At 71.5% G+C, this 112,213-nt stretch carries 98 protein-coding genes and 12 pseudogenes (2 of these 110 running past the window's edge); 71 read left to right on the top strand and 39 right to left on the bottom strand.

Annotation, left to right across the window (positions count from 1 at the left end; genetic code table 11):
* From QFZ76_RS06480 to QFZ76_RS06425, 12 genes and pseudogenes are all read left to right on the top strand, one after another.
* Positions 1–1,702: the 3' portion of a beta-galactosidase gene (locus QFZ76_RS06480; RefSeq protein ID WP_307672793.1), read on the top strand. It extends 320 nt beyond the left edge of the window; the window shows 1,702 of its 2,022 coding nt (coding positions 321–2,022); its start codon lies beyond the left edge, outside the window; the stop codon is at positions 1,700–1,702.
* A 202-nt stretch (positions 1,703–1,904) separates the two neighbouring features.
* Positions 1,905–2,178 (top strand): annotated as a pseudogene (locus tag QFZ76_RS06475) (ArsR family transcriptional regulator).
* 67 nt (positions 2,179–2,245) lie between these two features.
* On the top strand, positions 2,246–3,208 hold the full coding sequence (locus QFZ76_RS06470) for an SMP-30/gluconolactonase/LRE family protein (protein WP_307672792.1): 963 nt from the start codon (positions 2,246–2,248) through the stop codon (positions 3,206–3,208).
* Positions 3,209–3,373: 165 nt separating this feature from the next.
* Positions 3,374–3,829: a fluoride efflux transporter CrcB gene (crcB, locus tag QFZ76_RS06465; protein WP_307672791.1), complete on the top strand. Its 456-nt coding sequence runs from the start codon at positions 3,374–3,376 to the stop codon at positions 3,827–3,829.
* Positions 3,826–4,206, top strand: coding sequence for a DUF190 domain-containing protein (locus QFZ76_RS06460; RefSeq protein WP_307672790.1), 381 nt, complete (start codon positions 3,826–3,828; stop codon positions 4,204–4,206). Before crcB (QFZ76_RS06465) ends, QFZ76_RS06460 begins: the two co-directional genes overlap by 4 nt.
* Entirely contained in the window at positions 4,203–4,577 is a 375-nt protein-coding gene (crcB, locus tag QFZ76_RS06455) for a fluoride efflux transporter CrcB (protein WP_307672789.1), read from the top strand. The genes QFZ76_RS06460 and crcB (QFZ76_RS06455) overlap by 4 nt, the downstream gene beginning before the upstream one ends.
* A gap of 108 nt (positions 4,578–4,685) precedes the next feature.
* A complete protein-coding gene (locus QFZ76_RS06450) occupies positions 4,686–5,522 on the top strand; it encodes an undecaprenyl-diphosphate phosphatase (protein ID WP_307672788.1) in 837 nt (278 codons plus the stop codon).
* A 176-nt stretch (positions 5,523–5,698) separates the two neighbouring features.
* Positions 5,699–6,376 carry a FadR/GntR family transcriptional regulator gene (locus QFZ76_RS06445; protein WP_307679946.1) on the top strand — a complete coding sequence of 226 codons (678 nt, stop codon included), beginning with the start codon at positions 5,699–5,701 and terminating at the stop codon, positions 6,374–6,376.
* A complete protein-coding gene (locus QFZ76_RS06440; RefSeq protein ID WP_307672787.1) occupies positions 6,373–7,815 on the top strand; it encodes an amino acid permease in 1,443 nt (480 codons plus the stop codon). Before QFZ76_RS06445 ends, QFZ76_RS06440 begins: the two co-directional genes overlap by 4 nt.
* Before the next feature lie 32 nt (positions 7,816–7,847).
* Complete coding sequence (locus QFZ76_RS06435) at positions 7,848–8,864, top strand: asparaginase (protein WP_307679945.1); 1,017 nt, start codon at positions 7,848–7,850, stop codon at positions 8,862–8,864.
* Between the two features lie 116 nt (positions 8,865–8,980).
* Positions 8,981–10,393 (top strand): aspartate ammonia-lyase, encoded by a 1,413-nt coding sequence (aspA, locus tag QFZ76_RS06430; RefSeq protein WP_307672786.1) that lies wholly within the window; start codon positions 8,981–8,983, stop codon positions 10,391–10,393.
* Between the two features lie 45 nt (positions 10,394–10,438).
* Entirely contained in the window at positions 10,439–11,362 is a 924-nt protein-coding gene (locus QFZ76_RS06425) for a glutaminase (RefSeq protein ID WP_307672785.1), read from the top strand.
* A gap of 63 nt (positions 11,363–11,425) precedes the next feature.
* On the opposite strand, the gene QFZ76_RS06420 is transcribed toward QFZ76_RS06425, so the two are convergent.
* The gene (locus QFZ76_RS06420; protein ID WP_307672784.1) at positions 11,426–12,196 is read right to left on the bottom strand and encodes an alpha/beta fold hydrolase; all 771 of its coding nucleotides are present in this window, start codon (positions 12,194–12,196) and stop codon (positions 11,426–11,428) included.
* A 161-nt stretch (positions 12,197–12,357) separates the two neighbouring features.
* Between QFZ76_RS06420 and mptB the strand changes: the two genes are divergently transcribed.
* Entirely contained in the window at positions 12,358–13,752 is a 1,395-nt protein-coding gene (mptB, locus tag QFZ76_RS06415; RefSeq protein ID WP_307679944.1) for a polyprenol phosphomannose-dependent alpha 1,6 mannosyltransferase MptB, read from the top strand.
* Positions 13,749–15,146 (top strand): glycosyltransferase 87 family protein, encoded by a 1,398-nt coding sequence (locus QFZ76_RS06410; protein WP_307672783.1) that lies wholly within the window; start codon positions 13,749–13,751, stop codon positions 15,144–15,146. The genes mptB and QFZ76_RS06410 overlap by 4 nt, the downstream gene beginning before the upstream one ends.
* A gap of 59 nt (positions 15,147–15,205) precedes the next feature.
* Here the strand turns inward: QFZ76_RS06410 and QFZ76_RS06405 are convergent.
* The 3 genes and pseudogenes from QFZ76_RS06405 to QFZ76_RS06395 all read right to left on the bottom strand — a co-directional run.
* Positions 15,206–16,060 (bottom strand): annotated as a pseudogene (locus QFZ76_RS06405) (D-alanyl-D-alanine carboxypeptidase family protein); the annotation flags it as partial.
* Between the two features lie 156 nt (positions 16,061–16,216).
* Positions 16,217–17,360: pseudogene (gene rho, locus QFZ76_RS06400) on the bottom strand (transcription termination factor Rho).
* 302 nt (positions 17,361–17,662) lie between these two features.
* Positions 17,663–18,490 carry a class I SAM-dependent methyltransferase gene (locus tag QFZ76_RS06395; RefSeq protein WP_307672782.1) on the bottom strand — a complete coding sequence of 276 codons (828 nt, stop codon included), beginning with the start codon at positions 18,488–18,490 and terminating at the stop codon, positions 17,663–17,665.
* A gap of 109 nt (positions 18,491–18,599) precedes the next feature.
* Here QFZ76_RS06395 and QFZ76_RS06390 point away from each other — a divergent pair, with 109 nt between their 5' ends.
* The 6 genes from QFZ76_RS06390 (at position 18,600) to QFZ76_RS06365 (ending at position 24,978) form a co-directional block, all read left to right on the top strand.
* Complete coding sequence (locus tag QFZ76_RS06390; protein ID WP_307672781.1) at positions 18,600–19,319, top strand: nuclear transport factor 2 family protein; 720 nt, start codon at positions 18,600–18,602, stop codon at positions 19,317–19,319.
* Entirely contained in the window at positions 19,316–19,597 is a 282-nt protein-coding gene (locus QFZ76_RS06385; RefSeq protein ID WP_307672780.1) for a YciI family protein, read from the top strand. The genes QFZ76_RS06390 and QFZ76_RS06385 overlap by 4 nt, the downstream gene beginning before the upstream one ends.
* Positions 19,594–20,856: an RNA polymerase sigma factor gene (locus tag QFZ76_RS06380; protein WP_307672779.1), complete on the top strand. Its 1,263-nt coding sequence runs from the start codon at positions 19,594–19,596 to the stop codon at positions 20,854–20,856. The genes QFZ76_RS06385 and QFZ76_RS06380 overlap by 4 nt, the downstream gene beginning before the upstream one ends.
* Positions 20,857–20,907: 51 nt before the next feature.
* Positions 20,908–21,075 (top strand): hypothetical protein, encoded by a 168-nt coding sequence (locus QFZ76_RS06375; RefSeq protein ID WP_307672778.1) that lies wholly within the window; start codon positions 20,908–20,910, stop codon positions 21,073–21,075.
* A 109-nt stretch (positions 21,076–21,184) separates the two neighbouring features.
* On the top strand, positions 21,185–24,184 hold the full coding sequence (locus QFZ76_RS06370; protein WP_373464268.1) for a SpoIIE family protein phosphatase: 3,000 nt from the start codon (positions 21,185–21,187) through the stop codon (positions 24,182–24,184).
* 68 nt (positions 24,185–24,252) lie between these two features.
* A complete protein-coding gene (locus QFZ76_RS06365; RefSeq protein ID WP_307672776.1) occupies positions 24,253–24,978 on the top strand; it encodes a class I SAM-dependent methyltransferase in 726 nt (241 codons plus the stop codon).
* A 337-nt stretch (positions 24,979–25,315) separates the two neighbouring features.
* Here QFZ76_RS06365 and QFZ76_RS06360 read toward each other — a convergent pair whose 3' ends face one another.
* From QFZ76_RS06360 to QFZ76_RS06350, 3 genes are all read right to left on the bottom strand, one after another.
* A complete protein-coding gene (locus QFZ76_RS06360) occupies positions 25,316–26,482 on the bottom strand; it encodes a serine hydrolase domain-containing protein (RefSeq protein ID WP_307672775.1) in 1,167 nt (388 codons plus the stop codon).
* Between the two features lie 105 nt (positions 26,483–26,587).
* On the bottom strand, positions 26,588–26,992 hold the full coding sequence (locus QFZ76_RS06355; protein ID WP_307672774.1) for a nuclear transport factor 2 family protein: 405 nt from the start codon (positions 26,990–26,992) through the stop codon (positions 26,588–26,590).
* Between the two features lie 10 nt (positions 26,993–27,002).
* Positions 27,003–27,971, bottom strand: coding sequence for an acetylxylan esterase (locus tag QFZ76_RS06350; RefSeq protein ID WP_307672773.1), 969 nt, complete (start codon positions 27,969–27,971; stop codon positions 27,003–27,005).
* Between the two features lie 103 nt (positions 27,972–28,074).
* Here QFZ76_RS06350 and QFZ76_RS06345 point away from each other — a divergent pair, with 103 nt between their 5' ends.
* Positions 28,075–29,451 (top strand): 8-oxoguanine deaminase, encoded by a 1,377-nt coding sequence (locus QFZ76_RS06345; protein WP_307672772.1) that lies wholly within the window; start codon positions 28,075–28,077, stop codon positions 29,449–29,451.
* A 39-nt stretch (positions 29,452–29,490) separates the two neighbouring features.
* On the opposite strand, the gene QFZ76_RS06340 is transcribed toward QFZ76_RS06345, so the two are convergent.
* The 3 genes from QFZ76_RS06340 to QFZ76_RS06330 all read right to left on the bottom strand — a co-directional run bounded on the left by QFZ76_RS06340 (position 29,491) and on the right by QFZ76_RS06330 (position 31,675).
* Positions 29,491–30,075: a hypothetical protein gene (locus QFZ76_RS06340; protein ID WP_307672771.1), complete on the bottom strand. Its 585-nt coding sequence runs from the start codon at positions 30,073–30,075 to the stop codon at positions 29,491–29,493.
* A 186-nt stretch (positions 30,076–30,261) separates the two neighbouring features.
* Entirely contained in the window at positions 30,262–30,981 is a 720-nt protein-coding gene (locus tag QFZ76_RS06335) for a ferredoxin reductase (protein WP_307679943.1), read from the bottom strand.
* An 88-nt stretch (positions 30,982–31,069) separates the two neighbouring features.
* Entirely contained in the window at positions 31,070–31,675 is a 606-nt protein-coding gene (locus QFZ76_RS06330) for a sulfite oxidase-like oxidoreductase (protein WP_307672770.1), read from the bottom strand.
* A gap of 218 nt (positions 31,676–31,893) precedes the next feature.
* Between QFZ76_RS06330 and QFZ76_RS06325 the strand changes: the two genes are divergently transcribed.
* Together QFZ76_RS06325 and QFZ76_RS06320 are read left to right on the top strand one after the other, a co-directional pair.
* Positions 31,894–32,820 (top strand): NADP-dependent oxidoreductase, encoded by a 927-nt coding sequence (locus QFZ76_RS06325; RefSeq protein WP_307672769.1) that lies wholly within the window; start codon positions 31,894–31,896, stop codon positions 32,818–32,820.
* Between the two features lie 365 nt (positions 32,821–33,185).
* Positions 33,186–33,887, top strand: a complete 702-nt coding sequence (locus QFZ76_RS06320) for a GNAT family N-acetyltransferase (protein ID WP_307679942.1) — start codon at positions 33,186–33,188, stop codon at positions 33,885–33,887.
* Positions 33,888–33,891: 4 nt separating this feature from the next.
* Here QFZ76_RS06320 and QFZ76_RS06315 read toward each other — a convergent pair whose 3' ends face one another.
* Positions 33,892–34,350 carry a MarR family winged helix-turn-helix transcriptional regulator gene (locus tag QFZ76_RS06315; RefSeq protein WP_307672768.1) on the bottom strand — a complete coding sequence of 153 codons (459 nt, stop codon included), beginning with the start codon at positions 34,348–34,350 and terminating at the stop codon, positions 33,892–33,894.
* A 227-nt stretch (positions 34,351–34,577) separates the two neighbouring features.
* Between QFZ76_RS06315 and QFZ76_RS06310 the strand changes: the two are divergent.
* Positions 34,578–35,412 (top strand): annotated as a pseudogene (locus QFZ76_RS06310) (putative protein N(5)-glutamine methyltransferase).
* Positions 35,413–35,484: 72 nt separating this feature from the next.
* On the opposite strand, the gene QFZ76_RS06305 reads toward QFZ76_RS06310, so the two are convergent.
* Positions 35,485–37,575 (bottom strand): SpoIIE family protein phosphatase, encoded by a 2,091-nt coding sequence (locus QFZ76_RS06305; RefSeq protein WP_373464267.1) that lies wholly within the window; start codon positions 37,573–37,575, stop codon positions 35,485–35,487.
* Positions 37,576–37,870: 295 nt separating this feature from the next.
* On the opposite strand from QFZ76_RS06305, the gene QFZ76_RS06300 reads away from it, so the two are divergent.
* The 6 genes and pseudogenes from QFZ76_RS06300 (at position 37,871) to QFZ76_RS06275 (ending at position 44,402) form a co-directional block, all read left to right on the top strand.
* Positions 37,871–38,743, top strand: coding sequence for a hypothetical protein (locus QFZ76_RS06300; RefSeq protein WP_307672767.1), 873 nt, complete (start codon positions 37,871–37,873; stop codon positions 38,741–38,743).
* A 233-nt stretch (positions 38,744–38,976) separates the two neighbouring features.
* Complete coding sequence (locus tag QFZ76_RS06295) at positions 38,977–40,284, top strand: cation:proton antiporter (protein WP_307672766.1); 1,308 nt, start codon at positions 38,977–38,979, stop codon at positions 40,282–40,284.
* Positions 40,285–40,556: 272 nt separating this feature from the next.
* Entirely contained in the window at positions 40,557–40,826 is a 270-nt protein-coding gene (locus QFZ76_RS06290; protein WP_307672765.1) for a DUF3040 domain-containing protein, read from the top strand.
* A gap of 165 nt (positions 40,827–40,991) precedes the next feature.
* Positions 40,992–41,360, top strand: coding sequence for a hypothetical protein (locus QFZ76_RS06285; RefSeq protein WP_307672764.1), 369 nt, complete (start codon positions 40,992–40,994; stop codon positions 41,358–41,360).
* A 444-nt stretch (positions 41,361–41,804) separates the two neighbouring features.
* Positions 41,805–43,820, top strand: a complete 2,016-nt coding sequence (locus QFZ76_RS06280; RefSeq protein ID WP_307672763.1) for an NADPH-dependent 2,4-dienoyl-CoA reductase — start codon at positions 41,805–41,807, stop codon at positions 43,818–43,820.
* A 32-nt stretch (positions 43,821–43,852) separates the two neighbouring features.
* Positions 43,853–44,402: pseudogene (locus QFZ76_RS06275) on the top strand (PadR family transcriptional regulator).
* Here the strand turns inward: QFZ76_RS06275 and QFZ76_RS06270 are convergent.
* Entirely contained in the window at positions 44,399–44,932 is a 534-nt protein-coding gene (locus QFZ76_RS06270) for a hypothetical protein (protein ID WP_307672762.1), read from the bottom strand. The pseudogene QFZ76_RS06275 and the gene QFZ76_RS06270 overlap by 4 nt on opposite strands.
* A 170-nt stretch (positions 44,933–45,102) precedes the next feature.
* Positions 45,103–46,107, bottom strand: coding sequence for a fibronectin type III domain-containing protein (locus QFZ76_RS06265; protein ID WP_307672761.1), 1,005 nt, complete (start codon positions 46,105–46,107; stop codon positions 45,103–45,105).
* A gap of 400 nt (positions 46,108–46,507) precedes the next feature.
* Between QFZ76_RS06265 and QFZ76_RS06260 the strand changes: the two genes are divergently transcribed.
* Positions 46,508–47,230 (top strand): glycoside hydrolase family 75 protein, encoded by a 723-nt coding sequence (locus QFZ76_RS06260; protein ID WP_307672760.1) that lies wholly within the window; start codon positions 46,508–46,510, stop codon positions 47,228–47,230.
* A 188-nt stretch (positions 47,231–47,418) separates the two neighbouring features.
* Here QFZ76_RS06260 and QFZ76_RS06255 read toward each other — a convergent pair whose 3' ends face one another.
* Positions 47,419–48,180 (bottom strand): SDR family NAD(P)-dependent oxidoreductase, encoded by a 762-nt coding sequence (locus tag QFZ76_RS06255; RefSeq protein ID WP_307672759.1) that lies wholly within the window; start codon positions 48,178–48,180, stop codon positions 47,419–47,421.
* 133 nt (positions 48,181–48,313) lie between these two features.
* Here QFZ76_RS06255 and QFZ76_RS06250 point away from each other — a divergent pair, with 133 nt between their 5' ends.
* Positions 48,314–48,952, top strand: a complete 639-nt coding sequence (locus QFZ76_RS06250) for a TetR/AcrR family transcriptional regulator (protein ID WP_307672758.1) — start codon at positions 48,314–48,316, stop codon at positions 48,950–48,952.
* A gap of 15 nt (positions 48,953–48,967) precedes the next feature.
* Here the strand turns inward: QFZ76_RS06250 and QFZ76_RS06245 are convergent, their stop codons facing one another.
* The 7 genes from QFZ76_RS06245 to QFZ76_RS06215 all read right to left on the bottom strand — a co-directional run bounded on the left by QFZ76_RS06245 (position 48,968) and on the right by QFZ76_RS06215 (position 55,107).
* Positions 48,968–49,378 (bottom strand): PTS-dependent dihydroxyacetone kinase phosphotransferase subunit DhaM, encoded by a 411-nt coding sequence (locus QFZ76_RS06245; protein ID WP_307672757.1) that lies wholly within the window; start codon positions 49,376–49,378, stop codon positions 48,968–48,970.
* Entirely contained in the window at positions 49,371–49,970 is a 600-nt protein-coding gene (gene dhaL / locus QFZ76_RS06240; protein ID WP_307672756.1) for a dihydroxyacetone kinase subunit DhaL, read from the bottom strand. The genes QFZ76_RS06245 and dhaL overlap by 8 nt, the downstream gene beginning before the upstream one ends.
* Positions 49,971–50,020: 50 nt before the next feature.
* The gene (gene dhaK, locus QFZ76_RS06235) at positions 50,021–51,013 is read right to left on the bottom strand and encodes a dihydroxyacetone kinase subunit DhaK (protein WP_307672755.1); all 993 of its coding nucleotides are present in this window, start codon (positions 51,011–51,013) and stop codon (positions 50,021–50,023) included.
* A gap of 128 nt (positions 51,014–51,141) precedes the next feature.
* A complete protein-coding gene (locus QFZ76_RS06230) occupies positions 51,142–52,317 on the bottom strand; it encodes a pyridoxal phosphate-dependent aminotransferase (protein WP_307672754.1) in 1,176 nt (391 codons plus the stop codon).
* Positions 52,318–52,448: 131 nt separating this feature from the next.
* A complete protein-coding gene (locus tag QFZ76_RS06225; RefSeq protein WP_307672753.1) occupies positions 52,449–52,637 on the bottom strand; it encodes a YbdD/YjiX family protein in 189 nt (62 codons plus the stop codon).
* The gene (locus tag QFZ76_RS06220) at positions 52,634–54,787 is read right to left on the bottom strand and encodes a carbon starvation CstA family protein (RefSeq protein WP_373464501.1); all 2,154 of its coding nucleotides are present in this window, start codon (positions 54,785–54,787) and stop codon (positions 52,634–52,636) included. The genes QFZ76_RS06225 and QFZ76_RS06220 overlap by 4 nt, the downstream gene beginning before the upstream one ends.
* A 98-nt stretch (positions 54,788–54,885) precedes the next feature.
* Positions 54,886–55,107 (bottom strand): DUF3311 domain-containing protein, encoded by a 222-nt coding sequence (locus QFZ76_RS06215; RefSeq protein WP_307672751.1) that lies wholly within the window; start codon positions 55,105–55,107, stop codon positions 54,886–54,888.
* Positions 55,108–55,273: 166 nt separating this feature from the next.
* Here QFZ76_RS06215 and QFZ76_RS06210 point away from each other — a divergent pair, with 166 nt between their 5' ends.
* The 5 genes from QFZ76_RS06210 to QFZ76_RS06190 all read left to right on the top strand — a co-directional run bounded on the left by QFZ76_RS06210 (position 55,274) and on the right by QFZ76_RS06190 (position 59,299).
* Positions 55,274–56,836 (top strand): sodium:solute symporter, encoded by a 1,563-nt coding sequence (locus QFZ76_RS06210; protein WP_307672750.1) that lies wholly within the window; start codon positions 55,274–55,276, stop codon positions 56,834–56,836.
* Positions 56,833–57,420 carry a sigma-70 family RNA polymerase sigma factor gene (locus QFZ76_RS06205; protein ID WP_373464266.1) on the top strand — a complete coding sequence of 196 codons (588 nt, stop codon included), beginning with the start codon at positions 56,833–56,835 and terminating at the stop codon, positions 57,418–57,420. The genes QFZ76_RS06210 and QFZ76_RS06205 overlap by 4 nt, the downstream gene beginning before the upstream one ends.
* Before the next feature lie 80 nt (positions 57,421–57,500).
* The gene (locus QFZ76_RS06200; RefSeq protein ID WP_307679939.1) at positions 57,501–57,818 is read left to right on the top strand and encodes a hypothetical protein; all 318 of its coding nucleotides are present in this window, start codon (positions 57,501–57,503) and stop codon (positions 57,816–57,818) included.
* Positions 57,819–57,909: 91 nt separating this feature from the next.
* Positions 57,910–58,470: an isochorismatase family protein gene (locus tag QFZ76_RS06195; RefSeq protein ID WP_307672749.1), complete on the top strand. Its 561-nt coding sequence runs from the start codon at positions 57,910–57,912 to the stop codon at positions 58,468–58,470.
* A gap of 133 nt (positions 58,471–58,603) precedes the next feature.
* Positions 58,604–59,299, top strand: coding sequence for a type 1 glutamine amidotransferase domain-containing protein (locus QFZ76_RS06190; protein WP_307672748.1), 696 nt, complete (start codon positions 58,604–58,606; stop codon positions 59,297–59,299).
* Positions 59,300–59,392: 93 nt separating this feature from the next.
* On the opposite strand, the gene QFZ76_RS06185 is transcribed toward QFZ76_RS06190, so the two are convergent.
* A complete protein-coding gene (locus QFZ76_RS06185) occupies positions 59,393–59,743 on the bottom strand; it encodes a hypothetical protein (protein ID WP_307672747.1) in 351 nt (116 codons plus the stop codon).
* Between the two features lie 99 nt (positions 59,744–59,842).
* A complete protein-coding gene (locus tag QFZ76_RS06180; RefSeq protein ID WP_307672746.1) occupies positions 59,843–60,208 on the bottom strand; it encodes a DUF6479 family protein in 366 nt (121 codons plus the stop codon).
* A gap of 129 nt (positions 60,209–60,337) precedes the next feature.
* On the opposite strand from QFZ76_RS06180, the gene QFZ76_RS06175 reads away from it, so the two are divergent.
* Positions 60,338–60,712, top strand: coding sequence for a ferredoxin (locus QFZ76_RS06175; protein WP_307672745.1), 375 nt, complete (start codon positions 60,338–60,340; stop codon positions 60,710–60,712).
* Positions 60,713–60,851: 139 nt separating this feature from the next.
* Complete coding sequence (locus QFZ76_RS06170) at positions 60,852–62,030, top strand: acyl-CoA dehydrogenase family protein (RefSeq protein ID WP_307672744.1); 1,179 nt, start codon at positions 60,852–60,854, stop codon at positions 62,028–62,030.
* 68 nt (positions 62,031–62,098) lie between these two features.
* Here QFZ76_RS06170 and QFZ76_RS06165 read toward each other — a convergent pair whose 3' ends face one another.
* The gene (locus QFZ76_RS06165; protein ID WP_307672743.1) at positions 62,099–62,863 is read right to left on the bottom strand and encodes an RICIN domain-containing protein; all 765 of its coding nucleotides are present in this window, start codon (positions 62,861–62,863) and stop codon (positions 62,099–62,101) included.
* A gap of 260 nt (positions 62,864–63,123) precedes the next feature.
* On the opposite strand from QFZ76_RS06165, the gene QFZ76_RS06160 reads away from it, so the two are divergent.
* Positions 63,124–64,359, top strand: a complete 1,236-nt coding sequence (locus QFZ76_RS06160) for an MFS transporter (protein ID WP_307672742.1) — start codon at positions 63,124–63,126, stop codon at positions 64,357–64,359.
* A gap of 50 nt (positions 64,360–64,409) precedes the next feature.
* Entirely contained in the window at positions 64,410–66,569 is a 2,160-nt protein-coding gene (locus QFZ76_RS06155) for an alpha-galactosidase (RefSeq protein ID WP_307672741.1), read from the top strand.
* Between the two features lie 134 nt (positions 66,570–66,703).
* On the opposite strand, the gene QFZ76_RS06150 is transcribed toward QFZ76_RS06155, so the two are convergent.
* Positions 66,704–66,883: a hypothetical protein gene (locus QFZ76_RS06150; protein WP_307672740.1), complete on the bottom strand. Its 180-nt coding sequence runs from the start codon at positions 66,881–66,883 to the stop codon at positions 66,704–66,706.
* 343 nt (positions 66,884–67,226) lie between these two features.
* Positions 67,227–67,526, bottom strand: a complete 300-nt coding sequence (locus QFZ76_RS06145) for a DUF1330 domain-containing protein (RefSeq protein WP_307672739.1) — start codon at positions 67,524–67,526, stop codon at positions 67,227–67,229.
* Positions 67,527–67,663: 137 nt separating this feature from the next.
* Here QFZ76_RS06145 and QFZ76_RS06140 point away from each other — a divergent pair, with 137 nt between their 5' ends.
* Entirely contained in the window at positions 67,664–68,617 is a 954-nt protein-coding gene (locus QFZ76_RS06140; RefSeq protein WP_307672738.1) for an AraC family transcriptional regulator, read from the top strand.
* 212 nt (positions 68,618–68,829) lie between these two features.
* Here QFZ76_RS06140 and QFZ76_RS06135 read toward each other — a convergent pair.
* From QFZ76_RS06135 to QFZ76_RS06125, 3 genes and pseudogenes are all read right to left on the bottom strand, one after another.
* Positions 68,830–68,997, bottom strand: a pseudogene (locus QFZ76_RS06135) (transposase); the annotation flags it as partial.
* A gap of 521 nt (positions 68,998–69,518) precedes the next feature.
* The gene (locus QFZ76_RS06130) at positions 69,519–70,505 is read right to left on the bottom strand and encodes an aldo/keto reductase (RefSeq protein WP_307672737.1); all 987 of its coding nucleotides are present in this window, start codon (positions 70,503–70,505) and stop codon (positions 69,519–69,521) included.
* Positions 70,506–70,660: 155 nt separating this feature from the next.
* Positions 70,661–71,542: a helix-turn-helix domain-containing protein gene (locus tag QFZ76_RS06125; RefSeq protein ID WP_307672736.1), complete on the bottom strand. Its 882-nt coding sequence runs from the start codon at positions 71,540–71,542 to the stop codon at positions 70,661–70,663.
* Positions 71,543–71,715: 173 nt separating this feature from the next.
* Here QFZ76_RS06125 and QFZ76_RS06120 point away from each other — a divergent pair, with 173 nt between their 5' ends.
* From QFZ76_RS06120 to QFZ76_RS06090, 7 genes and pseudogenes are all read left to right on the top strand, one after another.
* Positions 71,716–72,732, top strand: a complete 1,017-nt coding sequence (locus QFZ76_RS06120; protein ID WP_307672735.1) for a zinc-dependent alcohol dehydrogenase family protein — start codon at positions 71,716–71,718, stop codon at positions 72,730–72,732.
* A gap of 87 nt (positions 72,733–72,819) precedes the next feature.
* A complete protein-coding gene (locus QFZ76_RS06115; RefSeq protein ID WP_307672734.1) occupies positions 72,820–73,485 on the top strand; it encodes an SDR family oxidoreductase in 666 nt (221 codons plus the stop codon).
* Positions 73,486–73,501: 16 nt separating this feature from the next.
* A complete protein-coding gene (locus QFZ76_RS06110; protein ID WP_307672733.1) occupies positions 73,502–74,017 on the top strand; it encodes a cyclophilin-like fold protein in 516 nt (171 codons plus the stop codon).
* Positions 74,018–74,185: 168 nt separating this feature from the next.
* A complete protein-coding gene (locus tag QFZ76_RS06105; RefSeq protein WP_307672732.1) occupies positions 74,186–75,442 on the top strand; it encodes an MFS transporter in 1,257 nt (418 codons plus the stop codon).
* Positions 75,443–75,512: 70 nt separating this feature from the next.
* Positions 75,513–75,638, top strand: coding sequence for a hypothetical protein (locus QFZ76_RS06100; protein WP_307672731.1), 126 nt, complete (start codon positions 75,513–75,515; stop codon positions 75,636–75,638).
* Positions 75,639–75,744: 106 nt separating this feature from the next.
* Positions 75,745–76,511 (top strand): annotated as a pseudogene (locus tag QFZ76_RS06095) (glucose 1-dehydrogenase).
* Between the two features lie 35 nt (positions 76,512–76,546).
* Positions 76,547–76,960 (top strand): cupin domain-containing protein, encoded by a 414-nt coding sequence (locus QFZ76_RS06090; RefSeq protein ID WP_307672730.1) that lies wholly within the window; start codon positions 76,547–76,549, stop codon positions 76,958–76,960.
* A gap of 36 nt (positions 76,961–76,996) precedes the next feature.
* Here the strand turns inward: QFZ76_RS06090 and QFZ76_RS06085 are convergent.
* A pseudogene (locus QFZ76_RS06085) lies at positions 76,997–77,095 on the bottom strand (DUF4440 domain-containing protein); the annotation flags it as partial.
* A 271-nt stretch (positions 77,096–77,366) separates the two neighbouring features.
* On the opposite strand from QFZ76_RS06085, the gene QFZ76_RS06080 reads away from it, so the two are divergent.
* The 5 genes and pseudogenes from QFZ76_RS06080 to QFZ76_RS06060 all read left to right on the top strand — a co-directional run bounded on the left by QFZ76_RS06080 (position 77,367) and on the right by QFZ76_RS06060 (position 83,742).
* Positions 77,367–78,017 carry a (2Fe-2S)-binding protein gene (locus QFZ76_RS06080; protein WP_307672729.1) on the top strand — a complete coding sequence of 217 codons (651 nt, stop codon included), beginning with the start codon at positions 77,367–77,369 and terminating at the stop codon, positions 78,015–78,017.
* A 12-nt stretch (positions 78,018–78,029) separates the two neighbouring features.
* Positions 78,030–79,010 (top strand): xanthine dehydrogenase family protein subunit M, encoded by a 981-nt coding sequence (locus QFZ76_RS06075; RefSeq protein ID WP_307672728.1) that lies wholly within the window; start codon positions 78,030–78,032, stop codon positions 79,008–79,010.
* Positions 79,007–81,202, top strand: coding sequence for a xanthine dehydrogenase family protein molybdopterin-binding subunit (locus QFZ76_RS06070; RefSeq protein WP_307672727.1), 2,196 nt, complete (start codon positions 79,007–79,009; stop codon positions 81,200–81,202). Before QFZ76_RS06075 ends, QFZ76_RS06070 begins: the two co-directional genes overlap by 4 nt.
* Before the next feature lie 155 nt (positions 81,203–81,357).
* Positions 81,358–82,581: an XdhC family protein gene (locus QFZ76_RS06065; protein ID WP_307672726.1), complete on the top strand. Its 1,224-nt coding sequence runs from the start codon at positions 81,358–81,360 to the stop codon at positions 82,579–82,581.
* A gap of 181 nt (positions 82,582–82,762) precedes the next feature.
* Positions 82,763–83,742: pseudogene (locus QFZ76_RS06060) on the top strand (aldo/keto reductase).
* Between the two features lie 168 nt (positions 83,743–83,910).
* Here QFZ76_RS06060 and QFZ76_RS06055 read toward each other — a convergent pair.
* On the bottom strand, positions 83,911–84,132 hold the full coding sequence (locus tag QFZ76_RS06055; protein WP_307672725.1) for a hypothetical protein: 222 nt from the start codon (positions 84,130–84,132) through the stop codon (positions 83,911–83,913).
* Positions 84,133–84,284: 152 nt separating this feature from the next.
* Between QFZ76_RS06055 and QFZ76_RS06050 the strand changes: the two genes are divergently transcribed.
* From QFZ76_RS06050 to QFZ76_RS06040, 3 genes and pseudogenes are all read left to right on the top strand, one after another.
* Positions 84,285–85,808: an MFS transporter gene (locus QFZ76_RS06050; protein WP_307672724.1), complete on the top strand. Its 1,524-nt coding sequence runs from the start codon at positions 84,285–84,287 to the stop codon at positions 85,806–85,808.
* Between the two features lie 14 nt (positions 85,809–85,822).
* Positions 85,823–86,197, top strand: a complete 375-nt coding sequence (locus QFZ76_RS06045; protein WP_307672723.1) for a DUF2255 family protein — start codon at positions 85,823–85,825, stop codon at positions 86,195–86,197.
* A 34-nt stretch (positions 86,198–86,231) separates the two neighbouring features.
* Positions 86,232–86,318, top strand: a pseudogene (locus tag QFZ76_RS06040) (dehydrogenase); the annotation flags it as partial.
* 37 nt (positions 86,319–86,355) lie between these two features.
* Here QFZ76_RS06040 and QFZ76_RS06035 read toward each other — a convergent pair.
* Positions 86,356–86,979, bottom strand: coding sequence for a TetR/AcrR family transcriptional regulator (locus QFZ76_RS06035; protein WP_307672722.1), 624 nt, complete (start codon positions 86,977–86,979; stop codon positions 86,356–86,358).
* 149 nt (positions 86,980–87,128) lie between these two features.
* Between QFZ76_RS06035 and QFZ76_RS06030 the strand changes: the two genes are divergently transcribed.
* The 4 genes from QFZ76_RS06030 to QFZ76_RS06015 all read left to right on the top strand — a co-directional run bounded on the left by QFZ76_RS06030 (position 87,129) and on the right by QFZ76_RS06015 (position 90,847).
* The gene (locus QFZ76_RS06030) at positions 87,129–88,124 is read left to right on the top strand and encodes an NADP-dependent oxidoreductase (protein ID WP_307672721.1); all 996 of its coding nucleotides are present in this window, start codon (positions 87,129–87,131) and stop codon (positions 88,122–88,124) included.
* A gap of 49 nt (positions 88,125–88,173) precedes the next feature.
* Positions 88,174–89,040, top strand: a complete 867-nt coding sequence (locus tag QFZ76_RS06025) for an alpha/beta fold hydrolase (protein WP_307672720.1) — start codon at positions 88,174–88,176, stop codon at positions 89,038–89,040.
* 33 nt (positions 89,041–89,073) lie between these two features.
* The gene (locus QFZ76_RS06020; RefSeq protein WP_307672719.1) at positions 89,074–89,880 is read left to right on the top strand and encodes a strictosidine synthase; all 807 of its coding nucleotides are present in this window, start codon (positions 89,074–89,076) and stop codon (positions 89,878–89,880) included.
* 136 nt (positions 89,881–90,016) lie between these two features.
* Complete coding sequence (locus tag QFZ76_RS06015; protein ID WP_307672718.1) at positions 90,017–90,847, top strand: enoyl-CoA hydratase/isomerase family protein; 831 nt, start codon at positions 90,017–90,019, stop codon at positions 90,845–90,847.
* A 468-nt stretch (positions 90,848–91,315) separates the two neighbouring features.
* Here QFZ76_RS06015 and QFZ76_RS06010 read toward each other — a convergent pair whose 3' ends face one another.
* A complete protein-coding gene (locus QFZ76_RS06010; protein WP_307672717.1) occupies positions 91,316–92,029 on the bottom strand; it encodes an SDR family oxidoreductase in 714 nt (237 codons plus the stop codon).
* Between the two features lie 166 nt (positions 92,030–92,195).
* Between QFZ76_RS06010 and QFZ76_RS06005 the strand changes: the two genes are divergently transcribed.
* Positions 92,196–92,798, top strand: coding sequence for a TetR/AcrR family transcriptional regulator (locus QFZ76_RS06005; RefSeq protein ID WP_307672716.1), 603 nt, complete (start codon positions 92,196–92,198; stop codon positions 92,796–92,798).
* Positions 92,799–92,811: 13 nt separating this feature from the next.
* Here QFZ76_RS06005 and QFZ76_RS06000 read toward each other — a convergent pair whose 3' ends face one another.
* Positions 92,812–93,066 (bottom strand): hypothetical protein, encoded by a 255-nt coding sequence (locus tag QFZ76_RS06000; RefSeq protein ID WP_307672715.1) that lies wholly within the window; start codon positions 93,064–93,066, stop codon positions 92,812–92,814.
* A 305-nt stretch (positions 93,067–93,371) separates the two neighbouring features.
* Here QFZ76_RS06000 and QFZ76_RS51665 point away from each other — a divergent pair.
* From QFZ76_RS51665 to QFZ76_RS05985, 4 genes and pseudogenes are all read left to right on the top strand, one after another.
* A pseudogene (locus tag QFZ76_RS51665) lies at positions 93,372–93,480 on the top strand (IS5/IS1182 family transposase); the annotation flags it as partial.
* Positions 93,481–93,552: 72 nt separating this feature from the next.
* Positions 93,553–94,404, top strand: a complete 852-nt coding sequence (locus QFZ76_RS05995) for an oxygenase MpaB family protein (RefSeq protein ID WP_307672714.1) — start codon at positions 93,553–93,555, stop codon at positions 94,402–94,404.
* Positions 94,405–94,473: 69 nt separating this feature from the next.
* Positions 94,474–96,714, top strand: coding sequence for a serine/threonine-protein kinase (locus tag QFZ76_RS05990; protein ID WP_307672713.1), 2,241 nt, complete (start codon positions 94,474–94,476; stop codon positions 96,712–96,714).
* Between the two features lie 55 nt (positions 96,715–96,769).
* Positions 96,770–98,338 carry an NAD(P)/FAD-dependent oxidoreductase gene (locus QFZ76_RS05985; protein WP_307672712.1) on the top strand — a complete coding sequence of 523 codons (1,569 nt, stop codon included), beginning with the start codon at positions 96,770–96,772 and terminating at the stop codon, positions 98,336–98,338.
* 3 nt (positions 98,339–98,341) lie between these two features.
* Here QFZ76_RS05985 and QFZ76_RS05980 read toward each other — a convergent pair whose 3' ends face one another.
* A complete protein-coding gene (locus QFZ76_RS05980; protein WP_307672711.1) occupies positions 98,342–99,142 on the bottom strand; it encodes an SDR family NAD(P)-dependent oxidoreductase in 801 nt (266 codons plus the stop codon).
* Positions 99,143–99,230: 88 nt separating this feature from the next.
* Here QFZ76_RS05980 and QFZ76_RS05975 point away from each other — a divergent pair, with 88 nt between their 5' ends.
* Positions 99,231–100,082 (top strand): helix-turn-helix transcriptional regulator, encoded by an 852-nt coding sequence (locus QFZ76_RS05975; protein ID WP_307672710.1) that lies wholly within the window; start codon positions 99,231–99,233, stop codon positions 100,080–100,082.
* A gap of 4 nt (positions 100,083–100,086) precedes the next feature.
* On the opposite strand, the pseudogene QFZ76_RS05970 reads toward QFZ76_RS05975, so the two are convergent.
* Positions 100,087–101,891, bottom strand: a pseudogene (locus QFZ76_RS05970) (serine hydrolase).
* 198 nt (positions 101,892–102,089) lie between these two features.
* Between QFZ76_RS05970 and QFZ76_RS05965 the strand changes: the two are divergent.
* From QFZ76_RS05965 to QFZ76_RS05950, 4 genes are all read left to right on the top strand, one after another.
* Entirely contained in the window at positions 102,090–103,199 is a 1,110-nt protein-coding gene (locus QFZ76_RS05965; RefSeq protein WP_307672709.1) for a nitronate monooxygenase family protein, read from the top strand.
* Positions 103,196–104,746, top strand: coding sequence for an acyl-CoA synthetase (locus QFZ76_RS05960; RefSeq protein ID WP_307672708.1), 1,551 nt, complete (start codon positions 103,196–103,198; stop codon positions 104,744–104,746). The genes QFZ76_RS05965 and QFZ76_RS05960 overlap by 4 nt, the downstream gene beginning before the upstream one ends.
* Before the next feature lie 218 nt (positions 104,747–104,964).
* Complete coding sequence (sigJ, locus tag QFZ76_RS05955) at positions 104,965–105,831, top strand: RNA polymerase sigma factor SigJ (RefSeq protein ID WP_307672707.1); 867 nt, start codon at positions 104,965–104,967, stop codon at positions 105,829–105,831.
* A 149-nt stretch (positions 105,832–105,980) separates the two neighbouring features.
* Positions 105,981–107,474, top strand: a complete 1,494-nt coding sequence (locus tag QFZ76_RS05950; protein WP_307672706.1) for an acyl-CoA synthetase — start codon at positions 105,981–105,983, stop codon at positions 107,472–107,474.
* Here the strand turns inward: QFZ76_RS05950 and QFZ76_RS05945 are convergent.
* Positions 107,443–112,017 carry a toll/interleukin-1 receptor domain-containing protein gene (locus QFZ76_RS05945; RefSeq protein ID WP_307672705.1) on the bottom strand — a complete coding sequence of 1,525 codons (4,575 nt, stop codon included), beginning with the start codon at positions 112,015–112,017 and terminating at the stop codon, positions 107,443–107,445. The two genes, QFZ76_RS05950 and QFZ76_RS05945, sit on opposite strands and share 32 nt — an antisense overlap.
* Positions 112,018–112,168: 151 nt before the next feature.
* A protein-coding gene (paaK, locus tag QFZ76_RS05940; protein ID WP_373464265.1) for a phenylacetate--CoA ligase PaaK crosses the window boundary here: on the bottom strand, positions 112,169–112,213 show its final stretch. Its footprint extends 1,290 nt past the window's final position; 45 of the gene's 1,335 nt are visible here — the last part of the coding sequence; the start codon falls outside the window, past its right edge; its stop codon occupies positions 112,169–112,171.

Here is a 112,213-nt window from a genome sequence, read left to right as displayed (position 1 = left end):
CCGCCACGAGTTCGGCTCACGCGGCGCCATCTGCCACAGCAACGCCGACTACCGCTCGGCCGCCGCCGGCATCACCACCCGGCTCGCCGAGCGCTACGCCGGGCATCCCGCCCTGGCCATGTGGCACGTGCACAACGAGTACGGCGTCCCGGTCTCCGCCTGCTACTGCGACTCCTGCGCCGCCCACTTCCGCCGCTGGCTGGCCACCACCTATGGCACCGTGGAGGCCGTCAACGAAGCCTGGGGCACCGCCTTCTGGGGGCAGCGCTACGCCGACCTCGGCCAGATCAACCCGCCGCGCACGGCGCCCACCGTCGGCAACCCGGGCCAGGCGCTGGACTACAAGCGGTTCGCCGACGCCACCATGCGCGAGAACTTCGTGACGGAGCGGGACATCCTGCACCGCCTCTCGCCCGGCATCCCGGTCACCACCAACTTCATGACCGCGCTCAGCCAGTGCGACTCCGTCGACTACTGGGCCTGGGGCCGCGAGGTCGACCTCGTCACCAACGACCACTACCTGATCACCGACGGCCGCCGCACCCACGTCAACCTCGCGATGGCCGCCGACCTCACCCGCTCGGTCGCGGCCGGCGCCCCCTGGCTGCTGCTCGAACACTCCACCTCGGGCGTCAACTGGCAGCCCCGCAACCCCGCCAAGGCCCCCGGCCAGATGGCCCGCAACTCCCTCGCCCACGTGGCACGCGGCTCCGAGGGTGCCATGTTCTTCCAGTGGCGCCAGTCCCGGCGCGGCGCCGAGAAGTTCCACTCGGCGATGGTCCCGCACGGCGGCACGGACACCCGCGTGTGGCGCGAAGTGGTCGAACTGGGTGCCTCGCTCGACTCGCTGAGCACCGTCCGAGGCACGCGCACCGCCGCCGACGTGGCCGTCCTGTGGGACTGGCAGTCCTGGTGGGCGCAGAACCTCCAGTGGCGTCCGAGCGAGGCCCACGACCCGCGCGAGCGCGCCGACGCCTTCTACGAGGCCCTCTACGACCGCCACCTCACCGTCGACTTCGCCCACCCGGAAGCCGACTTGTCGAGGTATCCCCTTGTCGTCGTGCCCGCGCTGTACCTCACGACCAAGGCGGCGGGCCACAACATCACGGAGTACGTCGAGAACGGCGGCACCCTCGTCGTGTCGTACTTCTCCGGCATCGTCGACGAGCACGACGCCGTGCACGAGGGCCCCTACCCCGGCGCGCTGCGGGACGTGCTCGGCCTGACCGTGGAGGAGTTCTCGCCGCTGCTCAAGGACCAGCTCGTGCGCGTCACCGGCCCCGACGGCTCGGAGCTCGCCGCGGACGTGTGGACCGAGTTCGTGGTGCCGCGCGGTGCCGAGACCGTGTGGACGTACGCCGACGGTCCGGCCGCCGGCCACCCGGCCGTCACCCGGCACCGCCTCGGCGAGGGCACCGCCTGGTACGTCTCCACCCGGCTGACCACCGAGGGCCTGGACGCGCTGCTGGGCTGGGCCGTCGAGGACGCGGACATGAGCACCCGCGCCGACCTGCCCCGCGACGTCGAGGTGGTGCGCCGCACCGGCGAGTCCGGCACCTACCTGTTCGCGATCAACCACACCGCCACGGACGTCAAGGTGCCGCTGGACGCGAACGGCACCGAACTGCTGACCGGTGAGCGCGCCGCGGGAGGACTGGCGGTCCCGGCGGGAGCCGTCCGCGTCGTACGGCTCGACGGCTGAACCGACTCCCCTCCGCCCGTGCGAGCGCGCGAGCCGCGGGCGGAGGGGGCTTTTCACCCGCAGGGTGCGCCCGCGTACCGAAAGACCGGGCTTCGCAAGGGAATTCGCTACCGGACAACGTTGCGGAGTCCCGTACGCGGCGGCATCGGCTGCGCCACAGTGGGAAGACGCGGTACGAGGAGCCCGGACGGAGGGGAACGCGATGCTGAGGACTCCCACCGGCGAGCGGCGCCTGGACATCCTGGAATGGCTGAAGGACCCGGCCGCGCACTTCCCGCCGCAGCGGCACGGCGATCCGGTGGCGGACGGGGTGACCGCCGACGCCGTCGCCGAGAAACTCGGAGTGCGCCGCGCCGTCGCCGAGACCCACCTCGGCCTGCTCGCGGACCTCGGTCTGCTGCGCACCAGGCGGATCCGGCGCCGCACCCACTACCGGCGCGACGAGGTACGCACGCATGTTCGAGAAGGGCTGGTAGGCGCCGGGCCGGCGCGGGTACACGCCTGCGAGGAGGATCGTCCTCCGGCAGCGAAGGGCAGGCGTGCATGAACCGTCCCACGGCTCTGGTTCCCCGCCACTACGTCGCGATCGGCGGCCGCGGCCCCGAGGACGTGGTGGTCGACGCCCGCGGCCGGGTGCTGACCGGCGTCGAGGACGGCCGGATCCTGCGCCTGGAGGGCCTGACAGACCCCGGCGCGGCCCGCGTCGAGGTGCTCACCAGGACCGGCGGCAGGCCACTGGGCCTCCACCTCCTCCCCGACGACGCCCTGTTGGTGTGCGACGCGGAACGCGGACTGCTGGGGGTGGACCTCACCGACGGCACGGTACGGGTGATCGCCGACTCGGTGGCGGGGGAGCGGCTGCGGTTCTGCAGCAACGTGGTCGCCCTGTCCGACGGAACCGTGTACTTCACCGTCTCCAGCCGCCGCTACCCCTTGGAGGAGTGGATCGGCGATCTCGTCGAGCACACCGGCACCGGCCGGCTGCTGCGCCTGGCCCCGGGCAGTGACGAGCCCGAAGTCCTGCTGGAGGGGCTGCAGTTCGCCAACGGACTCGCCCCGAGCGCCGACGAGACCTTCCTGGTCGTCGCCGAGACGGGCGCCTGCCGGCTGACCCGCTACTGGCTCACCGGTCCGAAGGCCGGCCGCGGCGAACCCTTCGTCGAGAACCTCCCGGGCATGCCCGACAACCTCTGGCGCGGCGCACCGGACGCCCCGATCTGGGTCTCGCTGGCCGGCCCCCGCGTCCCGCCCCTCGATCTGCTGCACCGCGGCACCCCCGACATCCGCCGCACCGCCGCCCGCATCGCCGTGCGCGCGCCCTTCCGTCCCCCCGGCACGACCGGCGTCCTCGCGGTCGACGACCAGGGCGGGATCGTCCACCACCTCACCCGCCGCCGCTCCGGTTTCCGCATGGTCACCAGCGTCTGCGAGAGCGCCGGCCACCTGATCCTGGGCAGCCTGTGGGAACCCGGCGTGGCCGTCTGCGAGGCGCCGAGCACGAAATGACCCGGGCGCACCCCGGGGTTAACCTGTTTTCCAGCCGCGATCCCCTCGCGGCGCGGCGGTGGGGCCCGCCGTACCCGAACCGCGGCTCAGGTGCCGCCAACGGTCCCTACTTGCGATGGAGCACGCCCGCATGCCAGGGCCCCGGCGAGTAGGAGACGCACGACCATGACAGCCCAGGAGACCGACAGCCTCCGCGTCCCCGCCCCCCGACAGCCCGCCTGGCGCGGCCAGGCACCGGTCGTCGCGGTGGTCGCGCTCGGCGGTGCCCTGGGCGCCACCGCCCGGTACGCGGCAGCCCTGTGGTGGCCCGCCCAGCCGGCCGGGTTCCCCTGGGCGACCTTCTGGACCAATGTCGTCGGCTGCGCCGTCATCGGCGTGTTCATGGTGGTCATCACCGACGTGTGGGCCGCCCACCGGCTCGTCCGCCCCTTCTTCGGCACCGGGGTGCTCGGCGGCTTCACCACCTTCTCGACGTACGCGGTCGACTTCCAGAAGCTGGTCGACTCCGGCCATCCCCGCACCGGGCTGGCGTACCTCTTCGCGACCCTGCTCGCTGCGCTCACCGCGGTGTGGCTCGCGGTCGCGGCCACCCGGCGGGTCCTGAAGTGGAGGCGGCCATGACGAGACTGACCGGCCACGCCCTGCGCGTCACCGTCTTCGTCGGCGAGCACGACACCTGGCACCACAAGCCCCTCTACAGCGAGATCGTGCACCGCGCCCACGCGGCCGGCCTCGCGGGCGCCAGCGTCTTCCGCGGCATCGAGGGCTTCGGCGCCTCCTCCCTGATCCACACCTCCCGGCTGCTGTCGCTGAGCGAGGACCTGCCGGTGGCCGTCGTGATCGTGGACGACGAGGAGCGCGTACGGGCGTTCCTGCCGCAGCTCGACGAACTCGTCACCGAGGGACTGGTGATCCTCGACGACTGCGAGGTCATCAGGTATGTCGGACGGGAGAACGAAAAGGGCAATCCGGGCGCGAAGGGTAAGAACTCGTTGTGAACTGGCTGCTGGTCGTCGCGGGTGCCATGGTCGGCGCCCCGTTGCGCTACCTGACCGACCGGGCGGTGCAGTCCCGGCACGACTCGGTCTTCCCCTGGGGCACCTTCGCGGTGAACGTCACCGGCTGTCTGATCCTCGGCGTGCTGACCGGCGCGGCCGCCTCGGGAGCCGCCGGTTCCCACCTCCAGCTGCTCCTGGGCACCGGGCTGTGCGGGGCGTTGACGACGTACTCGACCTTCTCGTACGAGACCCTCCGGCTGGCCGAGGCCGGGGCGGGGTTCTATGCCGCCGTCAACGCGATCGGCAGCGTGGCCGCCGGTCTGGGGGCCGCCTTCGTGGGCGTGGCGGTGGCGCAGGCGGTGTGGGCGTAGGGCCCTCGGGTCGCGATTGTGTGCGGCTCGGCTCTCGTCTGCGTGTAGTAAGACGGAGCTCGCCGTACCCAGCCCACCCCCTGTGTCCCTTGAGCAGAACTGGATCCCATGAGCGTCATCAGCGTCGGTCAGGCCGTCGTCCTCGGAGCCGTCGAGGGGGTGACCGAGTTCCTGCCCGTCTCCTCCACGGGCCATCTGAAGATCGTCGAGGGGCTCATGGGCATCCCCGTCGACGAGGACTCCGTCGTCGGGTTCTCGGCCGTGATCCAGGTCGGGGCGATCGCCGCCGTGTTCGTGTACTTCTTCAAGGACATCGTGCGGATCGTCTCGGCGTGGGGCCGCGGGCTGGTCGACAAGGAGGAGCGCTACCACCACGACTACAAGTTCGCCTGGTGGGTGATCTGCGCGACCGTCCCGATCGTCGCCGTGGGCCTGGCCGCCAAGCCGCTCATCGAAGGACCGCTCGCCTCGCTGTGGGTGGTGGCGGGCTCGCTGATCGTCGGCAGCGGGGTGATGTGGGCGGCGGACCAGATGGGCCGGCACAAGCGCGGGGAGGACGACACCTCGTTCAAGGACGCCATGCTGGTGGGCAGTTCACAGATCCTCGCCCTGCTCTTCCCGGGCTTCTCCCGCTCCGGTGCCACCATGTCCACGGCGCTGATCCTGGACCTCGACCGTGTGGCCGCCACCCGGCTGTCGTTCTTCCTCGGCATCCCCGCCCTGACCGGGGCCGGCCTGTACGAACTCAAGGACGCCCTGGGGACCGGCGTGGGCGCGGCGCCGCTCGCCGTCGGGACCCTCGTCTCGTTCGGCGTGGCCTACGCGTCCATCGCCTGGCTGCTGAAGTTCATCGCCAAGCACTCCTTCAACGCCTTCGTGATCTACCGGATCGTCGTGGGTGTGGTGCTCTTCGGGCTGCTGGGCACGGGTGCGCTGAGCAGCTGACCTTCCGTGGGCGGGGGTGTCGCCCCGGCGGGGTGTGAGGTCTCTTTCCGGCCTCACGCCCCGTGAATTTCTTGTTTCAGCAGCCTTGACAGAGACCTCACGCTCCGCGGAGTATCACTCCCGTGAACCTGTCAGACAGCCAGACAGCCAGTCAGGGCCCGCGGCGCGTCAGCGCCATGGAAGCGGTGCTCGGGCATCTGCGCGGCGCCATCGAGCGCGGCGACTACGCGATCGGCGACAAGCTCCCCTCCGAGGCGGAGCTGTGCCGCACCCTCGAGGTCTCCCGCCCCGTGCTGCGCGAGGCACTCAGGGCCCTGCAGACCATGGGGCTGACGGTCTCCAAGACCGGCAAAGGCACCTTCGTGGTCGCGAGCTCAGTCGAGGACCCCACCTTCGGCGACTACGCGGCCAGCGACCTGCTGGAGGTGCGCCGCCACGTCGAGATCCCGGTCGCCGGGTACGCGGCCCGGCGCCGCACCCCGGAGAACCTCGACCACCTGGCCCACCTCCTGGACCGGATGGAACGGGAGACCGACACCACCGCCTGGGTCGCGATGGACACCCTGTTCCACCTCGGCGTGGCCGAGGCCGCCCAGAACCCGGTCTTCCGCCGGGTCATCGAGGAGATCCGCGACGCACTGGCCCGCCAGTCGGCGTTCCTCAACGAACTGGGCGGCCGGCGCGAACAGTCCAATCGCGAGCACCGGGCGATCGTCGAGGCGCTGATGGACGGTTCCGAGACCGACGCGGTGGAGGCCATGTCCCACCACCTCGACCGCGTCGAGACGACCCTCACCGACATCGTGCGTTCCCCGCGCACGGACACCCCCACGGAAGGCGGACCCGAGGCGTGAGCGAGCAGCACCTCCAAGAGGCGACCCGCAAACACACCGCACACGTCGACGCCGGAGACGCCGGCTACAGCAAGTCCCTGAAGTCCCGGCACGTCAACATGATCGCCATCGGCGGGGCCATCGGCACCGGCCTCTTCCTCGGCGCCGGCGGCCGCCTCGCCGACGCCGGGCCCTCCCTCTTCATCGCCTACGCGGTCTGCGGCCTCTTCGCCTTCCTCGTCGTCCGTGCCCTCGGCGAACTCGTCCTGTACCGCCCGTCCTCCGGCGCCTTCGTGTCGTACGCCCGGGAGTTCCTCGGCGAGAAGGGCGCGTACACCGCGGGCTGGATGTACTTCCTCAACTGGGCCACCACCGGCATCGCCGACATCACCGCGGTGGCCACCTACACCCACTACTGGGGCATGTTCTCCGACGTCCCGCAGTGGGTGATCGCACTCATCGCGCTCGCCGTGGTCCTCACCGTGAACCTGATCTCGGTGAAGATCTTCGGCGAACTGGAGTTCTGGTTCGCCATCGTCAAGGTCAGCGCGCTGGTCATCTTCATGTGTATCGGCATCTTCCTGCTGGTCACGCAGCACCCGGTGGACGGCACCACCCCCGGCCCGTCCCTGATCACCGACCACGGCGGCGTCTTCCCCAACGGCCTGCTGCCCATGCTCCTGATCATCCAGGGCGTCGTCTTCGCCTACGCCTCCGTCGAACTGGTCGGCGTCACGGCGGGCGAGACCGAGAACCCCGAGAAGATCATGCCGAAGGCGATCAACTCGATCATGTGGCGCGTGGGCATCTTCTACGTCGGCTCGGTCGTCCTGCTGTCGATGCTGCTGCCGTGGAACACGTACACGTCCGGCGAGAGCCCCTTCGTGACCGTGCTGTCCAACATCGGCATCCCGGCGGCGGGCGGCGTGATGAACCTGGTCGTCCTCACCGCGGCCATGTCCTCGCTCAACTCCGGCCTGTACTCCACCGGCCGCATCCTGCGCTCCATGGCGATGTCCGGCTCCGCGCCCAAGTTCACGTCGGTGATGAGCCGCAGCAAGGTCCCGTACGGCGGCATCCTGCTCACCAGCGGCTTCTGCGTCCTCGGCGTCGGCCTCAACTTCGTCGTCCCCGCCGACGCGTTCGAGATCGTGCTCAACTTCGCCGCGATCGGCATCCTCGCCACCTGGGGCATGATCATGATCTGCCACCTGATGTTCTGGCAGAAGTCCCAGAAGGGCGAACTCGCCCGCCCGAGCTACCGGTTGCCGGGCTCCCCCTGGACCGAACTCGTGACGCTGGCCTTCCTTGCCTCCGTCCTGGTCCTCATGTACGCCGACGGCGGCGCCGGCCGCACCACCGTGCTGTGCCTCCCGCTGATCGTCGGGGCGCTGGTCGTCGGATGGTTCGCCATCCGCCGCCGTGCCGTCCGCACGTCCACCACCGGAGCCGACGCGTGAGGCACGCGCCGCTCCCCGAGAAGCAGGCAGTGATGTACAGCAGTTCTGTTGCGGACGCACCCCTGATCCGCGAACCCCTCCACGCTCCCGTCGCCCACCTCATACGCGGCGGGGTCGTCGAGGGCATCCACTACGGCTCCGTCGTCGTCCTCGACACCGACGGCCACGTCCGTTTCCAGCTCGGCGACATCGAGGCCGCCTTCTACCCCCGCTCGGCCCTCAAGCCCGTCCAGGCCGTCGCCATGGTCCGGGCGGGGCTCCCGCTCGACGGCGAGCTGCTCTCGCTCGCCGCGGCCAGCCACTCCGGCGAGGAACGCCATCTCGCCGGCGCCCGGCGCATCCTGGAGCTCGCCGGACTCACCGAGGACCACCTGCGCAACGTCCCCGACCTGCCCTTCGACCCCGTCGTCCGGGACGACTGGGTCCGGGACGGCAGGATGCCCTCACGGCTCGCCCAGAACTGCTCCGGCAAGCACGCCGCGATGCTTTACACGTGCGTGCTCAACGACTGGCCTCTTGAGGGGTATCTCGACCCGGAGCACCCCCTCCAGCAGGCGATCGCCGAGATCGTCGAGGACCTCACCGGGCAGCGCATCGCGCAGGTGACCGTCGACGGCTGCGGTGCGCCGCTGTTCTCCGTCTCGCTGCACGGCCTTGCGCGTGCCGCCGCCCGGATCACCACGGCCCCGTCCGGCACCCCGGAGGCGCGTGTCGCCGACGCGATGCGCGAGCACGCCGAGATGGCGTCCGGGTCCGGCCGGGACGTCGCCGCGCAGATGCGGGCCGTGCCGGGGCTGCTCGCCAAGGACGGCTTCGAGGGCGTGCACGTCGCTGCGCTGGCCGATGGCAGAGCGGTGGCCGTGAAGATCGCTGACGGGGCGAATCGGGCGCGGGTTCCGGTGGCTGCGGCTGCCCTCGCCCGGGCGGGCGTTGATCCCTCGCTGCTCGCGGAGTTCGCGGGGGAGCCGGTGCTCGGGGGAGGCGAACCGGTCGGCTGCGTACGGCCGGTGCGGGCGCTGGACCCGGTCCCTTTGTCGGCCTGCGCGTAGCGCTTCGCCGGACGGGCCGCCATGGATCTGCGGGCCGAACGTGGCTGCTCGCGCAGTTCCCCGCGCCCCTCTCGGGGCGCTTACCCTCACCCCTTGGAAAGAGGATCTCTACCCTCATGACCACCGCCGCCACCCGCACCGAGCACGACCTCCTCGGCGACCGCGACATCCCCGTCGACGCGTACTGGGGCGTCCACACTCTGCGCGCCACGGAGAACTTCCCCATCACGGGCATGACCATCTCCGCCTACCCGCACCTGATCGACGCCCTCGCCGCCGTCAAGGAGGCCGCCGCCCTCGCCAACGAGGAGCTCGGGCTGCTGGAGCCGAGGAAGGCCGCCGCGATCGTCGAGGCGTGCCGGGAGATCCGTGACGGCAAGCTGCACGACCAGTTCGTCGTCGACGTCATCCAGGGCGGCGCCGGCACCTCGACGAACATGAACGCCAACGAGGTCGTCGCGAACCGGGCCTTGGAACTGCTCGGGTACGCCAAGGGGGAGTACCGCCACCTGCACCCCAACGAGGACGTCAACCTCGGCCAGTCCACCAATGACGTCTACCCGACCGCCGTCAAGATCGCGACGGTATTCGCGGTACGTGGACTGCTCGAGGCGATGTCCGTGCTGCAGGACGCCTACGCCCGCAAGGCCGTCGAGTTCCGCGAGGTCCTCAAGATGGGCCGTACACAGTTGCAGGACGCGGTGCCCATGACGCTGGGTCAGGAGTTCTCCGCATACGCCGTCATGATGGACGAGGACCGCAGCCGTCTCGCCGAGGCAGTCGAGTTGATCCATGAGATCAACCTGGGCGCCACGGCCATCGGCACCGGCCTCAACGCCCCCGCCGGATACGCCGAGTCGGCCCGCCGCCATCTCGCCGAAATCACCGGTCTGCCGCTGGTCACCGCCGCCAACCTGGTCGAAGCTACCCAGGACTGCGGTGCATTCGTCCAGATGTCCGGCGTGCTCAAGCGGATCGCCGTCAAGCTGTCGAAGAGCTGCAACGACCTGCGGCTGCTGTCCTCCGGGCCGCGCGCGGGCCTCGGTGAGATCAACCTGCCGCCGGTGCAGGCCGGTTCGAGCATCATGCCCGGCAAGGTCAACCCGGTGATCCCCGAGGTCGTCAACCAGGTCGCCTTCGAGGTGATCGGCAACGACGTCACCATCACCATGGCTGCCGAGGCCGGACAGCTCCAGCTCAACGCCTTCGAGCCGATCATCCTGCACTCCCTGTCGGAGTCCATCACCCACCTCAGGGCCGCCTGCCTCACCCTCGCCGAACGCTGCGTCGACGGCATCACCGCCAACACCGAGGCGCTGCGCGCGAGCGTGGAGAACTCCATCGGCCTGGTCACCGCCCTCAACCCGTACATCGGCTACACGGCGGCCACCGACATCGCCAAGGAGGCCCTCGTCACCGGCCGGGGCGTGGCCGAACTCGTCCTGGAGAAGGGCCTGTTGCCCGCGGACACCCTCGCCGACCTGCTGCGGCCGGAGATCGTCGCGGGCACCGGCTCACCCCTGGCCTGAGCCGCGGACGCGCACCAGGACCGGACCGGAGGCACAATAGCGATCATGACTTCCGCCATGACCTTCCAGCCGGTCCTGGAACGCATCACCGACGAGATCGGCCGCACGCCCGGCCGCGGCCGGCCCGCCGACTACATCCCGGCGCTGGCGGCCTGCGATCCGCGCAGCTTCGGCATGGCCGTCGCGGAGCTGGACGGCACGGTGTACGGAGTCGGGGACTGGCGCGAGCCGTTCTCCACGCAGTCCATCACCAAGGTCTTCACCCTCGCCCTCGACCTGGCCCGCGAGGGCGACGAACTCTGGGAGCACGTGGGCCGCGAGCCCTCCGGCAACCCCTTCAACTCGCTCATCCAGCTGGAGTACGAGAACGGCATCCCGCGCAACCCGTTCATCAACGCGGGCGCGCTCGTCGTCACCGACCGCCTCCAGACCCGTACCGGAGACGCGGCCGGGGAACTGCTGACCTTCCTGCGCTCGGAGTCCGGCAACCCCACGCTGGACTTCGACAAGGAGGTCGCCGCCTCCGAGGCCGCCCACGGCGACCGCAACGCCGCCCTCGCCCACTTCATGGCGTCGTACGGCAACATCGACAACCCTGTCCCGGTCCTGCTCGACCAGTACTTCCGCCAGTGCTCGGTCACCGCCTCCTGCGCCGACCTCGCCCTCGCCACCACCTTCCTGGCCCGGCACGGCATCCGCGCCGACGGCACCCGCCTGCTCACCCAGAGCCAGGCCAAGCAGGTCAACGCGGTGATGCTGACGTGCGGGACGTACGACGCGGCGGGCGAGTTCGCCTACCGGGTGGGCCTGCCCGGCAAGAGCGGCGTGGGCGGCGGCATCATCGCCGTGGTGCCGGGGCGGTGCACGTTGTGCGTGTGGGGTCCGGGGCTGGACGAGCGGGGGAACTCGGTGTCGGGAATGGCGGCCCTCGACCGCTTCACCACGCTGACCGGGGTGTCTGTGTTCTGAGCGTTCCGAGCGTTCCGAGCGTTCCGAGCGTTCCGAGCATGCCGAGCGTTCCGAGCGGGCGGCTCAGCCGAGGAACTCCTCCAGCATCGGCAGCAGCAGGGACGTCCGCCCCATGAGGGCCATGTGCGTGGTGTCGGGCAGGACGGCCAGCCGGGCACCGGGGATCAGCCGCTGCATCTCGGCGGCGTGCTCCACGCGGACGAAGTCCGTGTCGCCGATGACCAGCAGGGTGGGCGCGGCCAGTGCCCGCAGGTCGTCGGCGGTCCAGGGCAGCGGGCCGTGCGCGGCGACCGAGCACTTGGCGATGAAGTCCGCGAAGTGCTCCGGTCGGGGCGCGACCGCCGCGTAGGCGTCGGCCATCTCCTTGAAGTCGGCCTCGGTCGGCAGCAGCGGCGAGCCGGCGGCGGGGTCGAGGATCTCCTCGTGGTACCCGTCCTGGGCGTACTGGGTGGAGGCGAGCACCAGCCGTCCGACGCGCTCGGGATGGCGCACGGCGACCTCCAGGGCGGTCAGTCCGCCGAGGCTGAAGCCGAGGAAGTCGGCCTGCTCGATGCCGAGTTCGTCCAGCAGGGCCACCACGTCACCGGCCAGGTTCGGCACCGTGATCGCACGGTCGATGTCGGCGGTGTGTCCGTGGCCCTGGAGTTCGGGAGCCACGATGTGCCGGGCGGCGGACAGGGCGGGCAGCACGGCCCCGAAGGCGAGGCCGACCGTGAGGACACCGCCGTGCAGCAGCACCAGGGGGCGCCCGGTGTCGCGGGCGGTGCCGTGCGCCTCGTAGTACATGGTGAGGCCGTCGACCTCGGCGTAGGCGGCGTTGCTCGGCATGGTCATCACGTCCGGTCTGTGGGAATCGGGTACCAGGTAGACCGGCGGGCCGTGCGGAATTCATCGGTTCCGCGGGAGCACACGCCGGTCACACGCAGTCCGCCGCCAGGAGAGTCACGCGTCGTTTTCCGGCCATCCGGCGGTGACACGCTTCCCGAGTGTTGGCCATGGTTTTCCCCGTCGATCTCCGCCGCTGCCAGGTGCTCGGTCTGGCCGGAACCGCCTGTCTCGCGGCAGGAGGCGAGACCGCAGGCGCCCTGCCGGTGCGGGAACTGCTCTCCCCGTCCTCCGTCCATGCCGCTCTCGGCCTGGTGGGCGTGTACTTCGGCCTCGTCCTGCTGATCGCCGCCTGGGCCCTGCTGGGACGGCTGGTCCGCGGCTCCGAGCCGCCGAGCCCGCGCGCGCTGATGGTGGTGCTCGCGGTCTGGGCGGTCCCTCTGCTGGTCGCGCCGCCGCTGTTCAGTCGTGACGTGTACAGCTACCTGGCGCAGGGCGCCATGGTGGATGCGCACATCGACGTCTACGCACACGGCCCCGCGCAGCTCGGCGGGCCGCTCGCGGACGAGGTCTCCCCGCTGTGGCGGCACACCGGAGCGCCGTACGGCCCGGTCTTCCTCGGCCTCGCCTCCGCGCTGTCCGGGCTGACCCGGGGCGAACTCCCGGCCGGCCTCGTCGGCATGCGCCTCGTCGCCCTGCTCGGCGTCGGCCTGATGGCGGCCGCGCTGCCCCGCCTCGCCCGGCACAGCGGTGCCGATCCGTCGGCCGCGCTCTGGCTCGGCGCCCTCAACCCGCTGGTCCTGCTGCACCTGGTCGCGGGCGCCCACAACGACGCCATCATGCTCGGCCTGCTGGGCCTCGGCCTGGTCGCGGCGCTGGGCCGGTGGCCGGTCCTGGGCGCCGTGCTCGTCACACTCGCCGCCCTGGTCAAGGCACCCGCCGTGCTCGGGCTCGCGGCGGTCGTCGTGCTCCAGGTGCGCGCGGGCCGGAGCCCGGCGCGGGCCGTGGTGACGACCGTCGTCGCGACCGCGGCCACCACGGCCGCCGCGACGGCGGCCGCCGGGACCGGATACGGCTGGATAAGCGCCCTCAACACCCCCGCCTCCCCGCAGAACTGGGCCCTCACCAGCCTCCTCGGCCGCGCGACTCGCGCCGTTCTGGAGCGGCTGGGCAGCGACCTGGCACCGCTGGCCGTACCGGTGTGGCACACCCTGGGCATCGTGGCCGCGGTGGTCGCCGTCCTCGCCATATGGCTGCGGCTGCGTCTGCGTCCCGTGTACGCGCTCGGCCTGAGCCTGCTGGCGGTGGCCGCGCTCGGCCCGGCGATCCGTCCCTGGTACGCCCTGTGGGGGCTGTTCCTCATCGCCGCCGCCGCGCCCAGCACGTCGATACGGCACCGGGTGGCGGCCGTGACCGGGGTGCTCGCGCTCGCCGCCCTGCCGAGCGGCGGTGCCGCGGACGCCGGGCAGCTGGTCCTGGCCGTCTCGGGCGGCGTACTCGCCGTGGTCGTCCTGTGGCAGGCCCACCAGGCGGAGCTGGCCCCGGCGTCGGGACGTACGGCATGAGACTGCCCCGCCCTCGCCCCCGCACCGACCGCGGCCGACTGCTGCTCGTGCTCGCCCTCGCCGCCGCCGTCACCGCCTTCACGGCGACCGTGCCGCTGCTGCGCGACTGGTTCGACCTGCGCGTCTACCACGGAGCCGTGGACAGCTGGGTCCACCACGGCGGACGGCTCTACGACTACCGGGTGCCCGGCACGCCGTACGGCTTCACCTATCCGCCGTTCGCGGCGGTCGCCATGCTGCCGATGGCGCTGCTCCCGCTGCGCGCCGCGATCGCCGCCGCCCTGCTGCTCAATCTGGCCGCCCTGGCGGTGGTCCTGCGCATCCTCGTCGGAGCGGACTGGCGGCGCTACGGCTGGTACGGCTGTGCCCTGGGCGTCTGCGCGCTCGCGCTGTTCGAACCGCTCCGTGACACGTTCAGCTTCGGCCAGGTGAACATCCTGCTGCTGGCCCTGGTGCTCGCCGACGCCCGGCTGCTCGCCACCGGCCCAGGCCGCTGGGCGGGGGTGGGGATCGGTCTCGCCTCGGCGGTGAAGCTCACTCCGTTGATCTTCATCGGCCTGCTGCTGCTCGCCCGGCGCCGGCGGGCCGCGGCGGTCGCCTCGGCCGTCACCGCGGCGGCGACGGCGTTCGCGGCCTGCGTGGCGCCCGACGCCTCACGCTTCTACTGGACCGAGGCGCTGTGGGACACGACCCGGGTGGGCCGTCTGGACTACGTCTCCAACCAGTCACTGCAGGGGATCCTGGCCAGGCTGGGCGAACCGGACCGCGCGGTGTGGGCGGGGGCGGTGCTGCTGGTGCTGTGCGTGTGGGCGGTCCGCGCCCGCCGGGCGGTGGCCGCGGGGGAGTGGACGACCGCGTTCGCCCTCACCGGCCTGGCCGCCTGCCTCGTCAGCCCGATCACCTGGGTGCATCACCTGGTCTGGCTGCTGCCGTCCTTCGCCGTGCTGGTCCGCGCCGGGCACCCGCGGCTCGCGGGCGCCCTGTACGCGGTGCTGTGCACGAGCGTGGTGTGGCTGTGGTTCGACGACGCGTCCGGCGTCGACGGTTTCCTCGGCAGCAACACGTACACGTGGATCACGCTCGGCCTGCTGGTGTGGCTGCCGGTCGGTCAACTCCGTGCCGCTCCACGGCCCTTGAGCCGCAGCACGAGTGCCATGGCACCGGCACCCAGCCCGGCGGCGCCGGTGATCGCGCCCGTCTTCGACCAGTCGGCCCCGCCGCCCTCGGCCGGCGGCGTTTCGGCCACGGCCGCGGGCAGCGTGGCGGGCCCCGGTTGTGACGTGACCCGCGGCGCGTCCAGCGAGCCCACCGGATCGACCCGCCCGTCCGCGTCGAAACCCCAGTCGAGCAGCTCGCGGGCCTCCTCGTACACGGCGAAACTGCCACCCGCCTGAGGGTTCATCACCGTCACGACGAGCGTGCGCCCGCCCCGGCGGGCGGCGGCCACGAGCGTGTGGCCGGCCTTGCTGGTGTAGCCGTTCTTGATGCCGACCAGCCCCGGGTAGGGCTTCACGCCGTTCTCGCCCGACAGCAGCCGATTGGTGTTCCGGATCTTGTACGACCATCCGCCGCCGCCCGGGAAACGTGCCTCGACCGTGCCGCAGTACTGCGCGAAGTCCGCGTTGCGCAGCCCCGCCCGCCCGAACACGGCGAGGTCGTACGCGGACGACACCTGCCCCGGCGTGTCGTACCCGTCGGGAGACAGCACGCGCGTGTCGCGGGCACCGAGGGAGCGGGCCTTGGCCTGCATGCGCGCGGCCGTGGAACGCCAGCCGCCGCTCAGCTCGGCCAGCACGCGCACGGCGTCGTTGCCCGAGTTGAGGAACACCCCGCGCCACAGGTCGGCGACCCGGTACGTGCGCCCCTCGGCGACCCCGACCCGGCTGCTGCCGGACCCGATGCCTCTCAGTTCCCTCTCCCGGACCGTGTGCCGGATGCCGCCCGGGAGGACCGGCAGCGCGGTGAGGGCGAACAGGGTCTTGAGCGTGCTGGCCGGCGGGAGCTTCCGGTGCGCGTGGTGCGCGGCGAGGACCTCACCGCTGCCGGCGTCGGCCACCAGCCACGACTTCGCGGAGACCTTCGGAACCTTGGGAGCCCCGGCCCGCGGCCGGACCTGCGTGCCGGGGCGGTACAGCAGGGAGGGATGCGGCGCCGCCGTCCGCGGCCCACCGGGTGCACCGGATGCACCGGGCGTACCGGGCTCCGCCCCGGCACGGGCCGCCGCAGCGGCCGGCACGAGCGCGAGCAGGCCCGCCGCGCAGATCGCGCAGGTTGACGCAACAGCCCGGGAAGCCAATCTGATCGTCATACCGCAAACGTAGGAACGGGTCCGGTCCCGCACGGCGCTGCCCTGGCCGAGAGGGGGCTGCGAGCACCCGGATGCCACACGTGAGGCGGGCGATTCCGGGATGGACCGCCGGTCGGTACGGCTCTCGGCCGGCGTGGTGCGTCAGCCGGCGGGGTGTCAGCCGACGGGCAGCGTCGGCACGATGCGCCGCAGGAAGGTCGCGTTGTCCGGGGTTTCGCGCATCCGCTCCAGCAGGGTTTCCGTGCTGGGCTGGCCGTCGCGGGTCTGGAGGGCGCGGCGCAGACCGCGTACGGCGGTCAACTCGGCGGCGGGAAGCAGGAGTTCCTCGCGGCGGGTGCCGGAGGGATTGATCTCGACGGCCGGGAAGACGCGGCGGCTCGCGAGGTCGCGGCTCAGGCGCAGCTCCATGTTGCCGGTGCTCTTGAGCTCCTCGAAGTAGAAGTCGTCGGCGCGGGAGCCGGTCTCCACCAGGGCGGTGGCGAGGATGGTGAGCGAGCCGCCCTCCTCGGCCAGCCGGGCGGCGCCGAAGAACCGCTTGGGGCCGATCAGCGCGGTCGCGTCGACGCCGCCGCTGAGGGTGCGGCCACCGGCGGCGGCCGCGTTGTTGTGGGCCCGGCACAGCCGGGTCAGGGAGTCGAGCAGGATGACGACGTCCTCGCCCGCCTCGACGAGCCGCTGGGCCCGCTCGATGACGAGTTCGGCGAGGGCGATGTGCTGCTTGGGCGCCTTGTCGAAGGTCGAGGCGTACACCTCCCCGCGCACGGAGCGCCGCATGTCGGTGACCTCCTCGGGGCGTTCGTCGAGCAGGACGACCATCAGCCGGGCCTCGGGGTGGTTGCCGGCGACGGCGGCCGCGATCTGCTGGAGGAGGACGGTCTTGCCGGTCTTGGGCGGGGCCACGATGAGCCCGCGCTGTCCCTTGCCGACGGGGGCGATCAGGTCGGTGACGCGGCCGGTGAGCCCGGCCGCCGGGTGTTCGAGGCGCAGCCGCTCCTGCGGGTGCAGCGGCGTCAGGTCGCGGAAGTGGCGACGGCTGCGCTGCTGCTCGGCGGTGCGCCCGTTGATCCGGGCGACCTCAGTGAGCGCGCGCTGGGTGCCGCGTACGCCGTCGACGAGGTCTCCCTTGCGCAGGCCGTACTTGCGGATCAGCTGGGGAGGGACCTGGAGGTCGGTGGGCGAGGGCAGGAGGTCCAGGGGGCGCAGATGCCCCTTCCCGTGCGCGTCGATGTCGAGGACGCCGGTGGCGACCCCGGGCCGGGGCCTGCTGCTGGACAGGGGTGTGTTCGAGTGTGGTGGTCATCAGGGGTGGTCCTTTCAAGGACGGAAGTGCATTCGGCATTCGGGATGCGGAACAAGGAAGGGGAGAAGCCGCAAGAGGAGGCGGAGCGAAGAACACGCCTCGGCGGCGGGAACAACACCTCGGGTAGGGCGGAAGAAGCCCTCGACGAGGTGGTGCTGGGAAGCCGTCCGCGCCGACCGTGAGAAGGAGGGGCGGATCAGGCTGGTTGAAGAGGAACTGGCACCGGCGCCCCCGGAACGGGGCGTACACAAGTGCTAGCCGTAACGTACCACGCGATGCGCGCTCACGTCTGTGATTCGGACTCAGCGCTCGGCCAGCAGTCCGTAAAGAAGGGGGATACGCGGCTCGGGGAGCCGCCACCATCCGGACGGCGTACGGACCATCCGCGGCCAGCGCTGCCAGGGCAGCTCGTCGCTCTCCCGAAGACGCCGGACGGTCAGCCCCACCCCCGTCAACGCACCGATGACCTCTCCTATTCCGTGCATCCACTCGTAGCTGTCGGTGGCGCCCTCGACGGCCGGACCGTCGGTGTAGGTGTGGGTCGCGTCCCGGTGGACGGGGCCGTCGCCGCCCAGGTAGTCGTGACGCAGCAGCAGCTCGGGGCCCTCGCCGGGAGCCGGCTTGGGGCCCAGCGAGTTGAGCAGTGGATGGAACTCCACGATGTACAAACGGCCGCCCGGGCGCAGGAGTTGGGCCACCACACCCGCCCAGCGCTCAAGGTCGGGCAGGTAGCACAGGGCGCCCTTGCCGGTGTAGACGACGTCGAACTGCCGTCCCTCCAGGGCCTCGACGGCGTCGTACACGTTCGCGCACACGTAGCCGACGTCGAGCTCCGCCTTCGCCGCGATGTCGTTCGCCGCCGTCACGGACGCCTCGGAGAAGTCGAGACCGACGGCCCGGGCCCCGCGCCGGGCGAAGGCGAGCGTCTCGGTGCCGAGGTGGCACTGCAGATGGAGCACGTCCCGGCCGGTGAGCTCGCCGAGGTCGTCCCACTCGAAGGCGGCGAACCAGCGCTCGGGGTCGAGGTCCTGGTCGAGCCCGTAGAACCGGCTGGCGAGGTGGACGGGGGTACGGGCGTCCCAGTTCGCCTGGTTGACCCGCATCAGCCGCGCGTGCTCGTCGGTGGTCATGACGGTATCCAACCAACTCTCATGGCATGTTGTCGCCAACGGCATGTCGATTCGGCCGGGTCCCGTTCGTCGGTGGGGTGTAGGAAGCTCTTGATGACCGGGAGGACCCATGAAGTACATGCTGCTCGTCTGCGGCGACGACACCGCTGACGCCTCGGGCATGACGCCCGTCGAGCCCTGGGTCGAGGAGCTCGGCGACCGCGGCGTACGACTGCACGGCCACCGGCTGGCCCTGCCCTCCGACGCCGTCACCGTCCGGGTGCGTGACGGTGAGGTGCTGCGCACCGACGGGCCGTTCGCGGAGACGAAGGAGTACGTCGCCGGATTCGACGTCCTGGAGTGCGACAGCCTTCAGGAGGCCGTCGAGGCCGCCGCCAGGCATCCGGTGGCGGCCATCGGGGCCATGGAGGTCCGCCCGTTCTGGGAGGACGAGGACGCCGAGGGAGAGATCCGCCGCCTCGACGCCGAACTGACCGCGGCGGCCGCCGAGCATGACGTCGACCGTCTGCTGGCCTGCTACGCGCCGGACGCCGAGACGTTCGCTCGCGCCACCGGCCACGAGCAGCACGGCATTGACGCCCTCCGTAAGGCGGTGGACGCCATGTTCGCGTCCGTCACCGGGCCCGTGACCCGCGAGGTGCTGGAGTTCCGCGTCCACGTCGACGAGAGCATCGCCTTCGGTCACGCTCTTCTCCGGATGCGCGCCACCCGTAGGGACGGCGATCCACTGGACGAGGTGATGCGCGTGACCACCGGCTACCGCAACATCGGGCCGCGCTGGGTGATCGTCCACGAGCACGTGTCGGCGGCGCTCGAAGGACGGCCGTGAAGTACCTGCTGTTCGTCTGTCTGCCGGCGAGTGACGAGGACACGCGGCCCGGCAAGGGGACCACCGTGCGCCTGCGCCCGCCGGACGACGCGACCACGGTGCGCGTCCGGGGCGACGAAGTCCTGCTCAGCGACGGGCCGTTCACCGGGGGTGAGGAGTACGTGGCCGCGGTCGACCTGGTCGAGGCGGGCGACCTGGACGAGGCGATCGCGCTCGCCGCACAGCACTCCGCCCTCGTCGGCGGCGGTCCGGTGGAGGTGCGGCCGGTCTGGGAGTGAACGGGATCTCCGGGGCGGGCGGCGTCGAGGCAGCCGTCGCCGCCGCCTTCCGCGAGGAATGGGGCCAGATCCTTGCCACCCTGATCCGGGTGACCGGCGACTGGGACCTCGCCCAGGAGTGCGCACAGGACGCCTTCGCCCAGGCCCTCGACCGGTGGCGGCGCGACGGCGTACCGCGCCGCCCCGGCGCCTGGCTGACCACGACCGCCCGCAACCGCGCCCTGGACCTGCTGCGCCGCGAGGCGGTGGGAGCGGAGAAACTGAGGGAGGTGGCGGTGTCGGCGCGGAACGAACCGTCGTACGACGTCGAAGGCCACGACAGCGGAGTGGAGGACGACCGGCTGCGGCTGATCTTCACCTGCTGCCACCCGGCGCTGCCCATCGAGGCCCGGGTCGCGCTGACCCTGCGCACGCTCGCCGGACTCACCACACCGGAGATCGCGCACGCCTTCCTCGTCCCCGAGGCGACCATGGCGCAGCGGCTGGTGCGGGCCAAGCGGAAGATCCGCAACGCCGGCATTCCGTACCGGGTGCCGCCCGCCCATCTCCTGCCCGAACGCACGACCTGCGTGCTCGGCGTGCTCTACCTCCTGTTCAACGAGGGGTACGCGGCCACGTCCGGCGCCGATCGGGTCCGTGCCGACCTGTGCGCCGAGGCGATCCGGCTGGCCCGTGTCCTGGCCCGGCTCATGCCGGACGAGCCCGAGGTGCTCGGCCTGCTCGCGCTCCTGCTGCTGCACGACGCCCGCCGGGCCACGCGGGTGGACGCGGCCGGCGATCCGGTGAGCCTCGAGGACCAGGACCGTACGGCGTGGAACCGGGCGGAGGCCGAGGAGGGCGCGGCCCTGCTGGAGACCACCCTGCGGCGCGGCCGCCCCGGCCCGTACCAGATCCAGGCCGCCATCGCCGCCTGCCACACCACCGCTCCCACGGCGGCGGACACCGACTGGGCCGACATCGCGGGGCTGTACGGCGAACTGGAACGGTTCGTGCCGTCGGCGGTGATCCGCCTCAACCGTGCGTTCGCCGTCGGCATGGCCGAGGGACCGGAGGCAGGCCTCGCGCTGGTGGCCGGGCTGGAACGCGAGGGCGAACTGGCCGACTACCACCTGCTCCCCGCCACCCGAGCCGACCTGCTGCGCCGCGCCGGGCGCCAGGGGGAGGCCGCCGAGGCCTACGAGCGGGCACTGGAGCTCGTGGAGAACGACGCCGAGAGGAGGTTCCTGGAGCGGCGGCTCGCGGAGTGTCGATCCGCGTAGGAGCCGTTCGTCGGTGGGGTGACCTGCTCACACCGGCTACCGGAGGTTCCGATGACCGCCCCCGTACGACCGCCTCGCACCCGTAGGATCCGGCAGCTCCTCGCCCCGCTGCTCCCCGGCCGCCGGGCCGACCGGCCCCAGGCACCCGCCGACCCCGGCCCGTACGACGGACCCGGCACCCCCGATGTCTGGCTGGCGGGGCTCCGGCTGGGCGGCTGAACGTTGTGATGTGAGTCACCGAAGGGCTACGGTGAAGTCGCTTGGAGTACTTCGCCGGGCGGCGCGTCGAGCAGCGCCACGCGACCCGGCCCGTCTCCGGGTGAGGGAAGTGATCCCCTTGTCCGTCGCCTGGGACGACATCGGCGGTCTCGTCGATGCCCATGAACGTTTTCTGGCGGGTGCGCTCGTCGACTCCACCGTCCGGGACTCGGTGCTCGACTCCTGGAAGCGGTGCAGGTCGGCGGGGCTTCAGCCGCACCAGCTGCTGGTCCCCTACGCGCCGGACCTGACGCTGGAGGACCGGTTCCTGCGCGCCGCCGACCCCGTCCTGAAGGACCTGAGCGCGTCGCTCACCCAGGTCGGCATCACCATCGCGCTCTGCGACGCCCGGGGCCGTATGGTCGAGCGGCTCGGCGGGAACCGGCAGCTGCGCGACCGCCTCGACGAGGTGAGTTTCGCCCCCGGCTTCGACGCCTCCGAACGGGTCGTCGGCACCAACGGCGTCGGCACCGCGCTCGCCGAGCGCAGCCCCGTCTACGTCGCCGGCCGAGAGCACTTCGCCGACTGCCTCCAGCCCTTCTCCTGCGCCGGCGCACCCGTGCGCGATCCCTTCAGCGGGCGCATCGAGGCCGTCCTCGACCTGACCTGCCTGCGCGACGACGGCGACCCCGCCATGCTGCGGCTGGTCCGCGAGGCCGCCCACAGCATCGAGGCGCGGCTGCTGGAGCAGTCCACCCAGCGCGAACGGGCGCTGCTGGCCGCCTACCGGCGAGCCGGCCCCGACGTCGGCGGGTGGCCGCGCCAGCCCCGACTCGCGGCCCCCGACCAAGGAGACGGTCACGGCTACGGCGGCCTCGGCCGGCTCGACGCTGCCGTGCTGCGGGAGAAGGCCGAGGAACTCCTCGCCTCGCCCCACCGCACCCTCGACGAGGTCGTCCTGTCCGGCGGCCGCGTCGCCACCCTGCTGCGCCGCCCGGTCATGGGCGCGGAGGGAGAGACGGGCGTGGTCGTCGAGGCGCGGATCCTCGGCGGGCCCCGACTGCGCCAGGCCGGATCGACCGCGGCGGCACCGTCCGCGACCGGCGCGACCCGCGTCGAACCCCGTCTTGTCGAGAAGGTGACGGATGTGTCGCCGGAAGCGGCGCCGGCGGCGGCTCGGGCCCTCGCGGATGCGCCGACCGGACAGGCACCGGTGGCCGCGCCTGCCGGTACGGCCGGTACGGCCGCGGGGACCGCCACACTCCTGCCCGCCGCGTCCGCCGCGTCCGCCAAGCCGGTCGCCGTGACCATCCCGTCTGCGCCGCCGCCTCTGTCTCCCGCAGGCACCGGCTCTCCCGCAGGCGCCGGCGAGGAACCGCCCACCCGCGCCCGCGTCGACGACCGACTGCTCCTCGTCGGCGAGCCGGGGGTCGGCCGGCTCGCCGTCCTGGCCCGCAGGCGCCTGGAGTTGCTGCACGACGCGGGCGTCCGCATCGGCACCACCCTGGACGTCGCCCGCACGGCCGAGGAACTGACGCAGGTGGCCGTCCCCCGGTTCGCCGACTTCACCGCCGTGGACCTCCCGGACGCGGTGCTGCAGGGCGAGGAGCCGGGCCCGTTCGGATCCGGCACCCCGCTGCGCCGGATCGCGCTCGGCTCCGTCCATGAGGTGCCCCACCTGTACGGCGTCGGAGACCCGGTCCACTACGTCCCGACCACCCCGCAGGCCCGCAGCCTGGAGCACCGGCAGTCCGTACTCGAACCCGTCCTCGTCGAGGCCGAGGGCTGGCTCGCCCAGGACCCGGCACGGCTCGAACGTGTCCTCGCGGCCGGCATCCACTCCCTGATCACGGTGCCACTCAGGGCGCGCGGCGCCACCCTCGGCGTGGTCAGCTTCTACCGTTCCCAGAAGCCCGCCCCCTTCGAGGAGGACGACCTGTCCCTGGCCCAGGAGCTGGCGGGCCGCGCGGCGATCTGCATCGACAACGCCCGCCGCTACACCCGCGAGCACAACACGGCCCTCGCCCTGCAGCGCAGCCTGCTGCCCCGGGGCCGGCCCGAGCAGAGCGCCGTCGACATCGCCTACCGCTATCTGCCCGCGCAGGCCGGAGTGGGCGGCGACTGGTTCGACGTCATCCCGCTCTCCGGTGCCCGGGTCGCCCTCGTCGTCGGTGACGTCGTCGGCCACGGACTGCACGCCGCCGCCACCATGGGCCGGCTGCGCACCGCCGTCCACAACTTCTGCTCCCTGGACCTGCCGCCCGACGAGCTCCTCACCCACCTCGACGACCTGGTCGGACGCCTCGACCGCGGCGAGGGCTGGGCGGTGGAGAACACCCAGGCCGACTCCGGAATCGTCGGAGCCACCTGCCTGTACGCCGTCTACGACCCGGTGTCCCGGCGCTGCACCCTCACCCGCGCCGGGCACCCCCTGCCCGCGGTCGTCGCGCCCGACGGCACGGTGGAGTTCGTCGACCTGCCCTCGGCACCGCCGCTCGGACTCGGCGGAATGCCCTTCGAGACCGTCGAACTGGAGCTGGCCGAGGGCAGCCAACTCGTGCTCTACACCGACGGTCTGATCGAGGACCGGCACCGGGACATCGACTCCGGTCTCGACCGGCTGCGGACCGTCCTCGCCCACCCCGACCGCGCCCCCGAGGACACCTGCGAGGCGGTCCTCGACGCCCTGCTGCCTGAGCGGCCCAGCGACGACGTGGCCCTTCTCGTCGCCCGCACCCACGCCCTGGGGCCCGAGCAGGTCGCCCAGTGGGACCTGCCCAGCGACCCGGCGGTCGTCTCCCGTGCCCGCGCGGCGGTCACCGAGCAGCTGGCCGCCTGGGGCCTGGAGGACCTCGCCTTCTGCACCGAACTCATCGCCAGCGAACTGGTCACCAACGCCATCCGCCACGCCACCGGCCCGGTCCAGCTCCGCCTGCTCCGCGACCGCGCGCTCATCTGCGAGGTCTCCGACGGCAGCAGCACCTCTCCCCGGCTGCGGCGCGCCCGCACCGAGGACGAGGGCGGCCGCGGCCTCTTCCTCGTCGCCCAGCTCACCGAGCGCTGGGGGACCCGCTACACCCCGAACGCCAAGATCATCTGGACCGAGCAGCCCCTGCCGCGCGGCTCATGAGCCGTCGAGCACCACGTGTTGCCACCCGAGCCGCGCCTGAGCCTCCTGGGAGGCCTAAGCTGACCCGGATGTTCAGCCCCGAAGGCCCCAGTCTCCGCGAACTCGCCGTCCAGGCACTGTCGTCCGTCGAGCGCGGCTACGACCTGCTCGCCCCGAAGTTCGACCACACCCCCTTCCGTACGCCCGACGCGGTGCTCGACGCCGTCGCCTCGGCACTGCGCCGCATGGGCCCCTTCGACACCGGCCTCGACCTGTGCTGCGGCACCGGCGCGGGCGTCGCCGTGCTGGGCCGGGTGTGCCGGCACCGCGTCACCGGGGTCGACTTCAGCGCGGGCATGCTCGATGTCGCACGGGAACGGACCGAGCCCGTCGGGCCGCGCGTCTCTTGGGTGCGCGCGGACGCCCGCGCCCTGCCGTTCGGCCCCGCCTTCGATCTCGTCGTGAGCTTCGGGGCGTTCGGGCACTTCCTGCCGCGCGAGCTGCCGGGACTGTTCTCCCAGGTGCACGGCGTGCTGCGACCCGGCGGGAGCTTCGCCTTCCCCGTGCTCGCCCCGCCGCGCCCCGCGTCCCGCGCCTACTGGATGCTGCTGGGCTTCGACGCGGTGATGCGGGTGCGCAACGCCGTGTGGCGGCCGCCGTTCGTCATGTACTACCGGGCCTTCCGGCTCTCGGACGTACGCCGGGAGCTGGAGCGGACCGGCTTCGAGGTGGACCTGCACGCCCTGCCCGAGTTCGGGCACCGGCGGGACGGCAGCCCGCGGGTCCGGATGGTCGTGGCCCGCAGGCTGCCGTAGCCGTGCCGGGCGTCAGCTCCGGACGAAGGGGCACCCGCGCAGCACGACGGCGAGGGCCGCGCACGGCTGCCCGCCGGACCGGCCGACATCCCCTTCGCCCGCGGGAGTCCGGCAGCGGTCCACCGCGCCGTCGCCGCCCGCGCCCGCCGCCTGGGTCCGAGCAGCGCACGCCCGACCTCGTGGCCGTGCTGCAGCCCGGCGGGGGCGGCCGAGCCGTGCGCTCCCCTGTCGGAGACCTCGCAGATGACGTGCTTCCCGGCCACCTGCCGCCCGCCCAGCGCGCCGCGAACGGCCACGGGACGCGGCTGCTACGGCAGTTGAGCGCGCACGGGTGAGGTCACAGCACCCGGTACAGGGCGTCGATCAGCGCCATCTTCCGCGGGTCGTCGGCGATGTGCGGTCCCATGCGGTTCATCACGTACCCCAGTGACACCGCCGCTTCCGGGTCGGCCAGTCCGCACGAGCCGCCGAACCCGTCGTGTCCGAAGGCCCGCGGGTTGGGCCCGTACGACCCGTTCGGCCCGCTGAGCCACAGGCCCAGGCCGATCTCCGTCTCGTTCTCGAAGCCGGCGCCCAGCACCAGGTCACGGCAGCTGCCCTGCCCCTCGCGCACCCGCTCGGCGGCGTCGGGGGACAGGACGCGGTGACCGTCGTACGAGCCGCGGCCCGCGAAGATGCCGTAGAGCGCGGCGACGGCCCGCCCGGTGCCGTGGCCGTTCGCGGCGGGGATCTCGGCGGCCCGCCATTCGGGCGTGTTGGCCTCGGTCGCGCCCACCAGGGGGTTGGCCAGCGAGGCGAGTGCGGCGGGCGCCAACTGGCTGAAGACCGCCGCCTGTTCACTGCTCGAGGCGGCCGGCGGATGCACCAGCTCGGCGGCCCGCCCGGCCTCCTGCTCCGGCAGCCCGACGGTGAAGTCGATCCCGAGCGGCCCGGTCACCTCCCGCTCCAGGAACGCCCCCGGCAGCAGTCCAGACACACGTCGTACGACCTCCCCGACCAGGAAGCCGTACGTCAGCGCGTGATACCCGGACCGGGTCCCCGGCTCCCACCAGGGCTCCGTCGCGGCGAGCCGCTCCACGGTCACCTCCCAGTCGCAGAGCTGGGCGAGTGTGTGCGGCTCGCGCAGGCCCGCCAGCCCGGCCCGGTGCGACAGCAGGTGCCGTACGAGGACCTTCTCCTTGCCTGCCGCGGCGAACTCCGGCCAGTACACGGCCACCGGCGCGTCGAAGTCGAGCAGCCCCCGGTCGGCGAGTATGTGCGCGCACAGCGCCACCGGGCCCTTGGTCGTCGACCAGACGTTGACCAGCGTGTCGCGCTCCCACGGGAGGGTGCCCGCCGCGTCGGACCAGCCGCCCCACAGGTCCACCACGGTCTCGCCGTCGACCACGACGGTCACCGCGGCGCCCAGCTCCCCGCGGTCCCGGAAGTTCTCCTCGAACGCCGTCCGCACCGCGCCGAAGCGCTCGTCGCAGTGTCCGTGGATCGCCGACTCGTTCTGGGACATGGACCCTCCGTCGTCCGCCGGAAGCCCGGGGCGCGGCACTGCGACCCGGGCACCCTGAACATACCGACTGGTCGGACCGGGTGGAAGGCGTCGTACACGCAGGCCTCAGAGGAAGAAGAGGGCCCCTTCCGGCTCCTGATGGCCCGCGAGCGTGTGCCAGTAGTCGCGGGTCTCGACGGCCAGCCCGGCTCCGTCGAACCGCACGAAGACGCAACCGGCCAGCGTGGACGCCTCGCCGCCCTCTCGCGCGAACACCCGGAACTCGGCCACCGCGACCCCGTCCCGGCCGACGACGGGCGGCGAGAACCGGACATCCGTCACCTGCTCCTGGGCGAACGACCGGCGCAGGTACTCCGCCAGCCCGGCCCGGCCGCGGTGCGGCGCGCGGAACGGCATCGAGCGGTGCACGCAGCCCTCGGCGTACAGCTCCAGCAGCGCCTCCACGTCGTGGACGGCCCAGGCCCGCTCCCACACCCGCACGAACCGCTCCGCGGCCTCACCCGTCTCCACGCGCGGCTCCTCAGGCGTACGACCGCAGCCAGCGCACCTTGGCCGCCTCGTGGTAAGGGCCGCCGCCCTCATGGTCGTTGAAGTCGTACACCTCGATCGCCTTCTGGTCGTGCGCCCAGCCGTTGAAGGCCGCGAAGACGGTGGAGGGCGGGCAGGTCTGGTCCTCCAGGGCCACCGAGAACAGGGCGGGGGCCCGGCCGCGGGCCGCGAAGTGCACGCCGTCGAAGTAGGAGAGCGTGCGCAGGACGTCCTCGGCGCGGCCGCGGTGCGTCTTGAGGTAGAGGCCGATCTCCCGGTACGGGTGACGGTCCGTGAGCGTGGCCGCGCGCGGGTAGTCGCACAGGAACGGCACGTCCGGCGCGACGGCCGCCAGGTCCGGGACCAGCCCGCCCACCGCGATCGTGATGCCGCCGCCCTGGCTGCCGCCGATCGCCACCGTGCGCGCGGAATCGGCCAGGGGGTGCGAGCGGGCGGCCTCGACCGCACGCACCGCATCCGTGAACACCCGGCGGTAGTAGTAGTTCTCCGGAGCGTCAATGCCCCGCGTCATGAAACCGGGGTACGCGGGCGCGCCGCCCACCGGGTCCGCGGTGCCGCCACCGCCGCCCCAGGCGCTGCCCTGACCGCGGGTGTCCATCACGAAGTGCGCCCGGCCCGTGGACGCCCACAGCAGATGCTCGTGCGGCAGACCGCGCCCGCCGCCGTACCCGACGAACTCCACGACCAGGGGGACCGGCGCGGAGACCTCGGCGGGGATCGTGAACCAGCCCTTCACCGGGTGCCCGCCGAAACCGGCGAACGTCACGTCGTACACCTTCACCGTGGTCAGACCCGTGTCGACCAGCTCGAACCGGGCGTCCAGGTCGTGCTCGCGGGCCTCCTCGAGGGTCTTCGTCCAGAAAGCGTCGAAGTCCTCGGGCTCGGCGGACCTGCTGCGGTACTCGCGGAGCTCGTCGATCGGAAGGTCGAACAGGGCCATGTAGGACCGCCTTTGTGAACAGTGGGTGCGGATGATCACACCGTACGTGGATGGTCGGACGACTCGCCAGGTCTTTGCCCCGTCACGCGCCTACGATGACGCCATGACATCTGCCGCCGAAGCGCCGGTCGAGGAAGCGGACCTGCTGGTCAGGGATGCCGGACTGCTCGTCGTGGACGGGGAGCGGGAGATCTCGGGCGGCTGGGTGGCCGTCACGGGTGGTCGGGTCACCGGCGTCGGATCCCCCGGGACCGAACCCGAGGCCCGTACGACCGTCTCCGCGGCCGGCCGGCTCGTCACTCCCGGCCTGATCAACACGCACCACCACATCTACCAGAACCTCACCCGCTCCTACGCGCCCGCCGTGAACGGCTCCCTCTTCGACTGGCTGACCACCCTGTACCCACTCTGGGCCGCCCTCGACGAGGAGGCCGCCTACGTCTCGGCGTACGTCGGCATGGCCGAGCTGCTGATGGGCGGCTGCACCACGTCTTCGGACCACCTCTACGTCCACCCCCGCCCCCGCCTCGTCGACGCCGAGATCCGCGCCGCCCGCGACATCGGCTTCCGCTTCCACGCCACCCGCGGCTCGATGACCCGCTCCGTCGAGGACGGGGGACTGCCGCCCAGGAGCGTCACGCAGACCGACGAGGAGGTCCTCGCCGACAGCGAGCGCCTCATCAAGGCCCACCACGACCCCGAACCCGGTGCGCTGGTCCGGGTCGCGCTCGCGCCCTGCTCGCCGTTCTCGGTGACCAAGGAGCTGATGACGGCGACCGCCGAACTCGCCGAGCGCCACGACGTACGCCTGCACACGCACCTCGCGGAGGACCACGACGAGGACACCTACTGTCTGCAGACGTACGGCTGCCGGCCCGTGGAGTACTTCGAGGAGACCGGGTGGATGAGCGACCGCACCTGGGTCGCCCACTGCATCTACCCGAACGACGACGAACTGCGCCGCCTCGCCGCCGCGGGCGTCGGCGTGGCGCACTGCCCCAGCTCCAACATGCTCATCGGCGGCGGCACGGCCCGGGTCAGGGAGATGCGTGAACTGGGCCTGCCCGTCGGCATCGGCTGCGACGGCTCTGCCTCCACCGACCACGCCTCGCTCTGGATGGAGACCCGCGGGGCTCTCCTCCTCGGGCGCTACCGCGGCGGACCCGGCGCGATGACCGCACGGGACGCCCTCGACATCGCCACCCGCGGCTCGGCCCGTTGCCTCGGCCGCGCGGACGAACTGGGCCACCTGCGGCCCGGCGCCTGCGCCGACCTGGTCGTCTGGGACCTGCACCAGGTGGCACTGGCCGGTGCGTTGAGCGACCCGGTGGAGGCGTGGCTGCGCTGCGGTCCCGCTCGGGCGTGGACGACGGTGGTCGCGGGAAAGGTGCTGGTCGACCGCGGTGAACCCGTCCTGCCGGGACTGACGGACGCGCTGCGGACGCACGGGGGAATCGCGCGGCGGATGCAACAGAAATAGCGGATGCAACAGAAATAACAGTCGGGCTGCGGGCGCCGGTCACGCCCGGCGGCGCGTCCACTGCGGCTCGGTGAGGGCCCACTCACGTTCCCACTCGGCCATCCGGCGGCGGTTGGCCGCACCCCGTACGACGGAGTGACCGAGGAGCACCACCGCGACCGTACCGCCCACCGCGCACGCGCCGATGGCCAGCGTGTGCTGCCACACCGCGGTCCCGTCCGGCGGCGGGGAAACACTGCGACCCCGGGCGTCGAACCACACGTCCACCACGTCACCCTGGCGCGTGCCCCCAGGGACCCGCGCCGAGGCCGTCCGCGCACCGGTGTTCGGCTCCGTCCAGCGCACGGTCGCCCGGTACGCGTGCTGGCGGCCGCCCTGTACCACGGGCACCGAGCCGGCGGTCCTGCCGACGACCTCGGCGCGGACCCGATGACGATCGGCACGCTGCTTCTCGGCGACCGCGCGGGCCTCGGAGTGTGCCCATGAGGCGGCGAACGCCCCGACGAGAGGAGCGCCCACCCACAGCAGCACCGTGACGGCCAGGACCGTCCACGCCTCGACGACGTCCGACCGACGCCGCAGCGGGCTGCGCCGCCAGCGCCAGCCGCGCACCCGGGTTCGCATGTCGACCTCCGCACCGCGCACGACTGCGAGTGCCCCCAACGATCTAGTACCCGTTCCACCGGCATCGTTCACCGACGGCCCCGTCCGGGGCCGCCGGACAAGTGCCCAGCAAGGGAGTGCCGAAACGCTGGGGCGGTGCGGGCCGGCCGGAACGGCTACGGCCGCGTCGTCTGATGGGTCGTGCCGTCAGCCGAAGCGTTCGATCCGGATACGGTCCACCGGCTGACCGGCCTCCACCAGCAGTCGCGAGGCATGCTCGGCGAAGGCGTTGGAGCCGCACACATAGGCCTCCCACCCACCAGGCGGCTGCTCGGCCAGGAGCGGCGCCACATGTGCGACCGTCATACGTCCTACCGGCACACCCTCGGGCGCGCTCCGCGTGAAGACGGGTGTCGTCTCCGCGCCCAACTCCCCGGCGTAGATCAGCTCTTCGGGACTGCGCGCGGACACCAGCATCCGCAACGGCACGGACAGGCTCCGCGCCCGCTGATGCCGCACCATCGACATCAGCGGTACGACCCCGGAGCCGGCGCCGATCAGCAGCGCGGGCCGGTCGCCCGGCCAGGCGAAGAAGCCGCTCAGCGGACCGCGTACCTCGACCTCGTCCCCGGGCTCCGCCACCGTGTGGAACCAGCCCGAGACCTCACCGCCCTCGACATGGTCCAGGGTCAGCTCGATGTGCCCCGAGTCGTCGGGCGCGGAGGCGATCGAGTAGTGGCGCTGCGCCGCGTAGCCGTCCTCGGCGGTCAGCCGCAGCATCAGGTGCTGGCCGGGCAGGTGCCCCGCCCAGGCGGGCACCGCGAACCGGTACGTGGCGGTGTGCGCGGTCTCGCGGCGGATCTCGGTGAGCGTGGCGGTCTGCCACACCGCGGCGGCCCGCTTGCTCACGGCGATCCGCCCGGGCACGGCGAAGCGCGTCGCGGGAGTGAAGCCGGGAGGAGCGAAAGCGGGAGGAGTGAAGCCGGGGGAAGCAAAGCCGGGGGAAGCGGACGTCTCAGTCACCGGAGTACCGCTGCTCCTCCCAGGGATTGCCACGCTCGTGGTAGCCGTTCTGCTCCCAGAAACCCGGCTCGTCGTGGTCGAGGATCCGCAGGCCGGCGATCCACTTGGCGCTCTTCCAGAAGTACAGGTGCGGCACCAGCAGCCGCGCCGGCCCGCCGTGCTCGGCGGCGAGCGGCTTCCCGTCGTACTCCCAGGCGATCCAGGCGCGCCCGCCGGCCAGGTCGGCGAGCGGGAGGTTCGTGGTGTAACCGGTGTGCGAGTAGGCGACGGCATGGGTGGCGGACCCATGGGGCCGCACCACATCCAGGAACGCGTCCAGCGACACGCCCCCGAACCGCACCCCGAACTTCGACCAGCTCGTCACGCAGTGGATGTCGCCCTCGTAGGCCGACGCGGGCAGCTCGTGCGCCTCGGCCCAGTCCCAGGTGCGGGGCGCCTCGACCAACCCGTCGACACGGAACGTCCAGTCGGCGGCCGCCAGGTCGGGTGTGACCTCCGCGGACAGGACGGGCCAGTCGTCGCCCGCGTCGTACTGGCCGGGCGGCAGCCCCGGATTGTGGACACGGGCGCGTCCGGTGAAGCCTCGGGTGACGTTCATATGGGTCCAACGTGACAGCGACGGCAATGGCTAACGCGTTCAACCGTACGCGCACGTCACACCTGCCCCGCCTCCGGGGCGGCCCCACGATCATTAAGGCCGCATGAACTCTCCGCCGCCCCGGGAATAGCGGACCGCCGATCCTCCTTGCCGACTGATGTCGCAACCGGTGGCCCATACAACCGTCTGACCGGCGGCAGCGAAGGAGAGTGGGAGCAGTGCCCAAGGCATACGTCTTCACACGGTACGGCGGTCCGGAGACCGAGGCCCTCGTCGAGGTGGCCCGACCTGTGCCCGGCCCCGGCCAGGTCCTGGTCGCGGTGCGGGCCGCCGGGGTCAACCCCGTCGACTGGAAGCTGCGCACCGGGTTCCGCCGGCCGGGCGAGAGCGGCGACCGCGTGTTCCCCGCCGTCCTCGGCAGCGAGGCCTCCGGGGTCGTCGAGGAGCTCGGCGACGGCGTCGAAGGCTTCGCCGTCGGGGACGAGGTCTTCGGCAACACAGCGGCCGGCGGCTACGCCGAGTACACCCTGCTGCCCGCCGCGGTGACCGCGCACAAGCCCGCCGAACTGTCCTTCACCGTCGCCGCGACCCTGCCCGTCGCCGCCGCGACCGCGTACGACGGAATCCGCCAGCTCGACCTGCCCTCCGGCGCGACCGTGCTGGTCACCGGCGCGGGCGGTGGCGTGGGCGTGGCGGTCGTACAGATCGCCCGGGCCTTCGGGCTGCGTGTCGTCGGTGTCGCCGGCGAGAGCAAGAAGGATTTCGTCGAGTCGCTCGGCGCCGTGCACGTCCCCTCCGGGCCGGGCTGGGCCGAGCGGGCGCGGGCCGCCGCACCGGGCGGGGTCGACGGCGTCTACGACCTCGTGGGCGGTGAGGTGCTGTCCGAGGCTGCCCGACTCCTCACCGACCGCACGAAGCTGATCACCGCCGGTGCCCCGCCCGAGGACGCCGAGCGGCTGGGCGGCACCCGCGTGGCCCGGGCCCGCAACGCGGCCGTCCTGGAGGCGGTGGCCCACCTCGTACTGAACGGCGACCTCACCCCGCACATCACCGGAACGTTCCCCCTCGACCGAGCCGGCGAGGCCCTGCGCACGGTCGAGGACGGCCACGCCCGCGGCAAGGTCGTGATCGAGGTCGCCCGATGAGCGCCGCGGAAGCACCGCAGACGACCGGCGAAGACCAGGCCGTCGACCGGCCGCGGGCCGACGACGGACCGAAGATGACCAGCGAATCGCAGGCCGCCGGTCAGGCGAGGCGCGCCGAGAAGCCGCAGCGCACCGGCCGGCCGCAGGCCGTCCGTGGTCCGCAGGCCACTGTCGGATCCCAGGCTGTCGCTCGGCCGCAGGCCGGTGACGGATTGCGGACCGTCGGCGAGCCGCAGCGCACGGGGCGGCCGCGCGCCGTTGGCGATCCGCAGGCCGCCGGTGAACGGCAGGCCGCCGGTCAGCCGCAGGCCCTCGGCCACCCCCATAGCCCCGGCCAGCCGCAGCCCACCGCCGTACCCCACGTCCTGGACAACCCGGCCCGCGCCGCCCTCACCGGCCCGCACGCCCACTTCGCCGAGCGGCACGGCCGCATCCTGCGCTATCCCGTGGACGTCACGCCGTGGCTGGCCCTGCCCGACGAGCCCGATGCCGACGACTGGGCCGACCTCGCGGCCTTCGCGGGGCCCGGTGCCGAGGTGCCGTTGCTCGGGTTCCGGGGGCCGGTCCCCGAGGACTGGGAGGTCACGTTCCGAATAGAGGGCGTTCAGTTCGTGGACGACGGCCTGAGCACCGCCCCGGAACCCGAGGCGGTCCGACTCGGCCCCGACGACGTGCCCGAGATGCTCGACCTGGTCGCCCGGACCCAGCCCGGCCCTTTCCTGCCCCGGACCATCGAGCTCGGCACCTACCTCGGCATACGGCGGGAGGGTGCCCTGGTCGCCATGGCGGGGGAGCGGCTGCATCCGCCGGGCTGGACCGAGATCAGCGCCGTCTGCACCGACCCGGCCTTCCGCGGCGAGGGACTGGCGACCCGGCTGATCCTCGCCGTCGCCCACGGCATCCGGGAACGCGGCGAGACCCCCTTCCTGCACACCGGCGCCGGCAACACCAATGCCATCCGGCTCTACGAGTCCCTGGGTTTCCGCCTGCGGCGCACCACCGCCTTCATGGCGGCGCGAGCACCGGAACGCCTGCCGGAGGGGCGTACGGCCGTACCGGTGGCGTAGTCGGTCAGTCGCCCTTTGAGCCGGTCGCCGACCCGGCGTTGTACCGCACGAGATACCGGGCGAACCGCTCCAGGTCCTCCGCCGGCCAGCCCGCGAGCCGCTCCCGGAAGACCGCCCGGCGGCTCACCGTGACCTGGGCAAGGATGCGCAGGCCGGCGTCGGTCAGGTCCAGGACCTGGACGCGGTGGTCCTCCGGGTCCTGGCGCCGCTCGACGAGCCCGGCGCGCTCCAGGGCGGCCACCTGGCGGCTGACCGTGGACTTGTCGAGGGCGTAGTGCGCGGCCAGGTCGGTGGCGCGACAGCCGCCGCTCTCCTCCAGATGCCCGAGCAGGGTGTACGACACCAGCGACAGCTCGGGGTGCATGCGCCCGGCCGAGGCCCGGGCCCGACGCGCGAACGACGTCAGTTCGCGGTGGATGGTCTCCACGGCTGCGTCGTCGCCGGTCGGTGCGGATGCGTTCACGGCCCCTCCTCGCGTCACTGGTTGCATAATACAACTCGCGACGGGGGGAGGCTTCGGCGACTGATCGTTGGGGTAGTGTTGCCGCGCTGTGTCCGTCGCGAACGACCGAGGAGGTGAGACCCATTACCGCTGTGTCAGGTCGGGTGCTCTCTCCTCGAACCGGCGCGGACCACCGCCAGTAGGCGGCCGCGAGAGCGCCCTTCGGCTTCCGAAAGGCCCTCGGCTTCATGCCTCCACTTTCTCCGTCTTCGTCCCCCTCGCCTTCCTCGCCTTCTTCACCGCAGTCCTCGCCCGTGTCCCGTGACTCCGTCGTGGCCGCGCTGCGTGCCGCCGGCTGTGTGTTCGCCGAGGACGAGGCACGGTTGATCCTCGCCGCCGCCCGCACTCCGGACGAACTGGCCGCCATGGTCGACGGCCGTGTCCTGGGCCGGCCCCTCGAACTCGTCCTGGGCTGGGCCGAGTTCCGGGGACTGCGCATCACCGTGGAACCCGGCGTCTTCGTACCCCGCCGCCGTACCGAGTTCCTCGTCGAGCAGGCGCTCGCCCAAGTCCCCGACGCGGCCGTCGTGGTGGACCTGTGCTGCGGCTCGGGTGCCGTCGGCGCCGCCCTCGCCGCCGCGCTCGGCCCCGTCGAACTGCACGCCGCCGACATCGAACCGACCGCGGTACGCTGTGCCCGCCGCAATGTCGCCGGCGCCGGCGGTCAGGTCCACACGGGCGACCTGTTCGACGCCCTCCCCGGCGAACTGCGCGGCCGCGTCGACATCTTGGCGGCCAACGTGCCGTACGTCCCCACCGGCGAGGTCGCCCTCCTGCCCGCCGAAGCCCGCGACCACGAGCCGCTGGTCGCCCTGGACGGCGGCACGGACGGGCTGGACGTCCTGCGCCGGGTCGCGGCCGAGGCACCCCGGTGGCTCGCCCCCGGCGGCTGTCTCCTGGTCGAGACCAGCGAACGCCAGCGCGCCGGCGGCCGTCGAGGCGTTCACCCGCAGCGGGCTGACGCCGCGCCTCGCCGTGTCGGAGGACTGGTACGCCAACGTGGTCGTCGGGACCCGGCTGTAGCGACCGGGGCGCGACAGCGCGGCAGCGGCACGGGCCGGACCCCGATCCCAGCCGCGCCTGACGCCCCTCAGGTCAAGGCGCCGTCTGCACCCGCGCGATGAGCAACGCCACGTCGTCGGAGTTGTCGGGCTGGTGCAGCGTGCGCAACAGGAGGTCGCAGACCTCCTCCAGCGGGCGGTCGGGGCCCTCCAGCAGCGCCAACAGCGCGTTCAGGCGCTCGTCGAGCGGGTGCTGCCGGGTCTCGACGAGGCCGTCGGTGTAGAGCACCAGCCGGTCGCCGGGTTCGAGGTCGACGGTGGTGGTGGAGAAGGCGACGCCGCCCACTCCCAGCGGGGCCCCGGTCGGCAGGTCGAGAAGCTCCGGCGGACGTCCCGGACGCAGCCGGGCGGGCGGCAGGTGCCCGGCGTTGGCGATCCGGCACTGCCGCAGCTCCGGGTCGTGGACGACGTACACGCAGGTCGCGATCGAGTGGTCCAGGTTGTCGGTGATCCGGTCGAGGTGCTCCAGGAGCCGGGCCGGATCGAGGTCGAGGGAGGCCAGGGTGTTGGTCGCGGTGCGCAGCCGGCCCATGGTCGCCGCCGCGTTGAGGCCGCTGCCCATCACGTCGCCCACCACGAGCGCGGTCTTGCCGCCCTCCAGCGGGATCACGTCGAACCAGTCGCCGCCGACCTCGGTGGTGGCCCCCGCCGGCTGATAGCGCGAGGCGACCTCCAGACCGCCGGTGACGGGCGGATGGCTGGGCAGCAGGCTGCGCTGGAGGGTGAGGGCGGTGTCGCGGGCGTTCTGGTACCAGCGCGCGTTGTCGATCTGCACGGCCGCGCGGGACGCCAGCTCACGGGCGAGCAGCACGTCGTCGTCGGTGAACGGCAGCGGGTTGCGGGTGCGCTTGAGATCGAGGGCGCCGAGCACCTCGCCGCGCGCGATCAGAGGCACCGCCAGATAGGAGTGCACCCCGGCACGGGTCAGCAGTTCGACCGCCTCGGGGGAGCGGGCGATGCGCGTCAGGTCGGCGGCCTCGACCTGCGCGACCAGGATCGGCTGTCCGGTGCGTACGCACTCGGTGACCAGGCGGTCGGGAGCGTACCGGGCCACCTCTCCGGGCGGGTCGGCCGCGAGGAGGGCGTCCGGGGCCCGGTCCGCCTCGACGGCCAGGGCCCGGATGACGGCGGGTTCGGCGGGGCCGAGGGTGCTGGGCCGGCCCTGCACCACCGCCTCCAGCAGATCCACGGCCGCGATGTCGGCGAGGTCGGGCACCGCGACCTCGGCCAGTTCCCGGGCGGTGCGGTCCAGGTCCAGGGTGGTGCCGATCCGGGCGGAGGCGTCCGCGACGAGCGCCAGGCGGCGACGCGCGGCCTCGGCCTCGACGGCCGACCGGTGCTGCTCGGTGACGTCCGCGACCGAGCAGGCGACGCCCAGCACGTTGCCGAGCGCGTCCTCCAGCCGGTAGAGAGAGACCGACCAGGCGTGCTCCTCCTCCGGATCGGCCGGCGTCCGGCCCACACTCTGCTGGTCGACCAGCGGCTGTCCGGTCTCCAGCACCCGGCGGGCCGCGGACTCCAGGGCCGCGGCGTCGATGTCCGGCAGGAGGTCGCCGATCCTGCGTCCGACGTGTTCCTCGGCCGGGAGGCCGTTGAGCCGCTCCAGCGCCGGATTGACGGAGACGTACCGCAGATCGGTGTCCAGGACGGCCAGCCCGTTCGGGGACTGCGCGACCATCCGCGTCGACAGCGCCACGTCCCGCTCCAGCCGCCGTACGGTCGACTGGTCGGCGGCGAGCCCCAGGGCGTAGACGTCGCCCTGGTCGTCCAGCAGCCGCATGTTGCGGAACTCCACCAGCTTGGTGCTGCCGTCCTTGTGACGGACCGGGAACGCTCCGGCCCAGCCCTGACCGGTTTCCATGACATCGGCGAACAGCTTGACCACCAGGTCGACGTGCTGCTCGTGGATCATCAGCTGGGCCGCGTACTGCCCGAGTGCGTCCCGCGCCGGGTAGCCGAACAGTTCCTCGGCCTGCGGGCTCCACAGCACGATGCGCCCGTCGGTGTCCAGGACGATCGAGGCCACTCCGAGCACGTCGAGGAGCCCGCTCGGCTGGACCGGCCCTCGCACCGGCCCGTCGACGGGCCCGCCGGGCAGCTCCTGCTGCTCGCCGCCCTCGGTCACCGGACTCTCCCGGCTGCTCTCATTGCACGCACCGCCTTCGGCCGTCCTCGCGGCACGTCGTTCCCCCGTGCCGACTCCCCTGTTCTACCGCGTCCGGACGTCTCTGCGACGTCACCCGGCGGCTTCTTCCACCATCCCTCAACACGGCGGCGGCCGTCCGGTGAAGCCGGATCGCGGCACCGTGACCGAGCCGACACACAGCGTTCTCACTTTGGTCTGTACATGACCACCCAGTCGGGCCAGACTGTCCGCCGATCACGCCCCCGATCACGTCCACCCCCCGAGGAGCCCCTCCATGCCCCTGCGTGCCCGGCAACGTTGTCACACGGTCCTCACCGCCGCCGTCGTCCTCGCCGCCACCCTACTGGCCACCGCGTCGCCCGCCTCCGCCGCCGACACCTGGACCGAGGTGGGCTCCGACCGGGCCGACCCGCTGACCGAGAGCCAGGGCCTCACCTCGGTCGAGGTCCCGGCCGGGGCCGCCAACCGGTACACGGGAATCGGCGCCATCCCCGTCGACCTGAGCGGCCGCGGCTGGAACCACGTGGGCGACCCCGACGCCTCCTACGACGGCCACTACATCGAGCCCTACCAGCGGGACTCCGGCACCACGAAGATGTTCCGGGTGCAGTCGCCGGGCGGGACCTGGGCGGAGTACGTCCACACGCTGAGCTCCGGGGAGGCGCTGAACAACTCCTGGGTCGCCGTCTCGCCCGGCGGCCAGTGGATGCTGGCCGGGGAGTACGGCACCATGAGCCGGCTGCTGGTCTTCCCCACCCCCGGCGTCAATCCGGGCACCTCGCCCTCGGTGAACCTCCCGCAGGCGTCCACCGTCCGCCTCGATCACGCCGTACGCGACGTACAGGGCTGCGACTTCCTCAGCGCCACCCGGCTGCTGTGCTCCTCCGACGACCCGGCGGGCACGCTGTTCGGCATCACCAAGCCGCTGCTCCAGATCGACCTCTCCGCCGAACCGAACGGCACGTCCGACGTCACCGGCCACGTCACCGCCCTGCGCCAGCTGCCCCTGCGCAGCTCCTGCTCGGGCACCTTCGAGGCGGAAGGCATCGACTACGACCGCCGTACGGGCACCCTGCGCGTGATCGTCGTATCGCCTGGATTCTGCGTTCTGACCGACAGCAAGACGTACCGTTTCACGCGGAGTTGAGGCCCGTCGAAGCGGTGGAGTGACCCTCGGCGGCCCGTCCGGAAATGAGTGTCGGCACCGATGGTGACGCCCGTCGCGGAGATGCGACGGTGGCGGGGAAGGCCGAGATCTCGCGTCCCCGGGACGCCCGACGATCGACGGCACCCGGCACGACCTCGGACGAAGGAGGACCCGTATCCACCCCCGTGAAGTGAAGCCCGACCGCCGCTCGGCGTGGTCCGAGGAGGTGACCCGTGGGACACGCTGACACTCTGCTCGCCATGGGCGGGGCCTTCCTGGCCGCCGCGTTCCTCGCCCGCCTCGGCGGCAGGATCGGACTGCCCACGATCCCGCTGTTCATGCTCGCCGGCATCCTGCTCGGCCCGCACACGCCGGGCCTGGTCCTGGTCGAGGACGCCCACGACTTCGAGATGCTCTCCGCGCTCGGGCTGGTGCTGCTGCTGTTCTACCTGGGCCTGGAGTTCCATCTCGACGACCTCAGGAGCGGCGGCAAGCGCCTGCTGAGTGCGGGCGGGACGTATCTGCTGCTGAACGTCGGCGCGGGCCTCGGCTTCGGGTTCGCGCTGGACTGGGGGACGCGGGAGGCGCTGGTCCTCGCCGGTGTCCTGGGGATCTCCTCGTCCGCCATCGTCACCAAGATCCTCATCGACCTGGGCCGTATCGGCCGCCCGGAGACCCGCCTGATCCTGGGCGTGATCGTGGTGGAGGACATCTTCCTCGCGCTGTACCTCGCGGCCCTGCAGCCGGTCCTCAGCGGTGCCGAGGACATGGGGGAAGTGGTCCTGCAGGCGGGCAAGGCGTTCGCCTTCCTGCTGGTGCTGGCCGCCGCGGCCCGGTACGGCACCCGGTGGGTCGGCCGGCTCATCCAGGTCCGCGACGACGAACTGCTGGTCATCAGCTTCCTCGGTGCCGCGGTCCTCGTCGCCGGTGTCTCCGAGGTGCTCGGGGTCGCCGACGCCATCGGCGCCTTCATGGTGGGCCTGATCCTGGCCGGTACGCCGTCCGGGCCGCGCATCCGCGAGCTGGTGCATCCGCTGCGCGACGCCTTCGCGGCGATCTTCTTCTTCGCCTTCGGGCTCGCCATCGACCCTTCAGTCGTCGCGTCCGTCGCCGGACCGGTCGCCGCCGCGGCGGCGCTGACCCTGGTGATGAACGTGGTCGCGGGCCTGCTCGTCGCCCGCCTGTACGGCTACGGCGCCGAGCCCGCAGCGGACATCGCCACGACGCTCGTGGCCCGCGGCGAGTTCGCGTTGATCCTCGCCGCCATGGCCACCAGCGCGGGGCTCGACGCACGCCTGGCCCCGTTCATCGCGGGCTACGTCCTCGTGCTGGCGGTTCTCGGACCCGTCGCCGCCGGACGCTCCCACCTGCTCGCCCGCGCCCTGCGCTCCACGCCCGCCCGGCTGGCCCGGGGCAACGGCGCCCGGCCCGGCGGCCCGGCGCAGGAACCGGCCGACGCCGCCGACTCGTACCGGACGGACGACGACGTCATGCCGGCGTCGGCCTCCGGCACCCGGCCGGCGGAGGCGGCTGACCGGTAGCACCCCTGGTGCCCGCTGTCGTGGCGGGGCCGCGGAGACGGACGGTCGGGAGTCCGGCCGAGAGGGCCGCAGAGGGTGGGCCGGAGGCCGCAGGAGGGACGGAACGGCGCGGGGGAGTGAGCCGAGCGATGCCCGCCGGGGCGGTGGGGCGCCTCCACGACGGTCTCCGGCAGCGTCACCGCCGCCGCGGCCGCCGCGGCCGCCGCGGTCGCCCCGGAGGGCCCGACGCCCGGCCCGCTGCGACCGGCCTGCCAGCGCGACACGGAGGAACCATGCCCCAGTCCGACGACGAACGTCTGGTCGATCTCGAAGCGCGGCTCGAGCGCGACGATCCCCGGTTCGCTCGGGCGCTGGGCGCCGGCCGACCCGCTCGCCCTCGCGAGTACCGGCGCACCGGCGCCTGGTGGACGCTGGCCGTCGCCGTGACCGCGCTGACGACCGGCGTGGCCCTGACCGCCGGCCTCCTCATCGCCACGGGCCTGGTCCTCACCGGCATCGCCGCCGAGTTGTTCGACCCCCATCGCGGCCGACCGCGGCCCTGACACCGCTCGGCGTACTCGATCCTCCACCGGCGCGACCCGGTCGCGGAACAGAACGGGCACCTCGGCCGGTAGTGCTCCACGGCATGTGGTGGTTTTCTTGGGATACGGGGCGGTTTCACGGAGCGGCCGTGGTACCGCGCCGCGGCCACGAGAGGAGCGATCACGATGGACGGTGAGCGACCGCACCCGGAAGCCGTCTCGGTGGAGATCAGCGGATGCGACAAGGACGACGCCCGGATCGTGTTCGACACCCTGTGTGCCTGCTTCTCGTCCGACCGGTGCGCCGACGACGTACCCCAGGAGCTCTCGGAGACCCGTCCGACTGTATGGCTCGGCACCTTCGACGTCGCCGACCCGCACGAGGGCGCCCGCCCCGCCCGGCTCTCGTCCTCCGTCATCGCCGACGTGCAGGGCGGGTACTGGGCGATCGACCGCTTCCGCTCCACCCTGGACTCCCTGTTCTCCGTGCACGACCTGTCCTCGGCCTCCGGAGACCAGGAGAAGGAACTGCACGTACGGCTGGAGAGCCGGTGAGCGCGACCCGTCCGCGCCGAGGAGGCTGAGCACCGCACCCCGGTGGACGGCGTGGACGCCGGGCAGGTCCGCGAGGCTGGCCGTTCGTCCAGACCGCGCAATCCCTCGTACCGCACGCTGAAACCCCCGGTGGCCGGGATGCCCTCGCCCGCCGGCGGGTTGCCGATGTTGGAGGGCCCTGCCGTCTTCGCCCGCACGCGCAGTCCCTCCGGGGCGGCGGCGTCGAGGAGGTCAGCGACAGCTTCGGCGGCAGCGGGTATCCGCCCTCCCCGCCCGGGCTTCTCCCACGGGATCCACGCCAACCGGGCCGTCCCGGACCATACGACGGCCCGGCGGCGCCGAGCGTGGCAGGCATCACCCTTCCTCGGTTATGCAACTAGTTGCATAAAGCGGGTGGGGTCCTCTACAACAAGGGGTACGACACCGCCGCGCACGGAGGGCCCGATGAGCCGTTACCCGCACCTGCTGACCCCGCTCGACCTGGGCTTCACCACGCTGCCCAACCGCGTCCTCATGGGCTCCATGCACGTCGGCCTCGAGGAGGCCGAGCGGGGCTTCGAGCGGATGGCGGAGTTCTACGCGACCCGGGCGCGCGGGGGAGTGGGGCTCATCGTCACCGGAGGTATCGCCCCCAACGACGAGGGACGGCCGTATGAGGGCGGCGCGAAGCTCACCACCGACGCCGAGGCCGAACAGCACCGGGCCATCACCGAGGCCGTGCACCGCGAAGGCGGCAGGATCGCGATGCAGATCCTGCACTTCGGCCGGTACGCCTACCACCGGGACCTCGTCGCCCCGAGCCCTCTTCAGGCGCCGATCAGCCCCTTCGTGCCGCGCGAGCTCACCGACGCCGACGTCGAGCGGACGATCGACGACTACGTGCGCGCCGCCCGCCTGGCCCGGCAGGCCGGGTACGACGGCGTAGAGATCATGGGCTCCGAGGGCTATCTGATCAACGAGTTCATCGCCGCGCAGACCAACCACCGCACCGACCGCTGGGGCGGCTCGTACGAGAACCGCATGCGCTTCCCCGTCGAGATCGTCCGGCGGGTGCGCGAGGCCGTCGGCGAGGACTTCGTGATCATCTACCGGCTGTCCATGCTGGACCTGGTCCCGGGCGGCTCGACGCTCGACGAGGTGATCACGCTCGCCAAGGCCGTCGAGGCCGCCGGGGCGACGATCATCAACACCGGCATCGGCTGGCACGAGGCCCGTATCCCCACCATCGCCACCTCGGTGCCGCGCGGCGCCTACACGTGGGTGACCAAGCGGCTCATGGGCGAGGTGTCCGTCCCGCTCGTCACCACCAACCGCATCAACACCCCGGAACTCGCCGAGGAGTTGCTGGCCTCCGGGTGCGCGGACATGGTGTCCATGGCCCGGCCGATGCTCGCCGACCCCGACTTCGTCGCCAAGGCCGCGGCCGGCCGCCCCGAAGCGATCAACACCTGCATCGGCTGCAACCAGGCCTGCCTCGACCACACCTTCAGCGGCCAGATCACCTCCTGCCTGGTCAATCCGCGCGCCTGCCACGAGACCGAGCTGGTCCTCGCCCCGACCCGGCTGCGCAAGCGGGTGGCCGTGGTGGGCGCAGGCCCGGCGGGTCTCGCCTGTGCCGTCAGCGCGGCCGAGCGCGGCCACGAGGTGACCCTCCTCGACGCCGCGAGCGAGATCGGCGGCCAGCTCAACGTCGCCCGCAAGGTCCCCGGCAAGCAGGAGTTCGACGAGACCCTGCGCTACTTCCGCCACCAGCTGGACGCCCACGGTGTCGACGTACGGCTCAACACCTGGGCGGCCGCCGAGGACCTCGCCGACTACGACGAGGTCGTGGTCGCCACCGGCGTCACCCCGCGTACCCCAGACATCCCCGGCGTCGACCACCCGAGCGTCGTCGGCTACCTCGACGTCCTGCGCGACGGCGCCCCCGTCGGCGACCGCGTCGCGATCCTCGGCGCGGGCGGCATCGGCTTCGACGTCGCCGAGTTCCTCACCGACGGCGGCGACAAGGCGAGCGAGGACCCGGCGACGTACTTCCGTCAGTGGGGCGTCGACATGGACTACGCGGCGCCCGGCGGACTCGCGGCCCCCGAACGCCCCGCCCCGCCGCGCACCGTCCACCTGCTCCAGCGCAAGACCACCAAGGTCGGCGCGGGCCTCGGCAAGACCACCGGCTGGATCCACCGCACCGAACTCAAGCACCGCGGCGTCACGATGGTCCCCGGTGTGCGGTACGACCGGATCGACGACGCCGGCCTGCATGTCACCGTCGGTGACGCGAGCACGGTCCTTGAGGTCGACACCGTCGTGCTGTGCACGGGACAGGATCCGCGCCGCGACCTGTACGAGACACTGCTCGCCGAGGGCCGCAGCGTCCACCTCATCGGCGGTGCCGACCTCGCCGCCGAACTGGACGCCAAGCGGGCCATCAAGCAGGGCACCGAGCTGGCGGCGACGCTGTAGGGGCCGTACGGCGGCCTCCCTAGGATGACTCCATGTCACTCCCGCACGCGATCCTCACCGCTCTGCTCGAAAAGCCGTCGTCGGGCCTCGATCTGACCCGCAGGTTCGACCGGTCGATCGGCTACTTCTGGTCGGCGACGCATCAGCAGATCTATCGCGAGCTGGGAAAACTGGAGGCCGAGGGGCACATCCGGGCGCTGCCCGCCGAGCAGCCGACGCGCGGCCAGAAGAAGAGCTACGAGGTCCTGCCCGCGGGCCGCGCCGAACTCCGGCGCTGGACGGCCGCGGCGCAGGACCCCAAGCCGCACCGCGACGCGCTCCTGCTGCGCCTGCGGGCCGCGGCCGTCGTCGGCACCGCGGGCCTGGAGGCCGACCTGCGCCGCCATCTCGATCTGCACCGGCTGCAGTTGGCCGAGTACGAGGAGATCGAGAAGCGCGACTTCCCGCCCGGCAACGACAGCGCGCAGGCCAGGCTCCAGCACCTGGTCCCTGCGCGCGGGCATCGAACTGGAGACCTTCTGGACGCAGTGGCTCACCGAGGCCCTGGAGGAGCTGCCCGTCCTGGAGGACGGGCCCGGTTAGAGCCGGTACGGCTTCGAGCGGCGGCGCAGGAACCACGCCGTGGCCAGGGCGCCCGCTCCCACCAGCGTCCCGCCCGCCACCAGGGTGAGCGTGCCGTAGTCCTTCGTGGTGCCGCCCATGCCGCCCATGACGCCGCGCGACGGCGAGGCCGTGGGGGAGACCGTGGGAGTGGACACGGGGGTGACGATGACCGACTGGGTGCCCGCCGTGGTGTTGTTCGCGCACTGGACGATGACGGTGTAGGTACCCGCGCTCACGCTCGACCAGGCCGCCGACTGGAGGTTGCTCGTCCCGGACAGCGCCACCTGGCGGCCCTGGGAGAAGTTCGCCTGACTGCTGTTCAGGAGCGAGGCGGTGCCCCAGCTGCCGTTGACCTGAGTGCAGGCGCTGGTCGTGACGGAGACCGTGGAGCCGGTGGTGCTCACGGAGATCCCCGAAACGGCGGCGGCCGGTGTTGCGGTCAGGGCGAGCGGCAGCGCGGCGGCTGCCACGGTCAGGCCGGAGCGGAGGAGTAGCTGAGTAGTGTGCATGGACCTGTCCTCCGGCGGCACGGTCGGCGGTACATCCCTTGCGCCGCCGAGGATCGGGGAAGGACCGTGCTGCCCTCAGGGGAAGCCAACGTGCACGCGGCGATTCCCGCATGCGGACGGCCCCCGTGCAGGTGACGGGTTCCGTCGTCCGGGGGAAGCGGGAGCGGTCGTCAGGGCCGTTCCGGCTGCGGGCTCGCCCCCGTGGTCACGGTCCACTCCGTCGAGAACCCGCCCCAGGTGCCGTCCGGCAGCTTCGCCCGGATCCGCACCCGGTGGCTGACCCCGGCGTCCCGTCCCAGGTAGAAGCTGTACGTCGCCCGGTCGCGCGGTGCGGTCCCGCCGAACACCAGCGAGGTGGCCGGGCGGCCGTCCAGGTGGACCTGGTACTCCGTGATCACCCCGTCCGTGCGCGGCGGAATCCAGGCGAGGTCGAGGTGGTACGCCCCGTCGGCGGGGCGGGTGCTCGCGCGGAAGTCGGTGGGAGCGGTGTCGCGTCCGTCGTCGGTGCCCGGAGTCGTGAGGCGGACGGCGCCGCCGGCCGGCGAGAGGTTGTCGGCCGCGTCCCTCGCCCGCACGGTGAAGGAGTAGCGGGTGCCCGGACGCAGCCCCGTTACCACGGCCGCCGTCTGGTCGCCGCCCACACTGTGGATCTTCGTGGCGCCCTGGTGGATGTCGTACGACGCCACGTCCCGGTCGTCCGTCGAGGCGTCCCAGGAGAGCTGGACCGCCCGGCTTCCGGCCGTTCGGCCGCGCAGCCCGCCCGGCCGGGTCGGGGCCGAGCGGTCCGCCGCCACGGCCGCCGGGGTCTTCGCCCGTACCTCACGGCTGGGTGGCCCGAGGCGTCCCCCGGTGTCGCGTGCCCGCACGGTGAAGACGTACCTGGTGGACGGGCTGAGCCTGGTGACATCCACCATGTGCCGCGAACCCGGCACCTCCTCGACCTTCGTGGTGCCCCGATACAGCTCGTAGGCGTCGATGTCGGCGGACACCGCGTTCCACATGACGTGCACGCTCGTCGCGCTCCCCGCGGTGGCGGTGATGCCCGTCGGCGCGGCGGGGAGCCGGCCGCTCTCGCCGCCGTCCGTCCCGCCCCCTCCGCAGGAGGCGATCAGGGTGAGCGCTCCGCAGAGCGCGAGGCGGCGGGGCAGGGAAGCGGGGACGGGAACGCGTCGCACGACTGCCTCCCTCAGGACACAGGTCATATTGGTCCGGACCAATATGACGCGTCTGATGCGATCACATCAAGAGGGCGGTCCGTGGTGCCTGCCGGTCGAGGGCCGTTGTCGGGGTATGGGGTCGGTGCCCGTCGGGGCTTTCGTATGCTGAACCCCTCGCGGCCGAACTCACCCGGACGAATGGGGAGTTCATGCCGCCGCGCGGGCCGCTGTCGTCGCTGATCCCGCGCCGGCGCGGGTGGCCGGGAGGCCGGAGCCCCTCGCGGGCCCGGACTCCCGCCCCCCGTCGCGACCCTGGGGACGTGCACCGTCCGGCCCTCCAGTGGTGGCCGCACGGTTGGTACCGCGCCAGATTGGGCTGGGTGTGCGTCACCTGTCCCCCAGGAGAGGGTCCCTTATCGTGCGTGCCCAGTCGCTGACCGTGGCCGCGGCAGGAGCCGCCCTGCTCGCCCCGCCGACACCGCCCGGCATCACGCCGGTCGTCGCGTTCACCGCCGGGCCCCGGGTCGTCCGGCAGGATTCGGTGCTGCGGCACGCGGCCGACGTCCGTGCGGCGGACCTGCTGGCCAGGGCGCGTGACTGTGCCCCCGTATCCCGCGGGCGGTACCGCAACGACGACGGCGCGCCCGCGACGACCCCGGTCTGCGGCACCCGGGAGGCCGTGTTCTGGAAGGCCGACCTGGACATCGACTGCGACGGCCGGCCCGGCCGCCGCTGCAACGACCGCACCGACCCGCTCTTCTCCGGCACCACGGCCTACCAGCAGTCCGACGGCAAGCAGTTGGACGCCGAACGCCTCCCGTACGTCGTCGTTCCCGGCCCGAGCCGCATCTGGGACCACGGCGACGACGGTGTGCGCGGCGGATCGGTGGCGGCCGTCGTCCACCACGACAGGGTGCGGTACGCGGTCGTAGGCGACGTCGGCCCGCACGATCTCATCGGCGAGGCGTCCTACGCCACCGCCGAGGCCCTCGGCATCCGCCCCGACCCGCGCGGCGGCGGCACGGCCTCCGGCGTCACCTACATCGTCTTCAAGGACACGCGGGTGGCGCCCATCGAGGACCACGCGGCCGCCGTGATGGTCGGCGAGCGGCTGGCGAGGCAGTTCGTGCGGAGCCGGTGAACACCTGGCGTGGCATGCGGTACGGGCCGCTGAGCGCCTGGCGTGGCATGCGGTACGGGGTCCCTGTGCGCTCGGCAAGGCCCTTCGGGCAGAGCCGCTGAGCGCGCCTGGCAGGCAGTTGGTGCAGAGCCGCCGGGCGTGCCCGGCAAGGCAGTTGGTGCGAGCCGGTCGACGACGCCCGGCCTGCGTCAGACCGCCGACCAGCCGTCGTCGACCGGCAGGACCACGCCGTTGATGTTGCTCGCCGCGTCCGAGGCGAGGAACACGATGGCGGCGGCCTGCTCCTCGGGCTGGGCGACGCGGCCGATGTTGACGAAGTGCGGTCCGAGCGCCGCCGGGCCGTGCGCCTCCTGGTCGGCGTCCACGACGATGGAGGTGGCCGTACCGCCCGGGGCTATGGCGTTGGCCCGGATGCCCTGCTTGCGGTACATCACCGCGAGGTTCTTCGTCAGCCCCACCACCCCGTGTTTGGAGGCCGTGTACGCGGCGCCCGCCGCACTGCCGCGCAGACCCGCCTCGGACGCGGTGTTCACGATGGCACCCCTGCCCGCCTCGAGCATGTGCGGCAGCACCGCCCGTGTGAGCAGGAAGGGCGCGGTGAGGTTGACCCGGATGACCCGCTCCCACTCCGCGTCGCTCACGTCCGCCGGCGCCGACATGCGGTCCATGATCCCGGCGTTGTTCACCAGGACGTCCACCCCGCCGAAGCGCTCCACGGCGGTCGCGGTCACCTGGTCGACGACGGCCTGCTCGCTCAGATCGCCGGTGACGGCGACAGCGGTCCCGCCCGCCTGCTCGATCTCCTTGACGACCGCCGCCGCGCCGTCCGCGTTGAGATCCGCCACCACCACGCGCGCGCCCTCCGCGGCGAAGGCCAGGGCGACCGCCCGGCCGATGCCCGAGCCCGCTCCCGTGACGATGACGCTGCGTCCGTCGAGTCCGCTGGCCATGACGTGCTCCTGTCCGTGTCTCCGCAGGCGAGGTGACTGCTGTGACCTCACTTTACGATTTAATGTCTGTGAGTGACATAAACTCTTGGTGGAGAATTCCGGGAGAGTGATCGCCCCCCAGCCGGAGGAACCGATGACCGCACCCCGCGGACGTACGGGACGACCGCCCCTCACCGAGGAGCGCAAGGCCGAGATCAGGCTGGAGATCGCCCGGGCCGCGGTCGACCTGTTCGTCGCCCAGGGCGTCACGGCGACCACCGGCGAGCAGATAGGACAGGCGGTCGGCGTCTCGGCACGGACCGTGTGGCGCTACTTCCCGAGCAAGGAGAGCTGCGTACGACCGCTGTTCTCGGAGGGCATCGAGGTGATCGCCGCCTGTCTGCGTGACTGGCCCCCGGGACAGCCCCTGGGGCAGCTCTTCGACCGGACGCTCGCGAGGGGGCTCAATGTCGTCGGCGGTCCCGACGGCGGCACCGTCGGCGCGCTGGTCCGCCTGACCCGCACCGAGCCGGGACTGCGCGCCGTCTGGCTCCAGACGTACGACGAGGCCGAGCCGGCGTTCGCCCGCGCCCTGGCCGACCGGGCCGGGCTGCCCGCCGAGGACCTGCGGCCGACGATCCGCGCGGCGATGTTCAACGCCGCCCTGCGCGCCGCCGTCGAGTACTACGCCTGGCGCAGCGCCGACGCGTCGACCGACCGCGCGACGGCGAAGGCCGAGCTGGAGGCAACCCTGCGCTCGGCCCTCGCCGTCGCGGCGGAAGGGGTCATCTAGCTGCCCGAGGGGGCGTCATACCTTTCGGTAGGAGTACGCCTCCGCCGCCGCGGCCTCCACCGCCGCGAGGCCGGCTCCCGTCGCCGCCGTGACGACCGCGGCCACCGCTCCTTCGACGAACGGGGCGTCCACCAGGTGGGTGTTGCCCGGGAGTTCGTCGCCTTCGGCCAGCAGCGCCTTCACGGTGAGGACCGCGCTGCCGAGGTCGGTGAGGACGGCCACCCCGGCACCCCGGTCCACGGCGGCGGCCGCGGCGGCGATCAGCTCCGCGCTCGTGCCGAGCCCGCCGCCCTCGGTGCCGCCCGCCGGTGCGACGGGCACCTCGGTGCCGCCGCCCGCCAGCCCCTTGGCCAGCTCGGCCACCGACTCGGCGACCGCCGCGCTGTGCGACACCAAGACGATCCCGACCAGCTTCCCGTCACTCACCGGCCGCCTCCACAAGTCCCGTGACGAGCAGCGACGCCGACGTGGCACCGGGATCCTGGTGCCCGATACTGCGCTCCCCGAGGTAACTCGCCCGGCCCTTGCGGGCCTGCAACGGCGTGGTCGCCAGGGCTCCTTCCTCGGCGGCCGTCCGGGCCGCCGCGAAGCCGTCGCCGAGCGCGTCGAGGGCCGGCACCAGGGCATCGATCATGGTCTTGTCGCCGGGCGCGGCACCGCCGAGCGTCATGACCGCGTCCACGCCCTCGCGCAGCGCCGCGGCGAACTGCTCCTCACTGACCTCGCCCGCGTCCGCGAGCGCCTTGCCGGTGCGGCGCAGCAACGTGCCGTAGAGCGGCCCCGACGCGCCGCCGACGGTCGAGATGAGCGTGCGACCGGCGAGCATGAGGACCGCACCCGGAGTGTCGGGCGCCTCCTTCTCCAGGGACGCGGTGACCGCGGTGAACCCGCGCCGCAGATTGCTGCCGTGATCGGCGTCCCCGATGGGCGAGTCGAGGGCGGTGAGCCGGTCCGCCTCGCGGTCGACCAAGGCGGCGGTCGCCGTCATCCAACGGCGGAAGAAATCGGCGTCAAGCACTGGATCTCCTTGCGTGGTCGGTACGTTGTGACCCGTGGGCCCCGTCCTGCTCACACTCCCCAGCGCAGCCCCGCCGTCTTCACCGGCGCGTCCCACAGACGCAGCAGCTCCTCGTCGATCTGGCACAGGGTGACCGAGGCGCCGGCCATGTCGAGGGAGGTGACGTAGTTGCCGACCAGGGTGCGGGCGACGGCGACACCGCGCTCGGCGAGCACTCGATGCACCTCGGCGTTGAAGCCGTACAACTCCAGCAGCGGGGTCGCGCCCATGCCGTTGACCAGGACGAGGACGGGATTGCGCGGAGTCATGTCGTCCAGGATCGCGCCGACCGCGAAGTCGGCGATCTCCCGCGAAGTCATCATCGCCCGCCGCTCCCGGCCGGGCTCGCCGTGGATGCCGATGCCCAACTCAAGCTCGCCCGGCGGCAGATCGAAGGTCGGGCTGCCCTTGGCCGGCGTGGTGACCGCGCTGAGCGCGACCCCGAAGCTGCGGGAGTTCTCATTGACCTGCCGGGCCACCGCCTCCACCCGCTCCAAGGGCTGCCCCTCGTCGGCCGCCGCGCCCGCGATCTTCTCCACGAACAGCGTCGCACCCGTGCCGCGCCGCCCGGCCGTGTAGAGACTGTCGGTGACCGCCACGTCGTCGTCGACCAGCACCCTGGCGACCTGGATGCCCTCGTCCTCGGCGAGTTCGGCCGCCATGTCGAAGTTGAGCACGTCCCCCGTGTAGTTCTTCACGATGAACAGCACCCCCGCACCGCTGTCCACGGCCGCCGCCGCCCGCACCATCTGATCCGGCACCGGCGAGGTGAACACCTCACCCGGGCAGGCCGCCGAGAGCATCCCGGGCCCCACGAACCCACCGTGCAGCGGCTCGTGCCCCGAACCCCCGCCGGAGACCAGGGCGACCTTCCCGGCCACGGGAGCGTCCCGCCGTACGATCACCCGGTTCTCGACGTCGACGGTCAACTCGGGGTGGGCGACCGCCAGGCCACGCAGCGCATCGGTGACCACGGTCTCGGGGACGTTGATGAGCATCCTCATGGGAACCTCCTGGTGACACGGGAACTGAGCCTCTGACCTCTTGGAAGTATCGGTGCTGAGGCAGCGCGGGTCACGTTGGCGGGAGGCGCGCGTCAGTGGACCGACGAGTACGCGGCTGTCGGCTTCGCCTATGGAAGCGTGGCCGCGAACTTCCCGAGCCGTGCGATCCCCTCGCGGAGGTCGTCGGCCGAGGCCGCGTAGGACAGCCGCACGTGTGTCTGTGCGGTGTGCACGCCGAAGTCCCTGCCCGGGGTGAGGGCGACGTGCGCCTCCTGGAGCGCTCGTTCGCAGAACTGCCAGGAGGTGAGCCCAGTGCGGCCGACGTCGAAGTAGACGTAGAACGCGCCGTCGGGCGGGACGGGGACCGGCAGTCCGATCCTTGCCAGGCCGTCGAGGACGAGCGCGCGCCGATCGGTGAACTCGACGCGGCGTTCCTCGCAGACCGCGAGGGACTCGGCGGTGAAGCAGGACAGCGCCGCGTGCTGCGCGGGAGTGGACGCGCAGAGGAAGTAGTTCTGGGCCAGTCGCTCCATCGCCGGCACAAGAGCCTCGGGGACGACGCACCAGCCGAGCCGCCACCCGGTCATGCCGAAGTACTTCGAGAAGCTGTTGATGACGATGGCATCGGGGTCGTATGAGAGTGCGCTGCGCGGCGGCTCGCCCTGGGCGTCGTGGTCGCTGAGGTCGAGGTAGATCTCGTCGACGATGCGCCACGCGTCGCGCTCGCGGGCGAACGCGCAGATCGCCGCCAGCTCCTCGGCCGGAACGGAGGTACCCGTCGGGTTGGACGGGGTGGCGATCATGACACCGCGGGTCCGGTCCGTCCAACTCGACCGCACCGACGAGGTGTTCAGCTGGAAGCGGGTCTCGGCGGTGGTGGGAACGAGCGTGACGTCCGCGCCGAAGCTCTCGACGATCTGCCGGTTGCAGGGGTACGACGGATCCGCGATGAGCACCTCGTCGCCGGTGTCGACGAGGGCCGCCGTGGCCAGCACCAGGGCAGCGGAGGCGCCCGCGGTCACGACGACCCGGGCGGGGTCGACCTCGACACCGTGCCGGTCCCGGTAGAACCCCGCGATCGCCTGCCGCAGGGCGGGCAGCCCGAGCGCCGCGGTGTAGGCCATCGGCCGGCCGTCCATGGCCTCGCGCATCGCGTTCAGTACGGCCGGGGGCGCGCCGAAGTCCGGTTCACCGAGGCTGAGTTTGACGACGTGGTGGCCCTGGGCCTCCAGCGCCGCGGCATGCTTGCCGAACTCCATGGCGTAGAACGGGGCGACGGCCTGAGCGCGTTGCGAGATCCTCATGCGGCGGCCTCCGGCCGGATCGCGTACAGAAGGGGCACAGTTTATGCGCTGAGCTGGGCGCGAAGGCGTGTGGGCGGGTGCCGGCCTCACGGCTGACAGATGCACCCGCCCCCCGGTCGGTGACCGGGCCGTCAGCAGCAGCGGCTCTGGGGGTGGTCCTCCCGGTGACGTGCGCGTAGTACCTCGTACTCGCGGCGCGTCGGTACCGGCGCGAGCGGATGGTGGCGTCGGTGTCGGTCGCAGTGGCGGTCGTACCCGGCCTCGCCCGTCAGCTCGCGCAGATACCAGCGCACTGCCCGGACCCACCGCCGGACGTTCATGAGCGGGCTCCTGCGAGCGGTTCGGCGACCTGTTCGGGCGCGTCGAGGCGTGACTCGACGTACGGCGCCTCGGTGGTCGGCAGGGGAGACGGGGACCGCAGGGCGCGTACGCACACCACCGCCGCGTTCACGATCACCACGGCGACCAGCAGCAGGAAGAGGGTGATGAGTACGCCGTCGACCGTGGAGTTGGTGACCACCGTGTGCATGTCGTCGACGGTCTTGGCGGGCGGGAGGATCTGACCGGCGTCGATGGCGTCGGCGTACCGCGCGCGCTGGGTGAAGAAGCCCACCCTGGGGTCGTCGGAGAAGATCTTCTGCCAGCCGGCGGTGAAGGTGACCACGACCACCCAGGCCAGTGGGGTGCCGGTGACCCAGGCGAAGCGCAGCCGTCCGGACTTGACCAGGATCGTGGTGCAGACGGTGAGGGCGATGGCGGCCAGCAACTGGTTGGCGATGCCGAAGAGCGGGAAGAGCTGGTTGATCCCGCCCAGCGGGTCGGTGGCGCCGGTGTAGAGGAAGTAGCCCCAGGCGGCGACGACGAGGGCACTGCACAGCCAGATCCCGGGCTTCCAGTTGACCCGGCCGACGGGCTTCCAGACGTTGCCGAGCATGTCCTGCAGCATGAACCGGCCGACCCGGGTGCCCGCGTCGACCGTGGTCAGGATGAACAGCGCCTCGAACATGATCGCGAAGTGGTACCAGAAAGCCTTCATCGCGGTACCGCCGAAGACGCCGGAGAAGATCTCCGACATGCCGACGGCCAGGGTCGGCGCTCCGCCCGAGCGGGCGATCAGGGTCTGCTCCTCCACCGCCTTGGCCGCCTGGGTCAGCTGGTCGGGGGTGATGGTGAAGCCGAGGCCGGCCACCGCCTGGGACGCGGACTCGGCCGTCGTGCCGAGGAGACCCGCGGGGGCGTTCATCGCGTAGAACAGGCCGGGTTCGAGGGTGGCCGCGGCGATCAGCGCCATGATCGCCACGAACGACTCCATCAGCATGGCGCCGTAGCCGATCATCCGGACCTGGGACTCCTTCTGGATCAGCTTCGGGGTCGTGCCGGAGGCGACCAGGGCGTGGAAGCCGGACAGCGCGCCGCAGGCGATGGTGATGAAGAGGAAGGGGAACAGGGAGCCGGCGAAGACCGGACCGGCGCCCGAGCTCGCGAACTCGCTGACCGCGTCGGCGCGCAGCACCGGGGCGGCTACCACGACGCCGACCGCGAGCAGCGCGATGGTGCCGATCTTCATGAAGGTGGACAGGTAGTCGCGCGGCGCGAGCAGCATCCACACCGGCAGGACCGAGGCGACGAAGCCGTATCCGACCAGGCAGAAGACGAGGGTCGTCGGGCTGAGGGTGAAGGTGTCCGCGAGCGAGGAGTTCTGGATCCAGCCGCCGCCGACGATGGCGAGCAGGAGCAGCGCCACCCCGATGAAGCTGGTCTCGACGACCCGGCCGGGGCGGATGCGGTGCATCCAGAAGCCCATGAACAGGGCGATGGGGATGGTCATGGCGACGGAGAAGGTGCCCCAGGGGGAGTGCGCGAGGGCGTTGACCACGACCAGGGCCAGCACACCCAACAGGATGATCATGATGGCGAAGACCGCGACCAGGGCAGCGGCGCCGCCCGCCCGGCCGATCTCGTCACGGGCCATCTGCCCCAGCGACTTGCCGTCCCGCCGCATCGACAGGAACAGCACCACCATGTCCTGCACGGCCCCCGCGAAGATCACCCCGGCCACGATCCACAGGGTGCCGGGCAGGTACCCCATCTGGGCCGCGAGCACCGGTCCGACCAGCGGACCGGCGCCGGCGATCGCGGCGAAGTGGTGGCCGAGCAGCACCCGGCGGTCGGTCGGCTGGAAGTCGACGCCGTCCTCCAGACGCTCGGCGGGCGTCGCCCGACGATCGTCCGGCTTCAGCACCCGGCGGGCGATGAAGCGCGAGTAGAAGCGGTAGGCGATGGCGTACGAGCCGAGCGCGGCCACCACCAGCCAGACGGCGGAGATCTCCTCACCGCGGGCCAGGGCCAGGACGCCCCAGGCGACGGCGCCCAGCAGCGAGACGGTGCCCCACAGCAGGACCGACCGTGGCGACAGGCGGGACCTTACGGGCGGCGGCTCCTGTGGCGCCGGGAGACCGGATTCGGGCATGACTGACGTAGGCATGGCGGCTCCTCACCTCGGGGGTGATGTCGGGAAAGGAAATGCGTGAAGATCAGCGACCGGGACGTGACTCCCGTTCGCCCGGATCAGGGATCGCGGTGTTCGTGCCTGGTCAGCGCGTACGCCCCGAGCAGGCAGAGACCGCAGCCCGGCACCCAGGCGAGCTGGTACCAGTAGAAGAACGGCGTGCCCGCGAGCGCCGGGCTCGCACCGGCGTACCAGGGAACCCACAGCAGCCCCGCCGCGGGCGCGAGGAGTAGCACGGCTACGGCGACGCGCCGTAGCCGGGGATGACCGGTCCGTGCCATGACCTCTGCTCCTCTCCCGCTCGCTGTGGGTCTGTGCAAGAGTTGCCCACCCGCCGGAAGTGGTTGACAGCGGATTTCCAGAAGATTTCCGCCGGTGTTCCGTCAACCGAACCAGCCGTCTGCGCAACCAACCGGTGAGATCCAGGCACACCAAGGACGGTGACCCATGGCCGACGGCGCCATGACCGCGACGTTCCTCGTCGTGATCGGCGGAGCGTCGCTGCTCGCCGTCACCGCTACCCGGCTGCGTCCCAGCGACCGGCTGCCCTCCCTGGAGGGCTGGGCACTGGCCGACCGGAGTCTGGGCCCGGTGTGGACCTGGTTCCTGCTCGGCGGCACGATCTTCACCGCGTACACCTTCACCGCCGTTCCAGGACTGGCGTACGGCAACGGCGCGCCCGCCTTCTTCGCGGTGCCGTACACGGTGATCGTCTGCCCGCTCGCCTTCGTGCTGCTGAGCCGCCTGTGGACCGTGGCCCGCCGGCACGGCTACATCACCGCGGCCGACTTCGTGCGCGGCCGCTACGGCTCGCCGCCCCTGGCCCTGGTGGTCGCGCTGACCGGGATCCTCGCGACGATGCCCTATCTGGCACTGCAACTGCTCGGCATACGCGCGGTGTTGACAGCCGGGGAGGTGTATCCGCGCGGCGCGGGCGGGGACCTGGTGATGGTGGCCCTCTTCGCGGGGCTCGCGGTGGCGACCTATCGGCACGGGCTGCGTGCGCCCACCGTCATCTCCGCGCTCAAGGCGGTGGCCGTGTTCGTCTCCCTCACCGCCGTGTGCTGGCTGGTCCTCGCCCGGCTCGGTGGCCCCGGCCCCGTCTTCGACGGCGCCGCCCGGCGGCTCGGTGGAACGGACGCGGCCCACTCCGCGCTGCTGCTTTCCCCAGCCCAGCAGCCGGCCTACGCAACGCTCGCCTTCGGCTCCGCGCTGGCCCTGCTGATGTACCCGCACGTCCTCACCGCCGGTTTCGCCGCCGACGGCCCGCGCACCCTGCGCAAGGTCTCCGTGGCGCTGCCCGCCTGGACGGCGCTGCTCGCGCTCTTCGGCTTCCTCGGCGTCGCCGCCCTCGCGGTGGGCGTACGGGCGCCGGAGGGCGGCGCCGAGGCCGCCGTACCGATGCTGGTCGACCGGCTGATGCCGGGGCCGTTGGCCGGGCTGGTGTTCGCCGCGATCACCGTGGGGGCGCTGGTCCCGGCCGCCGTGATGTCCATCGCCGCGGCCACCAGCTTCGTCCGGAACGTGTACGTCGAGTACGTCCACCCCACCGCCACGCCGAAGCGGCAGGTGCGCATCGCCAAGGCGGTGTCGCTGACCGCGAAGGTGGGCGCGGTCGCGTTCGTGTTCGGGCTGCGCGACCAGGACGCGATCAATCTCCAACTGCTCGGCGGGGTCTGGATCCTGCAGATCTTCCCTGCCATGGCCGTGGGACTGTTCACCGGCCGGCTGCATCCACGGGCGCTGCTGGCCGGCTGGGCCGTTGGCATGGCGGCCGGAACCGTCCTGGTGGTGCGGGAGGGCTTCTCGTCCGTCGTACCGGTCGGCTTCGGCGGCCCCGCCGTGGAGATCTACGCCGGGCTCGTCGCCCTCCTGCTCAATCTGACCGTCGCCGTGGCCGCGACCCTGGCCCTGGAACGACTCGGCGTCCCGCGCGGCACCGACCTCACCGACCTACCGACCCGCCTGACCGTCAGGCGGCGCCCCGAGACGGGAGCGAACAACCCGTGAGACGCAGACAGAACATCCCCCTCACGCTGCCGCCCGTGCCGCCGCCCGCCACTCCGGCCGATTCGCTCATACCCGCGGCGAGCGACCCGGCCGACCTGGAGCGGGAGGCCGCCCTTGCCCGCCTGTTCGAGCTGAACTACGCCTCCATGCTGCGGCTGGCCGTGCTGCTCGGCGCGGACGACCCGGAGAACGTGGTGGCCGAGGCGTACTACCAGATCTACCGCAAGTGGCGGCGGCTGCGGGACACCAAGGCGGCGGAGGCGTACCTGCGCTCCACCGTCTGCAACCTGACCCGGATGCGCATACGGCACCTGCAAGTGGCCCGCAGACATGTGGAGAACCCGCCGGAGGAGGTCGTCGCCTCCGCCGAGAGCACCGCCCTCCTGCACGACGACCAGCGTGTGCTGATCGACGCACTGCAGCAGTTGCCGGCCCGGCAGCGCGAGGCGCTCGTGCTGCGGCACTGGCTCGGGCTGAAGGAGAGCGAGATCGCCGCCGCGATGGGCATCTCCTGCGGCTCGGTCAAGACACACACCGCGCGCGGCATCGCCGCGCTGAGCCAGGCGATGGAGGCTCGGCGATGAACGACACCGGTCGGGGGCGCACCGGGAACGAACGCACCGGGAACGAACGCACGGAGAAGGACGGCACGGAGAGGCACCGCATGGAACCTGAGGGCGGCCGGGCGCCGGAAGGCGCGGCGGACGTGGGCCGGACGGAACGGGAGCTGCGCGAGGCTCTGGAGACGCTGGCCGGCGGAGTACAGGCCGCGCCGGACGCCTACCGCACGGCTCGTGGCGAGTGGCTGCGCCGCGAACGCCGCCGCCGACTCGTCCTGGCCGTCCTGATCGCTGTTGTCTTCACCCTGGCCACGCTGATCGGCCTGTGGGTTCTCAACCAGGCCCCCGCCGACCCCGGCGTCATCTTCTCCGGCGCCGGGCAGGCGGTTGTCCTGGGAGGGGTGGCCGCCGGGCCGGGATGAGGGCGTGCGGCGGAGTGCGTGCCGGGCCGGTTGTCAGTGGGTGGGTCTACTCTGCTTGGACATCGAAGCCCATGCGGAGCAGGGGGAGCCCATGACCACACTCGACAACCGTCCGAACACGGCACTCGTCGTCGTGGACGTGCAGAAGGGCGTCGTCGAGACGGCTCACGAGCGCGATGCGGTCGTCGCGAACGTCGGCAGTCTCGTCGAGAAGGCGCGGCTGGACCGGATCCCCGTCGTCTGGGTCCAGCACTCCGACGAGCAGTTGGTGAAGGGGAGCGACGACTGGCGCATCGTCCCCGAGCTGACTCCGGGCATCGCCGAGCCGCTCGTCGAGAAGAACTACGCCGACTCGTTCGAGGACACCGTGCTGGAGACCGTGCTGTCGGGTCTTGGAGTCGGGCGACTCGTCGTCGTCGGCGCATCGACCGATGTGTGCATCCGCTCGACGCTCCACGGTGCGCTCGTCAGGGGGTACGACGCGATCCTGGTAAGCGACGCCCACACGACGGACGACCAGACGGCATGGGGAGCGCCGCCGCCGGACCAGGTCATCGCGCACACCAACCTGTACTGGACCTACCAGACCGCGCCGGGACGCACGGCCGGTACCGTCGGGACCAAGGACGTCGACTTCGGCGGTACGGCCTGAAGCGTCCGATCCGGGTGGCGGCAGCACGCGTGGGTGGTGATGATTCAGCCAGGAGAGCCGACACAACACCGTCTGTCACGGCAGCATCAAGCACCCCACCGGTCCGAGACGGACCGTGCCCCAGGAGATGACGATGGCGAAGATCCTTTTCGTGATGACCGGCGCCGACCAGTGGACCCTGGCCGACGGCAGCACCCACCCCACAGGCTTCTGGGCCGAGGAGGCCGTCGCCCCGTACGAGGCTTTCAAGGCGGCCGGACACGAGGTCACCGTGGCCACCCCCGGCGGTGTGGTCCCGCCCGTCGACGAGGGCAGCCTCAGCTCCGACGCCAACGGCGGACCGGAGCAGGCCGCAAGGATCCGCGCCGTCGTGGAGACGGCCCCCGAGTTCGAGGCCCCCATCGCACTGACCGACGTACGGCTCGACGACTACGCAGCGGTGTACGTCCCCGGCGGCCACGGCCCCATGGAGGACCTGGCCGTGAACGCCGACGCCGGCAGCATCCTCACCCGGGCGCTGGGCAGCGGCATGCCGGTCGGCGTGGTCTGCCACGGCCCGGCCGCGCTGCTCGCCGCGGTCAAGGAGGACGGCACCAACGCCTACGTCGGCTACCGCATCACCGCGTTCACCAACACCGAGGAGCAGCTCGCGGGCAACGCCGAGCGCGCCAAGTGGCTGCTCCAGGACCGCCTGACGCAGGCGGGCATCAAGGTCGAGGTCGGCGAGCCGTGGACGCCGCACGTCGAGGTCGACCGCACTGTCGTCACCGGCCAGAACCCGGCCTCCTCCGCCCCGCTCGCCGCCGAACTGCTCAAGAAGCTCGCCTGAATCCGCCGCGGCCAGGGCCCGGGCGCCTGCCCGGGCCCTTCTCCCTCTCCACAGCACCGCGCACGGGTGCCCGCGCGCCGGTGCCGGAAACCGTCAGGTCCGATCACCCTTCGGCTTGCCCCGCTGGTCCGGTGTGCCGTGTGGCGGCGGGCTGAAGGGCTCCGGCGAGGTCGCGGGCGACACCCGGGAGCCGCCGGCGTGCGCGACCTGTTCGGGGCGCAGGGCGCCCGGGTCGCCGGACGTCGGCTCGGCGCCCGCCTCCAGCTGCTCCAGGCGGGCCGTCAGCACTTCGGTCACCGGGACGCGGTCGGCGTGCGTCCGCTCGTATGCCAGCAACTCCTCGACGTCCTGTGCGCTCAGCGACCGTACGCGGCTCTCCAGGCCGCCGATCGGCAGCTGGTCGTAGTCGGGCAGCGGCAGGCTGTCGCGGCCGGAGTCGGCCATGGGTCTCACTTCCCTCTGTGCGATGTTGTGCGATGGCCTCCACGAGTCGTGAGAGGCCTTGTGAACGCGGTGCTACGACCGGCCGGGCGCCGTCCGGTGTCAGCGCCCGCCCGCCCCGCCACTCCCGAAGGAACCGCTGCTGCCCTCGTCCCAGCGGGGCCGGTCCGTCGACGAGCTGGTGCGGGTTCCGGCGTTGCCGTGCTTGGGGAGCTGGTGCGGGGTGAGACGGTGGTCGCTCCGCGGCACCTCGTCGGGCTCCCGGCTCTCCCGGACCTCGCGGACCGGACCGTCCTCCGGCAGCCTCGGCTGCTCCTCCGGCGTCGGCGTCGGGGGCTCCCGGCGCTTGACGCGGACACCGAGAGCGAAGGCGCCGATCAGCACCGCCACGACCACCACGCCCGCCACGATCAGGCCGACGCCGAGAGCGCCCCGGCCTGCGGCGATGTCCATCCATGAGGTATTCATGGCACGCGAGTACCCCTGGCACCGTGAGCGAACCGGGCGCCCCACAGGGCAGAGGGCGGGCCTCGGAAACCGGCCGGAACCCTTGGAAACACCGGGTTTGGGCCGGTCGGGGGCGGCTACCCGCTCGGTGTGACATCGACGACATCCCAGCAGGAGCTCTTCCGGTTCCTGGAGGACAGGTTCGCCTGCGCCCAGGCATGCACGGAGTGTGCGCGGGCGTGTGCCCTGCGCGCCAGCCTCGTGGATCCGGACGGCACCGAGGTACAGGAACTCGTACGACGCAAGGGCATCATGTGTGCGGAGGTCTGCGACGCGACCTGCCGGGTGCTCTCCGAACAGAACTGCCTGGACGAGGAGAGCATCCGCGTCCAGCTGGAGTGGTGCCGGTCCGTGTGCCTGGAGTGCGCACACGTCTTCGACCGGTACGCGGGCGCCGAGGACAGCGCGAAGGCGTGCCGGGAGTGCGCGCAGGCCTGCACGGACTTCATCGCCACCCTGGTCTGAGGGCCTTCGGTCCAAGGGTCCGGCGGCCGGGCGTCCGGGGGCCGCCCGCGCATGCCCGCCCGCGCATGCCCATTCCCAATTTCTGGAACACGTTCTACCGTGTGCGCCGTCAGGACCGGTCCGGGAGCCTGGAGGCGCCGTGCATCTCGATCACACGCCCGAGCAGCAGCGACTGCGCACCGAACTGCGCGTCTACTTCGCCGAGTTGGTGCCGGACAACGCGCACGCCCGCTTCACCGACCGAGCCGCCCAGAAGCGCTTCTACCGAACCACCATCCGCCGGCTCGGTGGCGACGGCTGGCTCGGCGTGGGCTGGCCGAAGGAGTACGGCGGCCGCGGCCTGACCGCGATGGAGCAGTTCATCTTCTTCGACGAGGCCGCCCAGGCCGGCGTCCCGCTGCCGCTCATGGCCCTGAACACCGTCGGCCCCACGATCATGCGGTACGGCACGGAGGAGCAGAAGGCGTACTTCCTTCCGAAGATCCTCTCCGGCGAGATCGACTTCGCGATCGGCTACAGCGAGCCCGACGCCGGCACCGACCTGGCCTCCCTGAAGACGCGTGCTGTCCGGGAGGGCGACGAGTACGTGGTCAACGGCCACAAGATCTGGACCACCAACGGCGACACCGCCGACTGGGTCTGGCTCGCGGTCCGCACCGACCCCGACGCCCCGCCGCACAAGGGCATCACCATGCTCCTCATGCCGACCACCGACCCCGGCTACTCGTGCACCGTGATCAACACCCTGGCCTCGCACGACACCACGGCCAGCTACTACGAGAACGTCCGCGTGCCCGTCTCCCACCGGGTCGGCGAGGAGAACCAGGGCTGGCGCCTGATCACCAACCAGCTCAACCACGAACGCGTCACCCTCGCCGCACACGGCACCATGGCGATCCGCGCCCTGCACGACGTCCAGCGCTGGGCCATGGAGACCAAGCTCGCCGACGGCCGCCGCGTCGTCGACCTGCCCTGGGTACGCCGCCTCCTCGCCCGCACCCACACCCGGCTCGACGCCCTCAAGCTCCTCAACTGGCGGATGGTGGGCGCCGTCGAGGACGGCACCCTCACCCCGCAGGACGCCTCCGCGGTCAAGGTGTACGGCTCCGAGGCCCGCCGGGACGCGTACGCCTGGCTGATGGAGATCGTCGGCGCCGCGGGCGCACTGAAGGAGGGCTCGGCGGGCGCGGTGCTCCACGGCGAACTGGAACGCGGCTACCGCTCGGCGGTCATCTTCACCTTCGGCGGCGGCAACAACGAGATCCAGCGGGAGATCATCTCGTGGATCGGTCTGGGGATGCCGAGGGTACGGCGTTAGCCGACTTGTGACGAGGATTTATAGTTGGCACAAAAGAGGGATAGTTGGCATCAAGATCACCGTCATTCTCAGAGGTGACGGCGCATCACTTCGATGCACCTGGCTCGGGCCGCGTTCGATCGGTACCGGGAGTACGGGATTCCGAGGTTCATGCCGCTGTCTGTGTCGATCGGTGGCTGCTGCCAGGCGAGGCTCATCTGCGCGCAGGCTTCCGCTCGCGCCGTGGCCACGAGGGTTGCGTAGGGGCCTGCGACGGTTGTGGCCTCGATCTGGAGCCATGCCTGGTGGAAGGCCATTCGTGCCAGCAAACTGCTGACCTCGTCGGTGAGTTGTTGTCGTACTGCGGACGAGGATTCGGGGCGGCGCCGTATGCGGTACGGCATCTCCAAGTACTCCTCGACCTCCGTCAGCGCTTCGGCGAAGGTCTTGCCGCCGTCGCAGGTCCACTGATCGGCCGTCGCACCGTCGGCGGTGGAGTCACCGGGGATTTCCAGGCATTTCCCGCTGTTGACGTTGACCAGCCGGTAGTCGGATCCGACGGGGACGGGCACCCACTGCTGGTTGGTTCCGGAGTTGCAGTTCCCTGAGTTCACGGCCGCACCGTCGCTGGTGCTCGCGTACCAGACGTCGGCGCACTTGCCACTGTTGCGGTTCGGGAGGTGGTTGTTCGTGGAGCCCACCCCGCCTGGCCATCCGGCTTGCGTAGGCCCGTCGTCCTCGTTGCGGAAGGTCTCCGCCGAGCCGACATCGATGAGCGTCGGAGCCGGCCCGGCGAGATCCTCCGCCGCGCCGACCGCATGGGCCGGGGCGGCGTACGGCGTCAGGGCGGGCACGCGCGCCCTGACGCCCCGGTGTGGGGCCCATCGCCGCCACGAGAGGCCGCGACGCTGCCCGGCTACGCCCCTGGCGGGACGCCACTCCTGACGCTCTCCCAGTAACTGTTGGACGGATAAATTCGCATACGCGGACTCTTTGCATCCGTCAAGGGAGAATTTCCTCCCCCTCACAGAACGGATATCCGGTGCGAGGCTGTGCGGCGTCAGCACTCCTCGCGGCCAGTCGCGGTTCGCTCCGGAAAGAGAACACCACTCAGATGCCACCCCTGACCGACGACCGATCCGCCAAGCTGCCTTTCGTCGTCCTGGTGCTGGCAGCCGGGATCTTTCTGATGGGCACCACCGAGTTCGTCATCGCGGGCCTGCTGCCCGAGATCTCGGACGATCTGGGCGTCAGTGTGTCCCACGCGGGGCTGCTGATCACGGCCTTCGCGGCAGGCATGATCGTCGGCGCACCGGCGATGGCGATCGCGACGCTGCGCCTGCCGCGGCGGTTCACGCTGGTCCTCGCGCTCACCGTCTTCGCGCTCGGCCACGTGGTCGCCGCGCTCAGTCCGTCCTTCGCGGTCGTGCTCGCGGCTCGCGTGGTGACCGCACTGGCCACAGGTACCTTCTGGTGCGTCGCCGCAGTGGTGGCGACAACCGCGGCAGGACCGGCAATGACGTCCCGGGCCCTGGGCATGCTGCTCGGGGGCATGACCGTGGCCAACATCGCCGGCGTACCGCTGGGCTCGTGGCTGGGGCAGGTATCCAACTGGCGGGGGCCGTTCTGGGTGCTGGCCGCCCTGTCGGCCGCCGCGGCGGCGGTCATCGGCCGGTACATCCCCGACGAGGAGCAGCGCGAAGCGCGTTCTGTCCGGGCTGAGTTCGCCGCGCTGCGCCAGGGCCGGGTCTGGCTGGCGCTGAGTGCCATCGCGTTGCTCATGGGAGGTGTCCTGGCGACCTACACCTACATCTCGCCCCTGCTCACCGAGCGGGCCCAGATCCCCGCCGCGGCTGTGCCCCTGGTCCTGACCGGCTACGGTGCGGGCGCCCTGCTGGGCACCACGGTCGGCGGGCGCCTGGGTGACCGTCGGCCGCTCGCCACCCTCATCACGGCCGCCGCCGCGACCAGCCTGATCCTGCTCCTGCTGGTGTTCTTCTCCACGAGCCCCGTGGGGACCGTCGTCCTGGTGACGGTCATGGGGGTGACCGCGTTCGCCGCCTCCCCGGTGCTCGGCGCGCTGGTCAGGCGCTTCGCCGGTTCCGCGCCCACGCTCGCCTCCGCGCTGGCCAGTTCGTCGTCCAACGTGGGCGTCGCCGTCGGCTCCTGGGCGGCAGGCATCGCCCTGGCCTCACCACTGCGACAGGCCGGGCCACCGCTGGTCGGCACGGTGACGGCCGCCCTGACCCTCGTACCGCTGACCGCGCTCGCGCTGATGCGCGCCCCCCGATCTGACGACCACGCAGCCGCCAGCGACCCTTCACCCCGTGGTCGAGCCCGGGTGGGGTGACGAAGCCACACCCACAGATCCCCGTAGTGAGACTGCCGAGAGGGGCCACCGTGACCACTCCGACCGAAGCCGCAGCCGAGGGCATCATTCATCTCCGCGCAGCAGGTGTGAGCCTGGTACTCGACCTGCGGGGCAACGGTCTGCCCGCCGTTCTGCACTGGGGCGCCGACCTCGGTGACCTCAGCCGCCAGGACCTGCACCGGTTGGCCGAGGCCGTCACCATGCCGCCGATCGCGGGATTCCCCGACGCCGTACCGCGTGCCGCACTGCTGCCCGAACACGGCACCGGCTGGCCCGGACAGCCCGGACTCACGGGACACCGTCAGGGAGCCGACTGGTCACCCCTGTTCACCCGCGACTCACTGGAACTGGAAACCACAGCACAATCCGTGAAGGTGCGGGCCACCGACGCCGCAGCCAGGCTCAGCCTGGTACTGGAAGCCGGACTCACCACGTCCGGACTCGTGCGCATGCGAGCCGCCGTACGCAACGACGACCCGAACCGCAACTACACCCTCAACGGCCTGCTGCTCGCCCTGCCGGTACCCGACTCCGCCACCGAGCTGCTCGACCTCACCGGCCGCTGGTGCCGCGAACGCGCCCCGCAGCGCCGGCCCTTCACCCACGGCACCTGGCTGCGCGAGACTCGCAGTGGGCGCACCGGCCACGACGCTCCTCTTGTCCTGGCGGCCGGCACACCCGGCTTCGGCTTCGGCACCGGCGAGGTATGGGGCCTGCACCTGGCCTGGAGCGGCAACCACCGCGTACTGGCCGAGCGCCTTCCCACCGGCCGTCCGGTCATCGCTGCCGGCGAACTGCTGCTGCCGGGCGAGGTCATCCTCGGCCCGGGCGAGGAGTACAGCGGCCCGTGGCTGTACGCCTCCCACAGCGGCCAGGGGCTCGACGGCCTCTCCGCCCGCTTCCACGAGCACCTCCGCTCCCGACCCGGCCACCCCAACCGCCCTCGCCCGGTGGTGCTCAACACCTGGGAGGCCGTCTACTTCGACCACGATCTCGACCGGCTCACCCACCTGGCCGACCGCGGCGCCGAGGTCGGCGTGGAGCGTTTCGTCCTGGACGACGGCTGGTTCCGCCACCGTCGCGACGACCGGGCCGGACTCGGCGACTGGTACGTCGACGAGACCGTCTGGCCGACGGGACTTCATCCGCTCATCGACCACGTTCGCGGCCTCGGCATGGAGTTCGGCCTGTGGATCGAGCCGGAAATGGTCAACCCCGACTCCGACCTGGCCCGGGCCCACCCCGAATGGATCCTGGCCACCGGTGGCCGCACCCCCGCCGACCGCCGTTTCCAGCAGGTCCTGGACCTCACCCACCCCGAGGCGTACGCCCACATCCTGCAGCGGCTCGACGCCCTGCTCAGCGAGTACGACATCGCCTACCTCAAGTGGGACCACAACCGCGAACTGGTCGACGCCGGCCACGCACCGGGCGGCGAGCCCGCCGTGCACGCCCAGACCCTCGCCGTCTACGCCCTGCTGGACGAACTGCGCCGACGCCACCCCGGCCTGGAGATCGAGTCCTGCGCAAGCGGCGGCGGACGCGTCGACCTCGCGATCCTGGAGCGCACCGACCGCGTCTGGGCCAGCGACTGCAACGACGCCCTGGAACGCCAGTCGATCAATCGCTGGACCCAGCTGCTCCTGCCGCCCGAACTCATCGGCTCGCACGTCGGCGCCGCCCGTTCTCACACCACCGGTCGCACCCACGACCTGGCCTTCCGGGCGGGCACCGCGCTCTTCGGTCACCTCGGCATCGAATGGGACCTCACCCGCACAACCGAGACCGAACGCACCGAACTGGCCGGATGGATCACCCTGTACAAACAGCTGCGCGGGCTGCTGCACACCGGACGCGTCGTACGCATCGACCACCCCGACCCGGCCCTGTGGGCACACGGCGTCATCTCCCACGACCGCACGGAAGCCATCTTCGCCCTCACCGCCATGGCCACCCCGATCTCCGCCCAGCCCGGCACGCTACGACTGCGCGGCCTCGATCCCAACGCCACTTACCGCCTGCGCCCGCTGCCGCCCGCCGACCAGGCACCCGGCATGGAACGCGGCACCCCCGCATGGTGCACCAAGGGCGGCATCACCCTGCCCGGCACAGTCCTGGAACACGTCGGCATCCAGATCCCCAACCTCCACCCGGAACAACTGCTTCTGCTGCGGCTGGCGAAAGCCTGACCCCGCCGCCCTCGGTCTCCGCCGGCTCTGCACTGCGGGCCTCGCGAAGTGGGAAGCCGGCCCCGGCACCCTGGAAATCGCGCCGGGACCGGCGGCCGCGCTGACGGCTCCCTTTGTCCCGCGTTGCTCGTAGGTCAGTCGGGTGTCTCGGCCGAGTCGGCCGGCTCGGAATCGTTGGCCGGTGTGGACCGCTCGATGTCGTTGCCGGTCGCGGCCCAGCTGGCCAGCAGGTTCAGGGCGTCCTGCGTGGGTGGTTCGGCGGTGATGTCCGTTCCACCCAGATCCGGGCCACCTGTCCTCCGGTCGTTCGACATGCGCTGTCGCTCCGGACGACCTCGGCGGCGTGGTCCTGCTCAGCGAAACACCGCAGGGGCTCGCAGCTCTTGATCAGCGGCCGAGTCCGGCTGAAGGCCGTACCCGGCGTCTCTGGGCCTCTGGACCTCTCGACGGTTCGTCCGACCTGCCAACAACGTAGGACTGGCTGAACTACTCGTCCGGCAGCGTCGACCCACTGACCACTCGGCCCCGGGCCCTCACCAGGCACTGGACCATCTCCATCCGCAGCTGTACCACGGAGCTCTCCGACTGCGTCCGCCGACAGGCCGCGGCGGAGCATCCGCCGGGACGCGACCGTGCAAACGGCCCTGCACGACCTTGTCAGGACTCGGGGAGGCTCTGCAGCGCAGCGATCCCGGCGACCGTCGAGGACTTGCGGCGCAGCTCCTTCAGCGGCTGGTACTCCTCCGAGTCCCAGAACTCCTGCACCGCGGCCTCGGACGGGAACTCGAGGACGACCAGGATCGAGGGCTTCCAGTCTCCCTCCAAGGCAACAGCGTCGCCGGCGGCCAGGACCCTTCGGGCGCCGGCCCGTTCCATGAGCGGAACTATGCCGGCGACGTATTGCTGGAACCCGGCGGGGTCTGTGACGTCGATGTCGATGACGATGAATGCGGGCATGGTCGATATCCGATCGTGTCGTGTCCGGGACTTACTGGTCACGACGGTATGGCGTCCTGACCGCTCCTCCCTATACGCCTGAGGACCGGAACCATACGTCATCGTCCCAGGGAAGCCTGGATCGCTAGAGTCATCCCATGGACGTCGTCAGTGATGTGATCGCCTCGATGAGGGTCGGCCAGGCCATGTTCGCCCAGACCCGGCGTGATGGTGAGTGGGGCAACCGGTTCGGCCCCTATTCGGGCGCGGGCTTTCACATCGTGCTGCGAGGAAGTTGCTGGTTCCTTGCTCCCAGTGGCCCCGCGAAGCTACTGACCGCAGGAGACGTCGCCTTCCTGCCGCACGGAACCATGCACGGCCTGAGCAGTGCCCCGGATCAGGTGGCGGATCTTCTGCCACCTCACCCAGCCCCGGACGGGGGCGAAGCGCTCCCGGACGCAGCTGCGGAACCCGGACAGCGCTCGGGCGGGGTGGCCCTGCTGTGCGGCATGTACCAACTGGACGAGGGACAGGCACATCCCCTCCTGCAGGCACTGCCCGAAGCGATTCACATTCCCGCCGGCCCCGGCAGGCACCCGGCGCTACGTGCCTCCGTCGACCTGCTCGGCGCGGACCTGAAGGACGCAGGCCCCGGAGCGGACGCCGCCTTGCCGGCTCTGCTGGATCTGCTGCTGGTGTACATCCTTCGCGCATGGCTGGAAGAGGAGACCTCCCGCAGCCAGTCCGCCGGCTGGAGTGCCGCCCTGGCCGATCCGCCGGTCGCCGCAGCCCTCAACCACATCCACCGCCACACCGCGCACCCCTGGACGGTGGAGGAACTCGCCCGTCGTGTCGGCATGTCGAGGACCGCCTTCGCGAGGCGGTTCACGCGCCTTGTGGGGCAGCCTCCGATGGCCTATCTGACGTGGTGGCGACTGAGCACGGCGGCACGAATTCTGCGTGCCGGCGACGATTCCCTGGGCGTCGTGGCCCGACGGGTCGGGTACACCTCCGAATTCGCCTTCGCCAACGCCTTCAAGCGCGCCTTCGGGGTGGCCCCCGGCCGCTTCCGACAGGCGCGGCGCACGCCACGGCTACCCGAGACAGGCTGACTCCCACCCGCACGGCCGGAAGACTTCGAGCGGTGCAACCGGTCACCCCTGCCCGGCTGTCGCGCCCCGTTCCGACGTCGCGCCACCTTGGCCGAGCACCCTGGAGAGTGTCTCCTGAACGGTGGCCCTGACCCGTGCGGGATCGTCGAGGTCAGGCCGACGGCGAGCTCGTCCCTCAGCATCAGGAGGATGTCGGCGGCCCGCTCCGCGTGGTGCGGTTCGTCCCACACGCCGGCCTCGTTCCATGCGGCCAGGCGCCGCCAGCACGTCATGCCCGAGCCGAAGCCCAACTCCTGCGGCAGGCACTCCCACTGGATGCCCGTACGCGGCACGAACAAGATCCCGCACAGCGCCTGCCGGTCCGGGACCCGCGGGCGGCCCTCGACCAACTTCACCCAGCCCGGGTCCACGGCGTTGCTCAGCACGTCGGGGCGCAGGCGGGTTACGGCAGCAGCGAGGGTCGTGACGAACAGCTTGCTGGTGAAGATCCACTCGCCGGGGCAGGGCCCGCCAGGCGCCGCGAACATGGGCTCGATCGGAGGGGTCAGCGCCGCCGCACTGACACATGTACGCGGCGCCCTCGCCGTCGGCGCGCAGGGCAGCGTTTTCGAGGGTGAACTGTCGGATGAACTCCTCGGGCAAGGCGGGGGTGCGGCCCAGGGCGACGAAGGACTTCCCCTACCCTCACAGAGGGCTCAACCACACGTCGTCGCGACCGTACGTGCCTGCCGCAGACGGGCACGTGGGTTCGGAGCCGCGTCAGCGTGGGACGCCAAGACCTCCTGGAGGTCGGTGGGAGGCCGTCAGACGGCTCCACCCTGACTCCCGGAGGTCCTCACCCGTCACGGTTATGTCGTCTCGTGACTCCGAGTTCGACCAACGTCCCCAGCATGCGATCATCTCACTTGCCGACGAGGCGCATGTGCTGGTCGCTGTAGCGGTCGCCGTGCACGCCGATGCGGGCCGCCGTGGCGTCGAGGTCGGCCATGTCGTCGGCGGACAGAGCGACCTGGGTGGAGCCGGCGTTCTCCTCAAGGCGTTCGATCCGGCGGGTGCCGGGTATCGGGGCGATCCACGGGTGCTGGGCGAGGAGCCAGGCCAGGGCTATCTGTCCGGGGGTGGCGTTCCTGGCGCGGGCGAGCGTGGCGACGTGGTCGACCAGGGCCCGGTTGGAGGCGAGGTTGTCCTCGTTGAACCGCGGAATGGTGGTGCGGATGTCGCCTTCGGTGAACGCGGTCGTGGTGTCGACGGTGCCGGTGAGGAAGCCCTTGCCGAGCGGGCTGAACGGCACGAATCCGATGCCGAGTTCGGCGAGCGTGGGCAGCACCTCGGACTCGGGGTCGCGGGTCCACAGGGAGTACTCGCTCTGCACGGCGGCCACAGGGTGGACGGCGTGGGCCCTGCGGATCGTCGCCGCGGCGGCTTCGGACAGGCCGAAGTGGCGTACCTTGCCCGCCTGTACGAGTTCTGCGACCGCGCCCGCGACGTCCTCGACGGGGACGTCGGGGTCGACCCGGTGCTGGTAGAAGAGGTCGATCGTGTCCGTGCGCAGCCGGCGCAGCGAGGCGTCGGCGACCTTCTTGATCTGTTCCGGCCGGCTGTCGAGCCCGACCGGCGTGCCGTCCTCGATGCGCCAGCCGAACTTCGTGGCGATGACGACCTGGTCGCGCACCGGGGCGAGCGCCTCGCCCACGAGTTCTTCGTTGACGTAGGGGCCGTACACCTCGGCGGTGTCGAAGAAGGTGATGCCGCGGTCGACGGCGGCACGGAGCACACCAATCATGTCCTGCCGGTCTCCGGGGTTTGGGCCATAGCTCTGGGACATGCCCATGCAGCCCAGGCCGAGCGCCGAGACCTCGAGGCCCTGGCCGAGTGTGCGGGTGTGCATCGTGGTGCTCTTTGCGCGGTGGCGGGTGAGGGTGAATGAAAGCCCGGCTCAGGCGCGGGAAGCGCCCGTTCATGGCGCGAGAGTCAGAGTGGCTGAGGGGCACGGTGAACGCCTTCGGCCGTCTGTCGCCGGAGTCGTGGAAGCGGCCGACGGGGTCAGGTGAGTGGTGACGACGCGGGCAGGTGCTGGTCGGCGGCCCAGGAGGCGAGGATGCGCAGTCGTTCGTGGGTGGGGGAGCCGGGGGCGGCGGTCCAGACAGTGAGGTTCTGGTCGGGGTCGGTGTTGGCGGTGAGGGTGTCCCAGTCCAGGACGAGTTCGCCGACGACGGGATGGTTGAGGGTCTTCGTGCCCACGGTGCGGGCGGCGACGTGGTGTTCGCCCCACCATCGGGCGAACTGCTTGTCGCGCATGGACAGTTCGCCGACCAGCTCGATCAGGCGGGGGTCCTCGGGGTACTTCGCGGCCTCCATGCGCAGTTGGGCCACGGCGATGTGCGCGGAGGTCTTCCAGTCGGCGTACAGGGTGCGCATGGCGGGGTCGGTGAAGATGATCCGGGGATAATTGCGGTGCTTTTCCGGGAGGTGGGAGAAGTCGGTGACCAGGGCGGCGGCCAGTGCGTTCCAGGCGAGGATGTCCCCGCGCCGGCCCTGCACGATGGCTGGGGTGGCGGTCAGGTCGTCCAGGACCCGTTGCAGTTGCGGCTGGACCTTCTGCCGGCTGCGGCGCCTGGTGCGGGTGCTGGTTTTGCCGGCGAGCTGGAAGAGGTAGCCGCGCTCGTCGTCGTCCAGGTGGAGGACCCGGGCGAGGACGTCGAGTACCGGGGCCGATGCCTGCATGCGGCCTTGTTCGAGTCGGGTGTAGTAGTCGGTGCTGATGCTGGCGAGCTGGGCGACCTCCTCGCGGCGCAGCCCGTCCACCCGGCGAGGCCGGTCGCTCTCGGGCAGCCCGACCGTGCGCGGACTCAGTTCCGAGCGGCGCTTCTTGAGGAATTCTCCCAGCTCATTGAGGGGGACGTTGGCGGTCATGCTTCCCAGCATGACACCGATTCCACTCGGGAAAGGGGGGACAATTTACTCCCAGGATGTTCTCCTCCCAGGATAGATTTCTCCGCTTTTCGCGCCAGCCCTCGCGTGTGAGGCTCCATATCTAGCAGCCGCTTTCATGACCACCGGCTGCCCGCACACCGACCCTCACACCGAAGGAAGACCCCATGCGCGGAGCAGTCATCTACGCCCCCGGCGACGTACGCTTCGAAACCCTCGACGACCCGAAGATCATCAACCCGACCGACGCGGTGATCCGTACGGTCGCCACCTGTGTGTGCGGCTCGGACCTGTGGCCCTACCGCGGCGCGGAACCGATCGGCGACCCGCACCCGATGGGGCACGAGTACGTCGGCGTCGTCGAGGAGGTGGGCAGCGAGGTCGCCAACGTCAGGCCGGGCCAGTTCGTGGTCGGCTCCTTCGCCACCTCCGACAACACCTGCGCCAACTGCCTGGGCGGCTGGCAGTCCTCCTGCCTGCACCGTGAGTTCATGAGCACCTGCCAGGCCGACTACGTGCGCATCCCCAACGCCCACGGCACCCTCGTCGCCACCGACGAGCACCCAGATGCCGAGGCGGTGCCCAGCCTGCTCGCCGTCTCCGACGTGATGGGCACCGGCTGGTACGCCGCTCTCGCCGCCGAGGTGAAGCCCGGCTCGACGGCCGTCGTGGTCGGCGACGGAGCGGTCGGCCTGTGCGGCGTCATCGCCGCGAAGGAACTCGGCGCCGAGCGGATCATCGCCATGTCACGGCACGAGTCCCGGCAGAAGCTCGCCCTGGAGTTCGGCGCGACCGATATCGTCAGCGAACGCGGCGACGAAGGCATCGCCCGCGTCAAGGACCTCACCGGCGGTATCGGCGCCGACTCCGTGCTGGAGTGCGTCGGCACCGCCGAGTCCATGCGCCAGGCCCTGCACTCCACCCGGCCCGGCGGCAACGTCGGCTTCGTCGGCGTGCCGCACGACGTGGCCGTCGACGGCCAGGAGCTGTTCTTCTCGCACGTCGGTCTGCGCGGCGGCCCCGCCCCCGTGCGCCGCTACCTGCCCGACCTGATCGACCGGGTCCTTTCCGGCCGGATCAACCCGGGCAAGGTCTTCGACCTCACCCTGCCCCTCGACCAGGTCGCCGAGGGCTACCAGGCGATGGACGAGCGCCGCGCCATCAAGGCCCTCCTCAAGCCCTGAGCGCAGACGCGTCCACACCCGGGGCCGCACCGACGCGGTGCGGCCCCAGGACCGGCGACCCACCCCCCGCTCGCACAAGGACTGACCATGACGACCTTCGCCCTCATCGGTGCCGGACCCGGTCTCGGACTTGCCACCGCCCGCCGCTTCGGAGCCGCAGGCCACACCGTCGCCCTCATCGCCCGCGACGCGGAGAAGCTGGACGGCCTGACCGCCGAACTGGCCCGTGACGACGTCCAGGCGCGCGGCTACACGGCCGATGTCCTCGACATCGAGTCCCTGACCTCGGCCCTGTACGCAGCCGCGGCCGACCTGGGCACCGTCGAGATTCTCCAGTACAGCCCCGTGCCCCGCGCCGACTTCATGAAGCCGGTCCTCGACACGAGCGCCGACGACCTGGACGCGCCCCTGTCCTTCTCCGTCAAGGGCCCGGTCACCGCCGTGAACGCCGTCCTGCCCGGCATGCGCGAACTCGGCCGCGGCACCGTGCTGTTCGTCAACGGCTCCAGCGCCGTACGTCCCAACCCGAAGGTCGCCGGCACCTCGGTCGCCTTCGCCGCCGAGAGCGCCTACGCCCGCATGCTGCACGATGCGCTCGCCCCGGAGAACATCCACGCGGCGCAGCTGATCATCCCGGGAGCCATCCGGCCCGACGCCGAGCACAACAGCCCCGACGTCCTGGCCCAGCGCCTGCTCGACATCCACCAGCGGCGGGACGGCTTCCGCCACTACGCCGAGCCCCTGCCTGACTAATCCCCTGGACGAACTCGTGAACCCGGCACCCCTGCGCACCCTCGCCCGCGTGGTCATGGCCACCGCCCTGCTGCTGGCTGCGACCGCCTGCACCAACGACTCCCCATCCTCCTCATCGAAGCCCCCGTTGCCGCAGGCTTCGACAGCCCCGGCCATCACCTCACCGTCCGCTAGGACTACCGCCATGAACATCCGGCTCACCATCAACGGCCACCGCATCGACGCCACCCTGAACGACAGCCCCACCGCCCGCGACTTCGCCGCCCAGCTCCCTCTCACCCTGTCTGTGAGCGACTTCAACCAAGCCGAGAAGACCGCCGATCTGCCCCGGAAGCTGTCCACCACCGGCGCACCGGAAGGCGCCGACCCTCAGGTCGGTGATCTCGCCTACTACGCGCCCTGGAACCATCTCGCCACCTACTACCGCGACGCCCCGTACGCGACCGGCCTGGTCATCCTCGGGCACATGGCCGACGGCGGCGCCGAGCAGCTCGCCACCGCCGACGAGATCACCATCGAAGCCGCGCCCTGACCCGCGCCACCGTTCGTCCCTGCACGAAGGGGGGAGGAGATCCTCCCCTTTTCGGCCGGTGCGCTCCGTGGAACCGTGAAAGACGTGGCCGCGCCGTCCACTGTCCGCCGCGACGGCTTCAGCCGCCACCATGATCCGCCGAATTCCACGCAAAGAGAGACCACACCTATGCCTTCCGCGTCCGGGACCACCCCCGGCAAGCTCCCCTTCGTCGTCTGGGTGCTCGCCGCCGGCACATTCCTGATGGGGACCACCGAGTTCGTCGTCGCCGGCCTCCTGCCGGAACTGGCCGGTGACCTCGGAGTCAGCGTCTCCCACGCCGGCCTGCTGATCACCGCCTTCGCCATCGGCATGATCATCGGCTCGCCGACCATGGCCCTGGCGACCCTGCGTCTTCCCCAGCGACGGACGCTGATCCTGGCCTTGTCCGTGTTCTGCCTCGGACACCTCGTCGCCGCCCTGAGTACCTCCTTCACGATCGTCCTCGCCGCCCGCGTCGTCACAGCCCTGGCCACCGGCGCGTTCTGGTCCGTCGGTTTCGTCGTCGCCACCACCGCCGCGGGCCCGCACAACGCCACCCGCGCCACGGGTGTCATGATCGGCGGTCTGACCCTGGCCAACGTCGTCGGCGTGCCGATCGGGTCCTTCGCCGGCCAGTTCACCGGCTGGCGCGGCCCCTTCTGGGCCCTGGCCGTCCTCTCCGGGCTCGCCGCCGTGTTCATCGGCCGCTTCATCCCGGCACAGGAGCAGCGCGTCGAGGTGTCCATCAGGGCAGAGGTCCGGGCGCTGCGGCAGGGCCGGCTGTGGCTGGCGCTCGGTGCCGCGATGCTGATCATGGGCGGTGTGCTGGCGACGTACACGTATGTCGCCCCACTGCTGACGGACCGCGCCGGCATCCCCGAAGGCGCGGTGCCGCTCGTCCTCATCGCCTTCGGCGTGGGCGCCCTGGGGGGCACCACCACAGGCGGCCGCCTGGGTGACCGACGTCCGATGGTCACCACCATCACCGCCGCGGCGGCCACCGCTCTGGTTCTGCTCCTGATGATCCCGCTGTCCACCAACCCGGTGACAGTCACCGTCCTCGTCTTCCTCATGGGCCTGACCGGCTTCACGGTCAACCCGGTCGTCACCGCCCTCGCCATGCGCTTCGCGGGCGACGCACCTACCCTCACCTCGGCGCTGACCACCTCCGCCTTCAACGTCGGCGTCGCCGCCGGATCGGCGATCGCCGGTACGGCCCTGGACTCCTCCCTCGGCCTGACCGGCCCGCCCCTGGTCGGCACCGTCATCGCCGCCCTCACCCTCCTCCCGCTGATCGTCCTCGCCGTCCACGGCGCCTCCCACAAGGGGCGGATCGTGGCCCAGAGCAGCGCTCCCACTCACGAGCGGCGCGACGAACCCGCGCAGGTGCCCTCCCAGCACTGACCCAAGCCCCGATCCGCGTCCTGCCGAGTGCGAACCCGACGACGTATCCGCAAGCGAGAGGACTCCGCCCATGACCGTGACCAACGCGGCCCTCACCGGCAAGGCGGCCTTCGTGACCGGAGCCGACTCCGGCATCGGCTGCGCCACCGCCGCCTCCGGCCACGCCCTGGTCGTCGACGGCGGCCAAACCGTGTGACGGCGGCCCACGGCAAGGCGCAGTGCCACCGCGGCAAGGCGGAAGCCAAGCAGCCCGGCACCACGCGCGCGCTCCCACAGCTCAACGTTCGAAGGGACAACACCATATGAACCCGACATGCGACTTCACCGGCCAGGTCGCCTTCGTCACCGGCGCCGGCGCCGGTATGGGCCTGGCGACCGCCCGCGCCTTCGCCGAGTCCGGAGCCGCGGTCGCCCTCACCGACATCGACGAAGCGGCCCTAACGCAGCCGCGAAGGAACTCACCGGCGCAGGCCACCAAGTCCTCGCCCTCACCTGCGACGTCAGCGACGAGGACCAGGTGGCCGCCGCGGTCGACCGCACCGTGGAGACCTTCGGTCGCCTGGACATGGCCTACAACAACGCCGGCATCCAGATCCCGCCCAGCGACGCCGCCGACGAACCCGCCGAGAGGTTCGACCGCGTCAACGCCGTCAACCTCCGCGGCGTGTGGGCCTGCATGAAGCACGAATTGCGGCACATGCGCGCCCAGGGCAGCGGCGCCATCGTCAACTGCTTCTCCCTCGGCGGCCTCGTCGGCCTGCCCGGCCGTGCCTCGTACCACGCCTCCAAGCACGGTGTGATCGGCCTGACCACCAGCGCCGCCCTCGAGTACGCCCCACGCGGCATCCGCATCAACGCCGTCTGCCCCGGCACCATCGACACCCCCATGGTCAGCGACATGATCGCCAAGGGAGAACTCGACCGCGCCGAGGCCGAAGCCAACCAGCCCATCAATCGGCTCGGAACCGCCGAGGAGATCGCCCAGGCGGTCCTGTGGCTGTGCAGCCCCGGAGCGGGCTTCGTCGTCGGCGTCGCTCTCCCCGTGGACGGCGGCTACGTCGCCCGTTAGGGCGCTCCGCGCACCAGCAACCCTGGAGAGACACCATGGAATTCATCAAGCAGCAGCCCAGCAGCAAGGCCCCGGCCAACTGGTTCACCGGCGACGTGTGGTGGGACGTCATCGTGGCCGGCCAGGAGCCGTCCAGGATGCGCGCCAACCTGGTCCGCTTCTCACCGGGCGCCCGCACCAACTGGCACTCCCACGCTGTCGGTCAGACCCTCCACGTCGTTGCCGGCATCGCCCTGATCGGCACCCGGGACGGCACCGTCTTCGAGGCCCACCCCGGCGAGACCGTCGCCTGCCCGCCGAACGAGGAACACTGGCACGGCGCCGCCCCCGACCGGTTCATGGAGCACATCGCCCTGTGGGAGGGCACCGGCGACGGCACCCCCGAGACCACCTGGGCCGAGCCGGTCACCGACCAGCAGTACAACGGCCCCCGCAGCCGCAACCAGTAGCTCCGGCCAATTATCGAACACGCAACCGGGGCTTGCTCAGGGCGCCAGGGCGTCCCGCACGAGGGCCGTGTCGGCGAACTGCTCGAAGCGGACGGTCGGTCCGCCACGCACAACGAAGTGGTGAGCGACGCGGACGCACCCACGACCAGGGAGGCGGCGCGGCCTGTCCTGCCTCTGCCTCCCCGCGCGAAAGTGCCCCCGATCATGTCGGCCAGTCGCTCCTGACGGAGCGTAAAGGGGGAGGAAAGTCTCCCTGCCACGAGCGTCGCTGGTGGTGCGAGACTCCCGAGTGACCGGCCTCCGCTGCCAAGGCGCGCGGTTACCCGGTTCCCCGCGGTGACGACGATCCAGTCTCCCGTCCCGCTGTTGAGTACGGCCGATCCGTCCGCGATACGAAGGCGTACGTATGTCCACTGAACTCCCTGAGTCTGCCGTTCCACCCACCACCGACGCCGGCGAGTCCTCGTCGGCGCCCACTCGGCGCACCTTCATCGCCACCAGCACGGCGGTCGGTGGTGCGGTCGTCGCGGGCGGCGTGATCGGAGGATCATTCCTCGCGGCCCCGGAGGAGGTGGCCGCCGCCGAGGCGCCGCCCTCCAGCCGCGTGTCCCTGACGGTCAACGGCACCCGCCGGACCGTGACGGTCGACAACCGCACGTCGCTGCTGGACCTGCTGCGCGAGCACCTCGGTCTCGTCGGCTCCAAGAAGGGCTGCAACGCCGGGGCCTGTGGCGCGTGCACCGTGCTGGTCGACGGCCGGCGGGTCAACTCCTGTCTGACGCTGGCCGTTCGCCTGGAGGGCGCAGAGGTCACCACCATCGAGGGCTTGGCCGACGGCGACCGACTCCACCCGCTGCAGCAGGCGTTCATCGACGAGGACGCCTTCCAGTGCGGCTACTGCACACCCGGCCAGATCGTCTCCGGTGTCGGCTGCATCCAGGAGGGCCACACCGGCTCGCCGGAGGAGATCCGGGAGTGGATGAGCGGCAACATCTGCCGCTGCGGCTGCTACGTGAAAATCGTGCGCGCGGTCGAGCAGACCGCCGCCCGGAAGTAAGGAGCGGCCGTCATGCATCCCTTCACCTACATACGCGTGTCCGACACGCGGGAAGCTCTCAACGCCGGTCGTCGCGGCGGGCGTTACATCGCCGGCGGCACCACGCTGGTCGACCTGATGCGGGAGACCGTCGAGCGCCCCGAGGCGTTGGTCGACATCAGCGGTCTGCCGCTGGACGAGGTCACCGTCACCGAGCGCGGCGGGCTGCGTATCGGTGCGCTGGTGACCATGTCCGAGGCCGCCGCCCACCGCAAGGTGCGCACCCTGTTCCCGGTCATCTCCGAGGCGCTGGAGCTGAGCGCGTCGGCCCAGCTGCGGAACATGGCCACCATCGGCGGCAACATCATGCAGCGCACCCGGTGCACGTACTTCCGTGACGTGACCGCCGACTGCAACAGGCGCGAGCCCGGTTCCGGCTGCGCGGCGCTGGAGGGCGTCAACCGTACGCACGCCATCCTGGGCACCTCCGACGCCTGCGTGGCCACCCACCCCTCCGACGTCGCCGTGGCGTTCGCGGCGCTCGAGGCGCAGGTGCGTCTGCTGGGTCCGGACGGGGAGCGCCAGGTTCCCTTCGCAGACTTCCTGTTGCGGCCGGGCAGCACCCCGAACCGTGAACAGGCCCTCAGGAAGGGCGAGTTGATCACCGCGGTGGAGATCCCCGCATTGCCGCGTCCCCTGAAGTCGGGCTACCTGAAGGTGCGTGACCGGCAGTCCTACGAGTTCGCCCTGACCTCGGCGGCCGTAGCGCTGCATGTGCGCGGCGGGCTGATCCGCGAGGCACGAGTGGCCGCCGGAGGGGTGGGCACGGTGCCGTGGAAGCTGCCGGCCGTCGAGCGGCACCTCGTCGGCGAGCGCCCCTCCGACTCGTTGTGGACGGCCGCTGCCGCCAAGGCGGCGGAAGGCGCCCGTCCCCTTCAACACAACCGGTTCAAGGTCGAGTTGCTCCAGCGGACCGTCGAACGCCAGCTGCGCATCGTAGGAGGCACCAAGTGAGCCCCCAGCCGCAGGCAGCCGTGGGTGCGCCGCTGTCCCGGGTGGACGGCCGGCTGAAGGTCACGGGCAAGGCGCAGTACGCCGCCGAGTTCGATGTCGACGGGGCGGTGCACGCCGTCATCGTGGACGCGAGCATCGGCCGCGGGCGTATCACCGGCATCGACACGGGCGCCGCCGAGGCCCAGCCGGGCGTGCTGCGGGTGATCCACCACGGCAACGCACCGAAGCTGCCGTACCGCGACAACGCCGGGTCGAACAACCCGCCGGGCCGGCGGCAGCGGGTCTTCCAGGACGACCGGGTGCTCTTCCACGGCCAGCCGGTCGCCGTCGTGGTCGCCACCACCCTGGAGGCCGCGCAGCACGGCGCGAGCCTGGTGAAGGTCGAGTACGACGCCGAGCGGCCCTCGACCGATCTGCACGATGCGGAGCGGGACAAGCCCACGAACTACGCGCGCGGCGATGCGGAAGCGGGCCTGCGCGACGCTCCCGTACGGCTGGATCTGACGTACCAACTCGCCCGCAACCACCACAATCCGATGGAGCCGCACGCCACCATCGCCCGCTGGGACGGCGACAAGCTGACCGTGTGGGACAAGACGCAGTGGGTGATGGGCACGCATGACGAGCTCGCGGCCGTGTTCGGCCTGCCCGCGGAGTCGGTGCGCGTCATCAACCCGTTCGTCGGCGGCGGCTTCGGCAGCGGGCTGCGCTGCTGGCCGCACAGCGTCGTCGCCGCCCTGGCCGCGCGGGAGACGAAGCGTCCGGTCAAGCTGGTGCTGAGCCGCAAACAGATGTACTTCGGCACCGGCTTTAGGCCGTCGTACGAGTACCGGCTGCGCCTCGGCAGCGATGGGCGCGGCCGGCTGACCGCCGCGATCCACGACATCGACGCCGAGACCTCCTCGTACGAGACGTTCACCGAGTCCGTCATGGGCGCGGGGCAGATGCTCTACAGCATGCCGAACGTCAGCCAGGCGTACCGGACGGTCCCCCTCGACGTGAACACCCCGATCTGGATGCGCGGCCCCGGCTTCGCCTCGGCGTCGTTCGTGATCGAGTCGGCCATGGACGAACTCGCGCACAAACTGGGCGTCGACCCGATCGAGCTGCGCCGGCGCAACGAACCGAACGAGGACGAGTCGAGCAACCTGCCGTTCTCCACCCGTCGGCTGCGCGAGTGCTACACCGTCGGCGCCCGCGAGTTCGGCTGGCAGCGCCGCTCCGCCCGGCCACGTTCGAGGCGCGAGGGCGACTGGCTGATCGGCCTGGGTATGGCCGCCGGCGTCTACGACCCCGGGCGTTACCCCGCACAGGCCCGGGCCCGCCTCGATGCCGACGGCACCGCCGTGGTCGAGGCGGCCACCAGTGACATGGGGCCGGGCACCTACACCTCCCAGACCCAGGTCGCGGCCGACGCCCTCGGGCTGACCATGCGCACGGTCACCTTCCGGCTCGGCGACTCCCTCTACCCGCGGACCTCGCCGCACGGCGGCTCGGCGACCATGGCCAGCGTCGGCACCGCCGTCCACGACGCCTGCAACCAGGTGCGGCAGCAGGCGATCGAGCTGGCCGTCGAGGACCGCGAGTCACCGCTGTACGGGGTGAAGGCGGACGACGTGGTCGTACGCGGCGGCCGGCTGCACGTGCAGGCCAACCCGGCCCGCGGGGAGACGTACCGGACGCTCCTGGCCCGCAACGACCGCACCCACCTCGAAGCGGGCGGCTCCTACACCGGGCCGCCAAGTCCCGAGCGGCACTCCTACCATGCCTACAACGCCACCTTCGCCGAGGTCGCCGTCGACGCGACCCTGGGCCTCGTACGGGTCAGGCGCATGCTCGGCGTGTACGACGCGGGGCGCATCATCAGCCCCAAGCTCGCCGACAGCCAGGCGATCGGCGGCATCGTGGGCGGCATCGGCACCGCCCTGCTGGAACACACGGCCACCGACCACCGCGACGGCCGGATCGTCAACGCCAACCTCGCCGACTACCTCGTCCCCGTCAACGCCGACGTCCCCGAGGTCAGGGCGATCTACCTGGACGGCGAGGACAACGACGGCAACGCGCTCGGCGTCAAGGGGCTCGGCGAGGTCGTCCAGGTGGGGGTGGCGGCCGCGATCGGCAACGCGGTCTTCAACGCCACCGGCCGCCGCGTCCGCGAACTGCCCATCACCGCCGAGGCGTTGCTCTGACCCATGCGCTTCGGCGCATGGCACACCGCACGTCCGGCAGCCCGCGCTCCGTCCGGCGGCCGGACCTTCCAGGGCCGCCGCCGCATGACGCTTTCCCCGGCGTCGTGGCGGCGGCCCGCTCACCTTCCGATCCTGTCCTGCCATGGAGAACTGCCATGCTCAACATCGCGGACACACTGCACCGCTGGTGCCGCGAAGCACGTCCCTTCGCCCTGGCCACCGTCGTCGACGTGCACGGCAGCGCACCCCTGCCCGCCGGTACGTCGGTCGCGGTGGACGAGGACGGCACCGCGGTCGGCAGCATCTCCGGCGGCTGCGTCGAGGGCGCCGTCTACGAACTGTGCCGGCAGGTGCTCAGTGACCGGGGCGCCCCGCAGCGCGCCTGGTTCGGGTACTCCGACGACGACGCCTTCGCCGTAGGACTGACCTGCGGCGGCGAACTCGACGTCCTCGTCCAGCGCATCGATCCCGCAGCCCAGCCGCACTTGGTCACGGCCCTCTCCGAGATCGATCGAGGGCGTCCGGTCGCCGTGGCACAGGTCGTGGACGGCCCGGAGCACCTTCTTGGCTCCACGCTGAGCGTGCTCGGCGGTGACCATGCCGCCCACGGGCATGTGGACGGAGGCCCGGCGGACCGGGCAGCGGCCGACCAGGCCAGGGCCCTGCTGCGGGCCGGCCGCACCGCCCGCGTCGATATCGGCGGGACAGGGGACGAATGCCCCGAACGGCTGTCCGTCCTCGTCCACGTCCATGCGTCCCGGCCCCGCCTGCTGGTCTTCGGCGCGGTCGACTTCGCCGCCGCCCTCAGCCAGGCCGGCCACTTCCTCGGCTACCACGTCACGGTCTGCGACGCCCGCCCCGTCTTCGCCACGACCGCACGCTTCCCCCACGCGGACGACGTGGTGGTCGACTGGCCCCACCGCTACCTCGAACGCACCGAAGTGGACGAGCGCACCGCCGTATGCGTCCTCACCCACGACGCCAAGTTCGACATCCCCCTGCTGCGCCTGGCCCTCGGCCTGCCCGTCGCCTACGTGGGCGCCATGGGCTCCCGGCGCACCCACGACGAGCGCCTGCGCCTCCTGCGTCAGGAGGGCGTCACGGCAGACGAGTTGGCGCGGCTGCGTTCTCCGATCGGCCTCGACCTCGGAGCCCGTACGCCCGAGGAGACGGCGGTCTCCATCACCGCGGAGATCATCGCCCAGGCCAACCAGGGAACGGGCCGGCCCCTGACCCGGATCACCGGCCCGATCCACCGGCCGAGTTCTACAAGGCAATGGACGAGGCCCGAGCCGTCAAGGCCCTCCCGAAGCCCTGACCGGACGCCGGAGTTGGCCCTACCGGCCGACGGCGTTACGTCGCACGGTAGCGGGCGCTGACCGTGGTCAACGGGAGCCGCTGAGCTTGCGTCGGCCTACCACCGCCTCGGGACGGGTGGCTGAGCACACCGTTGCCACGGGGCGACCGATCGACCGTGTGACGGCGAACTCCTGACCCATCAGTTCTTCGCGGTACGGGTACGCAGCCGTCCGCGCCCCCCACAAGAAAAGGGCAAACGCCATGCAGTACGCACACCTGGGCCGCACCGGCCTGAAGGTCAGCCGTCTCGCGCTGGGCACTTCGGCGACGCGACGGACGAAGCCGCCAGTTTCAAGATCATGGACTCCGCATTGGAGGCCGGCATCAACCTGTTCGACACCGCCGACGTCTACGGCGGGCCGCAGTCTCCTGACATGGAGCAGGGGTACGGGCTGTCCGAGGAGATCATCGGGCGCTGGCTCGCCCAGGGCGGCCGGCGGGAGCAGATCGTGCTGGCGACGAAGGTGTACCAGCCGATGGGCACCGGCCCGAACGACAAGTACCTGTCCGCGTACAAAATCCGTAAAGCCGCGGAGGACAGCCTGCGGCGTCTTCAGACCGACCACATCGACCTCTACCAGATGCACCACATCGACCGGTCGACTCCCTGGGAGGAGATCTGGCAGGCGATGGAACAGCTGGTACGCGAGGGCAAGGTGATCTACGTCGGCAGCAGCAACTTCGCCGGCTGGCAGATCGCGACCGCACAGAACGCCGCCGCCTCCCGCAGCTTCCTCGGCCTGGTGTCCGAGCAGAGCCTGTACAACCTGTCCGCGCGCACCATCGAACTCGAAGTGATCCCGGCACTTCGCCACTACGGGCTCGGCCTGATCCCGTGGAGCCCCCTGGGCGGCGGGCTGCTCGGCGGAGCACTGAAGAAGGCACAGGAAGGCCGCCGCGCGACGCCGAAGACGCAGGACGCCATTGAGCGGTACCGGCCCCAGCTGGAGGCGTACGAGGCGTTGTGCGCCGAGATCGGCGAACAGCCCGCCGACGTCGCTCTGGCCTGGCTGCTGCACAACCCGGTCCTCACCGCCACGATCGTAGGCCCCCGCACCCCCGAACAGCTCGCGACCAGTCGGCACGCCCTCAACGTGCACCTGTCGAAGGAAACGCTGGACAAGCTCGACGAGATCTGGCCCGGCCCCGGCGGCGAAGCCCCCGAAGCGTATGCCTGGTAGACCCGAACGGATGATCCCGCCGCACCATGCGGGACACGGCGGATCGGTGGCATCTCCGTACGTACCCCGACGAGTAGCCGCGAACGATCCCGGAGCAGAAAGCTGCGGGCAGGAGCCGTCCATGGAAGAGTTCACCAGCACTCTGAGCGCAGGCACCCATGGCCACGATCAGCAGAGCGCGGTGTTCGTCTCCTCGGCCAGCCTCCGCAGGAGGTGGTCCTGGAACGCCTCGCCGTGGACTGCGTGGTGCGGCTGCAACTGCTGGCGGTGGAACCAGTACCCGTCGGTGGTCAGGGCCTGGGGGTCGTCGCTGGAGGCGAGCCACTCCTGTGCCTGATGGCCGAGCTGCAGATCGTCCGGTGCGCCCGGTCCGCCCATCTTGGTCGGCACCCACCCCGGATCCACGGCGTTGCTGTGGCTGTGCAGCCTCGGGGCAGGCTTCGTCGTCGGGACCGCGCTGCCGGTCGACGGCGGGTACGTCGCCCGCTGAATCCTCGCCGCGAACAGAAAGGATGAGCCGCCCCGAGGGCGGAGCAACGACCATGCTGAAGAACTCCATTCTGCGCCGGCGTAAGCCGGCCGACGACACAGGCTCAGTCCTCGGGCAGCCGGTCACCGGGCGTATCCGTGCCGGGACGGGGCCGGTGCTGCGGGTGCGGCCGGGCGCGGCGCTGGCAGCGGCGCTGCTGGGGTTCTTCGTCATCACTCTGGACGCCCTGGTCGTCAACGTCGCCCTGCCCGCCATCCGGACCGACCTGGGCGGCGGGATGACGGGCCTGCAGTGGGTCGTCGACGGCTACACCTTGATGTTCGCAGCTCTGCTGCTGTCGGCTGGTTCGCTCTCGGATCGCGTCGGCGCGCGCCGGGCGTTCGCTCTGGGCCTGGTGGTGTTCGTGGCCGCTTCCGCCGCGTGCGGGCTGGCCCCCAGCCTGCCCGCCCTGATCGCCGCCCGCCTGGTGCAGGGTGCCGGAGCGGCCGCGATGATGCCCACCAGCCTGGCGCTGATCCGCGAGGCCTACTCCGATCCGGTCAAACGGGGCCGGGCGGTGGCGCTATGGGCGGTGGGCGGCGCGGTCGCCTCCGCCGCCGGGCCGGTCGCCGGTGGTGCGGCCAGCCTGATCAGCTGGCGGACGATCTTCTTCATCAACCTGCCGGTCGGCGCCGCCGCGCTGGTGCTGCTGGCCTTCGCCGCCCGCTCACCGGGCCGCGCCGTGCCCTTCGACGTCACCGGGCAGATCAGCGCGGTCCTCGCGATGGGCGCGCTGACGTTCGCCGCGATCGAAGCGGGTTCCGCCGGATTCGCCGCACCCCAGGTCTGGGCCGCCGCCCTGCTCACGGTGGGCGCAGCCGCGGTGTTCGTCCGGGCCCAGGCCCGCGGCCGGCATCCGATGGTGCCGCTGGAGCTGCTGCGCCGACGGACCGTGCTGATCTCCTGTGGCGCCGGGTTCGCGTTCATGGCCGCCTTCTACGGCATGGTGTTCGTCTTCAGCATCTACCTCCAGCAGCAGCGCGGTCTGTCCGCGCTCGCGACCGGGCTCACGTTCGTCCCGATGACGGTGCTCTCCGCGTTCGTCAACCCGCTCTCCGCCCGCGCCGCCGAACGCTTCGGGCCCCGGGTGCCGATCGGGTGCGGCATGTACCTCATGACCTGCGGCCTGCTCTCGCTGGCCCTGGTGCCGGCCGGGATACCGACGTGGGCGCTGGCCCTGCTGATGCTGCCGGTCGGACTCGGCGGCCCGCTCGCCATGCCCCCGACCACCGCGCTGCTCGTCAACAGCGTCCCCGCCCACCAGACCGGCACCGCCAGCGGCGTCTTCAACACCAGCCGCCAGCTCGGCGGCGCACTCGCCGTCGCCGTCTTCGGCGCCCTCATCGCCGACCAGGCGCACTTCCTACCCGGGCTGCGTATCAGCCTCGTCCTCGCCGCCTTGACCACCCTGGCCGCCGCTACCGCCAGCCTCTACCTCCGCCCCACACCAGCGGGCGCCCCAGAAGACGAAGACCCCGCCGATCCGTCGGCCGTTCCCCGGCCTGCGGCTCCCCCCTCCACGGACAACCGCGCGTAGAAGGAGACACCGCGATGACGCACTGGACCAGCGACCAGCTCAACGCGATCGAGCAGACCGGCGAACTGCACATCCAGCCCCAGCGGGCCGACGGCCGGCTGCGCACGCCCACCACCATCTGGGTGGTGCGCGAAGGAGACGACCTCTACGTGCGTTCCTACAACGGCCCCGACGGTGCCTGGTTCCGCACCGCGAAGGCCAGCGGCACCGGACACATCCGCTGCGGCGGCATCGACCAGGACGTCACCTTGACCCCGATCCACGACGGCGCGCTCAACGACCGCATCGATGGCGCCTACCGCACCAAGTACGCCGCCGCCAGCGCCTACGTCCCACCGATGGTCGCCGACCGGGCCCGCGCCACCACCCTCAAGCTCACCCCCCGCTGACCGAACCCAGTCAGTCCCTCGCAGGGAGTACCTCGTGACCACGTTCGCCCTCATCGGAGCCGGAACCGGACTCGGCGCCGCCGTCGCCCGCCGCTTCGGCCGCCAGGGCTTCGACATCAGCTGAACACTGCGCGATGGTTGGCTCGTGGAGCGAGCGGTCATGCGGCGCGGTGGTGGGGCGCCAGAGTGGCATGGATCTGGTCGCGGATGTCGGCGAGGACGGCTTCGTCGCTGCGGTGCAGGTACACGGTGGCGGTGGTGCTGATGTGGATGATCGCGGTGATCACCCGCGCCAGCGTTGCCGCGTCGGCGGCGCCGATGTGCTCGTTGCGGGTGAGCAGGCCGGTGATGCCGTCCTCGAGGCGGCCGGCAAGGGTTAGACCCGCTTGCCGGTAGGGCTCGGCCGGGTCGCCGAAGACGAGTTCGTGCAGGTATGTGCGGCCGTTCTCGACGTGCTCCCTCAGGCACTCCACCACGGGACGGATGAGAGCGACGACCGGCTCCAGTACGCCCTGCCCGACGGCGTCGTTCGCGGCGGCGAGGCCGGAATCGATGGCGGCGGCGAACTTCTCGTTCTGCACCATGATCAGCAGCTCGGCCTTCGTGGACGCGTACAGGTAGAGGGTGCCGATCGCGACGTCGGCCCGGTGGGCGATCTGCTGCGTCGTGACCTTGCTGACGCCGTGTTCGGCGAACAGCTCGCGGGCCGCGGTCATGATGCGCTCGCGCTTGGCCTGTTTGGCCCGCTCGCGGCGCCCGATCGGCATGTGGCCGCGTCCCATGGGGACCTCCCTTGACAATATTTCCGAGTGGACTCATTATTGAGTGTACTCGGATTGGTCGGGTGGGGGCGAGGCCCTGGATGCCGCACAGAGTTTGCCGATCCAATCTCAAACCTGGATAAATAAGACAAGACTAGGAATGGCGCCCCATGAGAGCGTTCGTCGTCACCAAGTACAAGGAGCCGCTGCAGGAGGCGGAAGTCCCCGAGCCCACCGTGGGGGAGCACGACGTGCTGGTCCGGGTGGAGGCCGCCGGGCTGAACCCGCTGGATGAGAAGATCCGCGCCGGTGAGTTCAAGCAGATCCTGCCCTACAAGCTGCCACTGATCCTGGGCAACGACGTCGCGGGCACCGTCATCGGTGTCGGGACGGCCGTTCGCGGCTTCAAGCCCGGAGACGAGGTCTACGCCCGGCCCGCCCAGGACCGCATCGGCACGTTCGCCGAGCGCATCGCCGTCGCGGAGGACGACGTGGCGCTCAAGCCCGCCTCGATCAGCATGGATGAGGCCGGCTCGCTGCCGCTGGTGGCGCTCACGGCGTGGCAGGCGCTGGTGGAGCGCGGGAGGGTGCGGCCCGGGCAGAAGGTTCTCATCCACGCCGGCGCCGGCGGGGTCGGTTCGATCGCGATCCAGCTCGCCGCGCACCTCGGTGCGAGCGTCGCCACGACCGCCAGCGGTTCCAACGAGCACTTCGTGCGCGCGCTCGGCGCGGACACGGTGATCGATTACCGCACCCAGGACTTCGAGCAGCTCCTGACCGGCTACGACCTGGTGTTGGACGGCCTCGGTGGTGAGAATCTCGAGAAGTCCCTGCGGGTGCTCAAGCCCGGCGGCAAAGCCATCGGGATCGCCGGTCCCCCGGACCCCGCGTTCGCCCGCGAGGCCGGCCTGAACCCGCTGCTGCGCCTGGCGGTCGCCGGCCTGAGCGGCAAGATCCGCAGGCAGGCGAAGAAGCTCGGGGTGACGTACGAGTTCCTGCTCATGCGCGCCGGCGGCGACCAGCTCCGCCAGATCACCACCCTCATCGACCAGGGCGTGGTGCGCCCGGTCGTGGGAAAGGTGGTCGGCTTCGACCAGACCCCGCAGGCGCTGCAGTCCCTGTCCCAGGGTGGCATCCGCGGCAAGGCCGTCATCGGCAACAGCTGACCCGCCGCAACCGCGACGGGCGACACAAAACACACGAGGAGAATCCGTCATGAGCAGCACCGGCACCCCGAACGAAGCCGTCGTCACCTCCTACGCGAAGGCCCCGGCCCGCACCGTCAGCGCCGGTGGCGTCACCTACGCCTACCGCGAGCTGGGACCGAAGGGCGGTATCCCCGTCGTCTTCTTCGTCCACCTCGCCGGGACCCTGGACAACTGGGACCCCCGCATCGTCGACCCCATCGCCAAGGGCCGTCACGTCATCGCCTTCGACAACCGCGGTGTCGGGGCCTCCACCGGCCAGGTGCCGGACAGTGTCGAGGCGATGGCCGACGACGCCTACACCTTCATCAAGGCGCTCGGGTACGACAAGATCGACATCTTCTCCTTCTCCCTCGGCGGCATGGTCGCCCAGGCCCTGGTGGTGAAGCACCCCGAGCTCGTCCGCAAGCTCGTCCTCACCGGCACCGGCCCCAAGGGCGGCAAGGACATCGAGAAGGTTGTGGCCACCACGTACTGGGACACGCTGCGCGCCACCGTGACCCGCTCGGACCCCAAGGAGTTCCTGTTCTTCAACCGCAACGCCACCGGCAAGGCCGCCGCGCGCGCGTTCGTCAACCGGCTCAAGGAGCGCACGGTCGACCGCGACGCGGAGATCAAGGTCAAGGCGTTCCAGACACAGCTGAAGGCGATCAAGAAGTGGGGGCTCTCCGCCCCCGACGACCTGTCGAAGATCACCCACCCCACGCTGATCGCCAACGGCGACAACGACCGTATGGTGCCGTCGGTCCTGTCGGAGGACCTGCACCGGCGCATCAAGGGCAGTGAGCTGGTCATGTACCCCGACTCCGGGCACGGCGGCATCTTCCAGTACCACCAGGAGTTCGCCCCCGTAGCGGTCGAGTTCCTGGCCCGATGACCACCACCTGACCAGGAAGAGAAGGGCAACACCATGAGCACGTCACCGGCCGTCGCACCCCTGGACGTGAAGAAGCACCTCACCTCCTCGATCCTGCTGTGGGTGCGCACCGACCAGCCCCGCCAGACCGGCATGGACCACTGGAAGGGCCCGCACTCAGGGATCATCTCCGCCACCCCGGGCCTGGAGGAGTACCGGCAGATCCACCTCGCCGAGCACAACCCGGGCCGGTGGCCGACCACCGACGGGGTCCAGACCGCGATCCCCGCCGACCGGAAGATCGACGGCGTCGCGGAAGTCACCTTCCAATCGGCGCTCGCACCCCTGAAAGGGCGCAAGCAGACGAAGCTGGCCTACGCCGACGAGATCAACGTGTTCCGCCGCACCCTGCTCTACGCCGGCCCGCCGAACTCATCCCGCTGGTACGACGTCGCAGGCCCCGGACAGACGGTCGGTGCCCGCACTCTCGTCTACCTGCGCCGCAGAGACGGGGTCGGCGCCGGCGACTTCCGGAAGTTCGTCAACGAGCAGCTCGCCCCCGCGCTCGCCGGCACCGGAGTGCTGAAGGAACTGCGCACGCAGACCTTCCTGCCCTGGCCCGAAAAGCTCTGGGACACCCCGAATGTCGCCCACGACAACCCCCACGACCAGCACTTCCACGCCTCCCTCATCCTCGGGTTCACCGACACAGAGGCACGGAACGCCTTCTTCACCGGCCAGGTGATCCAGGACCTGTCCAACCGGCTGGCACCGCAGGTCTCCGCGATCCACGCCTATGACGTCACCGCCGCCCTCACCTACGTCAAGAACGGCGGCATCCTCCCGCACTACGAGGAGTGAGCGGCGCAGGCGAGAAGCGGACCGCCGGATCTACTCAGCAATTCATCCGCCCCACGCTTCCTGGCCCTCTCGCGCCCCCGTCGCCGTCTGACACCCCTCACGCGTCCGAATCCGTATCCGTAGCCAGGAGCCAGCCATGAGCGAGCGCAGCACCATCCATTACGAGCGCACCTCACCGCAGATCGCGAAGATCACCTTCGCCAACCCGCCTGTCAACCTCATCGTCGGCGAGACCGTCCTGCGCCTCATCGAGATCGTCGAGGAACTGGCCACCGACCCGGACATCCAGGTCGTGGTGTTCGACAGCGCCACCCCCGACTTCTTCTACAACCACTTCGACCTGGCCGCCGCCGCCGACTTCCCCGCCCCCGAGGACCCGGACGCGGTGCCGGCATGGACGAATCTGGTCCTGGAACTCTCCAAAGCGCCCTACATCACCATCGCGGCCATCCGGGGACGCACCCGCGGCGGCGGGAACGAGCTCGCCCTCGCCCTCGATCTGCGCTACGCCAGTCGTGAGAAGGCGATCTTCGGACAGCCCGAGGTCGGCAGCGGACTGCTTCCCGGCGGTGGCGGCACCGAACGCCTCCCTCGCGCCATCGGACGCGACCGCGCCCTGGAAGCCATCCTCACCAGCGACGACTACGACGCCGACACCGCCGAGCGTTGGGGCTGGGTCACCCGCGCCCTCCCCGACAGCGAACTCGACGCCTTCGTCGGCACCGTCGCCGCCCGGCTCGCCTCCTTCGACCGCACCTCACTCGCCTCGGCCAAAGCTCAGATCAACCGGGCCACCCTGCCCCCGGACGCGGATCTGGTCGCCGCCTACGGCGAGTTCGCCCACTCCCTCACTCTCCCCGGGTTCCTCGCCCGCGCCGCCGGTACGCAGGCCATCGCCGAGCAGGCCGGCATCGACTTCGAATACCGTCTCGGGCACCACATCGGCATCGCCAACCAGCAACGCTGACACCCATCAGAAAGCGAGCACGGACGCAGCGGATGCCGCGGCCGTGCTCGTTTGCCGCTTCGGGGCACAGGCCGATCGGCCAGGACTCACCCCCCAGCGGCGCAGCCCGTACCCGCCGACACTACTGCGGGTGGCGTTCGGGGCAGTGCCCTGGCGGTCGCTGGACGAACTACATGGACGTGCTCGACGAAGTGCTCGCCGAGCACGTCCATGGCCGAGTTCACCGACACCGACCGGGCCGAACTCGCGGCGCCTGGCACCGCCTGAGCCCGTGGCCGACAGCCGCGATGGTCTGTCATCACGGTGGTGCCGCGCTGCTGGTCGGGCTGCTGATGGGTCGACCGCCGACATCATCGGCGGCTCGACGACCGTGACGGTGCACGCCTCTTCGACGCCGGCCAACCGTTCGAACGCGATGGATCACGGGGCCCCGGCGTGAAGAGATCACGTCGGGACCGAAGAACAAGCTCAGGCGTTCGTGCTGTGCAGGTCCGGGTAAAGCGCCTCGACCGGGCCGCTCAGAGCCGCCTTGACCCCCTTGGTCAACTCGTCGGCCAGGACCTCGTATTCTCCGGCCTCGACGGCGTCGTAGACCGTCGTCACCAGCTGCGTCGGCAGCATCTTGGGTCCGTCAGCGTGCGCGGCCATATCGGTGTCGACGTAACCCATGTGCACACCCGTCACGTGGACGCCCATGGGTGCGAACTCGATGCGCAGCGAGTTGGTGGCCGACCACAGTGCGGCCTTGGACGCGCTGTAGGCGCCGCCGAAGGCATACCAGCTGGCAACGGAGTGCACGTCGATGAGGATTGACCCCTTCTTGGCGGCGAGGACCGGTGCGAAGGCGCGGGCGAGGAAGACCGGTCCGAAGAAGTTCGTCTCCATGTTCGCCCGGATGTCCGCCTCGGTGACGTCCAGCAGGCTCGCGCTCGGCGGGGTGACGCCCGCGTTGTTCACGAGCACAGTCACATCCGCCGCGGCGGCGACGGCTGCGTCGATCGACGCGCGGTCGGTGACGTCAAGGGTCAGGGGGACGATGCGGTCATCGTCCCAGGCGCGGGGGGAACGGGCGGTGGCGTAGACCTTGACGGCGCCGCGAGCCAGGGCGTCGTGGACGAAGTGGGTGCCGATGCCGCCATTGGCGCCGGTGACGAGGACGACTGCTCCATCGAGAGAGGGCATTGGTTCCTTCTTTCCAAGGGGATGTGAGGTGCGTGGCTGTGCACGGATGGAGCAATGACTCCTCGCCCCGCCATGGGAGAATGAGCGGAGCCACATTCGAGCCCACACGGTACTGACTGCAATCATAACTGATTGCAGTCAGAATCTATTCCTGGAGGACACCGCCATGTCTGTCGCCTCCCAGCCGGTCGGACGGCGCGAGCGGAACAAGCAGGAGAAATTCGACCGCATTGTCGCTGCCGCCACTGAGCTGTTCGCCGAACACGGCGTCGACGAGGTCACGACCCAGCAGATCGCCGACAAGGCCGACATCGGCACCGGGACCCTGTTCCTTTATGCCAAGACCAAAGGCGAACTCCTCCTGCTTGTGCAGAACGCCAAGTACGCCGAAGCACTCGAGCAGGGCCGGGCGGACGCCGAGGCCACCCCAGGCGTGCTGGACGCGGTGATGGCGATCGTCCGGCCGATCGTGGAGTGCAACCGCACCCAGATCGACAACGGACGTACCTACCTGCGAGAGATGGTCTTCGGCGACCCCGAGGAGCCCCGCCACGGCGCGGCACTCGCCATCGTCGCGCAGGCCGAGGAGGCCATCGCCGCCGCGCTGCGCCGAGACGAGCGGGTCACGGAGGGCGACGCGGCGACGCTGGCACACATCGTGTCCGCCGTGATGTTCCTCAGCACGGCGGCGAGCGTGAACATCGCCTTGAGCGTCGAGGAGATCGTGCAGGACATCCGGAGGCAGGTCGACGTCCTCCTGCCTCGCTGAAGCGCGGCCGGCCTCAGGCCCAGGCGATCATCAGGGTGGTCAGGAATCGCTCGGTCAGCAGGTCTTCCCGGTGCGCGCTCAGCAGGTCCCACAGCGCGTGAGCGGTCGTCAGACGCTCCCTGGGCTGGAAGGTGTGGGTGGGACTGCTGGGGCTCGCGGCGGTGGTACTGGCCGTCACCCCGCTGAGCACCTTCAGCGCGGTGACCATGCTGCGCCAGGTGGCCACCTCGCCCCTGGGCGTGGCCCAGCAGGCCAACCCGCGCCGCATCCGCGAGATCCGCCTGTGCTGTTCATCGCGGTCCTGGGCTATATCTGGACGACCACGGGCGACGGCGCTGGGCCGGATCGTGGGCCGCCGCGCCATCCGCCCGGCCATGCTGCCGGCTGCTGGCTGCGCGTCGGCTCAGGGACGATCCGCGCGGTGTCGGGCGGGCCGCCAGCGGCCTGGTGCTCGCGGGGTTCGTGGTCGGGTTCTTCTCGGTCAGCACGCCGGGTTTCGAGGACCCGGCCACGAGGGCCAGGTGGCGGTGATCATCGCGAACGCCCGTCGCCCGTCGCCGGACGACCCGGGCGGCCGCCCTCAAGGCATGGCGGCTCATACGCAAGCTGCGCTGCTCCACCACCCGCATCACCTGCCTCGTCCTGGCCACCCCTCACACGGCACCTGAGCTGCTCACGTTGAGGTTGGAAAACGCCTAATGCAGAGCAGTAACGGCAGTCGGTGTCAATTTGCGATCATAGTTACACTGTCGACATGGCGGATCCCCAGGCAGGTGACCCGGGCCTGTTCGGTCCCGACTCGGTGACCTGGCAGGTCCACAGTGATCCGATGATGTGGGTCGCCGGTGTCCGCGCCCTCTACCTCCAGGCCCTGCACCCGCGCGCGGTCCGGGGCGTCACGCAGAACTCCGACTTCGGGAACGACGCCTGGGGCCGGCTGTTCCGCACCGCCACCTTCGTCGGTACCACGACGTACGGCACCACCGAGGCCGCCGAGAACGCGGGCGCCCGCGTCCGCAAGATCCACAGCAAGCTGGGGGCGACCGACCCCGACACCGGCGAACGCTACGGCGTCGACGAACCCGAGCTGCTGCTGTGGGTGCACTGCGCCGAGATCGACTCGTATCTGCATGTCGGACGCCGCTCCGGAATCCCGCTCACCGACGCGCAGGCCGACCGTTACATAGCCGAACACCGGGTCAGCGCCCGCCTGGTGGGTCTCGACCCGGACGCCGTACCGGCCAGCCAGGCACAGATGAACGCCTACTTCGAGAAGGTGCGGCCCGAACTCGCCGTCGCAGAAGAGGCACGCGCGGTGGACGACTTCCTCCTCCGCCCTCCGGCGCACCCCCTTCTCATCCCGGCGCGCGAGGTGCTGTGGCGGCGTGTGGCGCATCTGGCGTACGCCGCCCTGCCGCCGTACGCCCACGAGCTGTACGGCAGACCGGCCCCGGAACCTTCCACCGTCACCCGCCAGTTGCGTGCCACGGGCACCCTGCTGCGCTGCATCCCCGCACGTCTGCGCTGGCAACTCCCGCCCAAACACATCCTGAGGGCCATGGCCCGCCTCGGCCCGGGCTCCCGCCCGGCACCGTACAAACTCTGACGAAGGCTCGCCATACTGGACATGCCAGGGGAGGGCGGGACGCGGTGACGACGGGGGCGGTCGCAGGAGATGGGGGACAGCAGGCTTATCCAGGGCCGGTACCGGCTGCTCGATCTGATCGGGCGCGGTGGCATGGGCGAGGTCTGGCGGGCGCGGGACGAGTCGCTGGGGCGGCATGTCGCCGTGAAGTGCCTCAAACCGCTGGGCGCGCAGCACGACCAGGCCTTCACCCGGGTCCTGAGAGAGCGGTTCCGGCGTGAGGCCCGGGTGGCCGCCGCCCTCCAGCACCGTGGCGTGACCGTCGTCCACGACTTCGGCGAGTACGACGGCGTCCTCTACCTGGTCATGGAACTCCTGGAGGGCCGCAACCTCAGCCAGCTCCTGGAGGACAACCAGCAGCACCCGCTGCCCGTGGCGGACGTCGTGGACATCGCGGACCAGGTCGCCGCCGCCCTCGCGTACACGCACCGGCAGGGCATCGTGCACCGCGACCTGAAACCGGCGAACATCATGCGGCTCACCGACGGCACGGTGAAGATCTGTGACTTCGGCATCGCCCGCCTCGGCGCGGACATCGGCTTCACCTCCCGGCTGACCGGCACCGGCATCGCGATGGGCACCCCGCACTACATGTCCCCGGAGCAGATCGGCGGCTCGGAGGTCGACCAGCGCAGCGACCTGTACTCGCTGGGCTGCGTGCTGTACGAGATCGCCACCGGGGCGCCGCCCTTCGACCTCGACGACGCCTGGGCCATCCTCATCGGCCACCGTGACACACCGCCCCGCCCGCCGCGCAGCCACCGCTCCGAGCTGCCCGCCTACCTGGAGCAGGTCATCCTCGACCTGCTGGCCAAGGAGCCGGAGCAACGCCCGCACGACGCCAGGGAGTTGGGTCGCCGGATCACGGCGGGCCGGTCCACCCCGACGTACGTCCCGACCGTCGTCACCCCGCAGCCGGACCTGCGCCCGCCCGAGCCCGTACCGCCCCGCGAGGTGCGCCTGCCGTCCTGGACCCGCGGCATGACCACCGGCCACAAGGCCACCGGCGCCGGCCTCGGCACCACGCCCCCGGACGCCGGAGCGGGCCTGACCGGCGAGTGGATCCCGCGCTCTCTCACGGGCCGGGCCGAGGAGCCCGTGCCGGCCGAGGTGCCCACCCCGTCCGTGGAGGCGGTCACCGCACTGGCCGGACGGCACAACGCCGGGCTCAGTCTGGGGCGGCTGGGCCGTTGGGCCGAGGCCGGCGAGGTGCACCGCGCGGTCGCCGCCGAACGCGAGCACCTGCTCGGCCCCGACCACCCCGACACCCTCGCCAGCCGCTACGAGGTCGCCTTCACCCTCAGCCGCACCGGCCGCGCCGCCGACGCCCTGCGCGAGTACAAGCACGTCACCCGGGCCAGAAGCATCGCGCTCGGCCCCGACCACCCCGACACCCTCGCCGCCCGCCAGGAAATGGCCTACGTCCTGGGCCAGTTGGGCCGCCACTTCGACGCCCACCAGGTCTACAACTCCGTCCTCGCCGCCCGCGAGCGCACCATGGGCGCCGACCACCCCGACACGCTGCGCTGCCGCCACAACCTCGCCTTCAACCTCAGCAGGCTCGGCCGCCTGGAGGACTCGTACCGCATGGCCTGTGAGGTGGCGGCCGCCCGCGCCCGCGTGCTCGGCCCCCACCACCCCGACACCCTGGTCACCCGCTACGAGGTCGCCTACGCGCTGGGCCAGTTGGGCCGCTGGCCGGAGGCCCTGCAGACCTACCGCGAGGTCGCCGAGGCCCGCGCGCAGGCCCTCGGTCCCGACCACGCCGACACCCTCGCCGCGCGCTACGAGATCGGCATCAGCCTCGGCCGCCTCGGCCGCAGCACGGAGGCCCTCCAGCTCTACCGCGACCTCATCGACGACCGCACCCGCGTGCACGGCCCCGCCCACCCCGAGACCCTCCGCGCCCGCCACGGCCTCGGCGTCAACCTGGGCCGCCTCAGCCGCTGGGAGGAGGCCCTTGCCGAGTCCCGCGACGTGTGCGCGATCCGCGAGCGTGTCCTCGGCCCCGACCACCCGGACACTCTGGTCAGCCGCCGCGAGGTCGCCGTCGGCCTCGGCTGGCTGGGCCGCTGGGCGGACGCGCTCACCGAGTACCGCCAGGTGGCCGCCGCCCGCGAGCGCGTCCTCGGCGCCGACCACCCGGACACCCTCGCCAGCCGCAACGACGAGGCGCACTGCCTGGAACAGCTCGGGCGGGGCGCGGAGGCCGTCGAGCTGTACCGGCGGGTGGCGGTGCTGCGGCAGCAGCGGGCCACGGGTACTCACTGAACGCGGGCACGGTCCATCTCTGGCCGACCTAGATCACCCCGTGTTACCAAGAACCATGCCTGCACACGAGGGACTCCGCACGTACGACGCCGTCATCGTCGGCGGCGGCCACAACGGCCTCGTCGCCGCCGCCTACCTGGCCCGGGCCGGACGCTCCGTGCTGGTGCTGGAACGGCTGGACCACACGGGCGGCGCAGCCGTCTCCACCCGCCCGTTCGCCGGCGTGGACGCGCGGCTGTCGCGCTACTCCTACCTGGTCAGCCTGCTGCCGAAGAAGATCGTGCGCGATCTCGGCCTGGACTTCCGCGTCCGCACCCGCACCGTCTCCTCGTACACCCCCGTCGAACGGGACGGCCGGCCGACCGGACTCCTGGTCGGCGGCGGCGAGCGCCGCACCCGGGAGGCGTTCGCGCGGCTCACCGGCGGCGAGCGCGAGTACGAGGCCTGGCAGCGCTTCTACGGCATGACCGCCCGAGTGGCCCAGCGGGTCTTCCCGACCCTCACCGAGCCGCTGCCCACCCGCGACGAGCTGCGCGGCCGCATCGACGACGAGGACGCCTGGCGGACCCTCTTCGAGGAGCCGATCGGGGCGGCCATCGAGGACCGCTTCAGCGACGACCTGGTGCGGGGCGTGGTCCTCACGGACGCCCTCATCGGAACCTTCGCCGACGCCCACGACCCCGCCCTTCCGCAGAACCGCTGCTTCCTCTACCACGTGATCGGCGGCGGCACGGGCGCCTGGGACGTGCCCGTCGGCGGCATGGGCGCCCTCACCGACGCTCTCGCCGGCGCGGCGCGGGACGCGGGCGCCGTCCTCGCCACCGGTCACGAGGCCGTGCGGATCGACACGGACGGACGTACCGCCGAGATCAGCTACCGGACGGCCGACGGGGAGGGCGTCGCCACCGCCCGGCACGTCCTCGTCAACGCCTCCCCGCAGGAGCTGGCGGCACTCACCGGCGACGAGCCGCCCGCCGCCGCCGAGGGCGCCCAGCTCAAGGTGAACATGCTCCTCACTCGGCTGCCCAGGCTCCGCGACGACTCCGTCGACCCGCACGAGGCGTTCGCCGGCACCTTCCACATCGCCGAGGGCTACGAGCAACTGGCCACCGCCCACACCCAGGCCGCCGCCGGCGAACTGCCCGCCGCCCCGCCCTCGGAGATCTACTGTCACTCCCTCACCGACCCGACGATCCTCGGCCCGGACCTCGTCGAACAGGGCTACCAGACACTGACGTTGTTCGGCCTGCACACCCCGGCCCGGCTCTTCGACCGGGACAACGACGCCGTACGCGAGGAACTCCTCAAGTCGACGCTCGCGCAACTGGACACCCACCTCGCCGAGCCCCTCGCCGACTGCCTGGCCACCGACGCCGACGGACGCCCCTGCATCGAGGCGAAGACGCCGCTGGACCTGGAGCGCGACCTCCGGCTCCCCGGCGGCAACATCTTCCACCGCGAACTGACCTGGCCCTACGCCCAGGAGGACACCGGCCGCTGGGGCGTTGCGACCCGGCACGCGAACGTGCTGCTGTGCGGGGCGGGCGCGGTACGCGGGGGAGGGGTGAGCGGGGTGCCGGGGCACAACGCCGCCATGGCCGTGCTGGAGGAACTCGACGGCTGACGGTCAGGACTGCGTACCCCCGTCGACCCGCAGGACCGTGCCGGTGACGTAGGAGGCGCGGTCGCTCAGCAGCCATGCCGCGGCCTCGGCGATCTCCTCCGGGGCGGCGGACCGGCCCAGCGGGGTCCGGGCGTTGAGCTGCTCGACGATGCCGGGGGAGTTCGCCTCCCACTCGTCGATCATCTCGGTCAGCGTGGTGCCCGGCGCGATGGCGTTGACGCGGATGCCTTCCGGCCCGTACGTGACCGCCGCCGACGCGGTCAGGCTGTTCAGCGCCCGCTTCGCCGCGCCGTACGCGGGCAGCGCGGGGTTGGCCATCAGGCTGCCGACGCTGGAGGTGTTGACGATCGCCCCGGTCCCCGCGATGGCCCGGATCGCGGCGATCTCGGCGTTCATGGCCAGCCAGGGGCCCTTGAGGTTGACCGCGTAGATCTGGTCGAACTCGCGCTCCGGCAGCTGGTCCATCGGGCCGGGCCGCTGGATCGTCGCCGCGTTGTTGAAGGCGACGTCGAGCCTGCCGTACAGCTCGACGGTCCTGTTGACGGCGGCACGGACGCTCGCCGGGTCGGCCATGTCGCACCGCACGTACTCCGCGATGCCGCCGGCCGCCCGGATCTCCTCGGTGACCGCCTTGAGCTGGGTCTCGGTGCGGGCCGCGAGGAGCACGCGGGCGCCCTCCCGGGCGAACAGCCGCGCCGCCGCGGCTCCGATGCCGCGCCCCGCCCCGGTGATGAAGGCGACCTTGTCGGCCAGCAGGCCGGCGGTGGCGGAGGTGGAGGGGGAGGTGATGGATGTGTCGGTCATGCCGACGAGCCTGCGCCCGGCCGCACCTCGTATCCAGGCACCGGCGGTACCTGGATACGAGGTGCCGGCGTCCGCGCACACTGGGAGCGTGGACCGACGAGAACTGGCCGACTTCCTGCGCGGCAGGCGCGAGCGCATCAGCCCCTCCGACGTGGGGCTGCCCGCCGGGTCGCGCCGCCGCACCCCCGGACTGCGCAGAGAGGAGGTCGCGCAGCTGGCGTACATCTCCACCGAGTACTACACCCGCCTGGAGCAGGCCCGCGGCCCGCATCCGTCCCGCGAGGTGCTCGCCCAGCTCGCCCGCGCCCTGCGCCTGTCGGACGCCGAACGCGACCACCTCCACCACTTGGCCGGCACTCCGCCGGGGCCGCCGCCCGGCCCGTCCCGCGAGGTGCGGCAGAGCATCGTCGACCTGTTGCACCGGCTGCCGCAGGCCGCGGCGATCGTGGTGTCGGCGACCTACGAGGTCATCGCCTGGAACGACCTCGCGGCCGCCCTCATGGAGGACTTCTCCGCCGTGCCGCGCCACGAGCGAAACCTGGTCCGGCGGACCTTCCTCGAGCCGTATCGCAGCGGCCGACGGCTGTACAGCGTCTCGGACGCCGACGAGTTCGCCCGGACCGCGGCCCAGCACCTTCGGGCTGCCGCCGCCCGCTACCCCGACGACCCGGAAGTGCAGGCACTGATCGACGAACTCCTCGCCGGGAGCGAGGAGTTCGCAGGCCTGTGGGCCACCCACGAGGTGGCCGCGCGCCCCACCCTCTGCAAGACCTTCGACCACCCCGTCGTCGGCCCCCTCGCCGTCAACTGCGACGTCCTGGACATCACCGACCGCGACCAGCGGGTCGTCATCTACACCGCCACCCCGGGCACACCGTCCGAGGAGGCGCTACGGCTGCTGTCGGTCATCGGCACGCAGCGCCTGGACGTTCCCGGCTGAGCCGTCAGTCCGCGGACGAGGTCCAGCCCTTCGCCTCGATCCGCGCCGCGTCCGCCGGACGTGCCTCGTCGAAGAGGACACCGTCGGCCGTCTCGACCCGCGGCCCGTCGACGTAGACGCCGCGGCCGACGTACAGCCGGTCGGTGGCGTACCGCCAGCGCAGGCTCAGCTGCCGGGCCGCCGGGAGGGCCGCCGTGAGCCGGTGCCAGACGCGCCCCGACCAGCCGGTGACGGTCCCTGCCGGGTGTTCCCGCGGCTCGTCCCCGTGGCGGGTGGTCGTGAACGGCACGGACTGCCAGGTCGTGCCGCCGTCCGTCGTGGCCTCCAGGACGAGCACGTCGGCCGTGGGCTCGGTGTCCCACCACAGCGCGCAGCGCAGCCGTGCGGTGCCCGAGTTCGTGTCGAGCGCGGGCAGTGCGAGGGTGGCGGTGGTGGAGCTCGCCGTTCCGGAGAACCAGGCGGTACGTCCGTACGCGGGGCGGACCGGCACGGCGCGCGCCATGTTGTTCCCCGCGGCGACCCGGGGAGCGGAACCGGACCGCCAACTCCGCACCGGGTGAACGGAGTTGCCGAGCATCACGAGGAAGGAGTCGGTGGTCGGGTCGAGTACCAGAGAGGTGCCGGTGAAGCCGGTGTGCCCGGCGGTGCGCGGGGTGGCCATCGCGCCCATGTACCAGTGCTGGTAGAGCTCGAAGCCGAGGCCGTGCTCGTCGCCGGGGAAGGCGGTGTTGAAGTCGGTGAACATCAGCTCCACCGACTCCGGCCGCAGGATGCGGGTCCGGCCGTAGGTGCCGCCGTTGAGCAGCGTGCGGCCCAGGACGGCCAGGTCCCACGCGTGGGAGAAGACGCCCGCGTGGCCCGCGACACCGCCGAGGCTGAAGGCGTTCTCGTCGTGCACCTCGCCCCACACGAGTCCCCGGTCCAGCCCCGACCAGGGCGCCCGCGCGTCCTCCGTGGCGGCGATCCTCGGCTTCCAGGAGGCGGGCGGGTTGTAGCGGGTGTGGCGCAGGCCGAGCGGGGCGGTGACCTCGTCGTGGAGCAGCGTGTCCAGCGGGCGGCCCGTGATCCGCTCCAGCACCAGCTGCAGCGAGATCAGGTTCAGGTCCGAGTAGAGGTAGGCGGAGCCGGGCGGGTTGAGCGGCGCCTCCTTCCAGATGAGCTGGAGTTTCTCCTCGTAGGTCGGCGCGCTGTACAGCGGGATCCAGGCGCGGAAGCCCGAGGTGTGGGTGAGCAGCTGACGGATCGTAATGCTCTGCTTGCCCGCCCCGCCGAACTCCGGGAGGTAGGCGGCGACCTTCCCCTCCAGCTCCAGGGCGCCCCGCTCGATCTGCTGCACGGCGAGGATCGACGTGAACAGCTTCGACACCGAGGCGAGGTCGAAGACGGTGTCCTCGGCCATGGGAATCTGCTCGGCGGCAGGGAATTCGACGCCGGTGTCGGTCTTCTCGTCGTACGCCCGGTAGCGCACCGCCATGCCGATGGGCTGATGCAGCGCCACGGTGGAGCCGCGCCCGGCGAGCAGCACGGCGCCCGCGTACCAGGGGTGCTTGGGGGAGGGGGCGAGGAACGCCTCGGCGTCGGTGACGAGTTGACGTAGGTGGGCGGGGAGCAGGCCGGCTCTCTCGGGGGAACCGCGGCGCAGGGTTGGGTGGGCTGTCCGCGGGGCGGCGGCCGCCGGGCCCGCGGGGAAGGGGGCGATGGCCAGCGCCCCGCCCCCAGGGCGCGTCTGCCCAGTTGACGGCGGTTCAGCCCCGGCCTGGGCCCGTTCGTCGCGCTGCCCGTCCCTCTGCCCGCCGCGTCTTCCGTCATGGGTGTACCTCCCGCTGCCTGAAAGTATCTTTCCGGGATCACCTTGCGCTGTGAAACTTTCGTGTCAGGTGTGCGGTGTGTCAACGGGGCGTGCGGGCGGGTGCGGGCATCGGTGCGGGCGGGTGCGGAAGTCCAGAAATCTGACGGAGCATCAGAAAGAGTCTTCCGTCGTCGGGGCGACTGCGGCATCCTGCGCCCATGCAGACGGAGCTGAGCAAGACACTGGGAGTCGAGCACGCCGTCTTCGGCTTCACGCCGTTCCCCGCCGTCGCCGCGGCCATCAGCCGAGCCGGCGGCTTCGGAGTGCTCGGCGCGGTCCGCTATACGGCCCCCGACGACCTCAAACGCGACCTGGACTGGATCGAGGCGAACGTCGACGGCAGGCCCTACGGGCTGGATGTCGTCATGCCCGCCAAGAAGGTCGAGGGCGTCACGGAGGCGGACGTGGAGGCGATGATCCCCGAGGGGCATCGCCAGTACGTCAAGGACACCCTCGCCAAGTACGGAGTCCCCGAACTCGCCGAGGGCGAGGCCTCCGGCTGGCGCATCACCGGATGGATGGAGCAGGTCGCCCGCAACCAGCTCGACGTCGCCTTCGACTATCCGATCAAGTTGCTGGCCAACGCGCTCGGTTCACCGCCCGCCGACGTCATCGAGCGAGCCCACGACCAGGACGTCCTCGTCGCCGCGCTCGCGGGCAGCGCCCGGCACGCCCGCAAGCACGCGGAGGCGGGCATCGACATCGTCGTCGCGCAGGGCTACGAGGCGGGCGGCCACACCGGCGAGATCGCCTCGATGGTGCTCACGCCCGAAGTCGTCGACGCCGTCGGCCCGTTGCCCGTCCTCGCGGCCGGCGGTATCGGCAGCGGTCGGCAGGTGGCCGCCGCGTTCGCCCTCGGCGCCCAGGGTGTGTGGCTCGGCTCCCTGTGGCTCACCACCACCGAGGCCGACCTGCACTCACGTGCCCTGACCCAGAAGCTCCTCGCGGCCGAATCCGGCGACACGGTCCGCTCGCGCGCGCTGACCGGGAAACCCGCACGACAGCTGCGTACCGAATGGACCGACGCCTGGGACGACCCGAACGGTCCCGGCACGCTTCCCATGCCCTTGCAGGGACTGCTGGTCGCCGACGCGGTCTCGCGGATCCAGAAGTACGAGGTGGAGCCGCTTCTCGGGACACCCGTCGGGCAGATCGTCGGCCGGATGAACAGCGAACGGAGCGTCCAGGAGGTCTTCGACGACCTCACGCGCGGCTTCGAGGAGGCCGTCGACCGCGTCAACCGGATCGCCGGAAGGAGCCAGGAGTGACTCAGCCCCCCATCGGATTCTGGGCCCAGGCCACCGCCGACCCCGAGCGCGGGGTCCTCGTCGCGCCCGACGGCGAGCAGTGGACCGCCGGACGGCTGCACGCCGAGGCCAACCGGCTGGTGCACGGGCTGCGCGCCGCCGGGCTCGAACGCGGTGACGCCTTCGCCGTCGTCCTGCCCAACGGCGTGGAGTTCTTCACCGCGTACCTCGCCGCCTCGCAGGCCGGCTTCTACCTCGTCCCCGTCAACCACCACTTCGTCGGCCCCGAGATCGCCTGGATCGTCTCCGACTCCGGCGCCAAGGTGCTCCTCACCCACGAACGGTTCGCCGGCCCCGCCCGCCACGCCGCCGACGAGGCCGGCCTCCCGGCCACCCACCGGTACGCCGTCGGCAATGTCGAGGGTTTCCGGCCGTACGCCGAACTCCTCGACGGACAACCGGAGTCGCCGCCCACAGGCCGCACCCTCGGCTGGGTCATGAACTACACCTCGGGCACCACCGGCCGCCCGCGCGGCATCCGGCGCCCCCTGCCCGGCAAAGCCCCCGAGGAGGCGTATCTCGGAGGCTTCCTCGGCATCTTCGGCATCCGGCCGTTCGACGACAACGTGCACCTCGTCTGCTCGCCGCTCTACCACACGGCCGTACTCCAGTTCGCCGGCGCGTCGCTGCACATCGGCCACCGCCTGGTCCTGATGGACAAGTGGACACCCGAGGAGATGCTCCGCCTCATCGACACCCACAAGTGCACGCACACCCACATGGTCCCGACCCAGTTCCACCGGCTGCTGGCCCTCCCGGACGACATCAAGGCGCGCTACGACGTCTCGTCCATGCGGCACGCCATCCACGGCGCCGCACCCTGCCCCGACCACGTCAAACGAGCCATGATCGACTGGTGGGGCCACAGTGTGGAGGAGTACTACGCGGCCAGCGAGGGCGGAGGTGCCTTCGCGACCACCGAGGACTGGCTGAAGAAGCCCGGCACCGTCGGCAAGGCCTGGCCCATCAGCGAGCTCGCGGTCTTCGACGACGACGGCAACCGGCTGCCGGCCGGCGAACTCGGCACGGTGTACCTGAAGATGAACACCGGCGGCTTCTCGTACCACAAGGACGACGCCAAGACGCGCAAGAACCGCATCGGTGACTTCTTCACCGTCGGCGACCTCGGACTCCTCGACGAGGACGGCTACCTCTTCCTCCGCGACCGCAAGATCGACCTGATCATCTCGGGCGGCGTCAACATCTACCCGGCCGAGATCGAGTCCGCCCTGCTCGCCCACCCCGCCGTCGCCGACGCCGCCGCCTTCGGCATCCCGCACGAAGACTGGGGCGAGGAGGTCAAGGCCGTCGTCGAACCCGCCCCCGGCTTCGAGCCGGGCCCCGCCCTCGCCGCCGCGCTCCTCGACCACTGCGCCGGGCAACTCGCCGGGTACAAGCGGCCCAAGAGCGTCGACTTCATCACGGAGATGCCCCGGGACCCCAACGGCAAGCTGTACAAGCGCCGGTTGCGGGAGCCGTACTGGGAGGGCCGTACGCGCCCCGTGTGACCTGCCCGGCCTTCCTGAGTCGAGCTGCGGTGCCGACCGACCTCTCGTCGGCGGCCGGCCGTCATGAACGGCGTGCGCGGGGCGGACCGCGCACGCCGCCCGCACTCCCGACCCGCGTTCCCGTTACGCCGAGTGGCGCGACGGGGACGCGGCGGAGTTGACTGGGACCCCGCACCGACGGCGACCACCGCACCGAACGACTGGGAAGGACACGGAAATTGGATACCCCGGAGCCGGCGACCGAGCAGTTCGAGACCTACCGTCCCCTGCTGCTGGGGCTCGCCTACCGGCTGCTCGGCACCATGAGGGACGCCGAGGACATTGTCCACCACGCCCATCTGCGTTGGACCGGCACCGAGCCCGCCCAGACCTACGCCCCCCGGGCCTTCCTCGTCACCGTCGTCGCGCGGCTCGCCCTCGACCGGCTCAAGTCGGCCCAAGTGACCCGCGAGACGTACACCGGGCCCTGGCTGCCCGAACCGGTGGCCACCGACGCCCTGGGCCCGCTGGACACGTCCGGGCTGCGGAGCACGGTCGCCTACCCCACCGTCCACTTGATGGAGCGTCTGTCACCCCAGGAACGCGCGGTTTTCGTGCTGCACGAGGCCCTCGAACTTCCGTACGGCGAGATCGCCCGCATCCTCGACACCACCGAGACGAACTGCCGCCGGCTGCATCTGCGCACCGGCCGCCGGCTCGCCGCCGGACGCGACCGGTTCGCGCTCTCCGAGGAGGACCACGCCAAGCTGCTGGCGCGGTTCCTGGAGGCCGCGCAGAGCCGCGACGTGTCCCGGCTGACCGGGCTGCTGACCGAGGACGCCGTCGCCTGGAACGACGGCGGCGGCAAGGTCCGGGCGGCCCTGTGGCCGATCGAGGGCGGCCAGCAGGTCATCCCCTTCGCCGCGGACCTGGTCGCCCGCTACCCCTACGGCACACCGCGCCGCGTGGACGTCAACGGCCGCCCCGCCCTTGCGATCACCGTCGACGGCATCGCCCAGCTCGTCACCATCGACGTGCGCGACGACCGCATCGACGGCATCTACGTGGTCCTCAACCCGGACAAGCTCGGCCACGTCCCCGCCTGACGGGACGTGTGGTCCCGCCCCGGGCGGGACGGGACCACACGATCAGCGGTGGCCGGAGAACAACCGGGCCCGGTCGTGAAGTGCGGCGAGTTCGACAGCGGTCCCCCGGTGCTTGACCTCCTTCTTCCGCGGACCGAGGATCATGTGTCATGACGCCCGGACACGGCAGCACGGTTGACGGGGTGCTGCGACGCAGCGCCCGACGCACCCCGGCACGGGTGGCGGTGGAGTACGGCGACCGCTCCTGGACGTACGAGGAACTCGACGAGGCCGTGTCCCGCGCGGCGAGCCTCCTGCTCGACCAGGGTTTCGACCCCGGCGACCGGGTCGGCGCCTACGGCCACAACTCCGACGCCTATCTGATCGGCTTCCTCGCCTGCGCCCGCGCGGGCCTCGTGCACGTGCCGGTCAACCAGAACCTCACGGGCGACGACCTCGCGTACCTCGTCAACCAGTCCGGCAGCAGCCTGGTCCTCACCGACCCCGATCTGGCCGCACAACTCCCCGGCGAAGTCCGTACGTTGCCCCTGCGCGACGCCGAGGACTCCCTGCTGGCACGGCTGGCCACGACACCCGCGTACGACGGTCCCGAACCGCGCAGCGAGGACCTGGTGCAGCTGCTGTACACCTCCGGGACGACGGCGCTGCCCAAGGGCGCGATGATGACGCACCGCGCCCTGGTGCACGAGTACCTGAGCGCGATCACCGCCCTCGACCTCAGCGCGGGCGACCGGCCGGTGCACTCCCTGCCGCTGTACCACTCGGCGCAGATGCACGTGTTCCTGCTGCCCTACCTCGCGGTGGGAGCCACCAACCTCATCCTGGACGCTCCGGACGGCGACCGCCTCTTCGAACTGATCGAGACCGGCCGCGCGGACAGCCTCTTCGCCCCGCCCACGGTGTGGATCGGCCTGACGAACCGTGCGGACTTCCCGACCCGTGACCTCAGCGGTCTGCGCAAGGCGTACTACGGCGCGTCGATCATGCCGGTGCCCGTGTTGGAGCGGCTGCGCGAACGCCTCCCGAAACTCGCCTTCTACAACTGCTTCGGGCAGAGCGAGATCGGCCCCCTGGCCACCGTCCTCGCTCCCGACGAGCACAAGGGCCGCATGGACTCCTGCGGCCGTCCCGTCCTCTTCGTGGACGCCCGCGTGGTCGACGAGGACGGCAAGGACGTGCCCGACGGCACGCCCGGCGAAATCGTCTACCGCTCCCCGCAGTTGTGCGAGGGCTACTGGGACAAGCCCGAGGAGACGGCCGAGGCCTTCCGCGACGGCTGGTTCCGCTCCGGCGACCTCGCGGTGCGTGACGCACACGGCTACTTCACGATCGTCGACCGGGTGAAGGACGTCATCAACTCCGGTGGCGTGGTGATCGCTTCACGCCAGGTCGAGGACGCGCTCTACACCCACGACGCCGTCGCCGAGGCCGCCGTCATCGGCCTGCCCGACGAGCGGTGGATCGAGGCCGTCACGGCCGTCGTCGTCCCGCGCGGCGAGGTCACGGAGGAGGACCTCATCGCCCACGCCCGTGAGAAGCTCCCCCACTTCAAGGCACCGAAGCGGGTGCTGTTCGTGGACGAGCTGCCGCGCAACGCGAGCGGGAAGATCCTCAAGCGGGAGCTGCGGGACCGGTTGAGCTGACTGCCGGGGGACGGACCGTCCCGAGATCACCGGTCTCCGTGTTGACCACGATGTCCTGCAGAGTCTCCGCGGGAAGCCGACGGAGATAAGCGGCGATCATCCCGAGCGCGGGGTAGGCGCCCGACTGAGCGGCCGCCTGGAGCCAGTAAGCCCAGACCGCGTGCGCATCGCCGGCCGGGAGCAGCTCCACCAGTGCCTGGCACAGGCGTTCGAAGGGGGTCAGTTCGCCGCGCCGGGCCATGGTCAGGCTCTCGGAAGCCGCGTACCGCAGGAGTTCCATCGCCGCGTCCGACCGTCCGGCGGCGTTCAGCCCGATGGCGACGGCGGCGCGGTATTCGGCTCCCTCGGCGAAGGTGAGCGACGGCAGAGCCTTCATTTCGAGCAGGTCCACATCCTTGGCGAGCTCCTCGGCCCGGCGTGAATCGCCGTCCGCGGCGGCCGCCGTCGCCAGCAGCGCGACCAGCGAGGTGCGGCCGGCCCGGTACATCTCCATGTCGCGCAGGAAGTCTTCCGCGTAGTGGAACACGGGGTCTCCCGGCTCGTGGGGGGACAGGTCGAGGGGATGGCGCAGCCGGTCGAGGAACTCACGGGCACAGCGCACGGCCGCCGGACGATGCCCCCGGTCCCACAGGTACCAGGCGACCAGGGCGGCCGGCCCCGCGGCCTCCGGACCCGTCGTCGGATCGAGCGCGCACCGAGCGGCCCACAGGTACCGGGCCACGGCATCGGCGGCGCGGGAGGACGGGGACACCCAGTCGGCTGCCTCGAGGAACCGCTCGCACGTCCGCAACCACGTCCGGGCCTCCGTCTCCTCGCCGGCGCGTGCCATGACCAGGGCCATGGCGGCCGCGCTCGTGGCCCGGGCCGCCGCCGCGGCGGCGATGTTCCGGTCCGAGATCTCCATCGGGTATTCCAGCCTGTCGCTGGACAGCGACGTGTCCGCGAGATCCGCCTCCGGTCCGGACGGGACGGACCGGGCAATGCGGGCGGCGGCGTCCAGCGACACGTGCGTGCCGTACAAATCGATGACCTCGGCCAGGACGTCGAGTGCTCCCGCAGCCTCCCGCAAGTCGGCCAACAGGCTCCTCACGGCGGCGAGTTCGGTGGAGAATCCGCTCCGTCGGGCTGCCACCGCGGTCAGGACCATCGCGCGTGCCCGTGCCTCGGGAACCGCCAGTGCCCGCCTCTCCAGGACTTGGCGGGCCAGCCGTCGGACGTCCTCCGACCGCCCCGCCTCGGCCAGAAGCCCGGCGCGGGCTCCCAGCGTCAGCGGCAGGTCCGTCCGAGCACCCAGAGCCTCCACGAGCGGTGCGACCGGGCCGTCGAGGCCGTGAGAGAACAGGACGGCGGACAGGGCCTCGTCGAGCGCCCGGCTGCCCACGGCGATCCCGTTCAGCTCCGCGGCGAGCTCGCGCGCCGCGTCTCGCACCCGGTCGGCCAGGTCCGGATCCGTGGCGGGAGATTCCGTGGCGGCCAGCGCGTTCGCCAGGCCCATCGCCCGGCCACCGGGCACGGAGGGGAGATCCGTCAGTTCCAACGCCTCGGCGAAACGCCCGCTCGCCGCGAGATCCCTGATGAAGGTGAGCTTGAAGGCCGGCGTACTGCCCCACAGATGCTCGACCCCGGGCGTCACGGCGTCGAAGTCCTCGGGCATCGGCTCACCGCTCCGCACCAGCAGAGAGGCCAGGGCGGCGGCCGCATGCGCCAGCTCCTGCTCCACCTCGACCAGGCCCGGGGCCCACCACTGAGGCCCCAGCACCTCTTCGGCGATCCCCACCAGTGCCCGCACCATCTCGACCGCCGACCCGTGCGCTCCGCGATCCCAGTGAATGCCGGCGACACCCACGCCCACGGCGAGCGCCAGCGCCGTGTCGTCGGCCTCCAGGAACCGGCGCCCCGCTTCCGGGTCGCCGGACATCGCCGACAGCATGTCCGCCGCGTCCGGCCTGCCGCAGGCCTCCGCGACGGCCGCGAGGCGCCGGCACTCATCGGGGACGCCCCGATCCAGAGCCGCGTCGAAGATGTCGACGAGTGCCTGGTCCGCCACCGTCTCGTCATCGATCGAGTCGAGGAGTCCGACGGCCTCGTCGATCCGCCCGGCCCGCGCGAGGTTGCGTGCCAGCCCGCGGCGGCCGACCGGCTCATAGTGGTGGGAGAGACTGTCGGTCAGGATGCGGGCCTCGTCGAAATCGCCGACGGCCGCCATGGCGACGGCGTACCGGTAGCGAGCGGCGTTGACCAGATCGTCGTCGATCCCTTCGCCCCCCGGCGGCTCCGGGTAGGCGTCGAGCAGCTCCCGCGCCACCGTCGGTTCGCCCCGCTGCGCCAACTCCTCGACCGCCACCAAGGGGAGCAGATGACCGTACAGCTCCCAGGACGGGTTGGTGACCGTCACCAGATCGGCCACGGCACCGGCCTGCGACGCGAGCGGAGCCAGCCACACCAGGGCGTCCAGTGGGAGCCGGGCGACGGCGATCAGGGCGTCCTCGGTGCCTTCCCACTCCTCCGGATGCGGGAAGTGGACCAGCGCGTGTACGGCGTTGAGGCCCGCGAGGCCCGGCAGGCTCCCGCTCTCCACTCTGCCTCCGAGGCCCGGGATCGTCTCCGCCGCGACTCGGCAGACCCGGCGGGCCATGGTGAGCGCGCCGTTGTCCAGCAGAGCCCGAGCCACCTCCAGCAGCGCCGCGAAGCGCTCCGGTGCGTCGGGATGGTCACCGGCCCACCGCAGGGCCCGGTCCACGTCCCCCACCTCGGCGAGCGCACCGATCAACCCGGGTGAGGCTTCACGCAGCGTCGCCGTGATCTGCCCGGCGAGCACGCTCAGCCGGGCGATGTTCACCAGGTCGACGGGTGGCTGCACCGCGACGTCGATCGCCCGGCGGGCGTCGTCCAGGGCCTGGCCCAAGTCGCCGCGGCGTCCCCACTGTCGCTGGATCCACTGCCTGGTCACCACCTCGAAGAGGGTGGACCGGTCGTCGAGTGCGGCCAGGTGGCCGACGAGGTGGTCGAAGACGTAACCGTCGTCGGCCAGCTCCGCCCAGCCCGCCACGCCCTTGTCGTCGCGGTAGCTCGTGACCAGCGCCTTCGACAGGTTCGTCGGATCGGGGTGCCGGATCCGCACGAAGTCCTCGTGGAGGCCGTGCAGTCGGAACCCGTTGCCGTCGGGCAGGCCTTGGAGCAGCAGGCGGCGTTCCAGGACCGGGAGAACGAGCTTTGCCTCCAGCGGCGCGAGCCGGCCCGGCCGTGACCAGAGCCGGACCAGCACCGCTCGGGTCAGAACGGCGCCCGGCTGGAATCCGGCCAGCTCCAGGTAGCACTCGGCAGCCCGGGGATCGTCGGCGGTCAGCGCCTCGAAGGAGGCCGCGAGCACCCCCAGTACCGTGCGATGCGGGTAACCAGGGAACCGCCCCGTCAGTTCGTCGAGTCGCCGTGCGTCCAGCGCCTGGGCCACATCCGCCCAGGGCGTCCGGTTCGCGATCATCGCGCCGACGATCGCGAGGGCGAACGGCAGCCCGTCGCAAGCCTGGAGGACGACCTCCGCGTCGGCCGGCAGCGGGCCGCCGCCCGCCCAGTCCGCGAGGAGTTCCCGGGCGGCGGCCTCGTGGAACCGGCCCACTGCGATCCGCACCGCTCCGAGCGCCGTCGCCACGGCTTGGTCGAGGGTGGTCAGCAACAGCCGTGCCCCTGCTCCGAGCGCGTTCACGAAGGGCAGCGCCGAGTCGGGGTCACGCACGTCGTCCAGGACGATCAAGAGCTCCCGGTCGCCGAGTGCCGCTGCGAGTCGGACGTCGATCTCCGTCTCGGTCTCCGGCAAGCGGGCACCGGGCGCCGCCAGCCGGAGCAGTTCCCGGGCCGCGGCCAGGGGTTGGAACTCGGGTCCTCCAGTGAGCCAGACGATGCCGTCCGAGAAGACCCGACGGGTGCGGGTGGCCGCGGCGAAGGCGGCGGCCACCGTGCTCTTCCCGGATCCCGGGACGCCGTACAGCACGGCCGCGCGCGGAGCCCGGCCGGCGTCCTGCGGGCGCATCTGGTCCGGCAGGAGCGTGCGCGACAGGTGGTCGGTCAGCTCGACCCGGTCCCGGGCGTGCGGGGGCTGTCGCGGCAGGTGGAAACACGGTCCGAGCGGCCGCACCGGCTCGTCCAGCAGCCTGGCCAGGTCGGCCACCACCGTGTCCACCGCCAGCTGCCGTGCGTCTACTCCGTGGTAGTGGCGCAGCCGTTCGGGAAGATCATGGAAGGCGGTCGACCGGACAATCGGCACGACGGGCTTACCGATGTCGTCCGCGTACTGCCACTCCTGGGCGACGTACTCGGACGACAGGGCTCCGGGTCCGACCAGCAGCACGAGCCGGTCGCATGCCTCGATGGCACGCCGGATCTCCTGCCCGAACGTGGTCCCGCGATTGGGCATCGCCTCCCGGTCGAGCCAGACCCGGCATCCCGCCCGGGCAAGGCCGTCCGACAGGGCCCGCCTGAAGTCCGGATCGTCGGCGCGGGCGTAGGACAGGAAGGCGTCCCACCGGTGCTCCCCCGAATCCACCATGTCCCCATCGTGGCAGCAGGTTCGCCACCCCGTTCCGGCTGAGGCGGCGGCACCGGCCACAATCGCGCACCGAGTCGTCGCGAACGCCATTGCGGGCTCATCCATGTGGCTGAGCCCGACTACTGCCCGGGTGGGGGTTCCCGCCACTCGCTCAACCGCGGTGCTCCGGCTGTTGACGCGATCGCAGGTCCACGAT

The organism is Streptomyces sp. V4I2, from assembly GCF_030817655.1.
GTDB classification, from domain to species: Bacteria; Actinomycetota; Actinomycetes; order Streptomycetales; family Streptomycetaceae; genus Streptomyces; species Streptomyces plumbiresistens.
This window is presented reverse-complemented; position numbering and strand designations above follow the sequence as displayed.

What these genes read in the sequence shown, in the direction of transcription:
- QFZ76_RS06470 (WP_307672792.1), top strand. Translation starts at nt 2,246, where the DNA reads ATGAACCGTCCCACGGCTCTGGTTCCCCGCCACTACGTCGCGATCGGC.
- crcB (WP_307672791.1), top strand. Translation starts at nt 3,374, where the DNA reads ATGACAGCCCAGGAGACCGACAGCCTCCGCGTCCCCGCCCCCCGACAG.
- QFZ76_RS06460 (WP_307672790.1), top strand. Translation starts at nt 3,826, where the DNA reads ATGACGAGACTGACCGGCCACGCCCTGCGCGTCACCGTCTTCGTCGGC.
- QFZ76_RS06450 (WP_307672788.1), top strand. Translation starts at nt 4,686, where the DNA reads ATGAGCGTCATCAGCGTCGGTCAGGCCGTCGTCCTCGGAGCCGTCGAG.
- QFZ76_RS06445 (WP_307679946.1), top strand. Translation starts at nt 5,699, where the DNA reads ATGGAAGCGGTGCTCGGGCATCTGCGCGGCGCCATCGAGCGCGGCGAC.
- QFZ76_RS06435 (WP_307679945.1), top strand. Translation starts at nt 7,848, where the DNA reads ATGTACAGCAGTTCTGTTGCGGACGCACCCCTGATCCGCGAACCCCTC.
- aspA (WP_307672786.1), top strand. Translation starts at nt 8,981, where the DNA reads ATGACCACCGCCGCCACCCGCACCGAGCACGACCTCCTCGGCGACCGC.
- QFZ76_RS06425 (WP_307672785.1), top strand. Translation starts at nt 10,439, where the DNA reads ATGACTTCCGCCATGACCTTCCAGCCGGTCCTGGAACGCATCACCGAC.
- QFZ76_RS06420 (WP_307672784.1), bottom strand. Translation starts at nt 12,196, where the DNA reads ATGACCATGCCGAGCAACGCCGCCTACGCCGAGGTCGACGGCCTCACC.
- mptB (WP_307679944.1), top strand. Translation starts at nt 12,358, where the DNA reads ATGGTTTTCCCCGTCGATCTCCGCCGCTGCCAGGTGCTCGGTCTGGCC.
- QFZ76_RS06410 (WP_307672783.1), top strand. Translation starts at nt 13,749, where the DNA reads ATGAGACTGCCCCGCCCTCGCCCCCGCACCGACCGCGGCCGACTGCTG.
- QFZ76_RS06395 (WP_307672782.1), bottom strand. Translation starts at nt 18,490, where the DNA reads ATGACCACCGACGAGCACGCGCGGCTGATGCGGGTCAACCAGGCGAAC.
- QFZ76_RS06390 (WP_307672781.1), top strand. Translation starts at nt 18,600, where the DNA reads ATGAAGTACATGCTGCTCGTCTGCGGCGACGACACCGCTGACGCCTCG.
- QFZ76_RS06375 (WP_307672778.1), top strand. Translation starts at nt 20,908, where the DNA reads ATGACCGCCCCCGTACGACCGCCTCGCACCCGTAGGATCCGGCAGCTC.
- QFZ76_RS06365 (WP_307672776.1), top strand. Translation starts at nt 24,253, where the DNA reads ATGTTCAGCCCCGAAGGCCCCAGTCTCCGCGAACTCGCCGTCCAGGCA.
- QFZ76_RS06360 (WP_307672775.1), bottom strand. Translation starts at nt 26,482, where the DNA reads ATGTCCCAGAACGAGTCGGCGATCCACGGACACTGCGACGAGCGCTTC.
- QFZ76_RS06350 (WP_307672773.1), bottom strand. Translation starts at nt 27,971, where the DNA reads ATGGCCCTGTTCGACCTTCCGATCGACGAGCTCCGCGAGTACCGCAGC.
- QFZ76_RS06345 (WP_307672772.1), top strand. Translation starts at nt 28,075, where the DNA reads ATGACATCTGCCGCCGAAGCGCCGGTCGAGGAAGCGGACCTGCTGGTC.
- QFZ76_RS06340 (WP_307672771.1), bottom strand. Translation starts at nt 30,075, where the DNA reads ATGCGAACCCGGGTGCGCGGCTGGCGCTGGCGGCGCAGCCCGCTGCGG.
- QFZ76_RS06330 (WP_307672770.1), bottom strand. Translation starts at nt 31,675, where the DNA reads ATGAACGTCACCCGAGGCTTCACCGGACGCGCCCGTGTCCACAATCCG.
- QFZ76_RS06300 (WP_307672767.1), top strand. Translation starts at nt 37,871, where the DNA reads ATGCCCCTGCGTGCCCGGCAACGTTGTCACACGGTCCTCACCGCCGCC.
- QFZ76_RS06290 (WP_307672765.1), top strand. Translation starts at nt 40,557, where the DNA reads ATGCCCCAGTCCGACGACGAACGTCTGGTCGATCTCGAAGCGCGGCTC.
- QFZ76_RS06285 (WP_307672764.1), top strand. Translation starts at nt 40,992, where the DNA reads ATGGACGGTGAGCGACCGCACCCGGAAGCCGTCTCGGTGGAGATCAGC.
- QFZ76_RS06280 (WP_307672763.1), top strand. Translation starts at nt 41,805, where the DNA reads ATGAGCCGTTACCCGCACCTGCTGACCCCGCTCGACCTGGGCTTCACC.
- QFZ76_RS06270 (WP_307672762.1), bottom strand. Translation starts at nt 44,932, where the DNA reads ATGCACACTACTCAGCTACTCCTCCGCTCCGGCCTGACCGTGGCAGCC.
- QFZ76_RS06255 (WP_307672759.1), bottom strand. Translation starts at nt 48,180, where the DNA reads ATGGCCAGCGGACTCGACGGACGCAGCGTCATCGTCACGGGAGCGGGC.
- QFZ76_RS06250 (WP_307672758.1), top strand. Translation starts at nt 48,314, where the DNA reads ATGACCGCACCCCGCGGACGTACGGGACGACCGCCCCTCACCGAGGAG.
- dhaK (WP_307672755.1), bottom strand. Translation starts at nt 51,013, where the DNA reads ATGAGGATGCTCATCAACGTCCCCGAGACCGTGGTCACCGATGCGCTG.
- QFZ76_RS06230 (WP_307672754.1), bottom strand. Translation starts at nt 52,317, where the DNA reads ATGAGGATCTCGCAACGCGCTCAGGCCGTCGCCCCGTTCTACGCCATG.
- QFZ76_RS06225 (WP_307672753.1), bottom strand. Translation starts at nt 52,637, where the DNA reads ATGAACGTCCGGCGGTGGGTCCGGGCAGTGCGCTGGTATCTGCGCGAG.
- QFZ76_RS06220 (WP_373464501.1), bottom strand. Translation starts at nt 54,787, where the DNA reads ATGCCCGAATCCGGTCTCCCGGCGCCACAGGAGCCGCCGCCCGTAAGG.
- QFZ76_RS06215 (WP_307672751.1), bottom strand. Translation starts at nt 55,107, where the DNA reads ATGGCACGGACCGGTCATCCCCGGCTACGGCGCGTCGCCGTAGCCGTG.
- QFZ76_RS06210 (WP_307672750.1), top strand. Translation starts at nt 55,274, where the DNA reads ATGGCCGACGGCGCCATGACCGCGACGTTCCTCGTCGTGATCGGCGGA.
- QFZ76_RS06200 (WP_307679939.1), top strand. Translation starts at nt 57,501, where the DNA reads ATGGAACCTGAGGGCGGCCGGGCGCCGGAAGGCGCGGCGGACGTGGGC.
- QFZ76_RS06195 (WP_307672749.1), top strand. Translation starts at nt 57,910, where the DNA reads ATGACCACACTCGACAACCGTCCGAACACGGCACTCGTCGTCGTGGAC.
- QFZ76_RS06190 (WP_307672748.1), top strand. Translation starts at nt 58,604, where the DNA reads ATGGCGAAGATCCTTTTCGTGATGACCGGCGCCGACCAGTGGACCCTG.
- QFZ76_RS06185 (WP_307672747.1), bottom strand. Translation starts at nt 59,743, where the DNA reads ATGGCCGACTCCGGCCGCGACAGCCTGCCGCTGCCCGACTACGACCAG.
- QFZ76_RS06180 (WP_307672746.1), bottom strand. Translation starts at nt 60,208, where the DNA reads ATGAATACCTCATGGATGGACATCGCCGCAGGCCGGGGCGCTCTCGGC.
- QFZ76_RS06160 (WP_307672742.1), top strand. Translation starts at nt 63,124, where the DNA reads ATGCCACCCCTGACCGACGACCGATCCGCCAAGCTGCCTTTCGTCGTC.
- QFZ76_RS06150 (WP_307672740.1), bottom strand. Translation starts at nt 66,883, where the DNA reads ATGTCGAACGACCGGAGGACAGGTGGCCCGGATCTGGGTGGAACGGAC.
- QFZ76_RS06145 (WP_307672739.1), bottom strand. Translation starts at nt 67,526, where the DNA reads ATGCCCGCATTCATCGTCATCGACATCGACGTCACAGACCCCGCCGGG.
- QFZ76_RS06140 (WP_307672738.1), top strand. Translation starts at nt 67,664, where the DNA reads ATGGACGTCGTCAGTGATGTGATCGCCTCGATGAGGGTCGGCCAGGCC.
- QFZ76_RS06130 (WP_307672737.1), bottom strand. Translation starts at nt 70,505, where the DNA reads ATGCACACCCGCACACTCGGCCAGGGCCTCGAGGTCTCGGCGCTCGGC.
- QFZ76_RS06125 (WP_307672736.1), bottom strand. Translation starts at nt 71,542, where the DNA reads ATGCTGGGAAGCATGACCGCCAACGTCCCCCTCAATGAGCTGGGAGAA.
- QFZ76_RS06120 (WP_307672735.1), top strand. Translation starts at nt 71,716, where the DNA reads ATGCGCGGAGCAGTCATCTACGCCCCCGGCGACGTACGCTTCGAAACC.
- QFZ76_RS06115 (WP_307672734.1), top strand. Translation starts at nt 72,820, where the DNA reads ATGACGACCTTCGCCCTCATCGGTGCCGGACCCGGTCTCGGACTTGCC.
- QFZ76_RS06105 (WP_307672732.1), top strand. Translation starts at nt 74,186, where the DNA reads ATGCCTTCCGCGTCCGGGACCACCCCCGGCAAGCTCCCCTTCGTCGTC.
- QFZ76_RS06100 (WP_307672731.1), top strand. Translation starts at nt 75,513, where the DNA reads ATGACCGTGACCAACGCGGCCCTCACCGGCAAGGCGGCCTTCGTGACC.
- QFZ76_RS06090 (WP_307672730.1), top strand. Translation starts at nt 76,547, where the DNA reads ATGGAATTCATCAAGCAGCAGCCCAGCAGCAAGGCCCCGGCCAACTGG.
- QFZ76_RS06080 (WP_307672729.1), top strand. Translation starts at nt 77,367, where the DNA reads ATGTCCACTGAACTCCCTGAGTCTGCCGTTCCACCCACCACCGACGCC.
- QFZ76_RS06075 (WP_307672728.1), top strand. Translation starts at nt 78,030, where the DNA reads ATGCATCCCTTCACCTACATACGCGTGTCCGACACGCGGGAAGCTCTC.
- QFZ76_RS06065 (WP_307672726.1), top strand. Translation starts at nt 81,358, where the DNA reads ATGCTCAACATCGCGGACACACTGCACCGCTGGTGCCGCGAAGCACGT.
- QFZ76_RS06050 (WP_307672724.1), top strand. Translation starts at nt 84,285, where the DNA reads ATGCTGAAGAACTCCATTCTGCGCCGGCGTAAGCCGGCCGACGACACA.
- QFZ76_RS06045 (WP_307672723.1), top strand. Translation starts at nt 85,823, where the DNA reads ATGACGCACTGGACCAGCGACCAGCTCAACGCGATCGAGCAGACCGGC.
- QFZ76_RS06035 (WP_307672722.1), bottom strand. Translation starts at nt 86,979, where the DNA reads ATGGGACGCGGCCACATGCCGATCGGGCGCCGCGAGCGGGCCAAACAG.
- QFZ76_RS06030 (WP_307672721.1), top strand. Translation starts at nt 87,129, where the DNA reads ATGAGAGCGTTCGTCGTCACCAAGTACAAGGAGCCGCTGCAGGAGGCG.
- QFZ76_RS06025 (WP_307672720.1), top strand. Translation starts at nt 88,174, where the DNA reads ATGAGCAGCACCGGCACCCCGAACGAAGCCGTCGTCACCTCCTACGCG.
- QFZ76_RS06020 (WP_307672719.1), top strand. Translation starts at nt 89,074, where the DNA reads ATGAGCACGTCACCGGCCGTCGCACCCCTGGACGTGAAGAAGCACCTC.
- QFZ76_RS06015 (WP_307672718.1), top strand. Translation starts at nt 90,017, where the DNA reads ATGAGCGAGCGCAGCACCATCCATTACGAGCGCACCTCACCGCAGATC.
- QFZ76_RS06010 (WP_307672717.1), bottom strand. Translation starts at nt 92,029, where the DNA reads ATGCCCTCTCTCGATGGAGCAGTCGTCCTCGTCACCGGCGCCAATGGC.
- QFZ76_RS06005 (WP_307672716.1), top strand. Translation starts at nt 92,196, where the DNA reads ATGTCTGTCGCCTCCCAGCCGGTCGGACGGCGCGAGCGGAACAAGCAG.
- QFZ76_RS06000 (WP_307672715.1), bottom strand. Translation starts at nt 93,066, where the DNA reads ATGCGGCGCGGGTTGGCCTGCTGGGCCACGCCCAGGGGCGAGGTGGCC.
- QFZ76_RS05995 (WP_307672714.1), top strand. Translation starts at nt 93,553, where the DNA reads ATGGCGGATCCCCAGGCAGGTGACCCGGGCCTGTTCGGTCCCGACTCG.
- QFZ76_RS05990 (WP_307672713.1), top strand. Translation starts at nt 94,474, where the DNA reads ATGGGGGACAGCAGGCTTATCCAGGGCCGGTACCGGCTGCTCGATCTG.
- QFZ76_RS05985 (WP_307672712.1), top strand. Translation starts at nt 96,770, where the DNA reads ATGCCTGCACACGAGGGACTCCGCACGTACGACGCCGTCATCGTCGGC.
- QFZ76_RS05980 (WP_307672711.1), bottom strand. Translation starts at nt 99,142, where the DNA reads ATGACCGACACATCCATCACCTCCCCCTCCACCTCCGCCACCGCCGGC.
- QFZ76_RS05965 (WP_307672709.1), top strand. Translation starts at nt 102,090, where the DNA reads ATGCAGACGGAGCTGAGCAAGACACTGGGAGTCGAGCACGCCGTCTTC.
- QFZ76_RS05950 (WP_307672706.1), top strand. Translation starts at nt 105,981, where the DNA reads ATGACGCCCGGACACGGCAGCACGGTTGACGGGGTGCTGCGACGCAGC.
- QFZ76_RS05945 (WP_307672705.1), bottom strand. Translation starts at nt 112,017, where the DNA reads ATGGTGGATTCGGGGGAGCACCGGTGGGACGCCTTCCTGTCCTACGCC.